At 60.4% G+C, this 114,813-nt stretch carries 103 protein-coding genes, 1 tRNA gene and 1 pseudogene (2 of these 105 running past the window's edge); 58 read left to right on the plus strand and 47 right to left on the minus strand.

Annotated elements, in window-relative coordinates; all coding sequences use genetic code 11:
* Positions 1-194, plus strand: partial view of an ABC transporter ATP-binding protein gene (locus tag AC1RBR_RS13090; protein WP_492564802.1) — the 3' portion only. The gene continues 1,666 nt to the left of window position 1, outside the view; only the last 194 of its 1,860 coding nucleotides appear in the window; its start codon lies off the left edge, out of view; the stop codon is at positions 192-194.
* A 60-nt stretch (positions 195-254) separates the two neighbouring features.
* Here AC1RBR_RS13090 and gbdR read toward each other — a convergent pair whose 3' ends face one another.
* Positions 255-1,346 (minus strand): choline metabolism transcriptional regulator GbdR, encoded by a 1,092-nt coding sequence (gbdR, locus tag AC1RBR_RS13095; RefSeq protein ID WP_492564803.1) that lies wholly within the window; start codon positions 1,344-1,346, stop codon positions 255-257.
* Between the two features lie 87 nt (positions 1,347-1,433).
* The gene (gabP, locus tag AC1RBR_RS13100; RefSeq protein ID WP_492564805.1) at positions 1,434-2,834 is read right to left on the minus strand and encodes a GABA permease; all 1,401 of its coding nucleotides are present in this window, start codon (positions 2,832-2,834) and stop codon (positions 1,434-1,436) included.
* Positions 2,835-3,244: 410 nt separating this feature from the next.
* Between gabP and AC1RBR_RS13105 the strand changes: the two genes are divergently transcribed.
* Entirely contained in the window at positions 3,245-3,724 is a 480-nt protein-coding gene (locus tag AC1RBR_RS13105; protein WP_492564807.1) for a GNAT family N-acetyltransferase, read from the plus strand.
* A 14-nt stretch (positions 3,725-3,738) separates the two neighbouring features.
* On the opposite strand, the gene AC1RBR_RS13110 is transcribed toward AC1RBR_RS13105, so the two are convergent.
* Positions 3,739-4,641 carry a LysR family transcriptional regulator gene (locus AC1RBR_RS13110; RefSeq protein WP_492564809.1) on the minus strand — a complete coding sequence of 301 codons (903 nt, stop codon included), beginning with the start codon at positions 4,639-4,641 and terminating at the stop codon, positions 3,739-3,741.
* 122 nt (positions 4,642-4,763) lie between these two features.
* Between AC1RBR_RS13110 and AC1RBR_RS13115 the strand changes: the two genes are divergently transcribed.
* Positions 4,764-6,194, plus strand: coding sequence for an aldehyde dehydrogenase family protein (locus AC1RBR_RS13115; protein WP_492564810.1), 1,431 nt, complete (start codon positions 4,764-4,766; stop codon positions 6,192-6,194).
* Between the two features lie 70 nt (positions 6,195-6,264).
* On the opposite strand, the gene AC1RBR_RS13120 is transcribed toward AC1RBR_RS13115, so the two are convergent.
* A complete protein-coding gene (locus AC1RBR_RS13120) occupies positions 6,265-7,314 on the minus strand; it encodes a 3-oxoacyl-[acyl-carrier-protein] synthase III C-terminal domain-containing protein (RefSeq protein ID WP_492564812.1) in 1,050 nt (349 codons plus the stop codon).
* Between the two features lie 455 nt (positions 7,315-7,769).
* Here AC1RBR_RS13120 and AC1RBR_RS13125 point away from each other — a divergent pair, with 455 nt between their 5' ends.
* A complete protein-coding gene (locus AC1RBR_RS13125) occupies positions 7,770-8,441 on the plus strand; it encodes a lipopolysaccharide kinase InaA family protein (RefSeq protein ID WP_492564814.1) in 672 nt (223 codons plus the stop codon).
* A gap of 130 nt (positions 8,442-8,571) precedes the next feature.
* On the opposite strand, the gene AC1RBR_RS13130 is transcribed toward AC1RBR_RS13125, so the two are convergent.
* Positions 8,572-9,324: an SDR family NAD(P)-dependent oxidoreductase gene (locus AC1RBR_RS13130; protein WP_492564816.1), complete on the minus strand. Its 753-nt coding sequence runs from the start codon at positions 9,322-9,324 to the stop codon at positions 8,572-8,574.
* 109 nt (positions 9,325-9,433) lie between these two features.
* Between AC1RBR_RS13130 and AC1RBR_RS13135 the strand changes: the two genes are divergently transcribed.
* Positions 9,434-10,351: a LysR family transcriptional regulator gene (locus AC1RBR_RS13135; RefSeq protein WP_492564818.1), complete on the plus strand. Its 918-nt coding sequence runs from the start codon at positions 9,434-9,436 to the stop codon at positions 10,349-10,351.
* A gap of 130 nt (positions 10,352-10,481) precedes the next feature.
* Positions 10,482-10,895: a nuclear transport factor 2 family protein gene (locus AC1RBR_RS13140; protein WP_492564820.1), complete on the plus strand. Its 414-nt coding sequence runs from the start codon at positions 10,482-10,484 to the stop codon at positions 10,893-10,895.
* 56 nt (positions 10,896-10,951) lie between these two features.
* Here the strand turns inward: AC1RBR_RS13140 and AC1RBR_RS13145 are convergent, their stop codons facing one another.
* A complete protein-coding gene (locus AC1RBR_RS13145) occupies positions 10,952-11,908 on the minus strand; it encodes a LysR family transcriptional regulator (protein WP_492564822.1) in 957 nt (318 codons plus the stop codon).
* Between the two features lie 42 nt (positions 11,909-11,950).
* Here AC1RBR_RS13145 and AC1RBR_RS13150 point away from each other — a divergent pair, with 42 nt between their 5' ends.
* The 4 genes from AC1RBR_RS13150 (at position 11,951) to AC1RBR_RS13165 (ending at position 16,862) form a co-directional block, all read left to right on the plus strand.
* Positions 11,951-12,382: a GFA family protein gene (locus AC1RBR_RS13150; RefSeq protein ID WP_492564824.1), complete on the plus strand. Its 432-nt coding sequence runs from the start codon at positions 11,951-11,953 to the stop codon at positions 12,380-12,382.
* A 381-nt stretch (positions 12,383-12,763) separates the two neighbouring features.
* A complete protein-coding gene (locus AC1RBR_RS13155) occupies positions 12,764-14,218 on the plus strand; it encodes a DUF1254 domain-containing protein (RefSeq protein ID WP_492564826.1) in 1,455 nt (484 codons plus the stop codon).
* Positions 14,219-14,251: 33 nt separating this feature from the next.
* Positions 14,252-15,745: a DUF1254 domain-containing protein gene (locus AC1RBR_RS13160; RefSeq protein ID WP_492564827.1), complete on the plus strand. Its 1,494-nt coding sequence runs from the start codon at positions 14,252-14,254 to the stop codon at positions 15,743-15,745.
* Positions 15,746-15,812: 67 nt separating this feature from the next.
* On the plus strand, positions 15,813-16,862 hold the full coding sequence (locus AC1RBR_RS13165; protein ID WP_492564829.1) for a hypothetical protein: 1,050 nt from the start codon (positions 15,813-15,815) through the stop codon (positions 16,860-16,862).
* A 192-nt stretch (positions 16,863-17,054) separates the two neighbouring features.
* On the opposite strand, the gene AC1RBR_RS13170 is transcribed toward AC1RBR_RS13165, so the two are convergent.
* On the minus strand, positions 17,055-17,324 hold the full coding sequence (locus AC1RBR_RS13170) for a hypothetical protein (protein WP_225134941.1): 270 nt from the start codon (positions 17,322-17,324) through the stop codon (positions 17,055-17,057).
* A gap of 294 nt (positions 17,325-17,618) precedes the next feature.
* Between AC1RBR_RS13170 and AC1RBR_RS13175 the strand changes: the two genes are divergently transcribed.
* A complete protein-coding gene (locus tag AC1RBR_RS13175; protein ID WP_007967139.1) occupies positions 17,619-17,861 on the plus strand; it encodes a hypothetical protein in 243 nt (80 codons plus the stop codon).
* Between the two features lie 50 nt (positions 17,862-17,911).
* Here the strand turns inward: AC1RBR_RS13175 and AC1RBR_RS13180 are convergent, their stop codons facing one another.
* The 12 genes from AC1RBR_RS13180 to AC1RBR_RS13235 form a co-directional block, all read right to left on the minus strand.
* A complete protein-coding gene (locus AC1RBR_RS13180; protein ID WP_492564832.1) occupies positions 17,912-18,814 on the minus strand; it encodes a bestrophin family protein in 903 nt (300 codons plus the stop codon).
* 161 nt (positions 18,815-18,975) lie between these two features.
* Complete coding sequence (locus tag AC1RBR_RS13185; RefSeq protein ID WP_492564834.1) at positions 18,976-20,262, minus strand: carbohydrate porin; 1,287 nt, start codon at positions 20,260-20,262, stop codon at positions 18,976-18,978.
* A 105-nt stretch (positions 20,263-20,367) separates the two neighbouring features.
* A complete protein-coding gene (locus AC1RBR_RS13190) occupies positions 20,368-22,773 on the minus strand; it encodes a glucose/quinate/shikimate family membrane-bound PQQ-dependent dehydrogenase (protein ID WP_492564836.1) in 2,406 nt (801 codons plus the stop codon).
* A 206-nt stretch (positions 22,774-22,979) separates the two neighbouring features.
* On the minus strand, positions 22,980-23,423 hold the full coding sequence (gene tspO, locus AC1RBR_RS13195) for a tryptophan-rich sensory protein TspO (RefSeq protein ID WP_027611782.1): 444 nt from the start codon (positions 23,421-23,423) through the stop codon (positions 22,980-22,982).
* Between the two features lie 59 nt (positions 23,424-23,482).
* Positions 23,483-25,672, minus strand: coding sequence for an ATP-binding protein (locus AC1RBR_RS13200; RefSeq protein ID WP_492564838.1), 2,190 nt, complete (start codon positions 25,670-25,672; stop codon positions 23,483-23,485).
* A gap of 157 nt (positions 25,673-25,829) precedes the next feature.
* A complete protein-coding gene (locus tag AC1RBR_RS13205) occupies positions 25,830-27,368 on the minus strand; it encodes a cryptochrome/photolyase family protein (RefSeq protein ID WP_492564840.1) in 1,539 nt (512 codons plus the stop codon).
* 14 nt (positions 27,369-27,382) lie between these two features.
* Positions 27,383-27,688: a DUF6482 family protein gene (locus AC1RBR_RS13210; protein ID WP_481394995.1), complete on the minus strand. Its 306-nt coding sequence runs from the start codon at positions 27,686-27,688 to the stop codon at positions 27,383-27,385.
* 14 nt (positions 27,689-27,702) lie between these two features.
* Positions 27,703-28,413 carry an SDR family NAD(P)-dependent oxidoreductase gene (locus AC1RBR_RS13215; RefSeq protein ID WP_492564842.1) on the minus strand — a complete coding sequence of 237 codons (711 nt, stop codon included), beginning with the start codon at positions 28,411-28,413 and terminating at the stop codon, positions 27,703-27,705.
* Positions 28,410-28,952, minus strand: a complete 543-nt coding sequence (locus tag AC1RBR_RS13220; RefSeq protein ID WP_166495739.1) for a DUF3833 domain-containing protein — start codon at positions 28,950-28,952, stop codon at positions 28,410-28,412. The genes AC1RBR_RS13215 and AC1RBR_RS13220 overlap by 4 nt, the downstream gene beginning before the upstream one ends.
* A 106-nt stretch (positions 28,953-29,058) precedes the next feature.
* On the minus strand, positions 29,059-29,619 hold the full coding sequence (gene folE, locus AC1RBR_RS13225; protein ID WP_027611787.1) for a GTP cyclohydrolase I FolE: 561 nt from the start codon (positions 29,617-29,619) through the stop codon (positions 29,059-29,061).
* 240 nt (positions 29,620-29,859) lie between these two features.
* On the minus strand, positions 29,860-30,984 hold the full coding sequence (locus AC1RBR_RS13230) for an alkene reductase (protein WP_282412162.1): 1,125 nt from the start codon (positions 30,982-30,984) through the stop codon (positions 29,860-29,862).
* 96 nt (positions 30,985-31,080) lie between these two features.
* Positions 31,081-31,758, minus strand: coding sequence for a type 1 glutamine amidotransferase domain-containing protein (locus AC1RBR_RS13235; RefSeq protein ID WP_095135799.1), 678 nt, complete (start codon positions 31,756-31,758; stop codon positions 31,081-31,083).
* A gap of 196 nt (positions 31,759-31,954) precedes the next feature.
* On the opposite strand from AC1RBR_RS13235, the gene curR reads away from it, so the two are divergent.
* The 3 genes from curR to AC1RBR_RS13250 all read left to right on the plus strand — a co-directional run bounded on the left by curR (position 31,955) and on the right by AC1RBR_RS13250 (position 33,668).
* A complete protein-coding gene (gene curR / locus AC1RBR_RS13240; protein WP_492564846.1) occupies positions 31,955-32,539 on the plus strand; it encodes a TetR family transcriptional repressor CurR in 585 nt (194 codons plus the stop codon).
* A 43-nt stretch (positions 32,540-32,582) separates the two neighbouring features.
* Positions 32,583-33,275, plus strand: coding sequence for a DUF695 domain-containing protein (locus AC1RBR_RS13245; protein ID WP_492564848.1), 693 nt, complete (start codon positions 32,583-32,585; stop codon positions 33,273-33,275).
* Positions 33,276-33,419: 144 nt separating this feature from the next.
* Positions 33,420-33,668 (plus strand): CsbD family protein, encoded by a 249-nt coding sequence (locus AC1RBR_RS13250; RefSeq protein WP_098964018.1) that lies wholly within the window; start codon positions 33,420-33,422, stop codon positions 33,666-33,668.
* Positions 33,669-33,849: 181 nt separating this feature from the next.
* On the opposite strand, the gene AC1RBR_RS13255 is transcribed toward AC1RBR_RS13250, so the two are convergent.
* A complete protein-coding gene (locus tag AC1RBR_RS13255; RefSeq protein ID WP_492564850.1) occupies positions 33,850-34,773 on the minus strand; it encodes a LysR family transcriptional regulator in 924 nt (307 codons plus the stop codon).
* Positions 34,774-34,974: 201 nt separating this feature from the next.
* On the opposite strand from AC1RBR_RS13255, the gene AC1RBR_RS13260 reads away from it, so the two are divergent.
* Positions 34,975-35,187, plus strand: a complete 213-nt coding sequence (locus tag AC1RBR_RS13260) for a tautomerase family protein (RefSeq protein WP_095135811.1) — start codon at positions 34,975-34,977, stop codon at positions 35,185-35,187.
* A gap of 59 nt (positions 35,188-35,246) precedes the next feature.
* Positions 35,247-35,960, plus strand: a complete 714-nt coding sequence (locus tag AC1RBR_RS13265; RefSeq protein WP_456019604.1) for an SDR family NAD(P)-dependent oxidoreductase — start codon at positions 35,247-35,249, stop codon at positions 35,958-35,960.
* Between the two features lie 62 nt (positions 35,961-36,022).
* Here AC1RBR_RS13265 and AC1RBR_RS13270 read toward each other — a convergent pair whose 3' ends face one another.
* Positions 36,023-36,682 (minus strand): carbonic anhydrase, encoded by a 660-nt coding sequence (locus AC1RBR_RS13270; protein WP_443533602.1) that lies wholly within the window; start codon positions 36,680-36,682, stop codon positions 36,023-36,025.
* A 324-nt stretch (positions 36,683-37,006) separates the two neighbouring features.
* Between AC1RBR_RS13270 and AC1RBR_RS13275 the strand changes: the two genes are divergently transcribed.
* A complete protein-coding gene (locus AC1RBR_RS13275; protein ID WP_492564853.1) occupies positions 37,007-37,618 on the plus strand; it encodes a dTMP kinase in 612 nt (203 codons plus the stop codon).
* A 181-nt stretch (positions 37,619-37,799) separates the two neighbouring features.
* Here the strand turns inward: AC1RBR_RS13275 and AC1RBR_RS13280 are convergent, their stop codons facing one another.
* From AC1RBR_RS13280 to AC1RBR_RS13300, 5 genes are all read right to left on the minus strand, one after another.
* The gene (locus AC1RBR_RS13280; protein ID WP_492564855.1) at positions 37,800-38,315 is read right to left on the minus strand and encodes a cupin domain-containing protein; all 516 of its coding nucleotides are present in this window, start codon (positions 38,313-38,315) and stop codon (positions 37,800-37,802) included.
* 134 nt (positions 38,316-38,449) lie between these two features.
* Positions 38,450-40,852: a TonB-dependent siderophore receptor gene (locus AC1RBR_RS13285; protein WP_492564857.1), complete on the minus strand. Its 2,403-nt coding sequence runs from the start codon at positions 40,850-40,852 to the stop codon at positions 38,450-38,452.
* Between the two features lie 67 nt (positions 40,853-40,919).
* Positions 40,920-41,882, minus strand: a complete 963-nt coding sequence (locus AC1RBR_RS13290; protein ID WP_492564859.1) for a FecR domain-containing protein — start codon at positions 41,880-41,882, stop codon at positions 40,920-40,922.
* Positions 41,882-42,391, minus strand: a complete 510-nt coding sequence (locus AC1RBR_RS13295) for a sigma-70 family RNA polymerase sigma factor (RefSeq protein WP_095135832.1) — start codon at positions 42,389-42,391, stop codon at positions 41,882-41,884. The genes AC1RBR_RS13290 and AC1RBR_RS13295 overlap by 1 nt, the downstream gene beginning before the upstream one ends.
* 94 nt (positions 42,392-42,485) lie before the next feature.
* Positions 42,486-43,382, minus strand: coding sequence for a helix-turn-helix domain-containing protein (locus tag AC1RBR_RS13300; RefSeq protein ID WP_492564861.1), 897 nt, complete (start codon positions 43,380-43,382; stop codon positions 42,486-42,488).
* A 161-nt stretch (positions 43,383-43,543) separates the two neighbouring features.
* Between AC1RBR_RS13300 and AC1RBR_RS13305 the strand changes: the two genes are divergently transcribed.
* The 6 genes from AC1RBR_RS13305 (at position 43,544) to arnT (AC1RBR_RS13330) (ending at position 51,684) form a co-directional block, all read left to right on the plus strand.
* On the plus strand, positions 43,544-44,902 hold the full coding sequence (locus AC1RBR_RS13305; protein ID WP_492564863.1) for a glutamine synthetase family protein: 1,359 nt from the start codon (positions 43,544-43,546) through the stop codon (positions 44,900-44,902).
* A 180-nt stretch (positions 44,903-45,082) separates the two neighbouring features.
* Positions 45,083-46,171, plus strand: a complete 1,089-nt coding sequence (locus AC1RBR_RS13310; RefSeq protein WP_166495753.1) for a polyamine ABC transporter substrate-binding protein — start codon at positions 45,083-45,085, stop codon at positions 46,169-46,171.
* Positions 46,168-47,469, plus strand: coding sequence for an NAD(P)/FAD-dependent oxidoreductase (locus AC1RBR_RS13315; protein ID WP_492564865.1), 1,302 nt, complete (start codon positions 46,168-46,170; stop codon positions 47,467-47,469). Before AC1RBR_RS13310 ends, AC1RBR_RS13315 begins: the two co-directional genes overlap by 4 nt.
* 185 nt (positions 47,470-47,654) lie before the next feature.
* The gene (locus tag AC1RBR_RS13320) at positions 47,655-49,310 is read left to right on the plus strand and encodes a PqiB family protein (RefSeq protein WP_115984637.1); all 1,656 of its coding nucleotides are present in this window, start codon (positions 47,655-47,657) and stop codon (positions 49,308-49,310) included.
* A 16-nt stretch (positions 49,311-49,326) separates the two neighbouring features.
* Positions 49,327-49,878: a PqiC family protein gene (locus AC1RBR_RS13325; RefSeq protein ID WP_166495756.1), complete on the plus strand. Its 552-nt coding sequence runs from the start codon at positions 49,327-49,329 to the stop codon at positions 49,876-49,878.
* Between the two features lie 105 nt (positions 49,879-49,983).
* Positions 49,984-51,684 (plus strand): lipid IV(A) 4-amino-4-deoxy-L-arabinosyltransferase, encoded by a 1,701-nt coding sequence (arnT, locus tag AC1RBR_RS13330; protein ID WP_492564868.1) that lies wholly within the window; start codon positions 49,984-49,986, stop codon positions 51,682-51,684.
* Between the two features lie 12 nt (positions 51,685-51,696).
* On the opposite strand, the gene AC1RBR_RS13335 is transcribed toward arnT (AC1RBR_RS13330), so the two are convergent.
* Positions 51,697-52,587, minus strand: coding sequence for a site-specific integrase (locus AC1RBR_RS13335; protein ID WP_115984634.1), 891 nt, complete (start codon positions 52,585-52,587; stop codon positions 51,697-51,699).
* Positions 52,588-53,023: 436 nt separating this feature from the next.
* Between AC1RBR_RS13335 and arnB the strand changes: the two genes are divergently transcribed.
* The 14 genes from arnB (at position 53,024) to AC1RBR_RS13405 (ending at position 68,714) form a co-directional block, all read left to right on the plus strand.
* Positions 53,024-54,172 (plus strand): UDP-4-amino-4-deoxy-L-arabinose aminotransferase, encoded by a 1,149-nt coding sequence (arnB, locus tag AC1RBR_RS13340; RefSeq protein WP_253150599.1) that lies wholly within the window; start codon positions 53,024-53,026, stop codon positions 54,170-54,172.
* The gene (arnC, locus tag AC1RBR_RS13345; RefSeq protein WP_095135852.1) at positions 54,169-55,194 is read left to right on the plus strand and encodes an undecaprenyl-phosphate 4-deoxy-4-formamido-L-arabinose transferase; all 1,026 of its coding nucleotides are present in this window, start codon (positions 54,169-54,171) and stop codon (positions 55,192-55,194) included. Before arnB ends, arnC begins: the two co-directional genes overlap by 4 nt.
* A complete protein-coding gene (arnA, locus tag AC1RBR_RS13350; RefSeq protein WP_492564871.1) occupies positions 55,191-57,182 on the plus strand; it encodes a bifunctional UDP-4-amino-4-deoxy-L-arabinose formyltransferase/UDP-glucuronic acid oxidase ArnA in 1,992 nt (663 codons plus the stop codon). Before arnC ends, arnA begins: the two co-directional genes overlap by 4 nt.
* Complete coding sequence (arnD, locus tag AC1RBR_RS13355) at positions 57,182-58,066, plus strand: 4-deoxy-4-formamido-L-arabinose-phosphoundecaprenol deformylase (protein WP_492564873.1); 885 nt, start codon at positions 57,182-57,184, stop codon at positions 58,064-58,066. The genes arnA and arnD overlap by 1 nt, the downstream gene beginning before the upstream one ends.
* Positions 58,063-59,712 (plus strand): lipid IV(A) 4-amino-4-deoxy-L-arabinosyltransferase, encoded by a 1,650-nt coding sequence (gene arnT, locus AC1RBR_RS13360; RefSeq protein WP_492564875.1) that lies wholly within the window; start codon positions 58,063-58,065, stop codon positions 59,710-59,712. Before arnD ends, arnT (AC1RBR_RS13360) begins: the two co-directional genes overlap by 4 nt.
* A complete protein-coding gene (gene arnE / locus AC1RBR_RS13365; protein WP_095135859.1) occupies positions 59,709-60,053 on the plus strand; it encodes a 4-amino-4-deoxy-L-arabinose-phosphoundecaprenol flippase subunit ArnE in 345 nt (114 codons plus the stop codon). The genes arnT (AC1RBR_RS13360) and arnE overlap by 4 nt, the downstream gene beginning before the upstream one ends.
* A complete protein-coding gene (gene arnF / locus AC1RBR_RS13370; protein ID WP_095135862.1) occupies positions 60,050-60,463 on the plus strand; it encodes a 4-amino-4-deoxy-L-arabinose-phosphoundecaprenol flippase subunit ArnF in 414 nt (137 codons plus the stop codon). The genes arnE and arnF overlap by 4 nt, the downstream gene beginning before the upstream one ends.
* On the plus strand, positions 60,460-61,839 hold the full coding sequence (locus AC1RBR_RS13375) for a UDP-glucose dehydrogenase family protein (RefSeq protein ID WP_492564878.1): 1,380 nt from the start codon (positions 60,460-60,462) through the stop codon (positions 61,837-61,839). Before arnF ends, AC1RBR_RS13375 begins: the two co-directional genes overlap by 4 nt.
* Positions 61,836-63,434 carry an ArnT family glycosyltransferase gene (locus tag AC1RBR_RS13380; RefSeq protein ID WP_492564879.1) on the plus strand — a complete coding sequence of 533 codons (1,599 nt, stop codon included), beginning with the start codon at positions 61,836-61,838 and terminating at the stop codon, positions 63,432-63,434. The genes AC1RBR_RS13375 and AC1RBR_RS13380 overlap by 4 nt, the downstream gene beginning before the upstream one ends.
* 80 nt (positions 63,435-63,514) lie before the next feature.
* Positions 63,515-64,033: a GNAT family N-acetyltransferase gene (locus tag AC1RBR_RS13385; RefSeq protein WP_492564881.1), complete on the plus strand. Its 519-nt coding sequence runs from the start codon at positions 63,515-63,517 to the stop codon at positions 64,031-64,033.
* Positions 64,034-64,175: 142 nt separating this feature from the next.
* A complete protein-coding gene (locus AC1RBR_RS13390) occupies positions 64,176-65,354 on the plus strand; it encodes an MFS transporter (protein WP_253150613.1) in 1,179 nt (392 codons plus the stop codon).
* A gap of 154 nt (positions 65,355-65,508) precedes the next feature.
* Positions 65,509-66,198 carry an HPP family protein gene (locus AC1RBR_RS13395; protein WP_492564883.1) on the plus strand — a complete coding sequence of 230 codons (690 nt, stop codon included), beginning with the start codon at positions 65,509-65,511 and terminating at the stop codon, positions 66,196-66,198.
* Between the two features lie 254 nt (positions 66,199-66,452).
* Positions 66,453-67,559 carry an enoyl-CoA hydratase/isomerase family protein gene (locus AC1RBR_RS13400; RefSeq protein ID WP_492564884.1) on the plus strand — a complete coding sequence of 369 codons (1,107 nt, stop codon included), beginning with the start codon at positions 66,453-66,455 and terminating at the stop codon, positions 67,557-67,559.
* Positions 67,560-67,562: 3 nt separating this feature from the next.
* The gene (locus AC1RBR_RS13405; protein ID WP_492564886.1) at positions 67,563-68,714 is read left to right on the plus strand and encodes an acyl-CoA dehydrogenase family protein; all 1,152 of its coding nucleotides are present in this window, start codon (positions 67,563-67,565) and stop codon (positions 68,712-68,714) included.
* A 106-nt stretch (positions 68,715-68,820) separates the two neighbouring features.
* Here the strand turns inward: AC1RBR_RS13405 and AC1RBR_RS13410 are convergent, their stop codons facing one another.
* The 5 genes from AC1RBR_RS13410 to AC1RBR_RS13430 form a co-directional block, all read right to left on the minus strand.
* Entirely contained in the window at positions 68,821-69,594 is a 774-nt protein-coding gene (locus AC1RBR_RS13410) for an enoyl-CoA hydratase (protein ID WP_492564888.1), read from the minus strand.
* A 120-nt stretch (positions 69,595-69,714) separates the two neighbouring features.
* Complete coding sequence (locus AC1RBR_RS13415; protein WP_492564889.1) at positions 69,715-70,842, minus strand: acyl-CoA dehydrogenase; 1,128 nt, start codon at positions 70,840-70,842, stop codon at positions 69,715-69,717.
* A 139-nt stretch (positions 70,843-70,981) separates the two neighbouring features.
* Entirely contained in the window at positions 70,982-72,175 is a 1,194-nt protein-coding gene (locus AC1RBR_RS13420) for an acetyl-CoA C-acyltransferase (protein WP_492564891.1), read from the minus strand.
* A 12-nt stretch (positions 72,176-72,187) separates the two neighbouring features.
* Positions 72,188-72,949: an SDR family NAD(P)-dependent oxidoreductase gene (locus AC1RBR_RS13425; RefSeq protein WP_096796067.1), complete on the minus strand. Its 762-nt coding sequence runs from the start codon at positions 72,947-72,949 to the stop codon at positions 72,188-72,190.
* 15 nt (positions 72,950-72,964) lie between these two features.
* Positions 72,965-74,629 (minus strand): AMP-binding protein, encoded by a 1,665-nt coding sequence (locus tag AC1RBR_RS13430; protein WP_492564893.1) that lies wholly within the window; start codon positions 74,627-74,629, stop codon positions 72,965-72,967.
* 81 nt (positions 74,630-74,710) lie between these two features.
* Here AC1RBR_RS13430 and AC1RBR_RS13435 point away from each other — a divergent pair, with 81 nt between their 5' ends.
* A complete protein-coding gene (locus AC1RBR_RS13435) occupies positions 74,711-75,175 on the plus strand; it encodes a hypothetical protein (RefSeq protein ID WP_492564894.1) in 465 nt (154 codons plus the stop codon).
* Here the strand turns inward: AC1RBR_RS13435 and AC1RBR_RS13440 are convergent.
* Positions 75,159-76,175 (minus strand): AraC family transcriptional regulator, encoded by a 1,017-nt coding sequence (locus AC1RBR_RS13440; protein WP_492564896.1) that lies wholly within the window; start codon positions 76,173-76,175, stop codon positions 75,159-75,161. The genes AC1RBR_RS13435 and AC1RBR_RS13440 overlap by 17 nt on opposite strands.
* Before the next feature lie 289 nt (positions 76,176-76,464).
* Between AC1RBR_RS13440 and efeU the strand changes: the two genes are divergently transcribed.
* From efeU to efeO (AC1RBR_RS13460), 4 genes are read left to right on the plus strand one after another with little or no spacing between them, the layout of a single operon-like run.
* A complete protein-coding gene (gene efeU / locus AC1RBR_RS13445) occupies positions 76,465-77,319 on the plus strand; it encodes an iron uptake transporter permease EfeU (protein WP_492564898.1) in 855 nt (284 codons plus the stop codon).
* An 8-nt stretch (positions 77,320-77,327) separates the two neighbouring features.
* On the plus strand, positions 77,328-78,527 hold the full coding sequence (gene efeO / locus AC1RBR_RS13450; protein WP_492564899.1) for an iron uptake system protein EfeO: 1,200 nt from the start codon (positions 77,328-77,330) through the stop codon (positions 78,525-78,527).
* A gap of 17 nt (positions 78,528-78,544) precedes the next feature.
* Positions 78,545-79,843, plus strand: coding sequence for an iron uptake transporter deferrochelatase/peroxidase subunit (efeB, locus tag AC1RBR_RS13455; RefSeq protein ID WP_492564901.1), 1,299 nt, complete (start codon positions 78,545-78,547; stop codon positions 79,841-79,843).
* A gap of 25 nt (positions 79,844-79,868) precedes the next feature.
* Entirely contained in the window at positions 79,869-80,693 is an 825-nt protein-coding gene (efeO, locus tag AC1RBR_RS13460; RefSeq protein WP_492564903.1) for an iron uptake system protein EfeO, read from the plus strand.
* A 123-nt stretch (positions 80,694-80,816) separates the two neighbouring features.
* On the opposite strand, the gene pssA is transcribed toward efeO (AC1RBR_RS13460), so the two are convergent.
* Positions 80,817-82,160 carry a CDP-diacylglycerol--serine O-phosphatidyltransferase gene (gene pssA / locus AC1RBR_RS13465; RefSeq protein ID WP_492564905.1) on the minus strand — a complete coding sequence of 448 codons (1,344 nt, stop codon included), beginning with the start codon at positions 82,158-82,160 and terminating at the stop codon, positions 80,817-80,819.
* A gap of 216 nt (positions 82,161-82,376) precedes the next feature.
* Here pssA and AC1RBR_RS13470 point away from each other — a divergent pair, with 216 nt between their 5' ends.
* Both AC1RBR_RS13470 and AC1RBR_RS13475 read left to right on the plus strand, forming a co-directional pair.
* A complete protein-coding gene (locus tag AC1RBR_RS13470; RefSeq protein ID WP_047602358.1) occupies positions 82,377-82,940 on the plus strand; it encodes a TetR/AcrR family transcriptional regulator in 564 nt (187 codons plus the stop codon).
* A gap of 56 nt (positions 82,941-82,996) precedes the next feature.
* On the plus strand, positions 82,997-83,476 hold the full coding sequence (locus tag AC1RBR_RS13475; RefSeq protein ID WP_401274077.1) for a nuclear transport factor 2 family protein: 480 nt from the start codon (positions 82,997-82,999) through the stop codon (positions 83,474-83,476).
* A 124-nt stretch (positions 83,477-83,600) separates the two neighbouring features.
* On the opposite strand, the gene sfnG is transcribed toward AC1RBR_RS13475, so the two are convergent.
* Positions 83,601-84,683 carry a dimethylsulfone monooxygenase SfnG gene (gene sfnG, locus AC1RBR_RS13480; RefSeq protein WP_492564908.1) on the minus strand — a complete coding sequence of 361 codons (1,083 nt, stop codon included), beginning with the start codon at positions 84,681-84,683 and terminating at the stop codon, positions 83,601-83,603.
* A 333-nt stretch (positions 84,684-85,016) separates the two neighbouring features.
* On the opposite strand from sfnG, the gene AC1RBR_RS13485 reads away from it, so the two are divergent.
* Complete coding sequence (locus AC1RBR_RS13485) at positions 85,017-85,796, plus strand: TSUP family transporter (RefSeq protein ID WP_253151957.1); 780 nt, start codon at positions 85,017-85,019, stop codon at positions 85,794-85,796.
* On the opposite strand, the gene nudC is transcribed toward AC1RBR_RS13485, so the two are convergent.
* From nudC to AC1RBR_RS13500, 3 genes are all read right to left on the minus strand, one after another.
* Positions 85,764-86,594 carry an NAD(+) diphosphatase gene (gene nudC / locus AC1RBR_RS13490; protein WP_115984600.1) on the minus strand — a complete coding sequence of 277 codons (831 nt, stop codon included), beginning with the start codon at positions 86,592-86,594 and terminating at the stop codon, positions 85,764-85,766. The two genes, AC1RBR_RS13485 and nudC, sit on opposite strands and share 33 nt — an antisense overlap.
* Before the next feature lie 6 nt (positions 86,595-86,600).
* Positions 86,601-87,413 (minus strand): crotonase/enoyl-CoA hydratase family protein, encoded by an 813-nt coding sequence (locus AC1RBR_RS13495; protein WP_096796076.1) that lies wholly within the window; start codon positions 87,411-87,413, stop codon positions 86,601-86,603.
* Between the two features lie 219 nt (positions 87,414-87,632).
* Positions 87,633-88,406, minus strand: coding sequence for a class I SAM-dependent methyltransferase (locus AC1RBR_RS13500; protein WP_492564910.1), 774 nt, complete (start codon positions 88,404-88,406; stop codon positions 87,633-87,635).
* A 175-nt stretch (positions 88,407-88,581) separates the two neighbouring features.
* Here AC1RBR_RS13500 and AC1RBR_RS13505 point away from each other — a divergent pair, with 175 nt between their 5' ends.
* From AC1RBR_RS13505 to pncA, 4 genes are all read left to right on the plus strand, one after another.
* On the plus strand, positions 88,582-88,731 hold the full coding sequence (locus tag AC1RBR_RS13505; RefSeq protein WP_492564912.1) for a hypothetical protein: 150 nt from the start codon (positions 88,582-88,584) through the stop codon (positions 88,729-88,731).
* 90 nt (positions 88,732-88,821) lie between these two features.
* The gene (locus AC1RBR_RS13510; RefSeq protein WP_243753539.1) at positions 88,822-89,265 is read left to right on the plus strand and encodes a sigma-70 family RNA polymerase sigma factor; all 444 of its coding nucleotides are present in this window, start codon (positions 88,822-88,824) and stop codon (positions 89,263-89,265) included.
* Positions 89,262-90,020 carry an anti-sigma factor gene (locus tag AC1RBR_RS13515; protein ID WP_492564914.1) on the plus strand — a complete coding sequence of 253 codons (759 nt, stop codon included), beginning with the start codon at positions 89,262-89,264 and terminating at the stop codon, positions 90,018-90,020. Before AC1RBR_RS13510 ends, AC1RBR_RS13515 begins: the two co-directional genes overlap by 4 nt.
* Positions 90,021-90,069: 49 nt before the next feature.
* The gene (gene pncA, locus AC1RBR_RS13520; protein WP_492564915.1) at positions 90,070-90,696 is read left to right on the plus strand and encodes a bifunctional nicotinamidase/pyrazinamidase; all 627 of its coding nucleotides are present in this window, start codon (positions 90,070-90,072) and stop codon (positions 90,694-90,696) included.
* 112 nt (positions 90,697-90,808) lie between these two features.
* On the opposite strand, the gene AC1RBR_RS13525 is transcribed toward pncA, so the two are convergent.
* Both AC1RBR_RS13525 and AC1RBR_RS13530 read right to left on the minus strand, forming a co-directional pair.
* Positions 90,809-92,110, minus strand: coding sequence for an ATP-binding protein (locus AC1RBR_RS13525; RefSeq protein ID WP_204894700.1), 1,302 nt, complete (start codon positions 92,108-92,110; stop codon positions 90,809-90,811).
* A 4-nt stretch (positions 92,111-92,114) separates the two neighbouring features.
* Positions 92,115-92,816: a response regulator gene (locus AC1RBR_RS13530; RefSeq protein WP_047602328.1), complete on the minus strand. Its 702-nt coding sequence runs from the start codon at positions 92,814-92,816 to the stop codon at positions 92,115-92,117.
* Between the two features lie 275 nt (positions 92,817-93,091).
* On the opposite strand from AC1RBR_RS13530, the gene AC1RBR_RS13535 reads away from it, so the two are divergent.
* The 8 genes and pseudogenes from AC1RBR_RS13535 (at position 93,092) to AC1RBR_RS13570 (ending at position 103,892) form a co-directional block, all read left to right on the plus strand.
* The gene (locus tag AC1RBR_RS13535; RefSeq protein WP_443533531.1) at positions 93,092-94,249 is read left to right on the plus strand and encodes an efflux RND transporter periplasmic adaptor subunit; all 1,158 of its coding nucleotides are present in this window, start codon (positions 93,092-93,094) and stop codon (positions 94,247-94,249) included.
* A 15-nt stretch (positions 94,250-94,264) separates the two neighbouring features.
* Positions 94,265-97,363: a multidrug efflux RND transporter permease subunit gene (locus AC1RBR_RS13540; RefSeq protein ID WP_492564918.1), complete on the plus strand. Its 3,099-nt coding sequence runs from the start codon at positions 94,265-94,267 to the stop codon at positions 97,361-97,363.
* Positions 97,364-97,735: 372 nt separating this feature from the next.
* Entirely contained in the window at positions 97,736-98,377 is a 642-nt protein-coding gene (locus tag AC1RBR_RS13545; protein ID WP_492564920.1) for a DUF1345 domain-containing protein, read from the plus strand.
* 165 nt (positions 98,378-98,542) lie between these two features.
* Positions 98,543-99,568, plus strand: a complete 1,026-nt coding sequence (locus AC1RBR_RS13550) for a LacI family DNA-binding transcriptional regulator (protein WP_492564922.1) — start codon at positions 98,543-98,545, stop codon at positions 99,566-99,568.
* Positions 99,569-99,722: 154 nt separating this feature from the next.
* Complete coding sequence (locus AC1RBR_RS13555) at positions 99,723-100,505, plus strand: sugar phosphate isomerase/epimerase family protein (protein WP_492564924.1); 783 nt, start codon at positions 99,723-99,725, stop codon at positions 100,503-100,505.
* Positions 100,498-101,505 carry a sugar kinase gene (locus tag AC1RBR_RS13560; protein WP_492564926.1) on the plus strand — a complete coding sequence of 336 codons (1,008 nt, stop codon included), beginning with the start codon at positions 100,498-100,500 and terminating at the stop codon, positions 101,503-101,505. Before AC1RBR_RS13555 ends, AC1RBR_RS13560 begins: the two co-directional genes overlap by 8 nt.
* Before the next feature lie 96 nt (positions 101,506-101,601).
* Positions 101,602-102,893, plus strand: a pseudogene (locus tag AC1RBR_RS13565) (MFS transporter); the annotation flags it as partial.
* A 21-nt stretch (positions 102,894-102,914) separates the two neighbouring features.
* Complete coding sequence (locus AC1RBR_RS13570) at positions 102,915-103,892, plus strand: 2-hydroxyacid dehydrogenase (RefSeq protein ID WP_492567236.1); 978 nt, start codon at positions 102,915-102,917, stop codon at positions 103,890-103,892.
* Positions 103,893-104,230: 338 nt separating this feature from the next.
* On the opposite strand, the gene AC1RBR_RS13575 is transcribed toward AC1RBR_RS13570, so the two are convergent.
* From AC1RBR_RS13575 to fdnG, 7 genes are all read right to left on the minus strand, one after another.
* Positions 104,231-104,326, minus strand: a tRNA-Sec gene (locus AC1RBR_RS13575).
* 7 nt (positions 104,327-104,333) lie between these two features.
* Entirely contained in the window at positions 104,334-106,250 is a 1,917-nt protein-coding gene (selB, locus tag AC1RBR_RS13580; protein ID WP_492567237.1) for a selenocysteine-specific translation elongation factor, read from the minus strand.
* A complete protein-coding gene (selA, locus tag AC1RBR_RS13585) occupies positions 106,247-107,659 on the minus strand; it encodes an L-seryl-tRNA(Sec) selenium transferase (RefSeq protein ID WP_492564927.1) in 1,413 nt (470 codons plus the stop codon). Before selA ends, selB begins: the two co-directional genes overlap by 4 nt.
* 191 nt (positions 107,660-107,850) lie before the next feature.
* The gene (fdhE, locus tag AC1RBR_RS13590; RefSeq protein WP_492564929.1) at positions 107,851-108,777 is read right to left on the minus strand and encodes a formate dehydrogenase accessory protein FdhE; all 927 of its coding nucleotides are present in this window, start codon (positions 108,775-108,777) and stop codon (positions 107,851-107,853) included.
* 3 nt (positions 108,778-108,780) lie between these two features.
* On the minus strand, positions 108,781-109,446 hold the full coding sequence (locus tag AC1RBR_RS13595) for a formate dehydrogenase subunit gamma (RefSeq protein WP_492564930.1): 666 nt from the start codon (positions 109,444-109,446) through the stop codon (positions 108,781-108,783).
* Positions 109,443-110,378 (minus strand): formate dehydrogenase subunit beta, encoded by a 936-nt coding sequence (gene fdxH, locus AC1RBR_RS13600; RefSeq protein WP_253151609.1) that lies wholly within the window; start codon positions 110,376-110,378, stop codon positions 109,443-109,445. The genes AC1RBR_RS13595 and fdxH overlap by 4 nt, the downstream gene beginning before the upstream one ends.
* A complete protein-coding gene (gene fdnG, locus AC1RBR_RS13605) occupies positions 110,379-113,444 on the minus strand; it encodes a formate dehydrogenase-N subunit alpha (RefSeq protein WP_492564933.1) in 3,066 nt (1,021 codons plus the stop codon).
* 324 nt (positions 113,445-113,768) lie between these two features.
* Between fdnG and AC1RBR_RS13610 the strand changes: the two genes are divergently transcribed.
* Positions 113,769-114,813 carry the 5' portion of a MalY/PatB family protein gene (locus tag AC1RBR_RS13610; protein WP_492564934.1) on the plus strand. Its footprint extends 110 nt past the window's final position, so only the first 1,045 of its 1,155 coding nucleotides appear in the window; its start codon is at positions 113,769-113,771; the stop codon falls past the right edge of the window.

The raw sequence follows: 114,813 nt of genomic DNA on the forward strand, positions 1-114,813 counted from the left end.
CGATCGCGCATCGACTGTCGACGATTGCGGCGATGGATCGGCTGATTGTCATGGATGACGGGCGCATCATCGAGCAGGGCACCCACGCCGAATTGCTGGAGAAGAACGGCGTGTATGCGCGGTTGTGGGCGCATCAGAGTGGCGGGTTTCTTGGGGAAGACAAAGGAGTGGTGGAGGCTTTGGATCAGGCGTAAACGGGCAGGGCGCATGGCCGGGGCATCTTGGGTGTCCCCGGCCGATTTGCCTCGGTTTGGTCAAGCCAGATCGGTACTCGCCATCATTCGAACACTGGCAAACGTCGATTCGTTTCTTGCCTGATCCAGCGTTGTCAGTGTGTTGATCGATGACGGCGGCGTTATCCGTTTACGACTCATGGCGGAACCTGAGCGCTCGTCGCTAGGCGGCACCCCAAACTGCTCGCGATAGCATTTTGAGAAATGCGGTGTGGAGGCAAATCCGCAGACATACGCCAGTTCCACGATCGACAGCGAGGTTTGCTTGAGCAGTTGTCGCGCGCGAATCAGCCGCAACCTCAAGTAGTAGCGTGACGGCGTGCATTGAAGGTATTTCTGAAACAGCCGCTCCAACTGTCGGCGTGACAGATCGACGTATTCGGCGAGATGGTCCAGCTCGATCGGCTCCTCAAGATTGGCTTCCATCAACGCAACGACTTCCTGCAGCTTGGGTTGATGCGTCCCGACCACATGCTTGAGTGGCACGCGTTGATGGTCCTGCTCGTTGCGGATGCGCTCGTATACAAACATATCGGAGATGGCGGCGGATAACTCACGACCATGATCCCGGGCGATCAGGTGCAGCATCATGTCCAGCGGCGCTGTTCCTCCGGAGCTGGTAAAACGGTTGCGGTCGAGGGTGAAGAGGCTTGTGCTGACGTTTACGCGCGGGAAAGCTTCCTGCATGGCCGCCAGAAATTCCCAATGCACGCTGCACTCATAGCCATCGAGCAATCCGGCTTTGGCGAGTGCCCAACTGCCGGTGCATACGCCACCCAAGCGTCTGGATTGGCGCGCCAGGGCTTGCAGCCAAGTGGTGTGCTCACGGGTGATCACGCTCTGGATGCCAACCCCGCCGCAGACAATCACCGTGTCCGCCACGCCGGGATTGTTCCATGAGGCGTCCGGCGTGATCGGGACCCCGTCGCTGGCCCAAACAGCCGCACCATTGGCGCTGAAGGTATGCCAGCGATACAGCGTTCGCCCCGACAATTGATTGGCCATGCGCAGTGGTTCGACGGCGGATGCCAGCGACATGAGGGTGAATTTATCCAACAGCAGAAACCCGACGGATTGGGTCGTACCGTCGGCCACGGAGGGGGTCGATGACATCGTGTCCTCACAGGAATCGGTCTGAGATGCAGGCGTCGGTCATTCCCCCGGCCTTGGCCAAGGGAACATCAGCTTCGGCGTGAACGCCTAGCCCACCGACGTTGCGCGTGCCGCCGGGGCAGGGTGACGTGACGTCATCAGGCCGATAAAGGAGATTGCCAGCGCCAGGCCAATGGTGGTGGTGACTTCGGTGCGGTGCTGCGGGGTGATCATCATGACCGCCAGCGCCGCGCAGATGAAGCCGATCACCAGCCACGTCAGCCATGGAAACAGCCACATGCGGAAGGTCAGCTCGACCTTGCGCTGTTGCAATATCCGCCGCATGCGCAGCTGCGACACCGCAATGGCGAGATACACCAGAAGGGCAATCGCCCCGGAACTGGCCAGCAGGAACTCGAACAGCCCGGCGGGCATGAAGTAGCTCCACACGGTGATCGATGCACCCAGCACGGTGCTGGCGATCACGGCGGCCCGTGGCACACCGGCAGCGGAAGTCGCCTTCAGCGCTTTCGGTGCATCGCCGCGACGGCCCAGCGAGTACAGCATGCGCGAGGCAATGTAGATCGAGGAGTTCATGCAACTGGCCACGGCGATCAGCACGACAACGTCGACCATGAACTTGGCGTTTGGAATATTCATGATTTCCAGGGCGCGCTGATACGAGCCCACCGAGGCCAGCAGCGGATCATTCCAGGGCACCACGGAAATCACCACGAAGATCGACAGCAGGTAGAACACGCCGATGCGCCAGATCACCGAGCGGGTGGCCTTGGCAATGTTCTGCGCCGGGTTATTCGATTCGGCGGCGGCGATGGTCACCGCTTCCGTACCGATGAAGCTAAACATGATCGTGATGAAAGCGCCGACCACCGCCGACAAACCGTTGGGTGAAAATCCGCCGTGCTCGGCCATCAGGCCGCTCAACCCGCTGACTTCGCGGTCGGGCACCCAGCCCATCAATACGGCAAATCCGACCCCGATGAAGCCGATGATCGCCACGACCTTGGCCATGGCGAACCAGAACTCGAACTCACCATACTTGGACACGCTGAACAGGTTGGTCACCACCAGCGCAATGATCGATCCCAACGCGAACAGCCAGGCATCGACCTGCGGGAACCATTGGTGCAGCACATGCCCGGCCGCCAGTGCCTCGATCGGAATTACCAACACCCAAAACCACCAGTACAGCCAACCGATGGTAAAACCGGCCCAGCGGCCGATGGCCTGGTCGGCGTAGGTGGAGAACGAACCGGTGTCCGGATTGGCCACCGCCATCTCGCCGAGCATGCGCATGACCAGCACGACAAGCAGACCTGAAAACAGATAGGCAAGAAGCACCGCCGGCCCTGCTGCGGCAATCGCGTGTCCTGAACCGACGAACAAACCGGCGCCGATAATCCCGGCGATGGACAGCATTGTGACGTGACGAGGCTTGAAGCCCTGCGCCAATTGGCTACTCGAATCCATGGAGTTCGGGCTGATCATCGGTATTTTTATTCTCTGCTGATCGACATTTAAGCAATTGAACGGGCACGCGATCGGTCACCATCGTTGCCTGCTGAACTCCCGAGAGAAGCCCGTCCAACCGCCGCAGTTCTTATCAACCCCATGATCTGACCGGGATTGTTTTGATAGGAAGACACAGCACCTTAGCCGGCCTTGTTGCCGATTCAATAGCCTGATTGCGCCATGGTCGTGTCTGATATCGACATGTGAATACCATGAGGTCGTATTGGAGACCTATCGGTCACGCAAGGCTCTGGCAATCAAAATCCAGATTGACCAAGTCATGTTCGTTTTTGAGATGGGGCCTGAATTCGATGGTGAGCCAAACTGGGCCCCACAAGCCAGGCTCTCTATACTGGCCTTCCAGGATGGTAAATAGAGCACAACCTATGCCCGTCGCACCCAATCAGAATTCCCCAGTCATTTTGGTCCCGGCTCAACCAAGCGACCTGGAAAATCTTGTAGCCATTCGAATTGAGGCCATGCGCGAAAGTCTGGAGCGTGTCGGGCGATTTGATCCGGTGCGTGCGCGTGAGCGGTTTGTTGGCGGTTTTGACGCTCGCAACACACGCTATATCGAGGTATCTGGAGAGAGGGTTGGTTTTGTAGTGGTCAAGCATCACCACAATGAACTCTTGCTCGACCACCTGTATGTGAGACCGAGCGCACAAGGATCAGGTGTAGGGGCTGCTGTTCTCACTCAGATTTTCAAAGAGGCGGATGCGGCTGCGCTCCCTGTTAAAGTTGGCGCTCTCAAAGAAAGTGCTTCGAATCGCTTTTATACCCGCCATGGCTTCCAATTCACCGAAAGCAGTGAATTCGACAATTATTATGTGCGTCAGAGTGTTCCGGCGAATGGCCCGGCTTAGTGGGCAAAACAGGATCAAATCACAGTAGGCTGCAACTCCTGCGCCAGTTCAATCAATGCACGCAACCGCGCGGGCACGAAGCGATGGCCCGAGTAGTAAAGCCTCAGTCCGCCAAATGAAGGGCACCACGGCATCAACACCGGCAGCAGGGTGCCGCTCGCCAGCTCTTCCTGGATGAACCACTCGGAAATGAAACCAATACCAAGGCCTGACAACACCGCCTGTTTGATTGCCAGTATTTCGTTGGAGGCGAAGCACACCGGCAGATCCATCTGCAGCTTTTGGCCATCGCCCTCCAATTCCCACTGGTAGAGGCCACCATGGGCCATGCGCATGCCGATGCTTCGGTGGGTGAGCAGATCTCGCGGATGTTCGGGTACGCCGTGGCGTTCGAAGTACTCGGGCGTTGCGACCACAAGCATCCGAATGTCACCTGACAGTGCCACGGCAATCATGTCTTGCGGCACGGACTCCGCCAGGCGGATCCCGGCGTCGAAGCCACCGGCGATGATGTCGACCATGCTTGATTCGCTGACGATGTCGATACGTACATCGGGATAGCGCTGAGCGTACTGCTTCAATAGCGGATCCAGCAGCAGGTAAGCCGCGCCATGCGGTGCATTGATGCGCAATGTGCCGCTGGGCTCGTCGGGGCCGACGCTGGCTTCTTCGCCGGCACTTTTGATCTGTGCCAACGCAGGTGCGATGCGTGCCACATAGCGTTGGCCGATGTCGGTGAGAGCAACGCTGCGCGTGGAGCGATTGAACAGGCGCACTTTCAGGCGTGCTTCCAGACCGGCCACCGCGCTGCTCACAGCAGTTGTGGACATGCCCAGCTCCTGTGCGGCGCCGCGAAAACTGCTGCGCCGCGCCACGGCCAGCACCACTTCCAGCTCGGTCATTCCTGTTCTGTGCATGGATCGTCCTGAATATAAGGATGCTTCATCAGCCAATGGATGGCTTATCGGAATAATGAACCCTTCTTAGACTTCATCACAGAGGCTCGATTCAGACGAGTCGTTTTGAGCGAGGAGTCGCCATGCAACGCATTGAACATATCTATATCAACGGCGAGTTCGTTCTTCCACACGGTCAGGAATGGTTCGTCCTTCATAACCCGAGCACCGAGCAAGTCATCGGTCAGGTTCGATTGGGCGATGCGCTGGACGCACAGCGTGCGATCGCAGCCGCCAAGGCTGCATTCCCGGCGTGGGCCCGTACAAGCCGGGAGGAGCGCATTGCGGCACTGCACCGCATGCACCGGGCGGTGGCGGCAAAGGAGGAAGAGCTGTTGGAAGCCATCCTCACGGAGTATGGTGCACCTGCGGCTCGCGCGCGCTCGATGGCGACTTATCCGGCCGACGTGATTGCGCAGGCAATCGAAGCTCTGGAGGCGTTCGATTTCGAGGAGCAGGTCGGCACGGCCAGGGTCATTCTGACGCCCGTGGGGGTGGCCGGTCTGATCACACCATGGAACAGCAATGCGGGCTTCATCTGCAACAAGCTGGCCACCGCGCTGGCGACAGGCTGCATCGCCGTCATCAAGCCTAGCGAGATGAGCGCGTTGCAGACGCAGGTCGTGGTCAGTGCGTTGCACGAAGCTGGGTTGCCACCGGGTGTATTCAATGTCGTCAACGGACGGGGTGATGTGGTTGGCGAGGCGATCGCCGGTCATCCCGACGTTGCCAAAATCTCGTTTACGGGATCGTCCGCTGTCGGTAAGCATCTCGTCAGAACCGGTGCCGAGACCATGAAGCGTGTGACGCTGGAACTCGGCGGCAAGTCGCCCACCGTGGTGCTTGATGATGCTGATCTGCACGCGGTCATGCCGATGGTGCTGCAAGCTGGATTTCTCAACAGCGGTCAGGCGTGCATCGCGGGCACTCGTATCCTCGTGCCGCGCGGCCGGCTGGCAGAATTCGAGCGGATTGCAAAGGAGGGCGTCTCACAGATCCGATCGGGCGATCCGCGTAACACCGACACCGATATCGGTCCGATGGTGAGCCAGAAACAATGGGAACGGGTGCAGCGCTACATCCGTATCGGCCAGGAAGAAGGCGCGAGGTTGCTGGCGGGTGGCGAAGGTCGCCCGGAAGGCTTGCATGCCGGTTGGTTTGTGAAGCCCACGATCTTCACTGATGCCAACAACCGGATGCGCATTGCACGTGAGGAAATCTTCGGGCCGGTGTTGACGATCATCCCCTACGAGGATGCTGCCGAAGCGATCAGCATTGCCAACGATACGGACTATGGGCTGAGCGCCCTGGTACTGGGAAAAAGCGCTGAACGTTGTATGAACGTAGCCCGCCAGATCAATGCGGGACGCGTGCTCATCAACACCCTGACCCACGAACCGCGTGCCCCCTTCGGTGGATTCAAGCATTCAGGCCTTGGGCGCGAAATGGGCAAGTGGGGGATGAGCGCGTATTTGGAGCCGAAGACGTTGATCAGCGATGACACGTTGAAATGACTGGGTCAGGTTCCTGTTGCCAACGGGTTCGAGCAACTTGCCGCCTCATGGCGGCAAGTTGCATCAGGCCCTACAAGGTAAACGACAGCGCGGAGAAAACCATCCCGCCACTGCCTGCCCAGCCCATGCAAAACTGGCCGTTCTCAGCTTCGCCTCGACTCATGGCATCGAAGATGCCGTAGGGGATGGACGCGGTAATGATGTTGCCGGTCTTATGCCCGACGTGGTGCAGTTTGTGATCAATACCGATCAGTTGCCCAATGTGCTCCCACATCTTTGGCGAACCGGTATGGATAAACACTTTATGAACATCTGCTGCAGAGATGTTTTGCAAGTTGAAGACTTTGATCGCTTCATTGCGACCATCTTCATGCAAGGCTGCCGCGTAGGAGTTGAATTGATACTGCCCGCCGGTCGGTGAAATACGCGGAATATCCTCCTCATTGCAGAACAGTTTCCAATCCGGCAGGGAGATGGTCGACAAGTCACTCAAGTCCGGCCGGTTGATGTACGAGAACTTGAAGTTGCCGGGTGCCTCATGACTGAGGATGGTGACCGTGACGGCTTCGCCAATGGTAAAACTCGGAAACTTGTAAGCCAGTTCCGCCGACGACTGCAAAGAGAAGTTCTTGGGCATCACCGGCCCGCCAGCAGACATGCCAAACTCCATATTGACGATTGCCGCATAGCGAATCTCGCCGGCCTGCATTTTGCTGTTGACGACATCCATGGCGGTCACCCAGCCATTGCAGGCGTCCACCACATCAAAGTTTCTGCAGCTCAGACCCAGCGCCTTGGCGATGAACGTACTGTTGGCGGGTTCGATAAACCCGCGGGTGACGTTCGGATAGATCAACAGATCCAGGTCGGCCTTGTCGATGTTGGCCTGAGCGAGCGCCGAGTTGAATGCAGTCTCCATCAATTGCATTGGCGTTTCGTTGGCACCCAGCCAATGACGCGTGCCGCTGCCGCTTTTTTCAAGCAACTTGCTGATGGTCTTCAATGTTTTTGGCAAGTCTTCCTGGAAGGTATCTTTAGAATGTTCCTCGACCAGGTTTATAACGTCCTGATTGCTGACAATGCGTGACGGGAGAATCCCGGACAGCCCAACTATTTTCATATGACTTCCTTGTTGAAAGTATGCATCCGTGGGCAATGGCTGTGGATGAGCAAACCCTTACTCATCCCTGTAAGGAGCCACTGGCGGCAATACTTTTAGCACAAAGAAAACGCGGATCAAGAAGGTTGTTCGTTATTTCTTTCAATCGAATTGAATCATGATCTGGGTCAATTTAACGGGCTTTAAGGTTGATCGAAAGACAGTCGGGCGGACCCTCGCGTCACGGTTGGCATCTGTGTTTGATGTCGTCAGCTATCGGCGAAAAGGACACACCTGAAGGGCCAACCCCCCCTCAATAGCCAATTGTCGTCACGTAGTCGCGTAAAAGCCCCAACCTGGCCCTAAAATCCGCGAACAACGAGGGAACTATTAACGTCTACCAACAGACTGAGCTGCTGGTGCGACCCTCATGCAAACGTCGCACGAAACGATTTCTACAATAAATGGAGCGCACAATGGGCAGGGCAGGCGATGAGTTTGATTTCTGGTGGGGTACGTCCGGGTCGTGGGTTGAACCGCCGAATGTGCGCCGAAGCGGTACCAGCGGTGTCCAGCTGGTTGTTCAAGGTGACAAGACGTTTTTCGTCAAGCGTCAGACCGGCCATTTGTTCCGCAGTCTCCGTTACCCCACTGGCCGACCCACCGCATTGCGTGAAGGCGTTGCCCTTTCAAGGCTCGAAGAGCTGGGCGTGAATGCGCCGAGACCGGTATTTTATGGCGCGAGAAAAGTCGACGGCGTGTGGCAGGGTGTCTTGGTTACCAAAGACCTGGGCGGCTTCATTGATCTGGATACCTGGTATAGCCAGGGCGCTGCAAGCCTGTTGACCACAGAGCAACATCTGCGACTTTTTGAGCGTTTGGCGCAAATGCTGGCACGGATGCACTCGGGCAGATGGCAGCACGGTTGCATGCGTTCCAAACACGTCTTTATCAAGGCGTCGATTACCGACGCAGACTTCGATTTCGAACTGGCGCTGCTTGACCTGGAGAAGTCTCGCGGTCGGGCTACGGCAATGGGTGCGGCGCGTCACGACATTCCTCAACTCAGACGGCATTCTTTCTGGGATGAGTCGCAGTGGCGGCATTTCCTTTCCTGCTACGAGCAAGCCGTTGGCAGAACCCTGTAAAAAGATTGTGCGGCAGTGACACCCGCTCAATCTGCGCCTGACAATAGCACCAGCGAACGCCGTCCGGGTTGGTAATGCACACACTCAGGCGTGGGGTGGCGGGCGACCGCGACAATCGCCCGCTGGCTGCTCAGATTTGCGCCTGGCCACCGTCAACAAACAGCTCGATACCGTTAACGAAGCTGGCGTCATCGGAGGCCAGGAACAACGCGGCGCTGGCAATTTCGTCAGCTTCACCGACACGCCCCATGGGGATCTGCGAGGCCATGTAGTCGAGCAAACCCTGCTGCTGAGCGGCATCGGGGCCGGCCAATTCAACCAGGCCAGGCGTGCGGGTGGCGCCGGGGCTGATGGTGTTGATGCGCACCTGGCGGTCTTTCAAGTCCAGAATCCAGTTGCGGGCAAATGAACGCACGGCGGCTTTGGACGCGGCGTACACACTGAAGGCGGCGGTGCCCGAGCTGCCCGCCGTAGAGCCGGTGAGAATCACCGAGGCTTTTTGGGCCAGCAGTGGCAGTGCCTTTTGCACAGTGAACAGCACGCCTTTTACGTTGCGATTGAAGGTGTCGTCGTACTGCTGTTCAGTGATTTCACCCAGTGGCAGCATCGATCCGCCACCTGCATTGGCGAACAGCACGTCGATTCGGCCGTGGGTTGCGCCAATCTGGCGATACAACGCGTCCAACTGATCAAGGTTGGCGGAATCCACCTGAACGCCGGTGGCGTTGCCAACCGCGGCGACAGCGGCGTCCAGTTCGGCTTGACGACGGCCCGTGATATAGACGTGAGCGCCTTCCTGAGCGAAGCGTTTGGCAGTGGCCAGACCGATGCCTGAGGTGCCGCCGGTAACCAATGCAATTTTGCCTTCGAGTTTGTCAGTCATGGTGTTTCTCCCGTATTTCGATTGAGTGAGTTGCGGTGTGGGAGAAGCTTATCGACGGGAAAATACTTTCAAAATAGAATTGTCTGAAACCTATCGTTGCAGAAATGAAATGAGCAGACTTCCGGATTTTGAAGGGTTGGCGATGTTTGCCAAGGTAGCCGAAGAGGGCTCGTTCGCTGGCGCGGCACGGGTCATGAGTGTGTCGGTGCCGACGGTATCGCGAGCTGTCGCACGGTTGGAGGAGCGTCTGGGCGGGCGCTTGTTCAACCGCACCTCGCGGCAACTGGCACTCACCGAATTCGGCGCGAGCATGGCGGCCAAGGCGGGGGAGATTTATCGGCGGGCTGAAGAGGTGGAAAGCGAGGCTCAGGATTTATCGGTTCAGCCCCGCGGCCAGGTTCGTCTGGCGATCCCGATGTCGTTTGGACTGCGTTGGGTGGCACCGCTGATGCCGCAGTTGATCCGCCAGTATCCCGAGCTGTCGATTGACCTGCACCTTTCGGATGCCTCGGTTGACCTGATCGCCGAGGGCTTTGATGCGGCGTTACGCATCGCCGTATTACCGGATTCCTCGCTGGTTGCACGGCGCCTGTGTGCCGTCACTCAATACCTGGTCGCCTCACCGGCTTATCTGCAAGCTCATGGAAACCTTGTCCATCCCCGCGAACTCGCGTCCCGCACGTGCCTGAGTTATGCCTACCGGGCCCGCAGCCAGGTGTGGCGATTCACTCATCAAGACGGCAGCGAAGAAGACGTGGTGCCCAGCGGTCCATTAAGAGTGACCAACTCGGATGCGTTATTGCCGGTGTTGCTTGAGGGCCAGGCCATCGCCGAACTGCCGGAATTTATCGCCAGCGAATACTTGAAAGACGGACGCTTGGTCGTGGTGCTACCGGAATGGAGCATGGCCCGTGGCGGTTTGTATTTCGTCACCCCTTCGGCACGTACCCGGCCGGTAAAAATCAAAGCGCTGTCGGACTTCTTTGCCGAGCATCTAAGCCAGCCTGAATGGCGATGGTCGTCATGAGGCGTTGGCTTTCAATTATGAAACGATGATTTTCATTAACGTCTATTTTTGAAATCAAAGGGATCTCCTAACGTGATCAGGTCAGCACCTGCAGCGTGCCCATCCCTTATGCGTTTCGGAGAAAGTCGTCATGAAAAATGCCGTGGAATTACTTCAAAACTACCTGGATGCCATCCAGACGCCGCACCTGGCGGCAGCACTTTTCGCGGAGGATGGCGTGCTGGAGTTGCCCTACCTGGAGTCGCTGGGCATTCCCCACCGTGTGCAAGGCCCCGCCGCCATTGAGAGTTTCATCGGCTCATTGCTCGGTAAAGTGCCGGACTTCAAATTTCGCAACGTTCACTTTCTGATCGACACACCCGACCAGGCGTTTGCCGAATACAGCGTAGAGGCCTTGGTGTCTGCCACTGGGCGCATCTACCGGCAAATGTACGCCGGCCGCCTGGTGGCCAAAGACGGCAGGATTCAGCTGCTGCGCGAATCTCTGGATACCGTGGCCGCTGCCAAAGCGTTCGCGCCGGTTGATTCAGAGCGAGACCAATAAATCGCGATTATCCCGGTATGGCGGGCAGGGACTGGTGCTGGCATGGATCACTTCCCTCAGGGGGCGTTCGAGCGCAGATAATGATGCAGTTCCTCGCCCACCACTTCGAACGCCTTGGCGATCCGTTTGATTTTGCGCAAGTCACTGTGCATCGCGATCCACACTTCGACCTCGAAGCCGAAGCTGTCTGGCAATACGTGAATCAGCCCATGATTTCTGGCGATAGGTATCGGGCAAAGACCGAAGCCCAATCCCGCTTTCAATGCAGCCAGTTGCGCAAGGTGGTGATCCGTGGCAATCGCGAAATGCTGATCGGCTTCACACAGCCCGGCTTCGACCAAGCGACGCAAGTCGGCTGAGCGACGGTCTGGCCCGATCAGCGGCCGCTGGCGCAGCGACGTCAGGCTGACGGGCTCACCATAACGCTCCAGGCACTCGGCACTGGCATGGACGCCGATCCGCAAGCTGCCGACCCGCCGCACCACGATATCGGCCTCCATCGGACGCATCAGGCGTAAGGCTATATCCGATTGCAGCCTGGCGATGTCTTCCAGTGCGTCGCCGATGCTCAGTTCGAGCTTCAGTCCAGGATGGTCGTAATGGAAGTTCCGCAGTAAAGCGGGCAATACCTCCACTCCCAGCAATTCGCCACAGGTCAGCCGCACCGTGCCGTGGTCCACCGACGTTTCAGCGCTGGCCGCCCGGCTGAAGGCTTGCGCGGCGAGGTCCATGGCTTCGACATGATCGATGAGGCGCTGCGCCCCACTCGTAGGCGTCAGGCCTGAGGGCGTGCGGGTGAACAGGCTCAAGCCGAGTGTCTGCTCAAGATGATCGAGGCGTCGGCGGGCCGTGGCCTGCGCAATCCCCAACAACTTCGAAGCACCGCTCAGGCTGCCGGAACGTAGCACCGCAAGGAACACCTGCTGGCTCTCCCATTCAAGACCGCTCATACATTCTTGACCAACAGCTGCTCCTTTTTTGCTCTTCTGCTCGGGCGTGTGAAAAGGGATCATGCGCGCCGAACTTATCTGGGCGTCATTGTAAGGAGTCAACGCATGAGATTCACCGGTCAATGTCTGTGTGGGCGCGTCAGCATCGAAATCGAGGCGCAGCAACTGCCACCGCTGTATGCCTGTCATTGTCTGAACTGTCAGCGTTGGAGCGGCAGCGCGTTCGGTCTGCACGTGCTATGTCCGGCTTCGGCAGTGCAGGTGAAGGGCGAAGCGGCGACCTTTGTACGCGAATACCAAGGGCATACCTCCACGCAACATGTCTGCGGCGAGTGCCATACCCGCCTGTTCAACGAGACCAGCGCCGCGCCCGGCATGCGTGTGGTGCGGGCCGGCGTGTTGGAAGGTACGGAGCGCTTCACGCCGGTGGCGCATATCTGGACGCGACGCAAGCAACCCTGGCTGGTTCTGCCGCAAGGCGTTGCACAATGGGAAGAGAGCCCGACGCCCCAGGCGTTTGCCAGCGCACTCGGGTAAAGAAGCAAGATGGTGGCTTAACAATACTCACCAACGCTTGTACGTTGCCCCTTGGATAAGGGGGCAACACACTTCATCTCTATTGATCGAATCAAATCATGCGTCCTCCAGCGCTGGTCAAAAACGCCTGTTCTGGGGCCATACAGCTGAACGATCACCAAGATGCCTTTGTTCCGTTGCGATCCTTATCCAAGTTCTTGCCTTCAGCTTGCGATTACGGCCCAAGAGCTGAGGGACAGTTATCAGAAATGGAAATAGGATCTTAATTTTTCATACCTTTTCTGGCCGATCTCATTTCCTCTGCTAGGTTTTTCTAACGAACAATCTTCCACCAGAAGATTGATTCTCCGAGAAACCGTCCCAAGCAAGGATGCCTTCCGTATGAACAAAACACCTTTATTCGCCAGCGGCATGCTCGCTACCGCGCTATTGCTCGGCGCAGTTGCCGTGCAGGCACAGACCTCGCCAGTAGTGCAGGTATCCGGCCCCGAAGCCGATGTGAAGGTGACCGAAACCTACGTACGGATGATGGCGCGGGAGGCGTATTTCTGGGGTTGGCCGATGGCCAATATTTATAATCGCCGCCTGAAGTTCAAGGATCTGCCGCAGGCCGGGTTGATGGGGGGCATCGTGCCCGTGGCGCCGATCAACCATCTGTCGATGCTCACCGACTACATTTCACCGGGGGAACGCCTGGTGGCTTGTCCGAACCAGGATGTGGTCTACGGTGCGGGCAGCATTGCGCTGGATATCGAACCGGTGGTTTTGCAGGTCCCGGACTTTGGCGACCGGTTTTGGGTTTATCAGGTGGTGGACCTGCGCTCCGACAGTTTCGCCGAGCTAGGAAAGATGTACGCCACCAAACCGGGCTTCTATCTGTTGGTGGGGCCGGACTGGAACGGCAAGGTGCCTGAGGGCATCACCCAGGTCTTTCGCGCAAAGACCAACACCGGTTTCGTGATTCCGCGGGTCTTCCAGGACGATACGGCCGAAGATCGCAAGGCCATCCAGCACTATCTGTCGGGCATCGACATGTACCCGCTGTCCAAATACGACGGCAAACTCAAGCAGCGTGACTGGAGCCAGTCGCCGAAATTCCCCGCCGAGGCGTCGGGTGACGAGGAAACGCGTTGGGTGCTCCCGGAAACGTTCTTCGATGAGCTGCCGGCGATTCTCAAGGACGCCAAACCGCTGCCGGGAGAAGAGGCGCGCTATGCGCAATTGGCGGTGCTGGCACACATTGCCCAGCGTGATCCCGAGCTGAAAAAAGCCATGATCGACGAGGCGCAAAGGTCTGATGCAGAAGTGGTCAAACCGCTGTTGCAGTTCCGCAACTACGGGAAGCAATTGCCCAATCACTGGAGCACCATCGATAACGGCGCAGCGTTTGGCACTGATTACTTCCTGCGCACGGCGGTTGCCCGGTCAAACATCTTCGTCAACAAACAGATCGAGACCAAGTACTTCTATCAGGATCTGGACGAGTCCGGCGTCCGACTCAACGGTGCCCAGCGCTACAGCGTGACCTTCCCCAAAGGCGCGCTGCCGCCGGTCAAGGGTTTCTGGTCGCTGACGCTGTACAACCAGCAGCATTTCTTCGCCGAAAACTCGTTGGGGCGCTATTCCCTCGGTACCAAGAACAAGTCGCTCAAGACCAACGCCGATGGCTCGCTGACGCTCTACGTGCAGAGCGATTCGCCGGGTGCGGACAAGGAAAGCAACTGGCTTCCGGCGCCGAAGGGCGCGGACTTTTCGCTCTACGTTCGCGCCTACTGGCCGGAAGCGGCCGCGATGAATGGCCAGTGGACGCCACCGGCGGTGGTCAAGGTCAACTGAACCGATTTCCAACTGCGTTCATAAGGACAGCCCATGAACCGTTTGCGCACCTCCCTGACGGCCCTGGCCGTATGCCTCTCTCTAAGCGGCGTGGCCGATGCCGCGACGCGCTATGAAGAACTGGCCAATCAGCCTTTTGAAAAAGGCTTCCCGACCGAAGCAACCGCGCGCAGCCTGATCGATGAGCTGGTGTTCCAGCGCGCCGTGCAGTCGTATCTGTGGGCCTTGCCGGCGATCAACATATGGTCGATGAAGGAAGCGTCGGAGAAGCAGTTCGGCGCGGGCTACAACATCCTGCCGACCTGGAAAAAACGCATCAATGCCAAGACCTTGGTGACAACGCCGAACTCCGATCTGGTCTACGCCATGAGTTATCTGGATCTGGCGAAGTACGGCCCGTTGGTGGTCGAAGCACCGCCCGGCGTGCAGGGCATGTTCGATGATTTCTTCCAGCGCCCGATTGTCGGGCCGACCATCGACGGCAGAACCTGGCGCGGTGACGTTGGCCTGGCGGGTCCCGACAAGGGCAAGGGCGGCACCTATGTGCTGCTCCCGCCTGATTACACAGGGCCGGAGCCGACCGAGGGATTCGTCTATCGCTCGCGCACCAACAACGTGTTCCTGTTCTGGCGCACCTTTTTCAAGGATCCGAAAGACCTCAGCGTGCCGGTAGCCGAAGTCGAGCGTACGAAGATTTATCCGCTGGGCAAGAAGGACTCGGCCCTGCCGATGCAATTCCCCGACGCCACCGGCGCACCGATCAACATGCTGTTCCCCGAAGACGGTCGCTACTTCGACATGCTCTCGCGTTTCATCGACGCCGAAGCCGTCGATCCGGCGGACATGGACATGCGCGGCTTCCTGCACACCCTGGGCATCGAGAAGGGCAAGCCCTTTGCCCCGGATGCCGAACGACGCAAGCTGCTGGATGACGCCGCGCGCACCGCGTTCAAGATGAGCAAGGTGGTGACCAGCCACTTGCTGTACAAAGAGCCGGGTGGTCTGTACTACAAGGATCGCCAATACGTGAACACCTTTGCCGGAGAGAATACCGAGTTTCAATCCAGCGGCAGTTTCACCAATCTTGAACAACGTGTGGCGTTCTTCACCTCGGCCTATTCCGACAGCCCCGGCATGGTCATGAACATGGTCGGTGCCGGCGCCAAGTATCCCGCGACAACCCGCGACGCCGAGGGCAAGTTCCTCGACGGCGCCCAGACCTACAAGCTCAACCTCCCGGCCAATGTCCCGGCGGCGTTGTTCTGGTCGGTCACCGCCTACGACAACCTGACCGCGTCAGGTCTGGACAATGGCCAGCCGTTCCCGTCCCTCAATCAGATGGATAAACCGGCGCAAAACAGCGACGGCTCCACCGACATCTACTTCGGCCCGACATCGCCGGGCGAGGGCAAGAACTGGATCAAGACCGTACCGGAGAAAGGCTTCCTGGTGATCGTGCGGTTGTATGGGCCGAAGCAGGCGTTTTTTGACCAGAGCTGGAAACCAAGTGATCTGATCAAACAATAGAAGCGACCAGGGCGTGAACACCTGGACCCTGCGCCTTCAATACGCCTGGTGAATGGAGTGCAAATCGATGCAATCGATAAGGATTCGATCAAGTCTGACACTCTGCGGGGCGGTGCTCAGTGGCTTGGCCTGTGCCGCCAGTCCTCTGCCGAAACTGGGTTCCCCGTCGGTTGCAGGGGCCAAGGTCGATCCGGAAAAATGCCACCAGCTACAACAGGACTTCGACATTGACCTGAAAGAAGTGGTCAAGGCCGGCTGCGAACCGTCCACCGAACAGATATCCAGACTGATGGACAACCCGGTGGGCAACCTTGTTCTGCTGTTCAACCAGTACGATTACACCGCGCTCAAAGGTCCGCACAGCAACGGCACACGGATGCTCGGTAAATACAGTTTCATGCCGACCTTTCCGATCGCTCTTGGTGAAGACTGGAACCTGATCAACCGCCTGCCGATCAGCTACGTCAGCGCCCCGGTCAACCGCAAGGCCGGTAACCTGATAGGCATGGGCCCCAACGAGATTCTGCACGATCGCGGTGACTTCACCTCGGTTGTGCAGGGCCCGTTCGACCGCACCAGCGGTTTCGGCGACCTGGCCTACGTCGGCGTGTTTTCGCCCAAGGAGCCGATCCGCTTTGCCGGGGGTGGCAAGATGGTCTGGGGGTTCGGCCCGACCGCGATGTTTCCGACTGCCGAAGAAGACGTGCTCGGTACGGGCAAATACTCGCTGGGCCCGGCGTTCGTCGCCGCGTACCTCGGCCCGGACTGGACCCTTGGCGTGTTTCCGCAGCACTGGTGGTCGGTTGGCGGTGATAGCAAGCGCAAGGACGTCAGCCTGACCAATGTGCAGTATTTCATTCAGCGGGCGATTCCCGGGCCGGAACAGTGGCGCATCGGCATGACCCCCAACGTCACGGTCAACTGGAAGGCCGAGGGCGGCAACAGAGTCACGTTTCCCATCGGGATCGGCGCTGGGCGAATCTTCAATTTCGGCAAGTTGCCGGTAAGGGTTTCCGGGGAGATTCAGTACTCGGCGATTCATCCGGATGACCTGATCAGCAGCCGCTGGAATTTCCGGCTGTCGTTCATTCCGGTCATTCCTACCTTTATGTTTTGAGGATTACCCCAAGCCCGGATGTTTGTGGGGCCGTATCAGAGCGGAGGGTTTGTGGGGCAGGGTAGAGACGCGGTTGCGGCAGTGGGTCAATCGGCGGCCGTAAGGTCTGTCGTGTTGCGAGTCAGGAGTTGGCTCCTACAGGCGCTGGTGCGTGCTCAGCACATAAGTCACGCACCAGACTCGTTTGAATAATTACCACTGACCGCTTCCGAGGCAGGCGATTATTTCCCAGCCACTGAATTCCCACCAGGAATAGCGCTCATCAGAGCAGCTTCTGGCCAGGCTGGCCGTCTGGATTTCTCCAGCTTTCTGTTGTGTTGAGAAAGGCGTGTCAATCGAGGCTGTCACCTGCTTGACCGTCTGTGGAGCAGTGATGGTGGTTGGATGCACGGCAGCGTTTGTGGCCGTTGCGGCGAGAGCGAGCGTCGCCGCGATGGCCAGGGTAGTCATGGACTTTTTCATGTTCGAATCCTTTCAGTTAGCTGACAGCGGGCTTAAACATCGGCCCCGACCTGCCTTCTGAACAGATCGGGCATTCGCGTAATGTCACGCCAGAAAAGCCTATCACTACGCTATCTCCAGAACAGTCGCACAACTGTGCTATTGACAACTTGTTGAACGGACGTTCTTCGTCAAGGGGCGCTGGATCGAGTCAAATAATCTGAACCCCGCCCGAACGCCCACGCCTAACGATCAGCTTGTGTTCATTCGCACAGGCCCGGTGCCAATACCGGCACATTCCGAGAGGTGGTCAACGTGGCTAAAGACGAGAAGAAGAGCAAAAAAGACGATGCTTCGAAAGCCAGCAAGGACTTGAAAGACAAAAAGTCTTCGCCGGAAAAGAAATCAGCGGCAGCTTCGGCGCTTTCCAAGTCCTCCGACAAGAAAGACAAGAAGAAAGACGCCGAACCGAAAAAGTCAGCCAAAAAAGCCGATAGCAAGCCGGAAAAGGCCAAGGACTCAAAGAAGGCTGACAAGCCGGCGAAAAAGAAGAAGTAATACCTGCGACTCGCCAGGGCTTTACGCCCTGGCATCCATCAGATCGCTGTTCAAGCCGTTTCTTCAACCCTGCGTGCGTCCCCCAGCGAATCACGCTGCATCGACTGCAGGTTTTTCTCGATGGTTTCGCACAGGGCTTCCATCTGGATCTGGTGCTCGCTGTGGCGAAACGGGCTTTGCAGGTCAGTACCGATGCGTTCGATGGCCAGCAGCATGAAGCCCACCACCGTCGAGGCCAGCGGGGTGAACCAACCCAGCGATTCCACCAGCCCCACCGGCACGATCAGGCAGAACAGCGAGATAAACAGGCGTGGGAAGTACACGTAAGGGTAGGGCAGCGGGGTATTGGCGATTCGCTCCATGCCGCCTTGGCTGTTGGACAGATCGACCATCGTCGATTCCAGTCGTGCCAGACGAATGCTGTCCAGGCGCCCGGCCTTGTATTCCCGGGCGAGCAGCGCCGCGGAACCGGTGAGGATGTCGTTGGCAAAGTTGTTGGTGGTGCCGCTGCGGGCGAATTCATCCGCCGGGATGAACGCGCGGACTTCCTCCGGGCAAGGCTGACCCTGCAGATGCGCCGCGAGGCAATTGACGTAGGCCACATGGCGGCGCAACAGCGTCGCCTTCAGCGGGTTGATTTCGTTATGCGGATCATCCAGCAGCGTCAGCACCTGCCGGGCGAAGCTGCGCGAGCTGTTGATCATCATGCCCCACAGCGTGCGCGCTTCCCACCAACGGTTGTAGGCGCTGCTGTTGCGGAAACTGATCAGCACCACCAGCGCTGAACCGAGCAACGTCAGCGGCATCAGCGGAAGGTTGATCTTGGCGTTGAGGAACAACATGAAGTCGACGGTGACGGCGATGTCCCAGAGCAATAGCCAGAACAGCGACCAGCCCACGTAGCCCATGGTCTTGATGATCAAGCGGTATTTTTTGACGATGGTGGCTTTCAAACGGAAACCTCGTGGCGAGCGGTAAGCGTTAACGCCCTAGCTCCGACGCTGGTTTGGGGGTAAAGGTTCGGTGTTGACTGATCATCTCGGTTACGACAATTTTCAGGCAACAAAAAACCCGGTCATTACCCCGGGTTTTTTACTGCCTGCAGCCTGAAGACTCAGAGCGAGGCTTTCACCTGTAAGCCAAACACCAACGCATTGTCGATGCCCTGCCCGGAAAACGCGCCCGGTTCGATGATGTATTGCATGTTCGGGCGCAGCGTCAGCCACGGCGTGGCCTGGTAGCCGTAGCCGAGTTCGATCAACTGCTCGCCACTGTCCAGGTTCGGGAACTGCGTGCCGTTGGCCATGGCGGCGTCCTGTTGCACGTCGCGGCTGCGCGGGTTAGGCACGGCGCGGCCGTAGCCCAGAGCAACGGTGTCGCGCGGGCGACCTTCGAACGGTTTGTACAGCACCAGTCCGGTGCCATACCACTTGCTGAACGGCGAAGCCGCTTCGCTGGCCGCCGAGTACTGGCCGAACGCATGCAGGCTGCGGCCCTCGGACGTTGGCGAACTCCATACGGCTTGATCGATCAGCAAGTAGTGACCGCCACGGCCGGAGACTTCTTTGTCGCTGCCGATGCGTTTCACGTCGGAGCTGTCGTAGTAGTAACCCAGCTTGTATTCGCCGGGCAATTGGCCCGCGTGCTTGTACACCAGTTCGATCGGCACCACGGTGCCGGTGGTGTGTTTCGGGCCCAGATGCCAGGCGCGGCTGGAGTTGCCGTTGCTTTCCGGGTCGACGTTGAACGCCGCTACGCGCAGTTGCCACGAGGACGACAAGTCGTACTTCACCCGCACGCCCAAGTGCGCGTTTGGGTAGTTGGTCCAGCCACTGCCGCCGGACATGTTCAGCGGATGGCCGCAGAAACCGGCGTTCATGAAGTTGCACAGAATGCCGCTGTCCAGACCACCGAGGTCGTTGCCCATGGCCATGTAACCCAGCTTCACGTTGAGCGCTGGAGTGAACAGGCTGCGCTCGTAGCTGAGTTCGGTCAGGCGGGTGTAGAGACCACCGTAGTTTTCCTGGATCGGCAGACGGTTGCCAACCAGATCTTCCGAGGCGCTGTTGCCGCGGCGGTCGTTGATGGTCAACTGGACCTTGCCGGCGTTCTCTACGCCATACAGCTTGCTCAGGTCGAACTGGGCGCCGAGCTTGATGTTCTGCGAGTAACGGCCGGAGCGATGCAGGCCGCCATCGGCGTTGTAAGCCATTTCACCGGTGTAATCGCCGGTGAATTTGATGCCGTCTTGGTCCATCTGGTGGCGCAGACCGCCCCAATCGCCGGTCAGGGTGTTGCGGTTCAACAGGTTTGAATCGGTATCGGCGAAGGCGGGCAGGGTGGTGCAGGTCAGGCTCAACAGCACGCCGTTGACCCAGCCGTTACGAGTAAAACCAAACATGGAGATCTTCCTGCTCAAAGCTGTAGCGATATCGGAAAGCGGCGCGGCACCCTCAGGTGCCGCGCGCAAAAAGAAAGCGCCCATGTTCAGGACGGGCGCTGCGGCTTACGGCAAGGCGTAGGCCATCACGTAGTCGCCGCGATCGGTCGACTGACGTGCACCACCGGCGGTAACGACGATGTACTGCTTGCCGGTCTTCGGCGACACGTAGGTCATCGGGCCGCCCTGACTGCCAACCGGCAGGCGCGCTTTCCACACCTCTTCACCGTTGCCGCTGTTGAAGGCGCGCAGGTAGAAGTCCTGGGTGCCGGCGATAAAGATCAGGCCACCCTGGGTCGACAGGGTGCCGCCGAGGGTTGGCAGACCGATCTTGATCGGCAAGTGCATGCGGATGCCCAAGGGACCTGTGTCTTCAACGGTGCCGACCGGAACCTGCCAGGCAACTTTCTGAGTCTTCATGTCGATCGCGGTCAGCGTACCGAACGGCGGAGCCTGGCAAGGAATGCCGGCCACCGACAGGAAGCGGTTTTTATTCACCGCATACGGCGTGCCCTTGAGCGGTACCGCGCCCATGCCGGTGTTCAACGCTTCGCCACCGGAGGAGGCCTGCGCCTTGTTCTGCGACGGGATCATCTGAATCCACAGACCCAGGCGCATGTCGTTGACGAAGATGAAGCCGTGCACCGGGTCAGTGGAGATGCTGCCCCAGTTCATGCCGCCCAGCGAACCCGGGAAGCTCAGCGATTTGTCGGTGCCCGGCGCGGTGTACAGGCCGTCGTAACGCATCGATTTGAAATCGATCCGGCACAGCAACTGGTCGTACGGGGTGGCGCCCCACATGTCCGATTCAGTCAGGTGCTGGGCACCGATCTGCGGCATGCCCACCGATTTCGGCTGGGTTGGCGAGTACGGTTCGTTCGGGATGTTCGCGGCTTTGACCGGGACTTCTTTAACCTCGGTCAACGGTTTGCCGGTGGCACGATCGAGCACGTAGATCTGCCCGGCCTTGGTGCCGATGACCAGCGCCGGAAAGCTTTTGCCGTCCTTGGTGAAGTCGATCAGGCTCGGCTGCATTGGCAGGTCGAAGTCCCAGAGATCGTTGTGCACGGTCTGGAACACCCAGCGTTCATCACCGGTGGTGGCGTCCAGCGCGAGGATCGAGGCGCCGTAGGTGTGATCGAGTTTACTGCGCTCGACACCATAGATGTCGGTGGACGAGCTGCCCATCGGCAGGAACACGGTGTTGGTCGCCGGATCGTAGGACATCGGCGCCCAGCTGTTCGGCGTGCTGCGCACATACGTGCTGCCGTCGGCCGGTGCCTGTTTGTCCTGCGGGTTGCCCGGGTCGAACGCCCAGCGCATGGCGCCGGTGATTACGTCAAAACCACGGATCACGCCGCCCGGCATGTCGGTCTGTACGTTGTCGGCTACACGACCACCGACCACTACAGTGGTGCCGGCCATCAGCGGCGCGGAGGAGAGCTGGTAGTAGCTGTCCGGCACGTCGCCGAGACCGGCCTTCAGATCAACCTGACCGTTGTTGCCGAAACCCTGGCAGAACTCGCCGGTGTCGGCATCGACCGCGATCAGGCGGGCGTCGATGGTGTTGGTCAGCAGACGGCGCTGGCAATTGGCGGCCGGTGCCGGTTTGGCTTCGATGATGCTCGAATTGCTTGGCTGAGCGATGCTCTTGGTCGCATCGAAGTAGGCCATGCCACGGCAACGCTGCCAGACTTTCGACTGGGCGTTGATCGCGTTCTTCCACAGCTCTTTGCCGGTGTCGGCATCCAGCGCGATCAGGTTGTTGTGCGGGGTACAGATGAACACTTTGTTGCCGATCTGCAACGGGGTGAGCTGGTCTTCGGCACCGTTGCCATCGCTCTCGGCGACGTCACCGGTGTGGTAGGTCCACGCCACTTTCAGCTTGTCGACATTGTTGCGGTTGATCTGGTCCAGCGCGGCAAAGCGGCTGCCGCCTTCGGTATTGCCGTAGTGCGCCCAGTCTTTTTGCGCCTTGTCTGGCTCAACCGGGGTCAGGCCTGGACCCGTGCCGGTAGCGGCGACAGTCGGGTGCGCCACGAACATGTTGCCGGCAGCCACCGCCAGCCCTACGGCCAGGACAGCGGCAACGCCGTAAGCGCCACGACCCGGAACACCCCCGTTGGCACGCTTGAGCAGCGGGTAGACCAGCGTCACCGCCAGACCCACGGCGCTGAACATGAACAGGCGCGAGAACACCGGCCAGAACACCAGCCCGGCATCGCTCACCGCCCAGATCGCTGTCCCTACCAGAAATGCCGCGAACAGCCAGGCGCCGGCCGTCTTGAAGCGAGCGATCAGCAGACCGGAAACGGCCATCACCAGACCACCCACGAGGAAGTACCACGACCCTCCCAGGCTGACCAGCTTCACTCCGCCAGCCGCAAGTGCCAGGCCGAGCAGGGCGATGATCACCCCCAGCCCGACCAGAATGAATTTTGATATGCCCGAGAGGCGTTGACTCTGCTTCACGTTGAATGTCCCGTTGAAATGAGGCGTGCATTATATAGATAGGTAACTACCTAGTTAAATCACTAATTCAGTAATGAACTGTTGTTCATTGCGAAATCCCCGTCCTGAGCGGGGACCTGCGCTTTCAAGGGGTTGCAAAGATATTTTGAATGCCTGAAAAAGAGCCTTTTTGTCAGAAAAAATGGGAGTTATGACAGCTGCCGTCATCAACCACGATTATTGCGCAGAATCGAGAAATTCAACGCCGCCGCCACACACAACCAGGCCAGATAAGGAAACAGGATCAACCCGGTGATCAAATCCAGGCGCAACGCCATAAACACCATCACCGCGACCACCAGCCACAACAGCAGCAGAATCACCATGGCGGCGGCCACCTGATGCGCGCCGAAGAACACCGGTGTCCACAACGTGTTCAAGGCAATCTGCGCCGCCCACAGCGCCAGTACCGTCTGACTGCCAGGAATCAGGCTCAAGCGATAACCGGCCCAGGCCAACAATAGATAGATTATTGTCCAGGCCACCGGAAACGCCCAATTGGGCGGGGTGAATCCGGGTTTATTGAGTCCTTCGTACCATGGCCCGGGTTTGAAAATCACCCCGGTAGTCGCCGCAGCGCCGCACGCGATCAGAAAAATCAGAAACGTCACCATTTATCACTCCTTGGCCGCAGCCACTCTCTCTGGGATTACAGCGCCGCAACGGTCGCTCATTCGGATTTCATCGCCATCAGGTCGCTGACCCGCGCCACCAGCGTGTCGACGGCAAACGGCTTGGTCAGCACCTGCATGTCCGGGCCAAGCTGACCGGCACCAATCACCGCGTTTTCCGCGTACCCGGTAATGAACAGGGTCTTCAGATTCTGGCGGATTTCCCGGCCCGCATCGGCCAGTTGCCGACCGTTCATGCCGCCCGGCAAGCCGACGTCGGTGATCAGCAAGTCGATGTGTATGTCCGAGCGCAACATCTTCAGCCCGACCACACTGTCAGCGGCCTCTATCAAGGTGTAGCCGAGATCGCCGAGCACGTCTGTCAGCAGCGCACGCACCGTAGGCTCGTCGTCCACCACCAGAATCGTCTCGCCAGACTTGGGCAAGGCTGCCGGCGTGTTGTCCTTGTGATCCTGATTCGGCACGGGCTCGCCATGGTAGCGCGGCAGATAAATGCACATCTCGGTGCCCTGACCGACCTGCGAATGCACGCGCACCTGCCCACCGGACTGCTTGGCGAAACCGTAGATCATCGACAACCCCAACCCCGTGCCCTGGCCCAGCGGTTTGGTGGTGAAGAACGGGTCGAAGGCCTTGGCGATGACATCGGCGGTCATGCCGGTGCCGGTATCGGTCACGCACAGGCACAGGTATTCGCCCTCGGGCATGTCCAGCGTGCGCGCCGTCTCGCAGTCCAGCGCACGGTTGGCCGTTTCGATGGTGATGCGCCCGCCATCGGGCATCGCATCGCGCGCGTTGATGCACAGGTTGAGCAGGGCATTCTCCAATTGGCTGGCGTCCACCAGCGTTGGCCAGAGCCCCGGTGCGGCGCGGGTTTCCAGAACGATGCTGGGGCCGACCGTACGCTGGATCAACTCGGTCATGCCGGTCATCAGCGTGTTGACGTCGGTCGGCCGCGGATCGAGGGTCTGGCGTCTGGAAAACGCCAGCAGACGGTGGGTCAGGGCGGCGGCTCGCTTCACAGCGCCCTGGGCGGTCACCATGTATTTGTCGACCTCATTCAGCCGGCCCTGACTTATGCGCGCGCCCATCAACTCCAGCGCGCCGGAAATGCCGGCCAGCAAATTGTTGAAGTCATGCGCAAGGCCCCCGGTCAGTTGGCCGACGGCTTCCATTTTCTGCGACTGACGCAGTTTTTCTTCGGCTTGCATCAGCTCTGAAGTGCGCGATGACACGCGCTGCTCCAGCGTATCGTTGAGCGCGCGCAACGCGGCGATGGCGCGGTCGCGCTCCGCTTCGACATTGCGCCGTTCCTCGACATCGATCAGCACGCCGGGAAAGCGCAGCGGCGTTCCATCATCGGCACACTCAACACGGCCGTTGGCTTCGATCCACTGATATTTGCCGTCTGTGCGGCGCACACGGTACTGGTGGGAGTAGGCGCCACCACGGCCGATGGCTTCGTTGATCGCGGTGGTCAGTCCATCCTGGTCTTCGGGATGCACGGTCACCATGACTTGTTCGAGGCTGAGCCCTTCGCGGCCCAGCGCCGGGTCGAGATCAAACACCCGGGCGAACGCTTCGTCCACGGCAAAACGGTCGGTGAGCAGGTCCCAGTGCCAGGTGCCGATGATCGCACCGGCGGCGAGCGCCAGTTGCACACGCTCGACGTTCTCCCGCGCAATGGCCTCGCTGGCTCGCAAGCGCTCCTCGGCGTCGCGCCGCTCGGTGACGTCGTTGAACAGAATGGCGATCTGCCGGTCAGCCGGATCGCCGACACGCACCGCGCGTACGTCGAACCAGCGTTCGAAGGTGTTGGCGTAGCTCTCGAAGTTCGCTGGCTCTCCGGTCTTGGCCACGTGGCCATAGGTTTCGAACCAGAATTTTTCCAGATTGGGCGCGAACTCGGTCACCCATTTGCCGCGCAGGTTGACCCCGCACTGGTGTTCGAACGCCGGGTTGGCTTCGACGAAGTAATAGTCGACGGGCTTATCCTCGGCGTCGAATTTGACCTTGACGATGGCGAACGCCGACTCGATGGTTTCCAGAATGGTGATGAAGCGAGCCTCGCTGCGTGCGAGCGCATCCCGACTGGCTTGCAGTTGCGCCGCCATGTCGCGATCGAGGTCAACGACCTGTGTGTCGTCCTGAGGGCACTGAAGCGCCGCGCGCAATCGCCTTACCTCTGACTCAAGCGCTTCGCGGCTAAGGTGTTCAAGGGTATCCATGTGACCTGCTTATTGAATTTTCAGGGTCTGGCTTCATACAGCGCGTAGGCACACACGAGCAGTGAAAGTTGCGCTCGCAAGGGATTCGACCGCCAATCATCCGTTGACCGGGCGCGCTGTGCTTAAGTTTCACCACCCGCGCAAGCGAGCGTTCATTTCAGATCGATTCGCCGTTATCCAGACGCGCCAACAGGTTCTGCCCGCGTTGCCACAGCGCCTCCTGTTTGGCTTGCGGCATGCGGTCGAGGTTCTTGTACATCATCGCCATGCGCTGATTGCCGCGCAGTTGCTCACCGTGGCGCATCAGGAAATGCCAGTACAGCGAATTGAACGGGCAGGCATTGTCCGCGGTACTTTCGCTGACCTTATAGGCGCAGCTTCGGCAGTAGTCGGACATGCGATTGATGTATTGGCCACTGGCACAATAGGGTTTGGAACCGAGATAGCCGCCATCGGCATGCATGACCATGCCCAGCGTGTTGGGCAGCTCGACCCAGTCGAAGGCATCCATGTAGATCGCCAGATACCACTCGCAGATCTGGCTCGGCACGATGCCGGCGAGCAGGGCAAAATTGCCGGTGACCATCAGCCGCTGGATGTGATGCGCGTAGGCGTGCTGCAGACTCTGGCCGATGGCCTGGCGCATGCAGTTCATCTGCGTAGCGCCGGTCCAATAGAACTCGGGCAGTGGCCGGTCGTTGCCGAATACATTGCCCAGCGCGTAGTCCGGCATTTTCAGCCAATACACGCCACGTACATATTCCCGCCAGCCGATCAGTTGCCGAATGAAGCCTTCGGCGGCATTCAGCGCAATCCTGCCGGCCCAATAAGCCGACTCGACGTCGCTGCACAACTGCCGCAAATCCAGCAGGCCTATGTTGAGCGCGGCGCTGATGCGCGCATGAAACAGGAACGGTTCGTCACTGGCCATGGCGTCCTGATAGTCGCCGAATCCTGCCAGGCCATAATCCAGAAAATACTCCCATAGCGCCTGCGCGTCGGCATGGGTGACCGGGTAGTTGAATTCGTCGAGTGCACCGTAATGCTGACTGAAGTGCGCCTTCACCAGATCCAGCACTTCGCCGGTGATCGCGTCATTACTGAAACGGATCGGGTAGGGGGCTTTCACGCCTTTGGGCAGGGACTTGCGATTCTCCGCATCGAAATTCCACGCACCACCCACCGGCGTGCCGTCGCCATTGAGCAGCAAGCGACTCTTGCGGCGCATCTCGCGATAGAAGAACTCCATGCGCAACTGCTTTTTGCCGGCGGCCCAGGCGGCGAACTCATCGCGACTGCAAAGAAAACGCGTATCGGCGTGCCAATGGATGGGCAAGCCAGAGTCCTTGATCGATTGCTCCAGGCGCCAGTCCCCGCACTCGGTGACGTGCACTTCCTCGGCGTGCAACCGCTGTTGCCAGCGGCGTAATTCCCCAGGCACCGAGCCGCTGTTGTGCGGATCATCCAGGGTCACGTATTCGACAGCAACGCCCTGGTCTTGCAGTGCCTGGGAGAAATGGCGCATGGCGCTGAAGATCAGGGCAATCTTTTGCGGATGGTGCGGCACATGGCTGGCTTCTTCCATGACCTCGACCAGCAGCACAGTGTCGCGCTCGCTATCGAGCGTCTGCAATGAAGCCAGATCGAAGGACAACTGATCGCCCAGCACCAGGCACAACCGACGTTTCTGGTTCATTCACAGCATCCGTTTCATAGCGGTGTGGCCAACGAAAACGGAATCCGCAGTTCTTCGACTGGCCCGCTATCACGCCCGCACATTTCGTCGTGCACGCATTGCTGCACCAGCACGCAGGGGAATGCCGGCACGGTCTGCAGCAAGTCACGCAGATGGGTGATCGAGCGCAGGTGCATCGGTTTGGCCGCGTCGTCGAGCAAGGTGAACTGGCCGTGATCCAGACGGATGCGGGCCAGATAAAAACCACCTTCAAGCGACAGCAACTCCAGCTCACGAATTTCACTGTTGGCCGCACGTTCGGTCAGGGTTTGCAGATTCATGCTTCACTCCTTGCCTACCAGGGCAGGCGTTGTCCATCGTAGGCAAAGAACTGGCCGCTGTCGGCCGGGGTCAATTGGTCAATCAGGTTGAGTAACTGGTCAGCGGCAACGTCTGCCGGGCGGGCGCTGGAAGCCCCGCGAAAAGGTTGCGACAAACCCGACACGACCGTGCCCGGGTGCAGACTCAGCAAGCGACTGTGCGGGCGGGTGCGCGCCAGTTCGATCGCCGCGGTCTTGATCAGCATGTTCAGCGCCGCCTTGGAGGCGCGATAGGCGTACCAGCCGCCCAAACGGTTGTCGCCAATGCTTCCGACCTTGGCCGAGAGCATCGCCATCGCCCCTTGGGGATCGAGCAGCGGCAGAAAATGCCGCAACACCATTGCCGGTCCCAGCGTGTTGACTTGAAACACCGCTTGCAGCGCATCCGCCTCGATCGCGCTGTAGCTCTTTTCTGGCTTGATCCGCTCACGATGCAGCAGACCCGCAGCGTGCACGATCAACTGATAGGGCGCTTCTGCGGCCAATTCGGCGGCGGCGCTGGCGATGGTTTCCGGTTGCTGCAGATCCAGCGCCGGAACGGTACGACGCCCCAGCTCACGAACCCCGGCACAGCGCGGATCCTGACTGAGCTGCTGGCAAAACGCGCTACCGATAGCACCACTGGCACCAATCACCAGTGCGCGATAACCATCGCCCAGGGAAGCCATGCTGAACGGGCTGTTCATTGGTTTTCTCCCGCGCCCTGGCGACGGAAGAACAAGGTCACCTGGCCAACTTCAACCCCGAGCTTGGACATGCTGGTGCGATTGATCAGTGTGTCCTCGTCCATCTGGTACATCCAGTCGTCCATGCTCATTTCATAGGTCGTGCCGTCGACCGGCAGATTCAGGCGATAACGCCAGTGCAGCGCATTGCCAGCGACCTGACCTGTGGCGACACCCACCACATCACCCGCACGCCCGCTCCAGCGCCCCTGGCCCTCGGGCGTCAGGGTCCAGACGCGGCGTTGGCGCGTGCCGTCGCTGTACAGGAAGTGCTCATCGAGAATCAGGTTGTCGCCTTCACGATGGCTGACGATGTTGACCTCAAAGCGCTTGACCACTTCCCCGGAGCGCTTTTGAAACATTCCCCAGGCTTTCACGGGTTTGCTGAAAAAGCGTTGCAGATCCAGCGCCGGTTGCTGATCGGCATAGTGGCTGACATCCACGCTGCCGCAGCTCGCAACGCCGAGTACCAGAGCCAGTAAGAGCACAAGTCGGGCCATTGCCGTTCTCCCTGAGTGCACGGGTATGTGGGTGAAATTAGGAGCATCGTGCTTGTACAGTGGGTTTGCTGTGTACAGGTTTATCGCGCCTGTCGAAGATCGGAAATCAACTCCGCCGCCCGATCAGTTGCAGAAACTCCTGACGCGTCGTGGAGCTGTCGCGAAAAGCACCGAGCATCACCGAGGACGTCATGATCGAATTCTGCTTTTCGACGCCGCGCATCATCATGCACATGTGCCGGGCTTCAATGACCACGGCCACGCCGGCGGCATCGGTGATCTGCTGAATCGCCTCGGCGATTTGCCGGGTGAGGTTTTCCTGGATCTGCAGACGACGGGCGAACATGTCCACCACGCGCGCTACTTTCGACAGTCCCAACACTCTGCCGGTGGGGATGTACGCCACGTGCGCCTTGCCGATGAAAGGCAGCATGTGGTGCTCACACAAGGAATAGAGCTCGATGTCACTGACGATCACCATCTCATCGCTTTGCGATTCGAACAGGGCACCGTTGGTGACATCTTCCAGGCTCATTGAATAGCCGTTGCACAGATACTGCATTGCTTTGGCCGCACGTTTGGGCGTGTCGAGCAGACCTTCGCGCTCCGGGTTTTCACCGACGCCGACAAGAATTTCACGGTAATGGCTGGCTAGTAGTGGGTTCATTCAGAGTGCTCGCGGCAGTGCTGTGCGTGAGGGCCAATCCATAGCGGAAGAGTTGTACGCAGATAAGTGCTTTGTATAGGTTTTATTCAAGATAGGCTGAAAAAATTCAACTGACAATCAATCGGCAATCTTTTTTGTGCGGATGCGAGAACCTCGCGGCGCAGCGCGCGAGGTTGCGGGTGTAGCGGGGGAGAGGAGGAAGCGCTCCCGGTGAGTGGGAGCGCTGGGCGAGATCGCGGATTATTCGCTGTAGGTAGGGTAATCCACATAGCCTTCGGCATTGCCGCCGTAAACCGTGGCGGGGTTCAGCGGATTGAGCGGCCAGTCATTGGCGATGCGCGCGGGCAGGTCCGGGTTGGCCATGAACGGACGGCCGAAAGCCACCAGATCCGCCAGTCCCGATTCAAGCAACTGCGCACCGGATTCAGCGTTGTAACGCCCGGCGTAGATGATCGCGCCACTGAAGGTATCGCGCACTGCACGGCGGAAGGTTTGCGGCATCGCGGGCGCGTCGTCCCAGTCCGCTTCGGCGATGGACAGGTAGGCGATGCCCACATCCTCAAGCACTTTGATCGCTTCGATGTAAGTGGTGTGCGGGTCCTCTTCGACCATGCCCAGATAGGTGCGCGCTTCATCGGTGGTGGTGAACAGCGGCGCGAAACGCACGCCGACTTTCTCCTTGCCGATGCACTCGGCGACACCCGACACCACTTCGCGCAGAAAGCGCAGGCGGTTGTGCAGCGAGCCACCGTACTGATCGGTGCGCACGTTGCTGTGGGCCGAAATGAACTGGTTCACCAGATAGCCGTTGGCGCAGTGCAGTTCGATCCCGTCGAAGCCGGCGTCCATCGCATTGCGCGCCGCCTGTATATAGAGCTGAACCAGTTCCTGGACTTCATCGGTGCTCAGTGCACGCGGCGCGGATGGCGTGACCAACTCCCCGGCGCCCGGCGCGGTTTCGATGAACACGCTGACCCGCTCGGTGGCGATGGCGGATGCGGACACCGGTGCCGCGCCATCGGGTTGCAGCGCGGTGTGGGAAACACGGCCGACGTGCCAGAGTTGCGCGAATATCACGCCGCCCTGTGCATGCACCGCTTCGGTGACTGTGCGCCATCCGGCAATTTGTTCAGGGGTGTGAATGCCGGGAGTCCAGGCGTAGCCCTGACCGCGAGGCTCGATCTGCGTGCCTTCGGTGACCAACAGACCGGCGCCGGCGCGTTGCTGGTAATACTCGGCCATCAATGCGTTGGCGACATTGCCCGGTTGCGTGCTGCGCTGGCGGGTGAGGGGCGGCAGGACGATGCGGTTTTTCAGGGTGTGCAGGCCCAGTTTGACGGGGGTGAAGTAAGGGCTGTTTTTCATGTGATTCCTGTTCTGGTCTTATTAGACCAGTCGACTAGCAATGCGGTAAAAAAAACACCGTGCGGGATGCGCACGGCGTCTGGAGCGGTGGAGGGCTCAGGCCAACAGCTTCAGCAGTTTTTCGGCGACGGCTGCCGAGCTGGCCGGGTTTTGACCCGTCACCAGTTGGCCATCGGTCACCACGTGAACCTGCCAGTCAGCCACTTTGGAGTAACGCCCGCCGAGCCGCTGGAATTCGTCTTCGATCAGGAACGGCACGACATCGGTCAGGCCAACGGCGGCTTCTTCAGCATTGGTGAAACCGGTGACGTCGCGGCCTTGAATCAACGGTTTGCCATCGGCAGCCACCACGTGACGCAGAACGCCCGGCGCATGGCAGACGAAACCGTGAGGTTTGTTGCTGCGGTCGAACGCTTCGATCAGCGCGATCGAGTGTTGGTCTTCTGCCAGATCCCACAGTGGGCCATGGCCACCGGGATAAAACACGGCATCGAAATCCTCGGCGCTGACATCCGCCAGGCGCCCGGTATTGGCCAGTGCCTGTTGGGCTGCAGGGTCCTTGCGGAAGCGGTCGGTTTCAGCGGTTTGCGCATCGGGCTCATCGCTTTTCGGATCGAGCGGTGGCTGGCCGCCGGCCGGCGATACCAGAGTGATCTGCGCGCCGGCATCCTTGAAGGCGTAGTAGGGGGCCGCGAACTCTTCGAGCCAGAAGCCGGTTTTCTTGCCGGTGTTGCCAAGCTGATCGTGGGAAGTCAGAACCATCAAGATTTTCATAGAGCGCCCTGTATTGGTCTGGTGTCCTCGACGGGTTCGTCTGCGACACCTCGGAAGGAGTGACGGGCACAGAATAGATTCATATTAGACCGGTCGTCTAGTAAATTTTTACGCCCGTGTTTCCAAGCCATCACTGTGGCAAACTCCTGCTCATCAGAAATATACGACTGGTCTAATGTTTGGTATTTTGCGCCCCATGAAACCGACCTACGACGATACCCGCCAACACCTGCTCGACACCGGCCACCGCATGATGGCCGAAAAGGGCTTCACCAGCGTTGGCCTGAGCGAGATCCTGCAGACCGCCGGTGTGCCCAAGGGCTCGTTCTATCACTACTTCAAATCCAAGGAACTCTACGGCCAGGCGCTGCTGGAGGATTACTTTGTCGGCTACCTGGCAGATATGGAGCGACGCCTGACCCTGCCCGGCCTCAGTGCCTATGAGCGGCTGATGGATTACTGGCAGGGCTGGCAGAACCGTTGCACCCTGGAAGGCCATGGAGATGAATGCCTGGTGGTGAAGTTGAGCGCGGAAGTCGCCGACCTGTCCGAGTCGATGCGCCTCACCTTGCGCGACGGCGCCGAGCGCATCGTTGCGCGAATTACGACGTGCCTGGAAGAAGGGCAGTTGGATAAAAGTTTGCCGCAGACCGACCCTCGGCAACTGGCAGAAACCCTGTACCAACTCTGGTTGGGTGCCAGTCTGTTGAACAAACTGCAGCGCACGGGGCAGTCGCTGCAGACGTCGATGGTGATGACCAAACAGCTTTTGCAAAGCTGAGGACACCCACAACCCTTTCTCCCGACCCGCCAAGGAAGCGTCAATGGGCGTGCGACACACTTCTTTTTTTCACATGCCAACGGGTTGCATCTTGGCATTGGCCGGCATGCTTCTCAGCGGCTGCTCCAGCCACACGTTGCCCCGATCGGTCGAGCGCGACCCTTGCCTCGACGCAGGCCCGGTAAACAGTGTCGGTTACGATCACTGTGTGGCTGAGCGGGATCGCCAAAGGAAGGAGGCACTTGAAGCGCTGCTTGACGATGACCCGGCTCATCTGCAGCACTTGCAAATCATCGAAATGCCCGAGAGCAAGTACCAATCTTCTGATTTCCCGGATACGCCCATCCCCATGTCCTACAGGGGAGTGGATTCGATTTCGCTGGCTGAAAAGCAAGCGCTGCCGTTCAAAGCCCGGATAGTCTGGAAATATTCTTCATCGAGTCTTCAGCCGCAGCGCCGAGACGCCCTGCAGATGGAGAAAATGCAGGTGCTGATCATGGCGGCGGTGCAGGAAAACAGGCTGGCGAAGTGGGTATGCACGGCCACCGGTGGGCAACAGCGGGAGTGGATCTTCTATACGCAAAGCGATGAGGCTTTCATCACCAAGGTACGAGCCACTCTGGCGCAGACCGGTCCATACCCCGTCGAGTTGAAGGTACAGAGGGACGCGGCGCCCAGCGTCGGGAGGCAACCAGCACAAGATATCCGTGTCACCCCTAAATTGTGTATGGAATGAAGCGCGTGCCGCGGGCGCGGCGATTACCTTTTTGAGCACCACTGACGAGCGGCAGCCATAAAAAGTGGAACTCCAACTCACAGCCACCAGTCAACTTTTCTGTCGAGACTCAGAGCTTCCCACTTACACGAAGGTTTATGAATCATGAAGAGTGAACAGGTAGAAGGCGTAGCGGAAAAGTTGGCTGGCAAGGCGCAGAGCGCGGTCGGGAAACTGATGGGTGATTCGAAGATGGAAGCTGAAGGTGCCGGACATCAGGCAGCTGGACAACTGACTAAATCCTACGGCGATGCACTGGATAACGTGTCGACCTTCGTTAAAGAAAAACCGATAGCTGCAATCGCGATAGGTGCTGCGGCATTGATCCTGATAAACCGAATTTTTCGTCGCTGAGTGAGTGACCGGGTTTGTCACCAGACGTTGAAAGACAGGAAAATTGAATTAAAGGAAAGGGCCCTTAGGGGCTCTTTTTTTTAATCGGTCTTTCATGGACGTTATGGATTCAACGACAGACCGCCGAATGCGCGGGAAATGCAGCGTTGCTCTCACTGATATTTGATGATGCTCTGGAGGGTCAGCGCGCCGCCCAATCGGCTCGATACTGCAGCAGAAAATCGACGAATGCCCGGACCCGCTGAGGGACATAGCGGCCATGGGGGTAGAGCAGGGTGTAGGGCCTGGAGCGTCCATTGTAGGGCTGTAGTACCTCGACGAGGCTGCCATCGGCCAGTTCGCGCTCGACAATGAATTTGTAAGTCTGGAACAGACCCGCACTGTGTTTGGCCAGGGTAACGCCACCCAGCACATCATCCGAGCAGCAATAGCTGCCCTCAGTGAAGATCTCCCGATGTTTGCCCTCGACGTCGAACAGCCATGAGATGCGTCGACCGCTGCTGGGCAGTTCAAATTGAATGCACTCGTGAGCGACGAGGTCATTCAGTGTCGTTGGTGTGCCGGCCTTGCTCAGGTATTCAGGCGTTGCGACCACGACCAATTGTGCGTCTTCGAGCAAGCGTGCAATCAGGGTCGAGTCCGGTTGAGCACGGACCCGAATCGCCAGGTCATAGCCCTCCGCCACAAAATCGATATTTCGGTTACCCAAGTGGATATCCACGGTGACGTCTGGATATAGCGCTCGAAACTTCGGCAGAAGCGGCAAGATCCGATGATGCCCATAGGTGGTCGGAAGACTGACACGCAGCCGCCCTGAAGGCTTCGATTGAGCGCCCATGACTTCTTGCTGCGCTTCCACCAATTGAGTCAGGGCCTGTCGGCATTGTTCGTAGAACACCCGTCCCGGTTCAGTCATCCGGATGCTGCGCGTGGTTCTCACGAACAGGCGTGATCCCAAACGCCCCTCAAGACGCAAAATCGATCGGCTTACTGCCGCAGGCGTCACACCGGCGACCTGCGCGGCTGCAGTAAAACTGCCGGTTTCCGAGGCGAGGCAAAACAGCTCGATGCTGCCTAGCTGCAGGTCATCAAAATGGCGCTTCATATTAATCACACCGGATCTTCGCGAAGTGCCCGAAAGCATACCGATGTCGATGATGCAGTGGCGAGGACCGCGGATCGATTCATTACACCGCGTCACAAATGAAGTAACCGCACCCGCATTTATTCATTGAAGGCAACCTCCTAGAGTTCACTCCACTTGCCGCCTCCTCATGCCGATGAGGCGCGAACTGGAGACTCTCCCGTGCCTTTCATCAGCGTTCGTATCACCCGCGACGGCGTTACCAAAGAACAGAAAGCCCAGGTCATTGCCGAGATCACCAAAACCATGCAGACGGTGCTCAACAAGGATCCGCACCTGACGCACATCGTGATCGAGGAAGTCGATACCGATAACTGGGGCTACGCAGGAATAACCACTACCGAGTACCGCCAGTCGCTGGTGGAGCCCAAGTAATGACGCCATCAGGCTCGTCTGTGTGTGAAACCCCTTTTGTAAACTATTGAGGAATTATCATGAGCCATTCAAAAAAAGTCGTTGTGGTCACTGGCGCATCCCAAGGGCTGGGCGCAGGCATCGTCGAAGGTTTTCGCAAACTCGGCTATCAAGTGGTGGCGACTTCGCGCTCCATCAAACCGTCAGCGGATCCGGACATCCTGACCGTCGCCGGCGACATTGCCGATCCGGCGACTGCCGAGAAAATCATCCGCGAAGGCGTAGCGCGTTTCGGCCGCATTGACACGTTGGTGAACAACGCCGGGATCTTCCTCGCCAAACCGTTCACGGCCTATACCCGCGAAGAGTATGTAAATACTGTGGCCACCAACATGGGCAGCTTCTTCCACATGTCGCAGCAGGCGATTGCCCAGATGGAGAAACAAGGTGAGGGCGGGCATGTGGTCAGCATCACCACATCGCTGGTCGATCACGCCATCGATGGCGTACCGTCGGTGCTGGCGTCGCTGACCAAAGGTGGTATGAACGCCGCCACCAAATCTCTGGCGATCGAATACGCCAAGCGCGGCATCCGCGTTAACGCCGTATCGCCCGGGATCATCAAGACCCCGATGCATGGCGAGGAAAGCCACGCCGCTCTGGGCAGCCTGCATCCACTCGGACACATGGGCGAGGTGCAAGACATCGTCGCCGCGGTGTTGTACCTGGACAGCGCCAACTTCGTCACCGGCGAAATCCTGCATGTCGATGGCGGCCAAAGCGCCGGTCACTGATGAAGACAGCGAGTCTACAAGAAGCCGCCACAAGCGGCTTCTGCCTCACTTATATGTAGCCATCACATCTGCTTGCCGTTACGCGCTGCGATCGCAACGGTGTTCGGCGAATCAGCCAGTGACACGAATTTGCGGGTCGCGCCATCCAGAGCATCGATGCATCCCGCCTCGATGTCATAGACCCAGCCGTGCAGATTCATGCGTCCCTGCTCAAGCGCCAGGGCCACCGATGGATGCGTCCGCAGATTCGCCAGTTGCGCGATCACGTTTTCCCGCACCAGACCATCAAGCTTGGCGCGGGGCGTGTCGAACTCATGCGCTGCGTTAATCGCTTTCGCGGCGTCCGAGTGACGTAGCCAGTTAGCAACCGCCGGAAGATGATCCAGGCACGTGCAGCGTGAAATCGCGCCCATCGCCCCACAGTCCGAGTGGCCGCAGATCACGATGTCCTGTACCCCGAGCACGGCGACCGCATACTCGACGGTCGCCGACACGCCACCCGGTTCAGGGCCGTAAGACGGCACAATGTTGCCGGCGTTACGAATCACGAACAGTTCGCCCGGCTCGCGCTGCGTAAGGAGTTCCGGCACCACACGGCTGTCCGAGCAGGTGACGAACAACGCCTTCGGATTCTGTTCTGTCGCGAGCTGCTTGAACAGCTCGACGCGTTGCGGATAAACCTCGCGCTGAAAGCGCAGAAAGCCGTCAATAATGTCCTGCATGAAGTCCTCCAAACCCGAAAAGCAGATGTGGGCACGAGCACTCGATATGCCTTCGCGCCGCTGTGGTCGGCATTATTGCAGACGTCGCAGGTGTTGGCTGTACTCGATGTCTGCAACATGAAGCTGATGACAGCCGGGCGCTTGGGAAAATAGCGGGGCGGCCGGGTGAGGGCAGGGCCATGCCATTGGAAATGACAGTTCAGCCATCTGAATGCCGGAAATACGGTTACAGTGGTCCTCCATGTCTGTTTTCGCGCAGCTGCACCAAGTGGTAGTAGCGAACGTACAGAGGCAGAAAACCGCGAATCCATCGTTATGTGAACAATGAATAATCCGCTGTTTGTTTCTCTGGATGGCCCCAAAGGCACCGGCAAAACCACGCTGTTGGAGTCTGTTACGAAGGCGCTGAGGGCAGGCAATAAGAAAGTCATCCGGCTTTGCGAGAGAAAAAGCGATCCTTTCCGGGCTAAAACCATGGCCCTGATCAACGCACTTGCCAGAAATCCTTCTCAGGATCTGGAATGGGCTGTGTGCCAGCGCCTGGCTGATAGTCGGCGCTGGATTTCCCGAAACGTGCTGACGGAGCAGCCGCTGGACAGCATCATCCTGATCGATCGCTGGTATCCGTCGGATGCAGCGTTTCGCCGAACCATCCCGTTTGCCGAGATTCTCCAGTTGAATCTGGATCGAGACGTGCGAGTGCCGGATCTGCATGTCGGCGTCGTCACCGATCCGGATATTTCATGGACAAGGGCTGCGACGAGATCGCGAGGATTGGGCGGCACTGTGATTCAGAAGTACGCAGAGCATGTGGTGTGTACGGAGATGTTCGAGCAAGCGGTCAAGGAGCACGGTTGGGTTCTGTGTCGTAATGAGGGAACGATTGACGACGCTACGATGCAGGTGGCTTCTGAGATTTATAGGGTGCTGGGGTGATTTGGAGTGAAGACAGACGTGGTGCATTAGGCACGTAGCGTAATACACGATTTAACATAATATACATTACACGTAACAAGATGTTTCAGGATTAGCCCGGTTGCACGCCAGATTTCAATCCAGCGTATTCCCCCAAAACCTGACTTTTCAAAACCGCGGCCTTGCCTGACATCGGCGACCTTCAATCAGCATCCCGCGTCAGCTTTTCAATCAGCGTGCGATGCTGTGGAAATCGCGCAATCAGTTTGCGTCGATCACCCATCTCCATGTCGGCAAAATCAAATCCCGGCGACACCGCTTCGCTGATCAATCCAAATCCTTGCTCACCCTCAAGCAGTCGCGAAGCTTTCCAGATTCCACCAGGCACGTGCATTTGCAAATGCTGGCCTGCAAGAACGTCGCTACCCATCACCAGCGTTCGTAACTCACCATCACTGAGGATCATGCTGTACTCGACAGGATCGCCCAGATGGTAGAAATGCAGGATGTCCGATTGGTTGAAATGAAATTGACCCACCGGCGAATCTTCAGTCAGCAAGTAATAGATCGAGGTCATCAGGTAACGTGGGCCACCGGCGGTTTGCAGCATGGCGCGCTGATCTGCTTGAAAAGTCCTGCGAAAATAGCCGCCTTCGACATGAGGCTGCAGATCCAGCGCCGCAATCACATCCATGACGCTTGTTTTCCCTCGATTCATGGCCCACTCCATTGATTTAAGGACAGATGCGGCGATAGCTCTACTAAACGGCTATTTAGTGGAGTTAACAGTAGATCGGCGGATTTCTAAGCAAATACCCTTCTTTTGAGCACCTGTTTATTCAAGAAGACCATTCAGAAATCCACCGTTGCCGATAGCAGATAAGTCCTTGGCGTCGAAAGCGTCAACCCGGGTTCGCTGTCATCTGATGCGCCTGCCGAACTCCAGTAGCGTTTATCCAATACGTTCTCGACATTGGCGCGTACGGTGATGGTCTTGTCGTCCAGTTTAAAGGCGTAACGCGTCCCCACGTCGAATCGCTCCCATGAGTCGATTTCCTTCTGGTTGGACTGATCCAGATACTGCGAACTCGAATAGATTCCGCGCCCTGTCAGCGTCAGCCCTTGCACACTGGGGACATCCCACTCTGCGCCGAGATTGACGTTGTACTTGGGGGTCGCGGGTGCGCGGTTCCCGTCAAAGGCTCCATTGGTGGTCTGGGTCAGTTCGCTGTCGATGTACATCAGGCCGCCGAGCAATCGGAACCCTTTGAACGGCTCGCCGAACAGACTCAACTCCACCCCGTCGTTCTGTCGTTTGCCGTTCGGGCCGAAGACTCGTGTCGTGGCGTTGGTTTCGTACGCAGGCTGTTTGATCCGGAACACGGACGCTGTGAGCGCATACGAACCCGCGTCATATTTGGCCCCGACTTCGACTTGTCGGCTGATAAAAGGCGGGAAGATTTCATCCTCGTTGACTGACGTCGATGGTGCGATTTTCCCTTGGCTGAGTCCTTCCATGTAGTTGGCGTAGAGCGACAACTTGTCCGTCGCCTTGAACAGAATGCCGCCGGATGGCGAAAGTTTTTCTTCGTCATAAGCCGTGTCGCCCTTCACGTCATCGCTCCAGTCGTCGACTTGAACCCTTTGCCAACGGGCGCCAAGGGTCAGCTGCAGGCGATCATCGAAGAAACCCAGCGTATCGGACAGTGCGACGCCGCTGAAGCGGTTTTCCGTGTAGACCTTGGCGTCGTAGCGTGTTGGCGTGCGCGGTTTTGCGGTTTCCACCGGGTCATACAGATTGCTGCGCCCTGCTGCATACCGCGCGCCGCCATTTTCGAAATCCATGTAGAAGTAACTGGCCGCCAGGTTGAGCTCGTGGCTGACCGAACCGGTATGGAACCAGTTGCGCACACCCGCCGTGGCGGTCCGGACATTTTCGTCACGGGTGAAATCCCGCGGTTGAACGCTGAAGTCGCCGGCGTCGTTGGTCACCGACACCGCATGCCGAAGGAAATCGTGGTTACTTTTACGGGCGCCGACGCCGCCATACAACATGACCGAATCGCTGACGTCGAACTCGCCATTGAGCGTGCCAAACGTATCCTTGGTTCGCGCCTGGCTCCAGGGTTGCGCGTAGTTGTCGCGCACATCATCAGCATCCGGAACTTTAGCGTTTGCACCGACCTGCACACGTTCTTGCGGCGCATCGGTATCGCGCTCGGTATGACCGATATCGGTAGAAAGTCGCAGGCGCTCACCGCGAAAATCTAGGCCCAGCACGGCCATGTCGCGATCGACGCTCTGGTGATCCCATTCGGTGTCACCCGATTGCTTGACGCCGTTGAATCGCAGGCCGAACTGGTTGTCCTCACCAAAGCGACGGCCGATGTCGACGGCGCCGCCGAGCTGATTGTTCGAGGCGTAACTGGCCGTCAGCGACGTATTCGGCTGATCGCCGGCACGCTTGGGCACCACGTTGATCCCCCCTCCTACACTGCCCCGCGGCGAAATCCCGTTGATCAGTTGGCTCGGGCCCTTGAGGATGTCGACGCGGTCGGCCATTTCCATGTCGATCGTGTAAGTGGGCAGAACCCCGTAGAGGCCGTTGTAGGAAACATCACTGTTGAACAGGCTGAAACCGCGGATGGTGAATTGCTCATAACGGCCGCCTGCCGGGTTGGTCGCACGCACCGAAGGATCGCTGGCGATCAGATCGCCCAGAGTGCGAGCCTGCTGGTTTTTCACCGTTTCGCTGGTGTAGGTGGTCATGCTGAACGGGGTCTCCATGAAATCCCTGGAACCCAGCAGCCCTTGCGAGCCTCGGCGCGCCACCTGGCCACCGGCAAAGACCTCGGAATCCGTGCTCCCCGTCGACCCAAGAATCGAAGTGGGTGCCAGTTCCAGACTACCGCCGTCCGGCGCCGGAATGACTGTGTAAGCACGCTCGCCCGCCGGTTGCAGCTGTAGACCAGACCCCAGCAACAACCGGGTGAAGCCCTCTTCCACGCCGAACTCACCCGACAAACCATTGCTGTTGCGCCCGCTGACCAGGGCAGGATCTACCGACAGATTGACCCCGGCCAGTCCGGCAAAACGGGTCAGCGCAGCACCCAGGCTGCCGGCAGGCACCTGATAAGCGCGGCGGTCGGGGCTTTCCGCCCAACTGCAGGGGATCAACAGGGGGCTGGCACTCAGGCTCAACAAAAGGCTCAACTGCAACAACGGACGTAAACGACCTGGGAATACTGCAGGCATAGGAAAAAGCTCTCGATTTGGTTCACTTGCCTGGAATGACCAGCGAGGCGAAAAAAAGGGACAGATCTCAGACTGTTTTTTTGGACTGGGACAATTTTCGCGGAACGAGAGAGACCCAGAAGCGCGTGCGTTGCTGCACGTCGATCGGCAGGCTGGCAGCCAACAGCGAGAGCACTTGATCAGTGTTATCCAGGCGAAAACTGCCGGTGATGCGCAACGACTCCAGCTCCGGATCCCAGCGCAGCACGCCTGGGCGATAACGGCTCAATTCGCGCAAAAAATCCCCCAGCGGCTGGTTTTGCGCCATCAGTACACCGTCGCGCCAGCTCGGCATTGTGCTGTCAAACGCCAGGACAGATCCCGCACCAGAAGCCTGCAGCCTGATCTGCTGGCCCTGATTGAGGATCAGCGCCGGCCCCCTTGACGGTTGCAACTGCACCGAGCCACTGACCACCGACACATTGCAGTCACGCTCATTGAGACGCACGCAAATCTCACTGTGACTGACGATGATCCGCCCGTACGGCACATTGATGATCAGGGCTGAGTCGCCTGGCACATCAAGCGCCATCTCGCCACGCACCAGTGTCAGCTGACCGGCAGCAAGATCCACATTGACGGCGCTGTCGGTGTTCAGCTGCAACGAACTGCCATCCGCGAGCCGCAATCGCTTGTGCTCGCCAGTGCTGGTGTGCAAATCCGCGCGCCAGACATCCAGAGGCAGTTGCCGACTGATCAGCCAGGCCGCCGGCACCAGTGCCGCGATGCCGAGCGCGCGTTTCAGCGCGGCCCGACGCGCAGCGTCCGGACGATCCAGCGTAGCCATGGCCAACGCAGAAGGCAGAGCGGAAAACCGTTCGCGCAAGCGCTGGATTTTCTGCCACGCGTGTTCATGCCGGCTATCGCTGTTGCGCCAGGCCTGCAATTGCGCATGATCGTCAGCGCCCGCTTCGCCGGACTCAATCAACGCCAGCCATTGCGCGGCGGCGCGGGCGACTTCGCGGGCTTCATCGCTGGGGGCTACGCGCATCAAAGCTCCACCAGCAGACAATGCTCGTAGGCCTGCGCCATGTAACGTTTGACGGTGCGCTCGGACACTTGCAAGCGCTCGGCGATTTCGCGGTAACCCAGGCCTTCAAGCTGACTCCACAAAAACGCCCGGCGCACTGCTCGGGGCAAACCATCGAGTAACTCATCCAGTGCTTGCAGGGTTTCCAGCAGCAGCCAACGCTGCTCGGGCGACGGCACGCACTCCTCCGGCAGTTGCGCGAGGGCTTCGAGGTAGGCTTTTTCCAGACTGCGGCGGCTGTAGAAGTTGCTCAGTAGACGCTTGCCCACGGTCAGCAGATAGGCACGAGGCTCACGCATGTCGGCAATCGGTTGCGCGCTGCACAGCACACGCAAAAAGGTGTCCTGACTCAGATCCGCCGCATCCCACGCATTGCCCATGCGTCGACGCAGCCAGGTTTCCAGCCAGCCCCGGTGATCGCGGTACAGCGCGTGCAGGCTCTGCTCCGATGGCGTGGCGGCTTCAATCATCTCGGGAGACCCTGCGCGAAGTTAGATTCAAATGAGACTGATTCTATTTAACTTCGCTTGGGACACAAGATCTTTTTGCCCGTTACTGCAATCTCTAGCGTTTCAGCGTCTCGCTCGGCAGCTCTTTGAACAGCGCCCGATAACTGCTGGAAAACCGCCCCAGATGCCAGAACGACCAGTGCATCGCCACCTCGGCCACGGTGGTTTCGGTAGGCCGGCGCTTGAGCAATTCGCGGTGTGCACTGTTCAGTCGACGCAGGCGTAACCAGTGACTCGGGGTCATCCCGGTGTAGGCCTTGAACGCCTGCTGTAATTGTCGCAACGGCACCCCTGCGACCTTCGACAGTTCGAGCAGATTGACGGTGTCTTCCGGCGAATCCGCCGCCCACTCCCCTACTCGCTTCATGATCATCCGTTCTTCGCTACGCCGCTGTAATCCGCCGCGATCAAGACGGGTGTGTGCGTTGTCGAGGATGAACAGGCAGTCTTCGAGTAACTGCTGAGTCAGTGAGTCTTTATCAAACGCATCAACAGCTTGCGACAACTTCGTGAGAGTTGAGCTTAACCAGCGACTGAACAAGGCGTTCTGCCCGCAGTTAAGCGGTGCCATGAACAATCCATCGAGTCTCGCCACGTCCAGACCGTGCTGACGGACGAATTCCGGGCCGAACACCACGGCGATTTCCTGGTAGTTCTCCGGGGTGATCCAGATGTTGCGGCTGTCTTCGTTGAGCAGATACAGCGCGTTGTCGCTGCGATCAAAACAGAACGCCAAGGCACCCGACGGCGCGCTGAATGTCTGCTCGACGCGGGTGTTCATCTGTTCTTCGTAGACCTGCACGCCCTCCAGATCCAGATAGCGGATCTGCCCGGCGAAATGGCCGGGAGACATCTGCTGGTAATGCTGAACCCAACCCGGCGTGGCGCGGATCTGTTCGCTGACATCAGCGGTATTGAAAGCCTGAACCTGAAGCGGATTACACGTTGTCATGGGAGACCTTGCGCACTCTTTTGGTGCGCTTTGGTGCTGCTTAAAGTGGATAGATGGAACGGCAAGGCACGCCCAAGATAGTCGCCAACGCGCCACAGGGGAAGCGGCGGAAGATGAAACCCGCCCTCCCCGGCGTCTATAAAACCAATAACGAGGTCTTTATGAATGCCCCTTTCGATCAGCTGTTCACGTGGCTGAAAGATCACAAGATTACCGAAGTTGAATGTGTGGTCAGCGACCTGACCGGCATTGCCCGCGGCAAGATCGCACCGACCAACAAGTTCCTGCATGAGCGAGGCATGCGCCTGCCGGAAAGTGTGCTGCTGCAAACGGTAACCGGGGATTTTGTCGACGACGACATCTACTACGACCTGCTCGACCCGGCCGACATCGACATGGTCTGCAAACCGGTGAGCGACGCCGTGTATGTGATTCCATGGGCGATCGAGCCGACCGCCATCGTCATCCACGACACCTTCGACAAGTTCGGCAACCCGATCGAACTGTCGCCGCGCAACGTGCTGAAGAAAGTCCTGCAGCTGTACACCGACAAGGGCTGGAAGCCGATCGTGGCGCCGGAAATGGAGTTCTACCTGACCCAGCGCTGCGAAGACCCGGACCTGCCACTCAAGGCACCATTGGGGCGTTCGGGCCGGGCTGAAAGCGGCCGGCAGTCGTTCTCGATCGATGCCGCCAACGAATTCGATCCGCTGTTCGAAGACGTCTACGACTGGTGCGAGCTGCAAGGTCTGGATCTGGACACGCTGATCCATGAAGACGGCCCGGCGCAGATGGAAATCAACTTCCGTCACGGCGACGCACTGGATCTGGCCGACCAGATCACCGTGTTCAAACGCACCCTGCGCGAAGCGGCGCTCAAGCACAACGTCACCGCCACGTTCATGGCCAAACCGATTGGCGACGAGCCCGGCAGCGCCATGCACTTGCACCAGAGCGTCGTGGAGATCGCCACCGGCAAGCCGATCTTCGCCAATGCCGACGGCACGATGAGCGAGCTGTTCCGCCATCACATCGGCGGCCTGCAGAAGTACATCCCGAAAGTGCTGCCGATGTTCGCGCCCAACGTCAACTCGTTCCGCCGCTTCCTGCCGGACACTTCGGCCCCGGTGAACGTCGAGTGGGGCGAAGAAAACCGCACCGTCGGCCTGCGTGTGCCGACCTCCGGGCCGGAATCCATGCGCGTGGAAAACCGCCTGCCGGGCGCCGATGCCAACCCGTATCTGGCGATCGCCGCGAGCCTGCTGTGTGGCTACATCGGCATGGTCGAAGGCATCGATCCGAGTGCCGCCGTCGAAGGCCGCGCCTACGAACGCCGCAACCTGCGCTTGCCGATCACCATCGAAGACGCGCTGACGCAAATGGAAGAGTGCGACACCGTTGCCCGATACCTGGGCAACAAGTTCGTGCGCGGCTACGTCGCAGTCAAACGCGCCGAGCATGAAAACTTCAAGCGCGTGATCAGCTCCTGGGAGCGCGAGTTCCTGCTGCTTAGCGTCTGATCCATCCCACAAAGCCCCTTCACCTCTGTGGGATGGGCTTTTGTGGGAGGGGGCTTGCTCCCGAAAGCGGTCTGTCAGTCACAGAAATGTTGAATGTGCCGGCCTCTTCGGGAGCAAGCCCCCTCCCACAGGGATTAGCGAACCACCTGAAAAATCCAAAAAAATCGAAGAGGTGTCGATATGCGTCTATTGAAATCCATGGTTCCCGCCGCACTGGCGCTGTTGTGCAGCACCGCAGCCCTGGCCCAGCCACAGGTCAGCGTCTACAACTGGACCGACTACATCGGTGAAACCACCCTCGCCGACTTCCAGGCCAAGACCGGGATCAAGGTGATCTACGACGTTTTCGACTCCAACGAAACCCTGGAAGGCAAACTCCTCGCCGGCCGCACCGGCTACGACGTCGTGGTGCCATCCAACCACTTCCTCGCGCGTCAGGTGAAGGCCGGGGCGTTCCTCAAACTCGATCGCGAGCAGTTGCCGAACTGGAAGAATCTCGATCCCAAGCTGCTCGAATTGCTTGAGAAGAACGACCCGGGCAACCAGCATTCGGTACCGTACCTGTGGGGCACCAACGGCATCGGCTACAACGTCGACAAGGTCAAGGCTGTGCTCGGCATCGATCACATCGATTCCTGGGCGGTGCTGTTCGAGCCGGAGAATCTGAAGAAACTCACCCAGTGCGGCGTGTCGATGATGGACTCGGCGGACGAAGTGTTCCCGGCGATCCTCAACTACATGGGCATGGACCCTCGCAGCGAGAACCCGGAGGACTATAAAAAGGCTGAAGCGAAACTGCTGAGCATCCGCCCGTACATCACCTATTTCCACTCCTCGAAATACGTTTCCGACCTGGCCAATGGCGACATCTGCGTAGCCTTCGGTTACTCCGGCGACGTGTTCCAGGCGGCCAACCGCGCCAAGGAAGCCAACAACGGGGTGAACATCGCCTATGCGATTCCCAAGGAAGGCGCCAACCTGTGGTTCGACCTGCTGGCAATCCCGGCCGACGCCAGCAACACCAAGGAAGCTCACGCCTTCATCAATTACCTGCTCGATCCGCAAGTCATCGCCAAGGTCAGCGCTTCGGTCGGTTACGCCAACCCGAACCCGGCTGCCAAGCAGTTCATGGATCAGGCGCTGGTGAACAATCCCGAGGTCTATCCGTCGCAGGCCGTGCTGGACAAGCTCTACATCTCCTCTACCCCGCCCCAGTCGATCATGCGTCTGATGACCCGGTCCTGGAGCAAAGTGAAGTCGAACAAATGAATCAGTACAGCAAAGAACACGCCCGCTCCTATTACGCAGCTTCGGCCCGGGCCAGCACGCCCTGGCCGGCACTCGACGCTGATCTCAGCGCCGATGTCTGCGTGATCGGCGGCGGGTTCACCGGGGTCAACACCGCGATTGAGCTGGCGCAGCGCGGGCTGTCGGTGGTGGTGATCGAAGCCCGGCGCATCGGCTGGGGCGCCAGCGGGCGCAATGGCGGTCAATTGATTCGCGGTATCGGTCATGAGGTCGAAGGCTTTGCCCGTTACGTCGGCAATGACGGCGTGCGTTACTTGCAGCGCGCCGGCATCGACTCGGTGGAACTGGTGCGCCAGCGCATCACCGAGAACGCCATCGAGTGTGACCTGCGCTGGGGCTTCTGCGAACTGGCCAACACTCCGGCGCAATTCGCAGCGTTCAAGGACGAACAGGTCAGCCTCGACGAACTCGGCTATCAACATCAGACCCGCTTGGTCGGCCCGGAGCTGATCCGTCAGCAAGTGGTCAACGCCGACGTTTACGCGGGGGGGCTGATCGACATGGGCTCCGGCCATCTGCATCCGCTGGATCTGGTGCAGGGCGAAGCGCGCCTGGCGGCGTCCCTCGGTGTACGCATCTTTGAGCAGAGCCCGGTGCTGCAGATCATTCATGGCGAAACCGTTGAAGTGCGCTGCGCCACCGGCAGCGTGCGCGCCGGCAGTCTGGTGCTCGGTTGCAACGCGCATCTGGATGAACTCGAACAGCAACTCAGCGGTAAAGTACTGCCCGCCGGCAGTTACATCATCGCCACCGAGCCGCTGTCCGAGGAACGTGCCGCGCAATTGATCCCGCACAACCTCGCGTTGTGCGACCAGAAAGTCGGTCTCGACTACTACCGGCTCTCGGCGGATCGACGCCTGCTATTTGGCGGCGCCTGTCATTATTCCGGGCGCGACCCGGCGGACATCGCCGCCTACATGCGCCCGAAGATGCTCAAGGTCTTCCCGCAACTGGCCGACGTGCGCATCGACTATCAATGGGGCGGCAAGATCGGCATCACCGCCAACCGCTTCCCGCAGGTCGGCCGGCTCCAGCAGCAGCCGAACGTGTTCTACGCTCAGGGTTACTCCGGTCACGGCCTCAACGTCACGCACTGGTGCGCCAAGCTGCTGGGCGAGGCCATTCACGCCGGCCACAGTCAGGGCATGGACGTGTTCAGCGCCGTGCCGCACATGACCTTCCCCGGCGGCCCGGCCTTGCGTTCGCCGCTGCTGGCACTGGGCATGTTCTGGTATCGCCTGCGTGAAATCCTCGGCTAGCCCTTCCCCCTGTAGGAGCTGCCGAAGGCTGCGATCTTTTGACCTTAAAAACCAATATCAAAAGATCGCAGCCTTCGGCAGCTCCTACACGTAACCTTATTTGCTCTATCGCCAAGCACTTCTATATTGATGAAGTGCTTTTGCGTTCCTGACGCTCAGCATCCACCAAACCGAGGAGGACATGGATGAAGTCGTCAGCCGCCGATGAGCCACGAGCACCGGGCCAAGCGCCGATCAAGACGCGTCGTTTCAGTATTTCACTGGTGTGGATCGTGCCGATCGTCGCGGTGCTGGTCGGTATTTCGCTGGTGGTGCACAACCTGATGCAGGAAGGCCCGACCATCGTCGTCAACTTCAAGACCGGCAGCGGCCTGACCGCCAACAAGACCGAAGTCAAATACCGCAATGTGGTGATCGGTCAGGTGACTGACGTCGAGTTGAGCGGCGATCAGAAAAGCGTCGACGCCACCATCAAGCTGTCCAAACAGGCTGAAACCTTCACCCGCGAAGACTCGCAATTCTGGGTCGTGCGCCCGCGCATCGGCGCCGGTGGCGTTTCGGGCATCGACACCCTGCTCTCCGGCGACTACATCGGCGCCGATATCGGCCAGTCCGACAGCCGCGCCAAACGCTTCAAGGGCCTGGAGAATCCACCGCCGATCACCTACGGCGAACCGGGCAAGCGCTTCATGCTGCACGCCCCGGACCTGGGCTCGCTGGACATCGGTTCGCCGGTCTACTACCGCAAGATTCCGGTCGGCCAGGTCGTGACCTACACCCTCAACCCCGAGGGCAAGGGCGTGGACATCGAAGTGTTCATTCACTCGCCAAACGACGCGTTCGTCACCGAAAACACCCGGTTCTGGAACGCCAGCGGCATCGACATCAATGTCGGCGCCAACGGCTTTGCGGTGAAGACCGAGTCGCTGTCCACCATGCTGGTCGGCGGCATTGCCTTCCGTGCGCCGGATTACAGCCCCAACGATGTGGCCGCCGCCGACGACAAGGACTTCGAACTGTTCGCCGATCAGCAGACCGCCCTCGCCCCGCCCAACGGCAAGGCGCAATACATGGTGCTGCGTTTCGAACAGTCCTTGCGCGGGCTCAAGGTCGATGCGCCGGTAGAGTTTCTCGGCATGGAGATCGGCCGGGTGGTCGGCATCAATCTGGATTTCGACGCGAAGAAACGCACTTTTCCGCTTAACGTCGGCATCGTCATTTACCCGCAGCGCCTCGGTCAGGCCTACAAAAAGATGCTCACCGAATTCAAGCACGATCCCAACGACGAAGCGGCCGGCATTCGGCTGCTCGGTACCTTCGTCGACAACGGCCTGCGCGCCCAGGCCCGCAGCGGCAACCTGCTGACCGGGCAGTTGTACATCGCGCTGGATTTCTTCCCGAAAGCCGAGAAAATCGCCTTCGACGCGACGGCCCGGCCGGTGGTCTTGCCAACCGTGCCCGGCAGCCTCGAACAGTTGCAGGAAAAACTCGAAGCGGTGGTCGACAAGCTCAACAAACTGCCGGTCGAGCGGATTGCCGGCAACCTCGACAGCAACCTCGTGGAGCTGCGCAAAGGCCTGACCCAGTTCAACGCGAAAACCCTGCCGAGCGTGCAGACCACCCTGGCCGACGTCAGCAAGACCTTGCAGTCCGCCAGCTCGACCCTGGCCGAGGATTCGCCGCAGCGCGAGAAACTCACCGAGACCCTCGACGAACTCGGGCGCATGTCGCGTTCGCTGCGTGAGCTGTCGGATTATCTCGGCCGCCATCCCGAATCGCTGATTCGCGGTCGTCCCGACAACGCGGCGCCGCTGGATCTGAAAGGGCCGCCACGCAATTGAGCACAGGAGCTACCCCATGGCTTTACCGCTGAAGATTACCGTGCTCGCTGCGTTCATGCTGCTTGGCGCCTGCCGCAGCGAGCCGATCAACTTTCACACCCTGACCCCGGTGCAACTGCCGCCGTCCCGGGCCGGCGCGCAGATTCCAATCGAGGGGATCAGCGTGCCGCCGCAGGTCGACCGCCCGCAAATCGTCATCCGTCAGGGCAACAACGGCCTGGCGATTCTGGAAACCCAGTGGTGGGGGGCGAGTCTGGCGGATGAGTTGCGCAGTGCCTTGAACGATCAACTGAGCAATACCGGCGGTCGCGGCAATGTCTCGGTGCGCATCGATGTGCAGCGGTTTGATTCGATCCCCGGCCAGTACGGGCTGATCGACGTCAAATGGCGCCTGCGTCCCGGCGGTGCGGCGGACAATGCTCTGCTGACCTGCCATTCAACCTTGCAAACAGCGTCCGGCCCGAGCATCGACGACCTGGTGGCCGCGCAACAGAACAACGTCAAACGCCTGGCCGCCGTCATCAGTCAGGCGGCGGGCAACCCGCGCGGGTGTCCGCCAGCGTCCTGAACGGTTGACCGCCTCTCTATGCCCCTGGACAGAGTGTTCAGCAACCATTCAAACAGACCATCGTAAAGTGGCTCGCGTCATCAACCATACGTTGCGCTGAATGAAATGTTGCGGGTCAAAGGTTTGGCACTGTGCGCTGAGTCAATACAGTCTTGTCTATTTAAGGCGATTCCCGGGCTGGTACTGGCTTTCGTGGTGTTTTATCTGCTGCCACTAATGAGCCACGGGCTTTGGATTCCCGATGAAACCCGTTATGGCCAGATCAGTCAGGAAATGCTCCTGAGCGGTAACTGGGTCGCTCCGCACTTCATGGGCATTCGCTACTTCGAAAAGCCGATTGCCGGTTACTGGATGATTGCCATCGGTCAGGCCATTTTCGGTGACAACCTGTTTGGTGTACGTATCGCCTCGGCGTTGAGTTCCGGGCTCAGCGTCTGGCTGGCGTATCTGCTGGCCCGCCGACTGTGGAACAACCCGCGTACCAGCGCGACTTGCGCCTTGCTGTACATGAGTTTCGGCCTGATCGCCGGTCAGGCCGGATACGCGAACCTCGATCTGCAGTTCACCTTGTGGGTCAACCTGAGTCTGGTCGCGGTGTGGTTCGCGATCGACAGCAAAACCCCACGTGCACGGCTCGGGAGTTGGACTCTGCTGGGCATCGCCTGCGGCATGGGGCTGATGACCAAGGGTTTTCTCGCCCTGCTGCTGCCAGTGCTGATCGCCCTGCCCTACATGATCTGGCAACGTCGCTTCGGTGAACTGCTACGTTATGGGCCACTCGCGGTGCTGGTGGCCACGCTGATCAGCCTGCCGTGGGGGCTCGCTGTTCACTCTCGGGAAGCGGATTTCTGGCGTTTCTTCTTCTGGCACGAACACATTCGCCGTTTTGCCGCGGGTGAAGATGCCCAGCACGCCCGGCCATGGTGGTTCTACCTGCCGTTGTTGTTCGCCGCTACCCTGCCATGGGCAGCGCTGCTGCCGTCGACGCTGATGCGCATCTGGCGGGAAAAACGCGAGCCGAAAATCGCCTTCCTCGCCCTGTGGTTCCTGCTCCCGCTGGCATTCTTCAGCCTCAGCAGCGGCAAACTGCCGACCTACATCATGCCGTGCCTGCTGCCACTGGCGTTGTTGATGGGCCACACCTTGATCAACTGGCTCAATACGGGCGACGGCCGCGTCTTGCGCGCCAATGGCGTGATCAACACCCTGCTGGCAAGCGCGGCGCTGTTCGCGCTGCTGTATGTACAGGCAACCCGGGAGATCTACCAGAACAGCGAGATGTTCAGCCTGTCGCTGCTGTACATCGTGCTGGTCGGCTGGATCATCAGCAACGCCTTGCAAGTGCTGCGCCCGCTGACGCTGTGGGCGATGCCGGCGTTGGGCATCGGCCTGCTCGTCGCGTTGTTGCCGGCGGCGATGCCAGCGACCATCGTCAACTGCAAGATGCCGGATCAGTTCATTGCCGAGCATCAGCAGGCACTGAGCGAAACCAGCTCGTTGCTGAGTAACGACCTGGGCGCAGCCTCCGCGTTGTCATGGCGCTTGCGTCGCCCGCAGGTGGACCTGTTCAACACCGTCGGCGAACTCAAGTACGGTCTCGATGACCCGGCCATGACGTCACGCAAGGTCAGCCTCGACGGCGTCAGCGAGTGGATGACCCAGGCGCGCAAAAAAGGCTCGGTGGGTGTGGTGATGCGCGTCAACAGCACCTCTGACGAGCAACAACTGGCGCTGCTGCCGGTCGATGGCCAGCACTGGCGGCGTGGCAACCTGGAAATCTTCATCTTTGCCCAGAGCCAACCATGACCGTCGAGTTGATCAGAGATCGAAGCGATCCACCGCTCGCCGCCGCTCGTTGTCATCGCGCACATCGTAATTGGCGGTGGTCTGGATGTTGCTGTGATGCGCGAGTTTCTGCGCGATCGACAGGTCATGCTCCTCGATCACCCGAGTGATGAACGAGCGACGGAAGTCGTGCGGCATGATCTTCACCCCGACCTGCGTGCCGCGCTGGCGAGCGATGTAGTAGATCGCGTGCTTGGTGATGCGCTCGCGGGTGATGTGGCTGCCACGGCGAATACGGTTGAACAGGAAGGCATCGTCGCTCTCGCCTTCCTTGAGCTGTGAACGGCGCAGTTCGAGCCACGCATCAAGTTTGCTGAACGCCCATGCCGGTGCGTATTTGATCAACTGTTTGTTGCCTTTACCGGTGACGCACAGGCTGCGTTCCGTGAAGTCGACCTGATTCAAGTCCAGATCCACCGATTCCGACTTGCGCATACCGGTGCCGTACAGCAACGCAATGATTGCCGCATCACGCAGGCCCTGTGGGCGCGGGTCGGCAGCGCAGACTTCCATCAACTCGTGAATCAATGTGCGCTTGAGATTGCGCCCCTGAGACAACCGCGTGCCGGCGATGCCCTTGACCGAACGCATCTTTAAAAGATGTTCCTGACTGATCAGGCTCATGCGCCAGGCCTCATTCATGACCCCGCGCACCGCATTCACATACAACGAAGAAGTGTTGGGTGCGTAGTTGTCTGCGCGTAATGCCGCGACCAGCGCTACAACATCTTCCGGTTGCAACGCATGCCAGGGAATCTCTTCGACATTCATGTCTTCAAAGCCCAGGCGATCGGCCGCATCTTGCAGCACGTAACGCATGGTCAGTTGGCTGGAAGGCGCCAAACGCGCGAGGTACAGGCTCATCGGGTTGGTTTTTGGTGCGTCGGGGTTTGCAGCAACTAAATCAATCAAACGTTAAACCTTAAGTAAAAAACGTACAGCACTACAACAACTAAAAAATGCAATGTACTTGAAGTAAAGAAGGTACTTGAACCGCACTGGCTGACTAAAAACCACGATGAACGGCAGAAGTCTGAACGGCGGCTGTATAAGTCACAGATAAACGATTCGCCCACCGGTTTTTCATATTCCTTTCACAAAAACCGGCATAGCCTTAGTTCCCATAGGTGCGGTACCGGCTATGCCCAACCTGCCGGGCAAATCGTGAAAAGTCAATCAATCGCCGACGTCATGCTTTTTGCCAAGTTATTGATGCAAGGTCAGTTTTCTGTGTCTGCGCTGAGGCTGGATCGAATAACTGCGTGAATCCATCCTTTATTTTCTTGTAAATGAGGTGCCCATGAGTCAGGCGTTTCTCCCCTTCTCCCGCCCAAGTATTGGCGATGAGGAAATTGCCGCTGTCGAGCAAGTATTGCGCTCGGGCTGGATCACCACCGGGCCGAAAAACCAGGCACTCGAAGAGCAGTTTGCACAATACGTGGGTTGCAAACATGCGGTGGCCTTGTCTTCGGCCACCGGCGGTATGCATATCACGTTGCTGGCCCTGGGCATCGGCCCGGGCGACGAAGTCATCACCCCGTCGCAGACCTGGGTCTCGACTGCCAACATGATCTCCCTGCTAGGTGCCAAACCGGTGTTCGTCGATGTCGATCGCGACACGCTGATGACCGACGCCGCGCGCATCGAAGCGGCCATTACTCCTCGGACCAAGGCGATTATTCCGGTGCACTACGCCGGCGCCGCGTTCGATCTCGATCCGCTGTACGCCCTGGCTGACAAGCACGGCATCGCGGTCATCGAAGACGCCGCTCACGCTGCCGGCACTCGCTACAAGGGGCGTCACGTCGGTTCGCAAGGCACGGCGATTTTCTCCTTCCACGCAATCAAGAACATGACCTGTGCCGAAGGTGCGATGTTCGTCACCGACGATGAAGCCCTGGCCAGCCGTGTGCGCATGCTCAAGTTCCACGGTCTGGGCGTTGACGCCTATGACCGTCTGACCGGTGGCCGCAAACCGCAGGCGCAAGTCATGGAGCCGGGCTTCAAGTACAACCTGGCCGACATCAACGCCGCGATTGCCCTGGTGCAGTTGCAGCGTCTGGACGACATCAACGCCCGCCGCACCGAGTTGGCCACCACCTATTTGCAAAAACTCGAAGGCCTGCCGGTGCAACCGCTGGCCCTGCCCGCCTATGCCCAGCAACACGCCTGGCACTTGTTCATCCTGCGCATCGACAACGAGCGCTGCGGCATGGACCGCGAAGCCTTCATGAAGGCGTTGCAGGATCAGGGCATCGGCACTGGCATCCATTTCATCGCCACCCACCTGCACACCTGGTACCGCCAGCGTGACCCCGACCTCTACCTGCCCGACACCGAATGGAACTCGGCGCGGCTGTGTTCGATTCCGCTGTTCCCCGACATGACCGGTCAAGACCTTGACCGGGTGGTCGGTGCCATCGCACAAACCCTGGAAAACCGCCTGTGAAACCTTATCCAATCCGTAGCGTGTCGATCGTCATCCCGATCTACAACGAACAGGAAAGCCTGCCCGAGCTGCTGCGTCGTACCGAGGCAGCCTGCCGCCAGTTGCATCACGATTTCGAAATCGTGCTGGTCGACGACGGCAGCCGCGACGAATCGGCAAACCTGCTCGAAGAAGCCGCCGGGCGTGAAAACAGTCCGTTCGTGGCGGTCATTCTCAACCGCAACTATGGTCAGCACGCCGCGATCATGGCCGGTTTCGAACAGTGCAAGGGCGACGTGGTGATCACCCTCGACGCCGACCTGCAGAACCCGCCGGAAGAAATTCCACGGCTGGTGGCCGAGGCCGCAAAAGGTTACGACGTGGTCGGCACCGTGCGCGGCAACCGTCAGGATTCCGCCCTGCGCCGCTACCCGTCGAAGCTGATCAACCTCGCCGTGCAACGCTCCACGGGCGTTGCCATGAGCGACTACGGCTGCATGCTGCGCGCCTACCGCCGCACCATCATCGACGCGATGCTCGCCTGCCGCGAACGCAGCACGTTCATCCCGATTCTGGCCAACAGCTTCGCCCGTCACACCACCGAAATCGTTGTAGCCCACGCTGAGCGTGAACACGGCGACTCGAAATACAGCCCGATGCGTCTGATCAACCTGATGTTCGATCTGGTCACCTGCATGACCACCACCCCGTTGCGTCTGCTGAGCATCGTCGGCTTCGCCATGGCCGGGCTGGGCGTGCTGTTCGCGATTGCGCTGATCGCCCTGCGCCTGACCTTCGGTGCCGGTTGGGCCGGTGACGGCATGTTCGTGCTGTTCGCCGTGCTGTTCGTGTTTACCGGTGGCCAGTTCATCGGCATGGGCCTGCTGGGTGAATACCTGGGCCGCATGTACAGCGATGTGCGCGCCCGTCCACGTTTCTTCATTGAAAAGGTGTTGCGTAACCAACCGGCCCATCCGGCGCCTGCCATCACCGTTGATGGTCTTTCTTCTACTTCCTCTACTCCCGATCAGGTGCTCTCATGAGTGCAAAAACTGTTGTTTTCGCTTACCACGATATTGGTTGCACCGGCATCGAAGCCTTGCTCAACAGCGGCTATGACATTGCAGCCGTGTTCACTCACGCCGATGATCCGAAAGAGAACGCGTTCTACGCGTCGGTTGCACAACTGTGCGCCAGCAAAGGCATCCCGGTGCATGCCCCGGAAGACGCCAACCATCCGCTGTGGATCGAGCGCATCGCCAAGCTCGACCCGGACTATATTTTCTCCTTCTATTACCGCCACCTGCTGAGCGAACCACTGCTGGCCCTGGCCAAAAAAGGCGCGTTCAACCTGCACGGCTCGTTGCTGCCACGTTATCGCGGTCGTGCTCCGGCGAACTGGGTGCTGGTCAACGGCGAAACCGAAACCGGTGTCACCCTGCACCGCATGGTCAAACGCGCTGACGCCGGGGCCATCGTTGCCCAGCATCGCGTTGCCATCGAACGCAGCGACACCGGCCTGAGCCTGCACGGCAAATTGCGCACGGCTGCCAGCGACCTGCTGCGCGACATCCTGCCGAGCATGCTGCAAGGCAACATCACTGAAACCCCGCAGGACGAATCGCAAGCCACCGTGTTCGGTCGCCGCACCCCGGCAGACGGCAAACTGGTCTGGGCCAAACCCGCCGAAGAACTGTTCAACCTGGTGCGTGCCGTGACCCGCCCATACCCCGGCGCGTTCTGCGCCGTGGGCGAGCACAAACTGATCGTCTGGAGTGCAGAGGTTGTCGGGGGCAACGAAGGCCAGGCGCCGGGCCGCGTGATCAGCGTTGATCCGCTGCGCATTGCCTGCGGTCAGGATTCGCTGGTGATCAACGCCGGTCAGCGCAACGACAACGGTCTGTATCTGAGCGGCCCGCAACTGGCCAACGAACTGGGGCTGGTCGATGGCTCGCTGCTGCGCGGCGCTGAATCCGGTCGTGCGCCACGTCGCACTCGTGTGCTGATTCTGGGGGTCAACGGCTTCATCGGTAACCACTTGTCCGAGCGCCTGCTGCGTGACGATCGCTACGAAGTCTATGGCCTGGACATCGGCTCCGACGCCATCGACCGCCTGCGCAGCCACCCGCACTTCCACTTCGTCGAAGGCGACATCAGCATTCACTCCGAGTGGATCGAGTACCACATCAAAAAGTGCGACGTGGTCCTGCCGCTGGTGGCCATCGCCACCCCGATCGAATACACGCGCAACCCGCTGCGCGTATTCGAACTGGACTTCGAAGAAAACCTGAAACTGGTGCGCTACTGCGTCAAGTACAACAAGCGCGTGATCTTCCCGTCGACTTCGGAAGTCTATGGCATGTGCCAGGACAAGAACTTCGACGAAGACAGCTCGAACCTGATTGTCGGCCCGATCAACAAGCAGCGCTGGATCTACTCGGTCTCCAAGCAACTGCTGGACCGCGTGATCTGGGCTTACGGCGCCAAGGGCCTGAACTTCACCCTGTTCCGTCCGTTCAACTGGATGGGCCCGCGCCTGGATCGTCTGGATTCGGCGCGTATCGGCAGCTCCCGCGCCATCACCCAGTTGATCCTCAACCTGGTAGAAGGCACGCCGATCCGTCTGTTCGACGGCGGCGAGCAGAAGCGTTGCTTCACCGACATCGCTGACGGCGTCGAGGCACTGGCGCGCATCATCGATAACGACAACGACGTCTGCAACGGCCAGATCATCAACATCGGCAACCCGGACAACGAAGCCAGCATCCGTCAGTTGGGCGAAGAGCTGCTGCGTCAGTTCGAAGCACACCCGCTGCGCCACAACTTCCCGCCGTTCGCCGGTTTCCGCGACGTGGAAAGCAAGGCGTTCTACGGTGCCGGTTACCAGGACGTCGAACACCGCAAGCCAAGCATTGCCAACGCCAAGCGCCTGTTGAACTGGGAGCCGGGCGTGGAAATGCGCGAGACCATCGGCAATACCCTGGATTTCTTCCTGCGTGAAGCCATGCTCGAAATCGCGGACAAGCAATAATGCAGGCAGGTCTTCGTATCGACGTCGACACCTACCGTGGCACCCGGGAAGGTGTGCCGCGGCTGCTGGAAATGCTCGACGAGGCGCAGGTCAAGGCAACGTTTTTCTTCAGTGTCGGCCCGGACAACATGGGCCGGCATCTGTGGCGCCTGATCCGCCCGCAGTTCCTCTGGAAAATGCTCCGTTCCAACGCTGCCGGCCTGTACGGCTGGGACATTCTGCTGGCCGGCACCGCCTGGCCGGGCAAACCGATTGGCCGTGATCTCGGGCACCTGATGCGTCAGGCCCGGGACGCCGGTCACGAAATCGGCCTGCACGCCTGGGATCACCATGGCTGGCAGGCCAATGCCGGACGCTGGAGCGACGCGCAACTGATCGAACAGATCCGGCGCGGCGTCGACACCTTGAGCGACATCCTCGGCGAAAAGATCCAGTGTTCGGCCGCCGCCGGTTGGCGTGCGGACGAGCGTGTGATCGAGGCCAAGCAGACTTTCGGCTTGCGCTACAACAGCGATTGCCGTGGGCAAAGCCTGTTCCGTCCGCTGCTGGCGGACGGCACGCCGGGCACCCCGCAGATTCCGGTGGATCTGCCGACCTTCGACGAAGTCGTCGGCCCGCGCGTGGCCGCGAAGGACTTCAACGCCTTCATCCTCGACCGCTTCCGGCCGCAAGCACTCAACGTCTACACCATTCATGCCGAAGTCGAAGGGATTCTGATGGCTCAGGATTTTCGTCAATTGCTGGCCGATGCACGCCAGCGCCACATTGACTTCCAGCCCTTGGGCGACTTGTTGCCCGAGTATTTCAATACCTTGCCCGTGGGCCGTGTACAACGTGGCGCGCTCGAAGGCCGTGAAGGCTGGCTGGGAGTGCAAGGCGCATGACCAGACGCTGGGCACTGCCGCTGTTGGTGGGTTTCTGTCTGCTGGCCTATCTGTTGCCGTTGAGCAGCCATGGTCTGTGGATCCCCGACGAAACCCGTTACGCACAGATCAGCCAGGACATGCTGCTCAGTGGCAATTGGGTGTCGCCGCATTTCATGGGCTTGCGTTATTTCGAGAAACCGATTGCCGGCTACTGGATGATCGCCCTCGGCCAGGAATTGTTCGGGCAGAACCTGTTCGGCGTGCGCTTCGCCTCGGCCCTCAGCACGGCTTTGAGTGTGCTGCTGGCCTACCTGATTGCGCGCAGGCTGTGGAACGACCCGCGCAAGAGCTTCGTCTGCGCCCTGCTCTACATGAGCTTCACGGTGGTTGCCGGTCAGGCCGGGTACGCCAACCTTGATCCGCAGTTCACCTTTTGGGTCAACCTGAGCCTGGTGGCGCTGTGGTTTGCGCTCGACAGCCGCAGCACCGGGCAACGGCTGGGCGCCTGGGCGCTGCTGGGGCTGGCCTGCGGCATGGGCTTCATGACCAAGGGCTTTCTCGCCTGGTTGCTGCCGGTACTGATCGCGTTGCCGTGGATGCTTTGGCAAAAACGCTGGCGCGAACTGCTGGTGTTCGGTCCGGTGGCGGTCGCCATCGCGCTCATCGTCAGCCTGCCGTGGGTACTGGCGGTGCATGCACAGGAACCGGATTACTGGCGGTTCTTCTTCTGGCACGAACACATTCGGCGCTTTGCCGGTGACGATGCACAGCACGACGCGCCATGGTGGTTCTACCTGCCACTGCTGGTGGCGTTCAGTCTGCCGTGGGTGGGCCTGTTGCCGACCACGTTCAGGCAAGCCTGGCAAACCCGGGCCGAGCCGAACATGGTCTTCCTGCTGTTGTGGCTGCTGCTGCCGCTGGTTTTTTTCAGCCTGAGCAACGGCAAGCTGCCGACCTACATCCTGCCGTGCCTGTTACCGATGGCGTTGCTGCTGGGCAATGCGCTGGCCGATCGCTTGCGTCTGGAGCAAGGTCGGGCGCTGGCGATCAATGGCTTGCTGAACCTGCTGCTGGGTGTGCTCACGCTGATTGCACTGGTTTACCTGCAACTGAACCAACCGGTGTACGACCACGAACTGCACAGCCTGGTGTTGGTGTTCATCGCCCTGATCGGCTGGATCATCGCCAACCTGGCGCAAGCGTTCCTGCCGCTGCAATGCTGGGCGGCACCGGCGCTGGGCAGCCTGTTGCTGGTGGGGATCCTGCCGGCCGCATTGCCCGAGTCGGTGGTGGCCAACAAAACCCCGGATCAGTTCATCCGGCAGCACGTCACCGAGCTGTCTGGCGCCACGCATCTGCTGAGTAATGATCTGGGCGCCGCAGCGGCACTGGCCTGGCGCATGAAAGACCCGCAGGTCGCGCTGTACAACACGGTCGGCGAGCTCAAGTACGGACTTTCCTACCCGCAAGGCGCAGCACGCCGAATTACCAAGGACACCGTTCAACAATGGGTACGTGACGCGCGCCGCAGCGGCTCGGTGGGTGTGCTGATGCGCGTCAAGGGACAGGGCGAACTCGAAGAGCTGGACCTGTTGCCCAAGGACGGTATCCGTTACGAGTCGGGCAATCTGGTGATCATGGTGCTGCCGGAGGATCCGGCATGAGCTGGTTTTTGTTACTGACGGCGTGCCTGCTGACCTGTCTGGGGCAAGTCGCGCAGAAATTCGCCGTGGAGAGCTGGCGCGGCGTCGCTTCGTCGTGGGCCGACAAACTGCGTTCGCCGTGGTTGTGGCTGGCGCTGGTTTCGCTCGGCGCCGGGCTGCTGGTCTGGCTGCTGGTGTTGCAACGCCTTGAAGTGGGCATCGCTTACCCGATGCTCAGCCTCAATTTCGTGCTGATTACCCTGATCGCCCGCTTCATCTTTCGCGAACCCATCGACCGTCGGCATTGGCTGGGCGTGGCGCTGGTGATCGGCGGCGTGGTTCTGCTGGGGCAACCGTCATGAACCAGGCGCAAGGTATCGGTTTCGCTCTCGCCAGCGTGGGGCTGGTCAGCAGTGCCCAACTGGGCATGCGCTGGAGCATGACGCGCCTGCCGCAGCCGGAACAATGGCTGGCAGCGCTGAGCGCCGGCCGTGTCGATCTGTCGGCATTGGCCGTGGTTGTGGCCGCGATTTTCGCCTACGCCCTGTCGATGCTCTGCTGGCTCGCGGCATTGCGCGATCTGCCGTTGGGGCGGGCTTATGCGCTGTTGAGCATCAGCTACGCGCTGGTATACCTGCTGGCGGCCAGCCTGCCGCTGTTCAACGAATCGTTCAGTTTCACCAAGTCGCTGGGCGTGGCACTGGTCATGCTCGGGGTTATCACTATTAACACTCGTCCCTCTCGTGCGCCCGAACTCAGGAGTGCTCCATGAAAATCACAGTTTTTGGTAGCGGTTATGTCGGTCTGGTGCAGGCCGCCGTGTTGGCCGAAGTCGGTCACGACGTCGTGTGCATGGACATCGATCAGAAGAAAGTCGACCTGCTGCGTCAGGGGCACGTCAGCATCTTCGAGCCGGGCCTGTCGAGCCTGGTGCGCGAAGGACTGGACTCCGGTCGCCTGCATTTCACGTGTGATGAAAAACTCGCAGTGCAACACGGTCGCGTCGCCTTTATCGCCGTGGGGACGCCGTCCACCGAGAATGGCTCGGCCGATCTGAAATATGTGCTGTCGGTGGGCGACGTCGTGGCGCGGCATCGGGAACAGCCGCTGATTCTGGTGGAGAAATCCACCGTGCCGGTCGGCACCGGCGACACCCTGCGTGCACACATTCAGGCCGCGCTGGACAAGGCCGGTCGAGCGTTGCGGTTCGATATCGTCTCCAACCCGGAATTCCTCAAGGAAGGTTCGGCGGTAGCCGATTGTCGTCGTCCCGATCGCATCGTCATTGGCTGTGAAGGTGACGACGTGCAAGACGTGATGCGCGACCTGTACTCGCCGTTCAACCGCAACCACGACCGCATCATGTTCATGGACCTGCGCAGCGCCGAGCTGACCAAATACGCCGCCAACTGCATGCTCGCAACCAAGATCAGCTTCATCAACCAGATCGCCGAACTGGCCGAGCACCTCGGGGCCGACATCGAGTCGGTGCGTCAGGGTATCGGTGCCGACTCGCGCATCGGTTATCACTTCATCTACCCGGGTTGCGGCTACGGCGGGTCGTGCTTCCCCAAAGACATGCGCGCGCTGATTCACAGCGCCGAGCAGGCGCACTGCTCCAGCGACCTGCTGCAAGCGGTCGAGGCAATCAACGAGCGGCAGAAGCACAAGTTGTTCGACCGCATCAATGCGTTCTACCAGGGTGACCTGCGCGGCAGGACCTTCGCCCTGTGGGGCCTGGCCTTCAAGCCGAACACCGACGACATGCGTGACGCACCAAGTCGCGTACTGCTCGAATCGCTGTTCGCCGCCGGTGCCCATGTTCGTGCGTTTGACCCGGAAGCCATGCAGGAAACCCAGCATCTGTACCTGAACGAAGAAAAACTGATGCTGATGGGCACCCCTGAATCGGTGCTGGCCGGTGCCGATGCGCTGATCATCTGCACCGAATGGCAGCAGTTCAAGGCACCGGATTTCGACCTGATCCAGCAACGCCTGAAAGCCCCGGTAATCTTCGACGGGCGCAACCTGTACGACGCCGAGCGTCTGGCGCGCAATGGCTTCCAATACTTCCCGATCGGCCGTGGTGACTCACGCAAACTGCCGATGCCGCTGCAGCAGTGGTCTGACAAAGCGAAAGTCGCTTGATCAGCTTGTCGCCTGTCATCCGCCGGCAGTCCCTGATCGCAGGGCTGCTGGCACTGCTGCTGTTTATCGCCGGGGTTCACGGACAGGCGCCCGTTGGCTTCGATTCACGTTTCGTACTGTTTGCCCAAGAGATGTTGCGACACGGGCCAACGGTATTCCCGACCACTTACGGTGAGCCGTACGCCGACTATTCGGCGCTCTCGACCCTCTTCATCTGGTTGTTGGCGTTGCCCTTCGGCGCGATCAACACCCTGACGGCATGGCTGCCGAGCGCCATTGCCGGCGGTGTGATCGTGACGTTGATGTACCGCTTGCTGGCGGTGCATTCGCAGCGCTGGGCACTGATCAGCATTGCGTTGCTGATGCTCACCAGCACCTTTGTCACCGAAGTGCGCGCGGTGTCACAAGACCTGATGCTCGCCGCCGTGGCACTGTCGGTGTTTTACCTGGGCTACGCACACGACCACTTCGGTTCGCGCCGGCGCTGGCCGTTGATCTTTGTCCTGTTGTTGCTGGGCTTCGGGATTCGTGGGCCCATCGGTCTGGTGGTGCCAACCGGCATGCTCTGCAGTTACTACTTGCTCAATCGCGAGTGGCAACGCCTGTTGGTGTTCGGTGTGCTGGCGTCGATCCTGCTCGCCGCGTGCGTCGGCCTGCTGCTGTGGCTGGCCAGACTCAGTGGTGGCGAAGCGTTCCTGCAGGACGTGATCCGCATGCAATTCATGGGGCGCATGGACGGCAGTGAAGGCGTCAGCGGCTCGCTGTATTACTTCACCAGCTCCATGGGCAACTACGCGCTGGCGTATCCGCTGGCGATCCTGACGCTGGCCGCGACCTGGCTGAGCAAACCGCATCAGCGCGGGCCGGCCTTGCGTCTGGTGCAGTACTGCGCGGCCGCCGGGCTGATCGTGATGGTCGGCTTGTCGATTCCACAGGCAAAGAAGGCGCGTTACCTGCTGCCGATGTTGCCGATGGCGGCGATCATCGCCGCGTATCCGTTCCAGGTGCTGCATGGGCGGGTGTTCCGCGTATTGCGTGGGGTGATTCAAGGCATCTGGCTGGTGACGCCGGGGCTATTGATGGTGGCCCTGCTGGTTGCCAGGCGCCGCTTTCCCGAGCAACTCGACGGCATCACTGTGGTACTGATCGTACTTGGTGTTGTGCAATTGCTCGCGTTGTCGCGCTTGTTGATCCCGCGCTGGCGAGCCGAAGTGTTGGCGCTGTGCGCAGTGCTGGCGTTGTGGACGGTGTATGCCGCGGTGTTCGAACCAGTGGAGCGACGTCTGTACGACACGCAGACCTTCAGCCGCGCTGCCTTCACGCAGGTGCAACAGCACCCGGCGCCGCTGGTGCTGCACGGCATGGGCAAAGACGCCAAGGCGATCAAGTTCATGGTCAACGTCGAGCAGGATCTGCAACCGCAGTTCACCGAAACGGTGCAGCAACTCGAAGCCCTCAAGGGCCCGGCCTGGCTGATGATGGACAGCAAGGACCTGCAATCGCTGCAAGGTACCTCGCTGGCTGGCCTGCAACCGGTGCTGACGGGGCGTTTCGACAAGAACGATTACGTGCTGTTGTATCTCAAGCCCTTGTAGGAACTGATTGAGGCTGCGATCTTTTGCGCTTTCAGGAAAAAGATCGCAGCCTGCGGCAGCGCCTACAGGGACTTTTTACCATGAGTTTTGTTGTACGCCGGGCGCGGCAGAATGATGCCGCCGCCCTCCCCGCCATTGAACGCTCGGCCGCCGAACTGTTTCGCACAGATCCGACCCTCGCCTGGCTTGCCGACACCGACGTGGCCAGTGCCGCGCAACATCGTCAGGCCATCGACACAGCCCATGTCTGGGTCGCCGAAAACACCTCGGCGCAACTCGCCGGATTTATCCGCGCGCAGGATGTTGGCAAGCAACTGCACATTGAAGAGCTGTCGGTCAGCCTCGCGTTTCAGGGTCAGGGCGTAGGCCGTCGACTGATGCAGGCCACGATTGAACATGCCCGCCATCAACAAATGCGCGCCGTGACCCTGACCACGTTTTGTGACGTGCCGTGGAATGCGCCGTTTTATCAGCGGATGGGGTTTGTCGTGATCGCACCGGGTGAGCAGGAAGTGCATTTGCGAAATGCTCTGCAGAAAGAGATCGAGCATGGCTTTGCTGCCGAGCGACGCTGCGCCATGCGCCTGAGATTGCCCTGACAGGACAAATCCCTTGTAGGAGTGAGCCTGCTCGCGATAGCGTCCTGTCAGTCAACTGCGTTGGCGCCTGACACTCGGTATTCGCGAGCAGGCTCGCTCCCACAAGGTTTCTCATCATAAAAATAAGGACATTTGCACAGCCGTGGCCACCTACTCCCGCCTGATCCGCCGACTGATGATCACCTCGCTGAGCATCGTCATCAGCCGTGCCCTGATCAGTCCCCTGCTGACCCTGTTCCTCAGCAACAAACTGGGCCTCAACCCGCAGGACGTCGGGCTGCTGTTGGGCATCGCCGTGTTCAGCGCCACGCTGTTTTCGCTGTACGGCGGCTACATCATCGATCGTCTCGACAAGCGCCAGCTGTTGATCCTGACCATGCTTTCCAGCGGTGTCGGCCTGATGCTGCTGACCTTCGCGCAGAATCTGTACCTGGTCACGCTGGTGCTGATCATCAGTGAAACGGCGTCGGCACTGTTCCTGATCTGCTCCAAAGCGATGCTCAGTGAAAACCTGCCAGTCGGCCAGCGGGTCAAGGCGTTTTCGCTGAACTACACGCTGACCAACATTGGCTACGCCGTTGGCCCGATGATCGGCGTGGTGATTGCCGGGGTTCAGCCTTCTGCGCCGTTTATCGTCGCGGGGCTGATTGCCGCTGGCAGTGTTTTTCTGCTGCTGGGCGTCTCTCGCGAGTCCAGTCCGGTTGCGCCGGGCAGCCCGCCGCAGAGTTTCCTGAACACCCTGATCATCCTGAAAAACGACCGCACGATGATCCTGTTCACCCTCGGTTGCCTGCTCAGCACCCTGGTTCACGGGCGCTTCACCCTGTACCTGTCGCAATACCTGCTCGCGACTCACACCCAGCAACAGACCCTCGACACCATGGCCGCCCTGCTCGCCTGCAACGCGATCACGGTGATCCTGCTGCAATACCAGATCGGCCGCTTTCTCAAGCGCGAGCACCTGCGGTTCTGGATTGCCGGCGGCACCGCGCTGTTCATCGTCGGCCTGATCGGCTTCAGCCTGGCCGACAGTCTGGTCGGCTGGTGTGTGGCGATGTTCATCTTCACCCTCGGCGAGATGATCATTTACCCGGCGGATTTCCTCTTCGTCGACACCCTTGCACCCGAAGAGCTGCGCGGCAGTTACTACGGCGCGCAGAACCTCGCGGCGCTGGGCGGCGCGCTGAGCCCGGTGATGTGCGGGTTCCTGCTGATGCACACGCCGGCACCGAGCATGTTCTATGCCTTGAGCGCCTTGGCCGCGCTGGGTGGGTACTTGTGTTTTGTCAGTGGACGCCGCGTGGCGACAATTCAAAAATAATGCACTGAAACTGCATTTATATGAATTTGTCAGCATCGAATTTGCCCGGCACACTGTGCGTGTTCCTCCCCCAATAGTTGGAACGCTTCGAGGACTTTCCGAAACGGACAAGTCCTTTTTTTTGCCCCGAATTTACCGCAAGGACCCGATTCACATGCTCGCTCGCTGGTTGCCTGCCGCCATCAACACCCGCCCCACCGAATGGAGCCGCGCCGCGATCGGCATGGCCTTGGGCACTTTGTTCAGCGTCTGGGCGTGCAGTCAGGTGTTCGGTATCGAGGTCGCGTACCACCTGATCGGGCCGTTGGGCGCCTCGGCGGTGCTGCTGTTCGCCGTGTCCTCCGGCGCACTCGCGCAACCGTGGTCGATCATCGGCGGCTACCTGTGCGCCAGCGTTGTCGCACTGTTGGTGGCCCACGTGTTGGGCCGAACCCTCGGCAGCGCCTGCCTCGCGGCGGGCATGGCACTGATTCTGATGTGCTGGCTGCGTTGCCTGCATCCACCGGCCGGCGCCCTGGCGCTGACGCTGGTACTGGCCGATCCGGCTACCATCGCCATGGACTGGAAAGCCATGGAACCGGTGATGCTCGCCGCCGCCTGCATGCTGCTCAGCGCCCTGGCCTACAACAACCTGACGCGCATCCGCTACCCGAAACGCGCGGCCGAGCCAGCGCCGGCACTGGCGCCGGTGGATAGCCAAGCAATTACCGCTGAGGATTTGAAACTGGCACTGGCGGACATGGAAGCGTTTATCGACGTCACTCCCGAAGACCTTGAACAACTGATCCACGCCAGCGAACTGCACGCCAAGCGCCGCAGCATCGGTGAAGTTTTCACCCGTTAAGCACCTGACTCTTTGTGGCGAGGGAGCTTGCTCCCGCTCGGCTGCGCAGCAGTCGTAAACTCGCCGTGTCGGGCCGCTTCGCAGCCCGGCGGGAGCAAGCTCCCTCGCCACAAAGGCAATCCTCAACCTGCTGCAAAAACGCAAACTCCCCCTGCACATATCCCGGTTGTACACGGCAAATTTGCACTGTTACGATCCGTCAACGCTCGCGCGCGAGCTTCTCGAATAAAGACAATAAAAGCAGGGAGTTAGTGATGACTGCTCAGGCTTCATCCCCGCGGACGCCGTCCATGGATGCCACACCAGACGAAGTGCTGGCCGAGGTTCGCAATCACATCGGTCACCTGACCCTCAACCGCCCCGCCGGTCTCAATGCCATCACCCTCGACATGGTTCGTCAGTTGCAGCAGCAACTCGATGCCTGGGCGACTGACACCAACGTGCGTGCCGTTGTTTTGCGCGGTGCCGGTGAAAAGGCTTTTTGTGCCGGTGGCGATATCCGTTCGCTGTACGACAGCTTCAAAAGCGGCGATACGCTGCACGAAGATTTCTTTGTCGAGGAATACGCCCTCGACCTGACGCTTCATCATTACCGCAAACCGGTGCTGGCCTTGATGGACGGTTTCGTCCTCGGCGGCGGCATGGGCCTGGTGCAAGGTGCGGATCTGCGGGTGGTCACCGAAAAGAGCCGGCTGGCGATGCCGGAAGTGGCGATCGGTTATTTCCCCGATGTCGGCGGCAGCTATTTCCTCTCGCGGATTCCCGGTGAACTGGGGATCTATCTGGGCGTCAGCGGCGTGCAGATTCGTGCGGCCGATGCGTTGTATTGCGGGCTAGCTGACTGGTTCGTCGACAGCAGCCAACTGCCGAGCCTCGACGAACAACTCGACCACCTGGAATGGCGCGACACGCCGCTCAAGGATCTGCAGGGCCTGTTGGCGAAAAACGGCGTGCAAACCCTCGCCGATGCACCGCTGAAGAAACTGCGTCCGGCCATCGACCATTTCTTCGCCCTGCCGGACGTGCTGAGCATCGTCGAGCAACTGCGCGCGGTCACCGTCGCCGACAGCCATGAGTGGGCGACCGCCACTGCTGATCTGCTGCAGACCCGCTCTCCGCTGGCGATGGCCGTGACCCTGGAAATGCTCCGTCGCGGTCGGCACCTGAGCCTGGAACACTGTTTCGCCCTCGAACTGCATCTGGATCGCCAGTGGTTCGAACGCGGCGACCTGATCGAGGGTGTGCGCGCCCTGCTGATCGACAAAGACAAGACACCACGCTGGAACCCGCCGACCCTTGCTGCGCTGGACGCCGGGCATGTCGCGAGTTTCTTTCACGGTTTTACTGAGAGCGGGAGCTGAGCCATGCACGATCTCGAACTGACTGAAGAACAAGTGATGATCCGCGACATGGCCCGGGACTTCGCCCGTGGCGAAATCGCGCCGCATGCGCAAGCCTGGGAAAAGGCCGGCTGGATCGACGACGCGCTGGTGGCGAAGATGGGCGAACTCGGTTTGCTCGGCATGGTGGTGCCCGAGGAATGGGGCGGCACTTACGTCGATTACGTGGCCTACGCCTTGGCGGTGGAAGAAATCTCTGCCGGCGATGGCGCGACCGGCGCGTTCATGAGCATCCACAACTCGGTGGGCTGCGGGCCGGTATTGAATTACGGCAGCGAAGAACAGAAAAAGACCTGGCTGGCGGATCTCGCCAGTGGCCAGACGATTGGCTGCTTCTGCCTGACCGAACCGCAGGCCGGCTCCGAAGCGCACAACCTGCGCACCCGCGCCGAACTGCGCGACGGCCAGTGGCTGATCAACGGCGCCAAGCAATTCGTCAGCAATGGCAAACGGGCGAAACTGGCGATCGTGTTTGCGGTGACCGATCCGGATCTGGGCAAGAAAGGCATTTCCGCGTTCCTCGTACCGACCGATACCCCAGGCTTCATCGTTGATCGCACCGAACACAAAATGGGCATCCGCGCCTCCGATACCTGCGCAGTGACGCTGAATAACTGCAGCATTCCCGAGGCCAATCTGCTCGGCGAGCGCGGCAAGGGTCTGGCGATTGCCCTGTCCAACCTCGAGGGCGGCCGCATCGGCATCGCCGCGCAGGCCTTGGGCATCGCCCGGGCAGCGTTTGAAGCGGCGCTGGTGTATTCCCGCGATCGCATCCAGTTCGGCAAGCCGATCAACGAACACCAAAGCATCGCCAATCTGCTGGCCGACATGCACATGCGAATCAACGCGGCGCGCTTGATGATCCTGCACGCGGCGCGCCTGCGTACGGCGGGCAAACCGTGCCTGTCGGAGGCCTCACAGGCCAAGCTGTTCGCCTCGGAGATGGCCGAGAAAGTCTGCTCCTCGGCTATTCAGATTCATGGCGGGTATGGGTATCTGGAAGACTATCCGGTCGAGAAGTATTACCGCGATGCGCGGATTACCCAGATCTACGAAGGTTCGAGCGAGATTCAGCGGATGGTGATTGCGCGGGAGCTGAAGAACTACCCGTTGTAATGCCAAAAGCTTCGCGAGCAAGCCCGCTCCCACACTGGATTTGTGTACGACGCAGATCCAGTGTGGGAGCGGGCTTGCTCGCGAAGGCGTCAGTCAGCTCAGCGCATTATTTGCCCTGAAATTCCGGCGCACGCTTGGCGACAAACGCCGCCATGCCTTCCTTCTGATCCTGCGTGGCGAACGCCGCATGGAACACCCGGCGCTCGAAGCGCACGCCTTCAGTCAGGTTGACCTCAAAGGCACGGTTGACGCTTTCCTTGATCATCATCGCAATCGGCAACGACTTGCTGGCGATCACTGCGGCGACTTTCAACGCCTCGTCGAGCAGTTCATCGCTCGGCACGATCCGCGCAACGATGCCGCAGCGCTCAGCCTCCACCGCATCGATCATCCGCCCACTGAGGCACATTTCCATGGCCTTGGCTTTGCCCACGGCGCGGGTCAGGCGCTGGGTGCCGCCCATGCCCGGGAGCACGCCGAGGTTGATTTCCGGTTGGCCGAATTTGGCGTTGTCGCCGGCCAGAATGAAGTCGCACATCAGCGCCAGTTCGCAGCCGCCGCCAAGGGCGAAGCCGTTGACCGCAGCAATGATCGGCTTACGGCGGTTGGCCACGCGATCACTGTCGCTGAACAGGTCATCCATGTAGATCTGCGGGTAGGTCAGCTCGGCCATTTCCTTGATGTCGGCACCGGCGGCGAAGGCCTTCTTCGAACCGGTGATGACGATGCAGCCGATGTTCGCATCAGCCTCCAGCTCATCCAGGGCATGGTTCACTTCGCTGACCAGTTGCGCGTTCAGGGCGTTCAGCGCCTGTGGGCGGTTGAGGGTGATCAGGCCGACGCGGCCGTGGTTTTCCAGCAGAATCGTTTCGTAGCTCATACATGACTCCTGAATTTGTACCCTGTAGGAGCTGCCGCAGGCTGCGATCTTTTGATCTTGTTTTTTAACAATCAAAAGCAAAAGATCTCAGCCTGCGGCAGCTCCTACACAGGGTTGGGCTTAAAGGTTTCGTGAGATGACCATGCGCTGAATGTCGCTGGTGCCTTCGTAGATCTGGCACACGCGCACGTCGCGGTAGATGCGTTCCAGCGGAAAGTCGTTGAGGTATCCGTAACCGCCCAGCGTCTGCAACGCCATCGAGCAAACCTTCTCGGCCATTTCCGAAGCGAACAGCTTGGCCATCGAGGCCTCGACCAGTGCCGGTTGACCGCTGTCACGCAGGGCCGCGGCGTAGTGCACCATCTGCCGGGCGACGGCGATCTGCGTGGCCATGTCGGCCAGACGAAACGCCACGGCCTGGTGCTCAATGATCGGCTTGCCAAAGGTGTCGCGCTCACGGGCGTAATCGCGGGCCGCTTCGAACGCGGCGCGGGCCATGCCCACCGCTTGCGAGGCGATGCCGACGCGCCCGCCTTCAAGGTTGGCCAGGGCGATCTTGTAGCCCTCGCCCTCTTCGCCCAAGCGGTTGGCGACCGGCACTTTGACGTCTTCAAACAGAATCTGGCAGGTGTCCGACGCATGCTGGCCGAGCTTGTCTTCGACCCGCGCGACTTTGTAGCCCGGCGAATCGGTGGGCACGATGAACGCCGTGATGCCGCGTTTGCCGGCACTCGGATCGGTCACCGCAAACACGATCACGATCCCGGCGTTCTGCCCGGAAGTGATGAACTGTTTGCAGCCGTTGAGAACGTAATGATCGCCTTCCAGCCGTGCGCGGGTTTTCAGGCTGCTGGCGTCGGAACCGGCCTGTGGCTCGGTCAAGGCGAAGGCGCCGAGCATGGCGCCGTTGGCCAATGGCTTGAGGAAGCGTTCGCGCTGGTCGTCGTTGCCGAACTTGAGAATCGGCACACAGCCCACCGAGTTGTGCACGCTCATGATGGTCGAGCAGGCGCCGTCGCCGGCGGCGATTTCTTCCAGGGCCATGGCGTACGCAAGATAGCCGGTGTCACAGCCGCCCCACTGCTCCGGCACCAGCATGCCGAAGAAGCCCAGTTCGGCCATTTCGCCAATGGCTGCCCTGGGGAAACGATGCTCGCGATCCCACTCGGCGGCGAACGGTTTCAGCCGCTCCTCGGCGAACTGCCGGGCCATGTCGCGGATCTGGGTTTGGTCTTCGTTGGGAATCATTGTGAATCCTTAATTTAAGTCGACCCGCTTTCCCTTGTAGGAGTGAGCCTGCTCGCGATAGCGGTGGGTCATATAAATCTGTATTGACTGACACGACGCCATCGCGAGCAGGCTCACTCCTACAAAGGGATTGCGTGAATCAATAAACGCATTCCACGGCCATGGCCGTGGCTTCGCCGCCGCCAATGCAGATCGCCGCAATCCCGCGCTTCAGGTTTTTCTGGCGCAGGGCCGAGAGCAAGGTCACCAGAATCCGCGCGCCCGAGGCACCGATCGGATGGCCCAGCGCGCAGGCGCCGCCGTGCACGTTGAGCTTGTCGTGGGGGATTTCCAGGTGGGTCATCGCGGCCATCGCCACCACGGCGAACGCCTCGTTGATTTCAAACAGATCGACCTCGTTCAACGCCCAACCGGTCTTCTTCACCAGCTTCTTGATCGCGCCAATCGGCGCCACCGGGAACAGGCCCGGCGTGTCGGCAAACGCCGCGTGACCGTGAATCACCGCCAGCGGTTTGAGGCCGAGTTTCTGTGCTTGCGACTGGCGCATCAGCACCAGCGCCGCCGCGCCGTCGGAGATCGAGCTGGAGTTGGCCGCAGTCACCGTGCCGCCTTCGCGGAACGCCGGTTTCAGCGAGGCGACCTTGTCCAGTTTGGCTTTCGGCGGCTGCTCGTCGTTGCTGATCAGCACCTGCTCCTTGCCGACGGTCACGGTCAGCGGAACGATCTCGGCCTTGAAGCTGCCGTCCTCGATCGCCTGCTGGGCGCGGGTGGTCGAAGCGATGGCAAAGGCATCCTGGGCTTCGCGGCTGAAGTCGTTGGTTTCGGCGCAGTCTTCGGCGAAGGTGCCCATCAGCCGGCCCTTGTCGTAGGCGTCTTCGAGGCCGTCGAGGAACATCGAGTCGAGCACCCGGCCGTGGCCCATGCGGTAACCGGCGCGGGCACGATCCAGCAGATATGGCGAGTTGGACATGCTTTCCATGCCGCCGGCGATCACCACGTCGGCGCTGCCGGCCAGCAGCATGTCGTGGGCGAGAATGGTGGTTTCCATGCCCGAGCCGCACATCTTGTTGACCGTGGTGCAGCGCGTCGATTTATCCAGCCCGGCACCCAGTGCCGCCTGACGCGCCGGCGCCTGGCCGAGGCCGGCAGGCAATACGCAACCGAACAGCACTTCGTCGACCGCATCGCTGGCGACACCGGCGCGCTCAACCGCAGCCTTGATCGCGGCAGCGCCGAGTTGCGGTGCGGTGAGGCTTTTCAGTTCGCCCTGAAAACCGCCCATTGGGGTGCGGACGGCGCTGACGATAACGATCGGATCGTTGGAACTAGTCATGACAAATCCTCCTTACTTGGCGGCCATGCGCAAGGCGCCGTCGAGACGGATCACCTCACCGTTGAGCATGCTGTTTTCGATGATATGCCGAACCAGCGCGGCGTACTCGGCAGGTTTGCCAAGACGCGGCGGGAACGGCACGCCGGCGGCCAGCGACTCGCGCACTTCCGGGGTCATGCCGGCCATCATCGGCGTTTCGAAAATGCCCGGGGCAATGGTCATCACGCGGATGCCGAAGCGCGCCAGTTCACGCGCGGCTGGCAGGGTCAGGCTGGCGATCGCGCCTTTGGAGGCGGAATACGCGGCCTGACCGATCTGGCCGTCGAACGCCGCCACCGAGGCGGTGTTGATGATCACCCCGCGCTCGCCGTCGGCATTCGCCTCACTCTCGGCAATAGCCGCCGCAGCCAGACGCAGCATGTTGAAGCTGCCGATCAGGTTGACGTTGATCACCTGGGCAAAACTCGACAGCGCATGCGGGCCGTTCTTGCCGAGGATCTTTTCGCCACGGACGATACCGGCGCAGTTGACCAGACCGTTGAGGCTGCCAAAGGCTTTGAGCGTCGCCTGCACGGCGGCTTCGGCAGCGGCTTCATTGCTGATGTCGGCGACGACGCTTTGCGCGCCGAGGCGCTGGGCCTGAGCGGCAACGGCTTCGGCGTTCATGTCCACCAGCATCACTTTGGCGCCGGCGTTGACCAGCAATTCAGCGCTGGCCGCGCCCAGGCCGGAGGCGCCGCCGGTGACGATAAAAACCTTGTTCTCGATCTGCATGACTGACTTCCTGATTCAAGCTGAAACGTTATGCGCCGCAGCCTCTTGAGCCTTGGCGATTTCCTGGTTGCGCAAGATAAAGCGCTGCAATTTGCCGCTTGGGGTTTTCGGCAATTCGCTGACAAATTCGATTTCGCGCGGGTACGAATGCGCGGCCAGACGTTTGCGCACGTGTTGCCGCAACTCCTCGGCCAGCGCCGGTTCGGCGCGGTATTGCGGGTTGAGCACGACGAAGGCCTTGACCAGTTCGGTACGCTCCGGATCCGGCTTGCCGACCACGGCGGCTTCGACCACGGCCGGGTGCTCGATCAGCGCGCTTTCGACGTCGAACGGGCCGACGCGATACCCGGAGGTGGTGATTACGTCATCACTGCGGCCGACGAAGCTGATGCTGCCGTCCGGGTTCCACTCCACGGTGTCGCCGCTGAGGTAGTAATTGCCGACGAAAGCTTTGGTCGGCACGCCTTCGTAGCCGCCGAACCAGCACATCGGCGACTGGGTGCGATCGATGGCGAGAATGCCCGGCTGGCCGACACCGAGTTCGTTGTAATGTTCGTCGAGCACCACGATGCGATGGCCCGGCGAGGCGAAACCGGCGGCGCCGAGGTGGATCGGGTGCTGCAGACCGTGGTGGTTGCACAGAACCATGCCCAGTTCGGTCTGGCCGTAGTGATCGTGAATCACCACGCCGAGGTTGTCAGCGAACCAGCGGATCACTTCCGGGTTGAGCGGCTCGCCAGCGCTGCTGACGATGCGCAGCTTGCCCTTGATCGACTTGGCGAACTCGTTGCCGCCGGCAATCAACAGGCGATACGCGGTCGGCGAGCCAGTGAGGTTGGTGATGCCGTATTTGTTGATCACCCGGCAGGTGCTTTCGAGGGTGAACGGACCATCGTAAAAGGTGATCGGATGCCCTATCGCCATCGGCCCGGTGACGCCGAAATAGATGCCGTAGGCCCAGCCCGGATCGGCGACGTTCCAGAACGAATCTTCGGGGCGCAGATCCACCGCGTCGCGGGTGTAACTCTGGAACGCGACGATCGCCTTGAGCGGCACCGACAGTGCTTTTGACGGGCCGGTGGTGCCCGAAGTGAACATCAGCAGGAACGGGTCTTCGCCCGTCAGTAATACCGGTTCGCAGACGCTGGAATGATTAGGCAGCTCGGCCCAGAAACTGAAATCGCCACGGACGATGCCCTGGCCCTTGGCGCCGCCGACGGTGACGATGGTCGGGCATTCGCTGACTTCAGCGAGTTTCGGCCGGTTGACCGCGTCAGTGACCACCACTTTCGCGCCGGAACTGTTCAGGCGATGCTCGATGGCCTTGGGGCCGAATGCGGTGAACAGCGGCTGATACACCGCGCCAATACGCCAGGTGGCGAACACGGTGATGAGCAATTCGATGTTGCGTGGCAGCAGGCCGGCGACCTTGTCGCCCTTCTGCACGCCTTGTTCGAGAAGGAAATTGGCGAAACGCGCGGCTTTGTCTTGCAGCTCGCTGAAGGTGTACGTGGCGCTGGCGCCGTCGCGGCCCTCCCAGAACAGCGCAATACGCCCCGGCAACGCGTGGCGGTCGCAACATTCGACGCAGGCGTTGAGCGCCTCCAGCGTGCCGCTGAGCGCAGCGTCCACGGTGTGCTGATAGTTGAACTGTTCGGTGGCAGACAGGTAATCGCGCATTGCCAGAATCCCTCGGTGTTTTTATTAGGCTGGGAACCGTAAACAACACAGGGATAGTCGCGCTGCGGCGCGGAGGCGGCAATGGTCAAAGCCATCAAAGTGGCTGACTGGTTTGGCCAAGGTTCGCGAGATGTACAGGCTGGACTGACGCCTTCGGGAGCAAGCCCCCTCCCACAGGAGATTGCATTTCACAATGAGGGATCAGCCACAAAAGCAAGGGAGGCTGCAATCAAAGAAGGAATGCATTTCAAATGGTGGGCCACCTGGGCAAGCCAGGCAGGCTGCAGATCACAGGAACAATGCATTTCAAATGATGGCCACTTGGGCAAGCCAGGCAGGCTGAAAATTACAGGAACAATGCATTTCAAATGGTGGGCCACCTGGGCAAGCCAGGCAGGCTGCAGATCACAGGAACAATGCATTTCAAATGATGGCCACTTGGGCAAGCAAAATTACAGGAACAATGCATTTCAAATGTGGGAGGGGGCTTGCTCCCGAAGAGGCCTGATCAGGCTGCAAACATTCCGGATCAAACCGCTTCGTTGAGGATCAGCGTGCGGTAATGCCCCGGATTGGACCCCGACCACTTGCGAAACGCCTTGTAGAACGAACTCGCATCGGCAAACCCCAGCCGCGTGGCGATCTCGACGAAGCTGATCGACGGCTCCGCCAGCCAGGTGATCGCCAATTCCTTGCGCACGCTGTCCTTGAGGCCCTGATAGGTCTGCCCTTCCTCGGACAAACGCCGGCGCAGGGTCGAGGCGGACATGCACAGCTGCTGCGCCAGAGCCTCGGTCTCCGGCCACTGTTCGGCAGGTAGCTGCCGCAGATCCTGTTTGATCCGGCTGGCCAGGCTTTCGGGGTCGCGGTATTTCACCAGAATGTTCGCCGGCGCATGGGCCAGAAAGCGTTTCAGCTCTTCGGCCGTACGCTTGATCGGCAGGTCGAGGCAGTCGGCGGCGAAGATCATCCGCGTGCGTGGACGGTCGAAGCGCAGGTTTTCCGAGAACATCACCCGGTAGTCGTCGCAGAAATCCGGCTCGGCGCAGCGCAGCTCGATCGCCAGAATCGGGATCCGCCGCCCCGCCAGCCAGCAGGCGACGCCGTGGACGATCATCCAGTAGGTGAAATAGGTAAACGCCCGACGCGGTTCGGGGTCGTCTTCAAGCAGGACGATTTCCGCCAGACTTTGCTGATGCGCCAATTGCGCGGGCATTTTTTCCAGCATCAAGGAAAGAAAATTCAGGCCCATGCTCAGGCCGGCGGCCAGGGTCGGTTGCGCCATGGCGCTTCGACAAAGGAACTCAAGGCTGCCGGACTTGAGCTTGCGTGGATCCATGCCGAAGAACTCGTCATCACCGCGCCGGGCCAGCAAGCGCCAGAGTTTCGCGTATTGCGAGGCCGGCACCCGGCCCTCTGCGCCGTGCAGCAAGGCTGAATCGATACCGACCTTGTTCAAGACTTCATCCGTGGCCACGCCCGGGGCACAACTTTGCAGCAGTGCTTCACGCACCAGTTGCACGGCGATGGTGTCTTTTTCCGACATGGAGCGAGGCAGACCTTGTTGTTTTCGAGTGACCGGCATCTTAACGCAGGATGCGAATTCAACACGAATCCCCTGTAGGAGCTGCCGAAGGCTGCGATCTTTTGACTTTGATTTTTAAAAACAAGATCAAAAGATCGCAGCCTTCGGCAGCTCCTACAGGAGGAAGGTGCGGGGGCAAAAAACAGCTCGTTCAGCGAATGTTCAGGTAAATGTCAACCATCCCCATTTGGGAATGAGTGTCATTATGTTACAACTTAGCCACCTAACTAAATCACTCGTGGTTGCCTGAATGCTCGTTCCCTTTCTGATCATGCTGCGCGAAGGCATTGAAGCCGCGCTGATCGTTGGCATCATCGCCAGCTACCTGCAACAAACCGGACGTGGCCAATGGATGCCGGCGGTGTGGATCGGTGTGTTTCTTGCCGCTGCGCTGGCGTTGCTGGTCGGCGGTGGTCTGGAACTGGTCAGCGCCGAATTCCCGCAAAAACAGCAGGAATTGTTCGAAGGCATTGTCGGGCTGGTCGCGGTGGGCATTCTCAGTTCGATGGTGTTCTGGATGCGCAAGGTCGCGCGTTCGATCAAGCATTCGTTGCAGGCCTCGCTGGATCACGCCCTGACCTCGTCAAAGCATCAGGTAATCGCGCTGATCGCCATGGTGTTCTTCGCCGTGGCCCGCGAAGGCCTGGAAACCGTGTTCTTCCTGCTCGCCGTGTTCCAGCAGAGCGAAGGCCCGGGCGCGCCGATCGGCGCCCTGCTCGGTCTGGTGCTGGCAATCGTTGTCGGTTTCCTGATCTACAGCGGCAGCATGCGCCTGAACCTGTCGGCGTTCTTCAAGTGGACCGGGTTGTTCATTCTGGTGGTCGCCGCCGGGATCCTCGCCAATTCGGTGCAGGCCCTGCATGAAGCCGGCGTGTGGAATCACCTGCAGACCGTGCTGTTCGACCTCAGCGCGACGCTGCCGATGGACGGCCCGCTGGGCTCGGTGCTGGCCGGCATGTTCGGTTATCAGGATGCGCCGACCGTCAGCACCCTCGGTGCGTACCTGATCTATCTGGTGCTGGCGCTGGTGATGTTTTTCTACCCCGCCGCGCCGGCCTCCAGCGCTGACGCAGCTGGCAAATCGTCTTCCGTTTCCAGCCAATAAGGGCAACCATGTCAAAGCCTAATACTCCCCAGGCCTCCCCTCCCCGCGCCTTGCGTTGGGCGGTGGCCGGTTCGGTGGTCGTGATGATCGCCGCCGGTGGCCTGTTCTACTACGCCTCGAAAATGGCCGCGGCCAAGCGTCAGCACAACCATGATGAAGTGGTGGTCAACATCAACGCGCACAGCTGCGATCCGAACGAGCTGACGGTTCCCGCTGGCCGCGCCAGTTTCCGCATCGTCAACCGTTCCGACCGCGCGGTGGAATGGGAAATTCTCGACGGTGTGCTGGTGGTCGAAGAACGCGAAAACATCGCGCCGGGCCTGAGCCAGGTGATCAACGCCAACCTGCAACCCGGCGACTACGCGATCACTTGCGGTCTGCTGAGCAATCCACGCGGCGTGCTGCACGTAACGCCGACTGCGGCTTCCGATGCTGCCGCCAAGGCCAAGCCATCGATGGTCGCTTTCGTCGGGCCGCTGTCGGAGTTTCGCGTGTATCTGGCGACTCAGGGCAGCGCGCTGATCAAAGCCGTGACCGCGCTGAATCAGGCAATTACCAGCGGCGACCTGGCCCAGGCGCAAGCGCTGTACTTGCCAGCGCGTGCCGCTTACCAGCGTTTGGCGCCTGCCGCGCAACGGCTGGCGGAACTGGACAACAGCATCAATGCCCGCGCCGATTACTTCGAAAAACGCGAGCAGGATCCAGCCTTCGTCGGCTTCCATCGGGTCGAATATGCGCTATTCCAGCAACGCAGCCTCGACGGCTTGAACCCGGTCGCCGAGCGTCTGCTGGCCGACGTCACCACGCTCAAGCAACAGCTGCTGGCCCAATCGCTGCCGCCGGAACAACTGGTGAGCATCGTGGTGCGCAACCTCAACACCCTGGCCGACGTGCGCGCCGCCAGCGGTGAAGAGGAACGCTACAGCCACGCCGACCTCAACGGCTTCGCCAACAACCTGGAAACCGCGCACAAAGTGGTCGAGCTGCTGCGGCCGATGCTGACCAAATCGGCGCCGGATCTGCTGCCGAAAATCGACGCGGCGCTGAGTGATTTCGACAGCGTACTGAACAGCTTCAAGGTCAAGGACGGCTACGCCACTTACGACACGGTCAGTGGCGAACAACGCAAACAGATCGCCGACAAGGCTCAGACCCTGGCTGACGCTCTGGATGGCATCGATCCCGCCCTCGGCCTCTCCGGCCTGTAAGCAGAAGACGAATACCGATGAAAGAATTGCAAAACCTCGATCTGCAACGTCGCCGCCTGCTGATGGGCATGGGTGTCGCCGGCGTCGCACTGGCCGGTTCGGCCCTGAGCTGCCCGGCCATGGCAGCGGCCCCGGCGCAAGTCACCGAAGCGCCGAGCAGCGACAAGACCGAAGACCGCCACGATTTCCATGGCGTGCACCAGACCGGGATCGTCACCCCGCGTCCGGCGTCCGGCATGTTCGTGTCGTTCGACGTACTGGCCAGTGATCGCGAAGACCTTGAGCGGCTGTTCCGCACCCTCAACGAGCGCATCGCGTTCCTGATGAAGGGCGGCCCGGTGGCGCAGATCGACCCGAAACTGCCGCCGCCGGATTCCGGCATCCTCGGCCCGGTGGTGACCCCGGACAACCTGACCATCACTGTCTCGGTAGGCGAATCACTGTTCGACGAGCGCTTCGGTCTGGCCGCCGCCAAACCGAAGCGCCTGCAACGCATGGTCGGCTTCCCCAACGATGCGCTGGAGGCCGATTGCTGCCACGGCGACTTGAGCCTGCAGTTCTGCTCGAACACCGCCGACACCAACATTCACGCCCTGCGCGACATCGTCAAGAACCTGCCAGACCTGCTGCTGGTGCGCTGGAAACAGGAAGGCAGCGTGCCGCCGCAAGCTCCGGCGAAACCGGGGGTGCCGGCGCAATCGGCGCGTAACTTCCTCGGTTTCCGTGACGGCTCGGCCAACCCCGACTCCAACGACGCCAAGGCGATGGACAAGATCGTCTGGGTGCAACCGGGCAGCGATGAACCGGCCTGGGCGACCCACGGCAGCTATCAAGCGGTGCGGATCATTCGCAATTTCGTCGAGCGTTGGGATCGCACACCGCTGCAGGAACAGGAAAGCATCATCGGTCGGGTCAAGACCACGGGCGCACCGATGGGCGCGCAGCATGAGACCGAAGTCCCGGATTACAGCAAAGACCCGGAAGGCAAACTGACCAAGCTCGACGCGCACATTCGCCTGGCCAACCCGCGCACCGCCGCGAGCCGGGCCAACCTGATTCTGCGCCGGCCGTTCAACTACTCCAACGGCGTCAACAAGAACGGCCAGCTCGACATGGGCCTGCTGTTCATCTGCTATCAGGCCGATCTGGAAAAAGGCTTCATCACCGTGCAGACCCGGCTCAACGGCGAACCACTTGAGGAGTACCTCAAACCGGTCGGCGGCGGCTACTTCTTCACCCTTCCGGGTGTCACCGGCGACAAGGATTTCATCGGTCGCTCGCTGCTCAACGCCACCCAACCCAAAACCGCTGCCTAACCATAAAAAACCTCGGAGCCGCTCCATGAAAAAGTCGCCACTCGCGTTACTGCTGACCCTCGGTTTGCTCAACACCCCGCTTTCCGCGTTCGCCGCGACGGCGCCGCTGGATCTGGTCGGCCCGGTGTCGGACTACAAGATCTACGTCACCGAGCAACTGGATGAACTGGGCAGCCACACCCAACAATTCACCGATGCGGTGAAGAAAGGTGATCTGGCCACCGCGCAAAAGCTCTACGCCCCGACCCGCGTCTACTACGAGTCGATCGAGCCGATTGCCGAGCTGTTCAGTGACCTCGATGCGTCCATCGACTCCCGCGTCGACGACCACGAAAAAGGCGTGAAGGCGGAAGACTTCACCGGTTTTCACCGCATCGAATACTCGCTGTTCTCGGAGAAAACCACCGAAGGCCTGACGGCGCTGGCGGACAAGCTGGACAGCGATGTGAAAGACCTGCAGACCCGCGTCGCCGGCCTGACCTTCCCGCCGGAGAAAGTCGTTGGTGGTGCGGCTGCTCTGCTGGAAGAGGTTGCCGCGACCAAGATCTCCGGTGAGGAAGACCGTTACAGCCACACTGACCTTTATGACTTCCAGGGCAACATCGACGGCGCGAAGAAAATCGTCGACCTGTTCCGTCCGCAGATCGAGAAGCAGGACAAGGCGTTCGTTGCCAAAGTCGACAAGAACTTCGCCACTGTGGACAAAATCCTCGCCAAGTACCAGACCAAGGATGGTGGTTTCGAGACGTATGACAAGGTGAAGGACAACGATCGCAAGGCGCTGGTTGGCCCGGTCAATACCTTGGCGGAAGACCTGTCCACATTGCGTGGCAAGCTCGGTCTGAACTGATTGATGTAGAGGCCTTAAGTGCCCCATCGCGAGCAGGCTCACTCCTACAGTTGGAATGCATTCCACTGTAGGAGTGAGCCTGCTCGCGATAGCGGTTTTAACCGCACCGAATAATCTGAAGGTTTACAAAATCCTGTAGAGCAACCGCTCGATCCGCACCCGGCTCACGCGCTTGAGAAACTTCGCCACCCCCGCCGGGTACTCCGGCAAGGTCTCCAGGTTCTGGAAGCTGGCAATCCGCGTGGTGTTGCGGAAAATCTCTTGCTGCTCCTTCGCCCGTGGCTCAAGCCACTCGCCTTGCGGATCATCGATCAGCAGCGCGTTTTCCAGGTCGAGGCGGAACGCCCGTGGATTGAGGTTGTTGCCGGTCAGCAGCGTATAGCGCTGGTCGACCCACATGCCCTTGAGGTGATAGCTGTTGTCGCCGTCACGCCACAGGTGCAGGTTCAACTGGCCGCTGTCGATGTTGCGCTGATGGCGCTTGGCAAACCGGCGCAGGCTGATTTCGTACAGATACGGCAGCGCCGCAATCACCTTGAACGGCTCGCTCGGCGGAATGTAGAAATCGTTGGCGGTCTTGTCGCCGACCACGATGTCGATCTTCACCCCACGGGCCAGCGCGCGATTGATCTCGCGGATGATCGGCAGCGGCAGATTGAAGTACGGCGTGCAGATGGTCAGTTGCTGTTGCGCGCTGGCGATCAGCTCGACAATCACCCGGTTCAACGGATTGTTTTTGCCCACGCCCAACAATGGACTCACCGACAGGCCGCTGCGCGCCGTGCTGCCGGCACTGGTGTCGTACGCCGCATACTTGAGACGGCTGCGCAGATCGCCGATGTCGTTGCGCAGGCTGCGGGTGGTCGGCAGATTCGGCAGGTCGAGGCGATGTACAGCCTTGGACTCGATCAGGCCATGCTTGACCAGATGATGCATCGAGTCGGCCAGTTCGCGGCTGTGCAGCACGTGATAACGGTCGAATCGGTACTTGTCGAACTTGTGCAGGTAGACGTTGTTCAGGCTTGCACCGCTGTAAACCACGCAATCGTCGATCACGAAGCCTTTCAGATGCAGGACGCCGAACAGTTCGCGGGTCTGCACCGGCACGCCGTAGACCGGCACTTCGCTCTGGTGCGTGCGAGTCATTTCCTGGTACCACGCCGAGTTGCCCGGCTGTTTGCCGGCACCGATCAGCCCACGCTGGGCGCGCAGCCAGTCAACCACCACGACGATCTCCAGCTCCGGGCGCTTGAGCTTGGCGGCGTGCAAGGCATCGAGGATTTCCTGACCGGCCTCGTCGTGCTGCAGATACAGCGCAACGATGTAGATGCGCCGGGTCGCCTCGGCGATTTTCTCCAGCAGGCAACGACGGAACTCGGCGGCGCCGGACAGAATGGTCACGGCCTCGGAAGTCAGCGGAAAGCTGCTCAGTTTGGGCAGCAAAGAGCGTTTGAAAAGCAACGGCATAGGGCTCGCAATGGGTCGAATCCGAAGAACCCGAGAGCTTACACCATCAACCGGTTCGGGTCTTGTTGCTGTCTGTAATGCCCCCTTCGCGAGCAAGCTCGCTCCCACATTCGAATGCATTCCCCTGTGGGAGCGAGCTTGCTCGCGAAAGCGGTATGGCAGACACAAAAAAATAACCGCTTGACCAAGGAGAACGATCGTTCTACTGTTAGCCACATGAACGAAATCACTGACACCTCGACCCGCGACATCATTCTGGATGTCACCGAAAAGTTGATCTACAAAAGTGGCATCGCGGCCACCGGCATGGATCTTCTGGTGAAAACCGCCGGCGTCTCCAGAAAAAGCATCTACCGCTACTTCGCCAACAAGGAGGAGCTGACCGTCGCCGCCCTGCAACGCCGCGATGTGCGCTGGATGCACTGGTACCGCAGCGCCGTCGATCAGGCCGAAACCCCGGCCGACCGCCTGCTCAACCTGTTTACCGTACTCAAGGGCTGGTTCGCCTCGGAAGGCTTCCGCGGCTGTGCCTTTATCAATACCAGTGGCGAGACCGGCGATCCTGAAGACCCGGTGCGCCAGGTCGCCAAAGACCACAAACAGAAACTGCTCGACTACCTGTGCGAGCTGTGCACCGAACATGGCACCGAGGACCCGCAACGTCTGGCCAGACAGTTGCTGATCCTGATTGACGGCGCCATTACCGTAGCGCTTGTGATGGGTGATCACAGTGCCGCTGATAATGCGCAATGCATGGCGCGTAAGTTATTGGACCTGTAACGCCTTAAATAAGCCTCAACCGTTGTTTAATCGTTAATTAGATCGGGAGACTGACAATGTCGACTGCTGCCCAAGTGCGTCCACCGCTACCGCCATTCAATCGTGAATCGGCTATCGAAAAAGTACGTCTGGCCGAAGATGGCTGGAATTCCCGCGATCCCGAGAAGGTGTCGCTGGCCTACACCCTGGATACGAAATGGCGCAATCGCGCCGAGTTCGCCAGCAACCGCGAAGAAGCCAAGGCCTTCCTGACCCGTAAATGGGCCAAGGAACTCGACTACCGCCTGATCAAGGAACTCTGGGCCTATTCGGACACGCGTATCGCCGTGCGCTACGCCTATGAATGGCGCGACGATTCGGGTAACTGGTTTCGTTCCTACGGCAATGAAAACTGGGAATTCGACGAGCATGGGCTGATGTTCCAGCGTTATGCCTGCATCAACGACATGCCGATCAAGGAAAGCGAGCGCAAGTTCCACTGGCCGTTGGGTCGGCGCCCGGATGATCATCCGGGGCTCTCCGATCTCGGTCTGTAAGCTCACATAGTTCCAATTGTAGGAGTGAGCCCTGCTCGCGATAGCGGTGTGTCAGTCAACCTAAATATTGAATGTTCATACGCAATCGCGAGCAGGCTCACTCCTACAGGAGATTTGTTGGTGGTCAGGCTACTGCGGCAGTCCTTTCAGCCTCCAGTTCCCGCACCAGCGGCAACACCCGCTTGCCGAAATATTCCACCTCCTCCTGAAAGTGCAGAAATCCCGTCAGCACCAGATCCACTCCCACCGCTTTCAACGCCACAATCCGCTCGGCAATCTGCTGTGGCGTGCCGATCAGGTTGGTCTTGAAGCCATCGTTGTATTGCACCAGATCCTCGAAAGTCGATTTCGCCCAGTTGCCCTCACCTTCCGGCGACGCCCTGCCCGCTTGCTTCGCCGCATCGCCAAACGCGTTCACCGCCTCAGGGTCGGCCTGGTCGATGATCTGCGCCAGTACAGCGCGCGCCTCTTCTTCGGTGTCGCGGGCGATGACGAAGGCGTTGACGCCGATCTTCACCGAATGCTTGTTCGCCGCCGCTTTGGCGCGGATGTCATCGACCTGCGCCTTGATCCCCTCGATGCTGTTGCCGTTGGTGAAATACCAGTCGGAGACTCGCGCCGCCATGTCTCGTGCCGCGCGGGAACTGCCGCCCTGAAAGATTTCCGGGCGGCCCAGCGGTTTCGGTTTGAGGCTGTAATTGTCGAAGCGGTAGAAGTCGCCGCGAAAGCTGAAGTTGTCCTGACTCCAGATCCCGCGCAGCGAGCGGATGAATTCTTCGGAGCGCCGGTAGCGCTCGTCGTGCTCCAGCCAATGTTCGCCGATGGCCTGGAATTCGCCCTTGAACCAGCCGCTGACGATGTTCACGGCGATCCGGCCGTTGGTGAGTTGATCGATGGTCGCCAGTTGCTTGGCCGCCAGCGCCGGTTGCCATGGCCCCGGCAGAATCGCCGCGATCACCTTGAGTTTGCTGGTGGCGGCCAGCAGCGCATGACTGAACGCCACCGACTCATGCTGGAACTCGGCACCGTAACCGGCGGTAAAGCGGATCTGCGTCAGGGCGTACTCGAACCCCGCCGCTTCGGCGAGTTGCGCCAGTTTGCGGTTGTAGTCGATGCCCCAGTCGGTGCGCTGCTCGATCTTGCTGACCACCAGGCCGCCACTGACGTTCGGCACCCAGTAGGCGAATTTCACGGCTTGCTTGCTCATTGGCGTGTCCTCGGGACATTGGGAAGGTCAATGGGGCAGAGCAGCAAGCGTGCCAGGGTTCAGTTACCCGGTTTTATTGGGCTTGAGGCTGATGGAGTTGCATTGTTGGAGGGTGATTTGTTGTCGAGGTGTTGGGTGGGCAACAGTTGGGTTTTGAGTTCAAAGGGCTGACCCCATCGCGAGCAGGCTCACTCCTACAGGGGGAACGCATTTCAAATGTAGGAGTGAGCCTGCTCGCGATGAAGCTTTACGGGTCGCCGCAACACCTGGAAATGAGTAACATGTCAGCCCTTCCCCGCAGCCCTTCTGCGCCCTGCCGAATAAGCCGATTCCATGCCTTTCGAACTCAGCGTTGACCTCACTACCCTGGCCGTTCTGGCCCTCGTCGCTTTCATTGCCGGTTTCATCGACGCCATCGCTGGCGGCGGCGGTCTGTTGACCACCCCGGCGCTGCTCACTGCCGGCCTGCCACCGCACCTGGTGCTGGGCACCAACAAACTGAGTTCGACCTTCGGCTCGGCCACCGCCAGTTTCACTTTCTACCGCCGCAAACTGTTCCACCCTCGACAGTGGATGCACGCGATCGTCGGTACTCTGATCGGTGCGCTCACTGGTGCTGTCGTCGCGCACTACCTGCCGGCGGAATGGCTGAACAAGATGCTGCCGGTGATCGTCTTCGCCTGTGGCCTGTATCTGTTGTTCGGCGGCACGCCAAAAGCGCCGCTGGACAGCGACGCCCCGATCAAGAAGAAATGGCAATCGACCCAAGGCTTCAGCCTCGGTTTCTACGACGGTGTGGCCGGCCCCGGCACGGGCGCGTTCTGGACCGTCAGCAGCCTGCTGCTCTACCCGATCGACCTGGTCAAGGCCAGCGGCGTGGCGCGCAGCATGAACTTCGTCAGCAACATCGCGGCACTGTCGGTGTTCGTGTTTTCCGGGCAAGTGGACTGGATCATCGGCCTGAGCATGGGCCTGTCGGTAATGGTCGGCGCGTTCTTCGGGGCGCGCACCGCAATCAGCGGCGGCGCCAAGTTCATTCGTCCGGTGTTCATCACCGTGGTACTGGGCCTGACTGTGCGGCTAGCCTGGCAACACTGGTTCAGCGTGGCCTAAACGGCGCGCCACGTAGACGTCGATCAGGTAACGGGCAATCGATTTTGACGCCGGCAACGGCGGCAGATCGTGCACGTTGAACCATTGGGCGTCTTCGATCTCGTCCTCCTGACAGACGATCTCGCCCCCGGCATATTCGGCATGGAAGCCGAGCATCATCGAATGCGGGAACGGCCAGCACTGGCTGCCCATGTACTGGATGTTCTTCACCTCAATGCTGACTTCCTCGCGCACCTCGCGAATCAGGCAGTCCTCCGCCGATTCGCCCGGCTCGGCGAACCCGGCCAGCGTGCTGTAGACCCCGGTGACGAAACGCGGTGAGCGCGCCAGCAAAATTTCGTCTCCGCGGGTGATCAGCACGATCATGCTCGGCGAAATCCGCGGATAACTGCGCAGGTCGCACGGCTGGCAATACATCGCTCGCTCGCGCGGCACCTGCGTCATCGCCTGCCCACAGTTGCCGCAAAAGCGATGTTCACGCGCCCAGGTGCCGATCTGCGCGGCATACCCGAGCACTTTGTAGACGGTGTGATCGCCATCGAGCATGAACGCCCGCAGGCCTTTCCAGTTGCAGCCCGGCACGTCACTGGAACTGCGCAGCTCCAGCAGATACACCGGCTCGCCATCGAGATGGCCGATGCCGTGTTCGGCGAGGACTGACAGGTCCTGACGCTTGAGCCATTCGCGCGGGAACAGCGCGCCGTTGTCATCAAACAGAAAGCCTTCGGGGCTGCGCGCCACGGCCCAGCCGCCGGGTTGATCGGTGTCCAGTACTGCAGTGGTCCAGCGAGCTGTCATGGTTTCTCAATCCAGAAATTCGGGTTTCTGTTTACTCATATGGGCGGCCATGGCCACGCGCAAGTCGGTGGATTGCAACATGGCGGCGTTCCAGGTGGCAACGTATTCGAGGCCGTCGTCGATGCGATGATCGCGCATGTAGCTGATCATTTCCTTGGTGCCGGTGACCGCAATTGGCGATTTGCTGGCAATGTCACGGGCAATGTCCATGACGCCGTCGAGCAGCAGCTCTTTGTCGCCATACACGCGATTGACCAGGCCGATGCTGCGCGCTTCTTCAGCGCCGAAGGTGCGGCCGGTGTAAGCCAGTTCACGCAGCATGCCGTCACCGATGATCCGTGGCAACCGTTGCAAAGTGCCAACATCGGCGGCCATGCCGATATCGATTTCCTTGATCGAGAATTGCGCGTCTTCGGCCGCGTAGCGCATGTCGCAGGCGGCGATCAGGTCGATGGCGCCACCCAGGCAATAGCCTTGAATCGCCGCCAGCACCGGTTTGCGGCAGTTGTCGACGGCATTGAACGACGCTTGCAGGGTGAGAATCTTGCGCCGCAGCAGGCGCGCGTTACGGCCGACGTCCTTGCCCAGTTCGTTGGCGACGCCGGCGAGCATCATCAGGTCGATGCCGGAGGAAAAGTGTTTGCCGTTGCCGCTCAGCACCACCACCCGCACTTCATCAGTGTCATCGATCCACTGGAAAATCTCGACGATCTCGCTCCAGAACGCGGCGTTCATCGAGTTGATCTTTTCCGGGCGATTGATCTGCACATGAGCGATGTTGTCGGCCAGTTCGACGCTGAAGGCGGTGTATTGAGTCATGGCAGTGATCCTTTACCGGGCAGAAAATGAGGCCCGAACTATAACAAGGCATCACGATGGCGGTTCGGCCAAATGCGGGACTGCTTCGAGAAATGGGGTGTCAGGGCTGGCCTTTTCGCGAGCAAGCCCGCTCCCACGGGGTCAGGTTTGATCACAGATTTAGTGATCCACCCAAGACCTGTGGGAGCGTGGCTTGCCCGCGATAGGCTCACCGCCGATCTAACTGACCTTCACCGCCACATACGCCGCTGTCACATAAGGCACCGTCAGCTCATGTCGCCCACGCAACGCCGGTTCCGAGACAATCAGCGCGCGAATCTGCTCATCAACCTTGTCGCGCTGCGCCTGCGGCAATGCTGCAATGAAACTGGTGGAGCGCACCCGATTGAAAATCACGTCCTCGGGCGAGCCGGTGTGTCCGTGATGAAACTGCTGCAACTGCAGCGCCCCGAACGCCGGATGCGGAAACGCTTCGCGCCATTGACCGGTGTAGTAACGCGGCGTGTCCCCCTCCAGCGCGTTGACGATTGCGTCGAGCTTCGGCACCCAACTGACCTGCGTATCGCGCAGGTTCCAGATCAGGCCAAGCTTGCCGCCGGGCTTGAGTACCCGGGCAATCTCGCTCAAGGATTCTGTGGTAGCAAACCAGTGAAACGCCTGGGCGCAGACCACCACGTCCACCGACGCGTCGGACAATGGCAGATCGGTCGCGGTACCGCTCACGGCCAGTACATCGGGCCAGGCAGCGGAGAGTTTTTCCAGCATCTGCGCCACCGGTTCCACAGCGATCACCTGCGCGTCGGTCGCCACCAGCCGTCCGGTGAACTTGCCGGTACCGGCGCCCAGATCGATGACAGTCTTGTGACTGTCCAGACCCAGCGTCTGCGTCAGCCACTGACTGACCTGCGGCGGATAATCGGGGCGGCCTTTGACGTAGGTATCGGCGGCAGTCTTGTAGCCGGCAGCAGCGGAGTGATGAACCTGATCTTTCATGGCAGTTCCTCATGTGTCAGCGCGGCAGCATGGCAAGGCGCTGGATGGACGGCTGGCATTGCTGAGCATAACGCCGGCATTTGCGCGTTCCTTGAACAGAGCCTGACAAAACAATGAATCAAATGCCGTACGGTGTTGTTCAAAGTGAAACATAACCCTCTGTGGAACCTTGCCCATGACTATCCGTTCCGTTATGTTCGCCGCCCCGTGGCCGCTGGTGACCACGCTGTCTGCGTCGATGGCGTTTGCCAACGGTGATGAAAGCACCGCCTGCGAGGAATACCAGGACCTGGCTGAAGCCATCAACGATTCATCGAAAACCTGACATAGATAAAGGAACGCCATCATCGTCAGCGATCAGGCATTCAGAGCGGAACTCGGACAGCATCTGGCGCGGCTGTGGCGCTACGGCCTGCTGCTGTCGCGCAATCGGCACGTGGCCGAGGATCTGGTGCAGGCCACGTGTGTGCGGGCGCTGGAACGTGCCGGCCAATATGTGGCCGGCACGCGCATGGATCGCTGGCTGCTGAGCATCCTGCATTCGATCTGGCTCAACGAAGTGCGCGTGCGTCGGGTGCGTCAGGGTGCGGGACAGGTCGATGCCGACGGGCAACTGGCCTTCGCGCAGACTCATGTGCTGGCGGCGCAGGTGATCCGTCGGGTCGATGCGTTGCCGGAAACCCAGCGTGAAACCGTGTACCTGGCGTATGTCGAAGGCTTGTCCTACCGCGAAGTCGCCGAGATCCTGCAAGTGCCGATCGGCACGGTAATGAGCCGTCTGGCCACCGCGCGGCTGAAACTGGCGGAATACCCGCCGCTGCAAGCCGTGCCGCAAACCACCGGAGGTGACCGCTCATGAACAAGCCCTCCGACGAACAACTGACGGCATATCTCGATGACGAGCTGGACCCGGCGTATCGCAGCCAACTCGACAGCGCGATTGCCGACGACCCGTTGCTCAGCCTGCGCGTGCAATGGCTTGACCGCAGCAGCCTGCCGTACAAGGAAGCCTATGACGAACTGGCGCAACAGGCACCGCTGGAACGTTTGCAGGCGCGCCTTGATGCCATTCCCGCCTCTCAGCAGCCAGGCCTGAGCCGGCGCTGGTTCATCGGTGCCGCCGCCGCGAGTCTGCTGGCGGGCGGCGTATTGGCCGATCGCCTGTTTCTCGCCTGGCAAACCCGGCAAACACATAACTGGCGTGCGCTGGTGGGCGACTACATGGCGCTGTATGTGTCGCACACCCTCGATCACCTGCCGAGCGACGAAGCCAGCCAGCGCGCGCAATTGCGTGCGGTGGATGCACGCTTGGGGCTCAATCTGTCGCCGGCGCTGGTGAGGTTGCCGGGCGCCGAACTCAAGCGTGCACAAATGCTCGAGTACGACGGCGTGCCGATTGCACAACTGACCTATCTCGATGCGAAGCATGGGCCGCTGGCCTTGTGCGTGACCCGCTCCAACAGCGGCAGTCGGCCTTTGGCGCACGAACGCCGACACGAGATGAACGTGGTGTACTGGACCGAAGGTGAACATGCCTGGATGCTGATCGGCCACAACCCGGCGCCGGCGCTGGAAGACCTGGCAAAACACCTGGTCGACAAGCTGGGCGCGTGAGTGCCGCTCCACTATGCTGAGCGGGTGATTATCCAAGGAGGAAGCCCCGATGCAGATTTCACCCCGCACCGCCCTGCTGGTCATTGACGTGCAGAACGACTTCATCCCCGGCGGCCAGTTGGCCGTGCCCGAAGGCGATCAGATCGTGCCGCTGATCAATCGCCTCGGTAGCCTGTTCAAACAGGTGGTGATTGCCCAGGACTGGCACCCGAGCGGCCACGCGTCCTTTGCCTCAAGCCACCCCGGACGCCAGCCTTACGAGGTGATTCAGTTGCCCTACGGCGAGCAGGTACTCTGGCCGGAGCATTGTGTGCAAGGCACATCCGGTGCCGAGTTTCACCCCGAGCTGAACCTGCCGCACGCGCAGTTGATCATCCGCAAGGGCTGCAATCCGGACATCGACAGCTATTCGGCATTTCTCGAAGCAGACCGGCACACCACCACCGGTCTGGCCGGTTATCTGAAGGAACGCGGTATCGACACGGTGTACATGGTCGGTCTGGCGCTGGACTTCTGTGTGATGTTCTCGGCGCTGGATGCGCGGGCGGCGGGGTTCAATGCGTTCGTGGTGCTGGACGCCTGTCGTGCCATTGACAGGGATGGATCACTGGCAGCGGCGATGGAGCGGATGCAGACGGCCGGGGTTGGCTTGATTAAGTCGAACCAACTCATCTGACCAACACAAATCCCTGTGGGAGCGGGCTTGCTCGCGAAGGCGGAGTGTCAGTCGACATAAGTTAATCTGACACACCGCTTTCGCGAGCAAGCCCGCTCCCGCAGGTTTCGGGTCAAGTCATGTCAGGCAACCACAACCTGAACCGCGCCCCACCCAACGGCGAACTTTCCACCGTCAGCGTCCCGCCCTGCGCCTCCAGCGCCCGGCGGCTTATCGCCAGGCCCAGACCAAAGCCGCCGGTGGCGCGGTCGCGGCTGCGATCAAGGCGATAGAACGGTTCGAAAATCCGCTCCCGCTCGTCATCCGGGATGCCAATGCCATCGTCGTCGACCCAGATCTCGCAACCATCGGGGCTGACCTGCACACCAATCTGAATACGTTTTTCGCAATAGCGCATGGCATTGCGCAGCAGGTTCTGAATCGCCCGGGCGGTCAGGCGCGGATCCAGCGTGAAGCGTTCGAGCTGACCGTGCAGCAGCACATCGATGACGATGTCCGGCGAGTCCAGTTCTTCATCGACACTGCCCAGAATGCTGTCGATGAACTCATCCAGCGAAACCTCGACCTGCTCCGGCAACTGCGCCGGGTTCTGCAAACGGCTGTAAGACAGCAGTTCCAGCACCAGCTCATCCAGTTCCCGAATGTGTGCGACCAGCCCTTGCAGGCGCTCGCGACTGGTCACCGGCAAGTCATCGGACAGCGCCAGGGCCAGACCGAAGTCCAGACGGGTCAGCGGCGTGCGCAATTCGTGGGACACCGCATTGAGCAGGTCGCGCTGCTGATTGAGCAGATCCTCGATGTCGCCGGCCATGGTGTCGAACACGTTAGCCAGACTACCGATGTTGGAACTGGCCGGAATCTGTGTGCGCTCGTTCAGATGCCCCTTGCCGAAGCGTTCGGCGGCGCCCTTGAGGCGCTCCAGATCGCGCCAGTGCGGACGAATCCACAGCAGCAGGCAGGCGAGCATGCTCGCGCCGATCAGCACGTTGATGCTCCAGTACAACAAATTGACGTCCAGCGGATCCGGCGGCACCACCATTTGCACAGCAACGTCATCGTTCAGTGGAGTGACCGCCAAGGTGCGCCACCCCCAATCGCCGATACGCACCACGTTTTCCCCGGCGCGCAAACGCGCCTGCTCGGCGTTGGTGAACCCGGCGTCGTCGATGCGCGCCAGGACGATGTGCAGCGGCTGGAAGTCCTTGTCCATCGACTGCGCCAACGCTGGCCACTGCTCCTGCGGTACCGCGTGAAACTGTCGGGTGATCAGCGATTGCAGGCCGCGCGAGTAGTCGAGGTTGTAGGTGATGAAGCGCTCGCGGAATGCCATGACCACCAGATCCGGCACCAGATAGATCGCCGCGCTGTAGGAGACGATCGTCACCAGATACAGACGAAAGAGGATTCTGAACATCAGCTCAGCATTCCCATTCGGAACGGCTGAACAGGTAACCCTTGCCCCACACGGTCTTGATCTTGCGCGCCTCGCCCGCATGGTCGTCGAACTTGCGCCGCAGCTTGGAAATCGCCACGTCCACCGAACGATCAGTGCCGTTGAACTCGATGCCGCGCAGACGCTGCAGGATCTGGTCGCGGCTCAGCACTTCCCCGGCATGCCGGGCCAGCACCACCAGCAAATTGTATTCGCCGCTGGACAGCTCCACCGGTTGCTCGCGCCAGGTCACGGTGCGCTCGGACAAGTCGATGCACAGATTGCCCATCACAATCCGGTCATTGACCGTCATCGGTTCACCGAGGCTGCTGCGCCGCAGCAAAGTACGCACCCGGGCCAGCAGAACCCGTGGCTCGCAGGGTTTGGTGACGTAATCGTCGGCGCCCATTTCCAGTCCGAGTACCTGATCGTGACTGTCGTCGCGGGCGGTCAGCATCAGGATCGGCAGCGTTGCCGAATCGGCCCGCAGCAAGCGGCAGACCTGCAAGCCATCGAGGCCGGGCAGCATCAGGTCGAGGATCACCAGATCCGGCGGATTGATTCGCGCCCGTTCACGCACATGGTCGCCACGCCCGATCACGCAGACGGAATAGCCGTTGCGCTCCAGGTAGCTGGAAATCAGTTCGGCGAGGGCGGTGTCGTCTTCGACCAGGAGGATGTTGGGCATGGGGTGTTCCAGGAAAGTGCTGTGGCGACTGTTTGGGCCTCATCGCGAGCAGGCTCACTCCTACAAGGTTCGTGTCTGGCACAGTTCCAATGTAGGAGTGAGCCTGCTCGCGATGGCGGTTTATCTGTCGCAATAAATTTCAAGGCGTAAAGGATATACGCCCTCACCCGTCCCTGAGTAAAACCCTTACACAATTTCACACAGCGCCTACAAAGCTTCACCGCTACCCTCGGCGTCTGGCCTTAGGATGCGGGCTTCAATATTGGGGGTGGTACATGTCGAAAAATCTGCTGGCCGGGCTCGGCCTGATCGCCGTTGCGCTGTTGCTGAGCGCCTGTGATTCGTCCTCGAAGGCCGAAGAAGAAGCGCCGCCGGCCACCGTGCGCATCGAGACCATCGAGGCCCGCCCCCTGTCGATCAGCAGCGAACTGAGCGGGCGTATCGCCGCGCCACGCATCGCCGAAGTGCGCGCCCGGGTGGCCGGTGTGGTGCTGCAACGGACCTTCCGTGAAGGCAGCGACGTGAAAAAGGGCGACGTGCTGTTTCGCATCGACCCGGCACCGTTCAAGGCTGACCTGGACAGCGCCGAAGCCGCGCTGCGCAAGGCTGAGGCCAATGCCTTCCAGGCCAGGCTGCAGGAGCAACGCTACGCGCAGTTGATCGATGACAAGGCCATCAGCGCTCAGGATTACGACAACGCCCGCGCCAATGCCCGGCAAACCGCCGCCGACGTGGCAGCCAATAAAGCTGCGGTAGAACGGGCGAAGCTGAACCTCGGCTACGCCACCGTCACCGCGCCGATTTCCGGGCGTGTCGGTCGTGCTCTGGTCACCGAAGGTGCACTGGTCGGGCAGAATGAAACCACCCCGCTGGCGCTGATCCAGCAGCTCAACCCGATCTACGCCGACCTCACCCAGTCGACCCGTGAGCTCAATGAGCTGCGCCGTGCATTCCGTTCCGGGCAGTTGCAGGAAGTCGGTCAGGATCAGGTCAAGGCCACGCTGATTCAGGATGACGGCAGTCTCTACCCGTTACCGGGCAAGTTGCTGTTCAGCGACATCACGGTCGATCCGGGCACCGGCCAGATCATTCTGCGCAGCGAGTTCCCCAATCCTGACCTCGACCTGCTGCCGGGCAGCTTCATCCGCGTACGTCTGCAACAAGCTACCGTACAGAACGGCATCACCGTGCCGCAACGTGCGGTGCAGCGCGACAGCGCGGGTATCGCCCAAGTGCTGACTGTCGACGAGCAAATGCGCGTGGCCCAGCAGCCAGTGCAGCTGGGTGCGGTGCAGAGCGATCGCTGGATCGTCAGCGGTGGCCTCAAGCCCGGCGACCGCATTGTCATTGAAGGCCTGCAGCACGCCCGTCCCGGCGAAAAAGTGCAGATCGACGACACCCCTCTTCCACTTGCCCAGACCTCTGGTCAGTAAGCAGGACGCTTTTATATGCCGCAGTTCTTTATCGATCGCCCGGTGTTCGCCTGGGTTGTCGCCCTGTTCATCCTGTTGGCCGGTGCGCTGGCCATCCCGCAATTGCCGGTGGCGCAGTACCCCGACGTTGCCCCACCGCAGATCGAAATCTACGCCGTCTACCCCGGTGCCTCGGCGCAGACCGTCGATGAAAGCGTGGTCAGCCTGATCGAGGAAGAGCTCAACGGCGCCGATCATCTGCTGTACTTCGAATCGCAAAGCAGCCTCGGCAGTGCGACGATCAAAGCGACGTTCCAGCCGGGCACTAACCCGGAACTGGCTCAGGTGGATGTGCAGAACCGCCTCAAAGTGGTCGAGTCGCGCCTGCCGCAGGCAGTCAATCAGCAAGGCCTGCAGGTGGAGAAAGTCTCTGCCGGCTTCCTGTTGCTTATCACCCTGACCTCCAGCGACGGCAAGCTCGATGACGTGGCGCTCAGTGATTACCTGGCGCGCAACGTGATGAACGAGATCAAACGCATCGACGGTGTCGGCAAGGCTCAGCTGTATGGCGCCGAACGCGCGATGCGGATCTGGATCGATCCGCAGAAGCTGATCGGTTTCAACCTGACCCCGGCCGATGTCAACGCCGCCATCGTCGCGCAGAACGCCCAGGTGTCGGCTGGCAGCATTGGCGACTTGCCCAATCCGTCCTCGCAGGAAATCACCGCGACCATTCTGGTCAAGGGTCAGTTGTCGACGCCAGAAGAGTTCGCCGACATCGTGCTCAAGGCCAATCCTGACGGCTCCACCGTGCGCATCGGCGATGTGGCGCGGGTCGAAGTCGGCAGTCAGGAATACCAGTTCGGCACGCGCCTGAACGGCAAGCCGTCCACCGCCGTCGGCGTGCAACTGGCGCCGGGGGCCAATGCGCTGGCGACCGCCACTTTGATTCGGGCGAAGATGGACGAGCTGTCGCGCTATTTCCCGGCCGGTGTCGAATACAAGATTCCGTACGACACCTCGCCGTTCGTCAAAGTCTCGATCACCAAAGTGGTTTACACCTTGGGCGAGGCGATGCTGCTGGTGTTTGCGGTGATGTTCCTGTTCCTGCAGAACATCCGCTACACGCTGATCCCGACGCTGGTGGTGCCTGTGGCCCTGATGGGCACCTTCGCCACCATGCTCGCGCTGGGTTTTTCGATCAACGTGCTGACCATGTTCGGCATGGTACTGGCGATCGGCATTCTGGTGGACGACGCCATCGTCGTGGTGGAAAACGTCGAGCGCATCATGGCCACTGAAGGACTGTCGCCGAAAGAGGCGACGCGCAAGGCGATGAAGCAGATCACCGGGGCAATCATCGGCATTACCCTGGTGCTGGTGGCGGTGTTCATCCCGATGGCGTTCATGCAGGGTTCGGTGGGGGTGATTTACCGGCAGTTCTCGCTGTCGATGGCGACCTCGATCCTGTTCTCGGCGTTCCTGGCCCTGACTCTGACGCCTGCACTGTGCGCCACGCTGCTCAAGCCGATCGCCAAGGGCGAGCACCACGAGAAAAGCGGATTCTTCGGCTGGTTCAACCGCCGCTTTGAGCAACTGACCGATCGTTATCAAGGCTGGGTCGGTTACGCGCTGAAGCGCAGCGGGCGTTATCTGCTGATCTACGGCGTGCTGCTGATCGGTATGGGTTTGTGCTTTGCGCGTCTGCCCTCCTCGTTCCTGCCGGTTGAGGATCAGGGTTACACCATCACTGATATTCAGTTGCCGCCGGGTGCGAGCAAGAACCGTACGGTGCAGGTGGTCGAACAGATCGAAGCGCACAACGCCAGTGAACCGGGGGTGGGCGACAGCACGGTGATTCTCGGCTTCAGCTTCTCCGGTAGCGGGCAGAATGCGGCGCTGGCGTTCACCACCTTGAAGGACTGGTCGGAGCGCGGCAGCGACGATTCGGCTACTTCGATTGCCGACCGCGCCAACATTGCCCTGAGCCAGATCAAGGACGCCATCGCGTTCGCTGTGTTGCCGCCGCCGGTTGACGGCCTCGGCACGTCGAGCGGCTTCGAATTCCGTCTGCAGGATCGCGGCGGTCTCGGTCACGCGACATTGATGCAGGCGCGCACCGAACTGCTCGCCGCCGCCGAGAAAAGCCCGGTACTGATGAACGTGCGCGAAAGCGCGCTGGCCGAAGCGCCGCAGGTGCAACTGGAGGTAGACCGCAAGCAGGCCAATGCGCTGGGCGTGTCGTTCGCTGATATCGGCAACGTGCTGTCCACCGCCGTGGGTTCTTCCTACATCAACGACTTCCCCAATCAGGGGCGCATGCAGCGGGTGGTGGTACAGGCCGAAGGCGATCAGCGCAGTCAGGTCGAGGACCTGCTGAAAATGCATGTGCGCAATAACGCCGGGCACATGGTGCCGCTGTCGGCGTTCGTTCAGGCGAAATGGACGCAAGGCCCGGCACAACTGACCCGATACAACGGTTACCCGGCAATTGCGATTTCCGGCGAACCGTCGCCGGGGCACAGCACCGGCGAGGCCATGGCGGAGATCGAACGGCTGATCGCCCAAGGTCCGAAAGGTCTGGGTCAGGAATGGACCGGGCTGTCGTTGCAGGAACGGCTGTCCGGCAGTCAAGCGCCGATCTTGCTCTGTTTGTCGTTGCTGATCGTGTTCCTGTGTCTGGCGGCGCTGTACGAGAGCTGGTCGATTCCGACTTCGGTGTTGCTGGTGGTGCCGCTGGGTGTGCTCGGCGCAGTGCTGGCGGTGACCTTGCGCGGCATGCCCAACGATGTGTTCTTCAAGGTCGGGCTGATTACCATCATCGGTCTGTCGGCGAAAAACGCGATCCTGATCATCGAATTCGCCAAGAGCCTGTATGACGAGGGGCACGATTTGATCGATGCGACGTTGCAAGCCGCGCGCCTGCGTCTGCGGCCGATTGTCATGACTTCGCTGGCGTTCATCCTCGGTGTAGTGCCGCTGGCCATCGCCACTGGCGCCAGTTCGGCGAGCCAGCAGGCTATCGGCACCGGAGTGATCGGCGGGATGATCACGGCGACGCTGGCAGTGATCTTCGTGCCATTGTTCTTTGTAGTAGTGATGAAGCTCGTACAACGCTTCAGCAAACACCACTGATCCCTGTGGGAGCGGGCTTGCTCGCGAAGGCGTCGTGTCAGTCAACATTCATGTAGCTGACACACCGCTTTCGCGAGCAAGCCCGCTCCCACAAGGTCATTCGAACAGTCAAGTCAGTGTTCATCCAGTGATCTTCGTGCCGTTGTTCTTTGTGGTAGTGATGAGGCTCGTACAACGCTTCAGCAAACACCACTGATCCCCGTGGAAGCGGGCTTGCTCGCGAAGGCGGTGTGTCAGTCAGTATTCATGTAGCTGACACAGCGCTTTCGCGAGCAAGCCCGCTCCCACAAGGTCATTCGAACAGTCACGTCAGTGGTCATCCCGGACGTCGCTGGGCTAAGGTGTAAAGACATCCTGGCCCATCGAGTCTCCATGCGCTTTCTCGCCCGCACCCACCCTCGCCTGTCCGCCGCCGCTCTGGTTGGCCTTGCCACTGGCCTGCTGATCCCTGCCGACTCCATCGTCAGCAAAATCCTCATCGGCTGGAATGCCGGCGTCTGGACTTACCTGATCCTGATGTTCTGGCTGGCCATTCGGGCCAAGGCGTCGGACGTCAAACGCATCGCCGTCGTTGAAGACGAGAACGCCGGACTGGTGCTGTTCGTGGTGTGTATCGCAGCATTGGCCAGCCTGGCCGCCATCACCCTGGAACTGGCCGGTACCAAGGATCTGGATACCCATCACAAACTTCTGCATTACGCGTTCACCGCCGTCACCGTCGTAGGTTCCTGGCTGGTGATTGGGGTGATCTTCTGTGTGCACTACGCGCGCCTGTTTTACACCTGGGATGGCAAGGAACCGGCCCTGCGTTTCGCTGAAGGCCTGACCACGCCCAATTATTGGGACTTCCTGTATTTCTCCTTCACCATCGGCGTGGCAGTGCAGACTGCCGATGTCGGCGTGGCTACCCGCGACATTCGCAAGATCGTCCTGGCGCAATCATTGATCGGTTTTGTGTTCAACACCGCGATTCTGGGCTTTTCGATCAATATTGCTGCCGGCCTGTTTGGCTGAGCATTGCGCAGATACTTCAATAACGCTGAGCACCGCCCGTCGGCGCCAAGTTGAAGTACCACGCGCATTCACTTGACGAAGTATCAGCTTCTGGTGTTTCCTGAAACCGGTTTCAGCGCCATCGAGGCGCACGAAACGAATAAATCCAATAATAGGTTTCAGACCGTGAACGACTTCTCCGCCGCCCAGCGCAGCCGCGTGACCATGCTTGATGTTGCCGAACGCGCCGGCGTATCCAAGGCCAGCGTCTCGCGCTTTATCGGCGACGACCGCGCCCTGCTCTCCGATGCCATCGCCTTGCGTATCGAGCAGGCGATCAGTGAGCTGGGTTATCGCCCGAACCAGATGGCCCGTGGTCTGAAACGCGGGCGCACGCGCCTGATCGGCATGCTGGTGGCCGATATCCGCAACCCTTATTCGATTGCCGTGATGCACGGGGTGGAAACCGCCTGCCGTGCGCATGGCTACAGCCTGGTGGTGTGCAACACCGACCGTGATGACGAACAGGAACGCCAGCACCTGGCGCTGTTGCGCTCGTACAACATCGAAGGGCTGATCGTGAACACCCTTGGCCATCACCGTGAGGAACTCCACGAACTGCACCGGGAAATGCCGCTGGTGCTGGTGGATCGCAAGGTCGATGGCCTCGACAGCGACATGCTCGGGCTGAACAACCCGCAGGCGGTCGAGATGGCCCTGACGCACCTTGAGCAGCGCGGCTATCGCGATGTGTTGCTGGTGACTGAGCCTTATGACGGCACCAGTTCGCGGATCGAGCGGGTCAGCAGTTTTCAGACGCAGATCGCCCAGCGCTCCGGGTTGACCGGGGCGGTGCTGGAAACCAGCGACGCACTCGCTACTCATCTTCAAATCTTTTTGGACACACCGGCGACCGGGCCGAAAGCACTGTTCTGCGCCAACGGTGTGGCAGCGTTGGCCTGCACCCTGGCCTTGCGCGAAATCGGTTGCCAATTGTTCGAGGATGTCGGGCTGATTGCCCTGGATGATCTGGATTGGTACCCGTTGGTCGGCAGCGGAATTACCGCCCTCGCCCAGCCCACAGCCGAGATTGGCGCGCGGGCGTTTGAGTGTTTGTTGAAGCGTTTGCGGGGGGATGTCGAGGTAGCGCGCAGAGTGGATTTTGCGCCGGTGCTGGTTGAGCGTGGGTCTACCCGAGGATCTTTGCGTTGACTGTTATGGCGCCATCGCGAGCAGGCTCACTCCTACAGGGGGAGCGCATTCCAAATGTAGGAGTGAGCCTGCTCGCGATGGCGCCCGAACGCCCGACGACGATCAATCAGATTTTTTTGAACAAAAATGAAACCGGTTTCAGAGGTAGATAACAATGAATAAACCTGCCGTTTCCATCAGTCTGTCCAGCTACGGCGCCGAGCTTGTGCGCCAACGCGGGCAGGACTTCTTCATCGATGTGCTGGCCGCTGCTGGCGCTGATCGCATCGAGTGGCGCGAAGAGTTGCTGACCCGCGAAGTGCCCGAGCAACTGCACGCCGCCGCCCGGGCGCAGGGACTGCAAAGCATTTATTCGTCGCCGAGCGAACTGTGGCTCGCCGGGCAGGCACGGCCCAACCCCGAGCTGATCAGCGCCCTGCAACATGCCGAGGCGTTTGGCTCGAAATGGCTGAAAGTCTCGCTCGGTTACTTCACCGACAACTGTGATCTGCAGGTGCTGAAACAACTGCTGGGCAACAGTCCGGTGCAGTTGCTGGTGGAAAACGATCAGACCTTGCATGGCGGCCGCATCGAGCCGTTCCAGCGCTTTTTCGCGGCAGTCGAGCAGCATGATTTGCCGATCAAGATGACCTTCGACATCGGCAACTGGCAGTGGCAGGACCAGTCCGCCGCCAACGCCGCGCGCCTGCTCGGACGCCATGTCGGCTACGTGCATTGCAAAGCTGTGGCCCGCCGCGTCGACGGCAAACTGGTCGCCGTGCCACCGGCCGTCAGCGACCTGCATTTGTGGGAACAACTGCTGCGGCACATGGCCCAAGGCGTCATGCGTGCCGCCGAATACCCATTGCAGGCCGATGACCTGGTGGCACTGACTACCGAGCACGTCGCCGCCCTCGCCCGCCTCGGCCAATCGCGTCTGGAGCCTGCCCATGTCTGACATCGATATTCTGTCGTTCGGCGAAACCATGGCGATGCTGGTCGCCGAGCAGACCGGTGATCTGGCTGCGGTCGAGCACTTTCACAAACGCATTGCCGGCGCCGACAGCAACGTGGCGATCGGCCTGTCGCGCCTGGGTTTCAATGTGGCGTGGCTGAGCCGGGTCGGCAGCGATTCCCTCGGACGTTTTGTGGTCGAGACCTTGATCAAGGAAGGTCTGGATTGCAGTCACGTCGCGGTCGATCACCAGCATCCGACCGGTTTCCAGTTCAAGTCCCGTAACGACGACGGCAGCGACCCGCAGGTCGAGTATTTCCGCCGTGGCTCGGCGGCCAGTCATTTGTCCGTGCAGTCGATCAGCGACACCTTGCTCGGCGCCCGTCACCTGCACGCTACCGGAATTCCACCGGCGCTGTCGGCAACCGCCCGGGAAATGTCGTTCGAGCTGATGACACGCATGCGCCATGCCGGGCGCAGCGTGTCGTTCGACCCCAATCTGCGCCCGAGCCTGTGGGCCTCTGAGCAGGAGATGATCCGCGAGATCAACCGCCTCGCCGCCCTCGCTCACTGGGTACTGCCGGGTTTGAGCGAAGGTCGCTTGCTGACCGGGTTCGAAGATCCGGCGGACATCGCGGCGTTTTATCTCGATCAGGGCGCTGAAGCCGTGGCGATCAAGCTTGGACCGCAGGGTGCCTATTACCGCACGCAGCTGGATCAGGGTTTTGTCGCCGGGGTGCCGGTGGCCAACGTGGTCGACACGGTGGGTGCGGGCGACGGATTTGCCGTCGGCATGATCAGTGCCCTGCTGGAGCATCAGAGCTTTGCCGAGGCGGTGCAACGTGCGAACTGGATTGGCAGTCGGGCGGTGCAGAGTCGCGGGGATATGGAGGGTTTGCCGACCCGGTCTGAACTCATCGTTGAATTCGAGGCCGCTGATCGCGAGCAGGCTCACTCCTACATTGGATCTCCGCCAGTCACAGCTGCAGCGGCAAACACATAACCCTTGTAGGAGTGAGCCTGCTCGCGATGAGGCCCGCTCAGACAACCGATTCATTGAACCTGCTGCGACAAAAACAACAAGCTCAGGAGCAACACCATGAAAACCGCAACCCTCGCCGCCCGCCGTTGGTGGTACATCATGCCCATCGTGTTCATCACCTACAGCCTGGCGTATCTGGATCGCGCCAACTACGGCTTCGCCGCCGCGTCCGGTATGGCCGCCGACCTGATGATCACCCCGGGCCTGTCTTCATTGCTCGGTGCGCTGTTCTTCCTCGGCTACTTTTTCTTCCAGGTGCCGGGTGCGATCTACGCGCAGAAGCACAGCGTGAAGAAGCTGATTTTCTTCAGCCTGATTTTCTGGGGCGGCCTCGCCACCCTGACCGGCGTGGTGTCCAACGCTTACTGGCTGATCGTGATTCGCTTCATGCTCGGCGTGGTCGAAGCGGCGGTGATGCCGGCGATGCTGGTCTACCTGTGCCACTGGTTCACCCGTGCCGAGCGCTCGCGGGCCAACACCTTTCTGATCCTCGGCAACCCGGTAACCATGCTGTGGATGTCGGTGGTTTCGGGCTATCTGGTGCAGCACTTCAGCTGGCGCTGGATGTTCATCATCGAAGGTTTGCCGGCGGTGCTATGGGCTTTTATCTGGTGGAAACTGGCCGATGATCGTCCTGCTCAGGCCAAGTGGCTGAGCGAGCAGGAAAAGCACGACCTGGAAAGCGCCCTTGCCGCCGAACAGGTCGGGATCAAAGCGGTGAAGAACTACGCCGAAGCCTTCCGTTCGCCAAAGGTGATCATTCTGGCGCTGCAGTTTTTCTGCTGGAGCATCGGCGTCTACGGCTTCGTGCTGTGGCTGCCGTCGATCCTCAAGGCCGGCGCGCAAATGGACATGATCGAGGCCGGCTGGCTGTCGGCGCTGCCGTATCTGGCGGCGGTGATTGGCATGCTCGCGGTGTCGTGGGGCTCGGACAAACTGCAGAAGCGCAAACGCTTCGTCTGGCCGCCACTGCTGATCGCCTCCATTGCGTTCTACGGCTCCTACGCCTTGGGCGCGGAACATTTCTGGTGGTCGTACACACTGCTGGTGATCGCCGGTGCCTGCATGTACGCACCTTACGGGCCGTTCTTCGCCATCGTTCCGGAGATCCTGCCGGCCAACGTCGCCGGCGGCGCGATGGCGCTGATCAACAGCATGGGCGCGCTGGGTTCGTTCGGCGGCTCGTACCTGGTCGGCTACCTGAACAGCTCCACCGGTTCGCCCGGTGCTTCGTACCTGCTGATGAGCGGCGCGTTGCTGCTGTCGGTGGTGCTGACGATTTTTCTCAAGCCTGGCGCCAGTGATCGTGTCGTGGCCAAAGCCGTAGTCACGCGTCCCGTGCCGGCGCATTCCTGAAGAGATTTTTGCTCATGAAAAAGCAAGTCGTGCTGTACAAGAAACTCTCGCCGGCGCTGATGTCGCGTCTGCAGCAACAGTGTGAAGTGACGCTGATCGAAAGCCTCGACGCCGACGGCTTGATGAAACTGCGCGACGCCCTGCCCGGCGCGCACGGTTTGCTCGGCGCCAGCCTGAAACTCGATGCCGCGCTGCTCGATCTGGCGCCACAACTTGAGGCGATTGCCAGCGTCTCGGTGGGTGTCGACAACTATGACATCGACTACCTGACCCGGCGCAAGATCCTCCTCAGCAACACCCCGGACGTGCTCACCGAAACCACCGCCGACACCGGTTTCGCCCTGATCCTCGCCACCGCCCGGCGCGTGGTCGAGCTGGCGAATATGGTGCGCAGCGGCCAGTGGCATCGCAACATCGGCCCGACGCATTTCGGCACCGATGTGCACGGCAAGACCCTGGGCATCATCGGCATGGGCCGCATCGGCGAGGCGTTGGCCCAGCGTGGACATTTCGGTTTTGGCATGCCGGTGCTTTACCACAGTCAGTCGCGAAAACCGGCGGTCGAAGCGCGCTTTGACGCGCAGTACCGTAGCCTTGAGGCGCTACTGCAAGAGGCGGATTTCATCTGCCTGACCCTGCCGCTGACCGCGCAGACCGAAGGCCTGATCGGCGCCGAGCAGTTTGCGCTGATGCGCCCCGAGAGCATCTTCGTCAATATCTCGCGGGGCAAAGTGGTGGATGAAGCGGCGCTGATCGACGCGTTGCGCCATCAGCGGATTCGCGCAGCGGGGCTGGATGTGTTCGAGCGTGAACCGCTGAATCATGATTCGCCGTTGTTGCAGCTGAATAATGTGGTGGCGACCCCGCACATGGGTTCGGCGACGCATGAGACGCGGGAGGCGATGGCGCGGTGTGCGGTGGACAATCTGCTGGCGGCTCTGGCTGGGGAGAAGCCGGTGAATCTGGTGAATCCGGCGGCTTGGCAGGGCTGAAAAATGCGCTGAATGGCAGATTGCATTCGCGAGCAAGCCCGCTCCCACAGGGTTCGGTGTGTACAGAATATTTGTGTACAGCCCCATCCACTGTGGGAGCGGGCTTGCTCGCCAAGGCGGACGACCAGTCGACATAGATCTTGAATGACATACCGTTTTCGCGAACAAGCCCCCTCCCACAGGGTTCGGTGTGTACAGAAAATTTGTGTACAGCCCCCATCCACTGTGGGAGCGGGCTTGCTCGCGAAGGCGGACGACCAGTCGACATAAATGTTGAATGACATACTGCATTCGCGAGCAAGCTCGCTCCCACAGGGGATTGGGTGATGCTGGGTAATTGGCGGAAGGCAGCCGGAGTCGAACCTGCCCGGGAACGGATGCCGTCCCCAACCGGGTTTGAAGCCCGGCCGCGCCACCGGGCGCGATTGCCTTCCTGTGAACTCAGGGTGCGTCGGCACTGGCCAGCGCGTTGTCGTGGCGGATCACCCGGGATTCGCCGATGCGCCGGGTCAGGCCGAGGCGGTCGAAGTATTCCAGGTACTGAATACAACGTTTGCGTCCCAAGCCTAGCGCATCCCGGAAGGTTGTCACCTGGATCGACGGATTTTCCTGTTCCAGTTGCAACAGAATGTTGGCCATGCGCCGCAGTTGCCCGTCAGACAGAAACAGATCGCGCACCACTTGGTGCATCAGCCCCAGGCGCGCCAGTTTGCGCAGCAGCAGGCGCACCACGGCATCTTCCGTACCGAGCACTGTGGCGACGTCGCGCACCCACGGCGGATCAAACCCGGCCTGTTCGAACAGCGGTTGCATGCGCTGCCAAAGAGTTTGGTCTTCAGCATTCAAACGCACCTGATGCTCCGGCAGATGCAACCACGGCCCGCTGGCGTTGATCGCCCCGGCGGCGCGCAGTTCTTCCAGCAGGCTGCCAAAGGTCGAGCGCTCCAGCGCCAGACCACTGAAACGTCGCAGGCGATCGCGATCCGGTCCCATCTGGTCCGGTTCCAGCTCGTGCAATTTCGCCAACTGTTCCAACAAGGTGAACTTCAACTGCCCCCAGCGCTGCACGTTGAACAGCACCGGGCCTTGGCGGGTGTCGATCAAGCGCACGTTGGCCGGTAGTGCCCAGTCTTCACGCGGGCGATTGAACTGACGCTCCAACCGCTGCGGATCGAGGCCGCCAGCGCTGTGGTCGAGCAGCAGCGGCAGCGCTTGTTCAAGACTGTCGCTGCCCGCCAGGGCCTGCAGTTGCGCCAGCCGTTCTGGGCTGCGGCGCTGGCGGACCGGGGCGAACGGGTCGAGCACCTGACCGCCACCAAGGGTGCGTTGCGCGCTCTGGTCCCGCAGGATCAAGCGATCACCCTTCACCGCGTGCACCGGGGCGTTGATCAACAGTTGCGCGAACATGCGTTCGCCGGGACGCAAACGCGGGCCTTCGAGCAACGCCACGCGGGCGATGACGTCTTGCGTGCCGAGGTGCACATGCACCGGGTGAAAATGTTCGAACGTGCGCTCGCCGGGCAAAAGTTGAAACTCGATATCGAGCCGTTGCGTCGGCGCGTGCAGCCACTCCGCCAACAGCCATTGGCCGCGATGGATCTGCTCCAGGGTCAATCGATCGCCGCTGATATTCAGTGCCACCCGTTGCCCGGCGAAGGCCTGCTCGGTGGGCTGGTTTTGCGCGTGCAAGCCCCGCACCCGCACCGATTTCCCGGACGGCCCGAGGACCAGTTTGTCCCCGACAGAAACCGTGCCCGACAACGCCGTGCCAGTCACCACAATCCCGGCGCCCGCCACACTGAATGCGCGGTCGATGGCCAGGCGAAAACCACCATCGCGACTGCGCTCATGCACTTCACGTTGAATCTGCAGCAATGTCTGGTGCAGTTCATCGACACCCTGCCCGGTCACGCTCGACACCGTGAGCATCGGCGCGCCGGCAAACGGCCCGGCTTCCAGCAAATCCAGAACCTGGCGCTGCACCTCCTCTACCCTGCCCGCTTCAACCCGATCGCATTTGGTGATCGCCACCAGTGCCCGGGGAATGCCCAGCAACTGGACAATCGCCAGATGCTCGCGGGTCTGCGGCATCACCCCGTCATCCGCCGCCACCACCAGCAACACCAGATCAATGCCCTGCGCGCCGGCGAGCATGTTGTGGGTGAATTTCTCGTGGCCCGGCACATCGATGAACCCGGTCAGCCCGGCACCGGGTTCCAGCTCCGCGTAGAGATAACCGAGGTCGATGGTCATGCCGCGTTCGCGCTCCTGCGGGCGGCGGTCGCCGGTTTGGCCGGTCAGGGCTTGCAACAGCGAGGTCTTGCCGTGGTCGATGTGCCCGGCGGTGCCGACGATCACGACTCGACCTGCAACTGTGGCAACTGCGCCAGCCACGCCGGCTCATCGTCGAGCTGCCGCGGATCGAGCCACAGCGCATCGTCGTCAATGCGCCCGAGCACCGGGATCGGCAACTGGCGCAATGCCGCTTCCAGATTCAGCAGACAACGCCCGCGCATGCGTTTCGACACCTGCGGGCGCAGACACAGCGCCGCACTCGGCAACCGCGCCACCGGTTGGCTGCCGCTGCCGATCATGCCCAAGGCCTGCACGGCGCTGACTTGCCAGGGTTCGCCCAAGGCTTCAGCCATCGCTGGTTGCAAACGGCAAGCTTGGGCGAGGATGTCGGCTTGCGGGCGAGTCAGCAGGCGCAAACTCGGCAGACGTTCGGCGAGACGATCCGGATCGCGATACAGGCCCAGCACTGCCTCCAGCGCCGCCAGGGTCAACTTGTCGACCCGCAAGGCGCGCTTCAACGGATTCTTCTTGATCTTCGCGATCAAGTCTTTGCGCCCGACAATCAACCCGGCCTGCGGCCCACCGAGCAATTTGTCGCCGCTGAAGGTGACGATGTCCGCGCCATCAAGCAGCGCCTGTCTTACCGTCGGTTCCGCTGGCAGCCCCCAACGGGTCAAGTCCAGCAGACTGCCGCTGCCCAGATCCTCCAGCAGCGGCAAGCCGTGCCGATGGGCCAACTCGGCCAGTTCGGCGGTGGGCACCCGGGCGGTAAAGCCTTCGATGCTGTAGTTGCTCGCATGCACGCGCATGATCAAGCCGCTGCGTGGGCTGATCGCCGCTTCGTAGTCGCGGGCGTGGGTGCGGTTGGTGGTGCCGACTTCGTGCAGGCGCACGCCAGCGCGGGCCATGATGTCGGGAATGCGGAACGCGCCGCCGATCTCGATCAGCTCGCCACGGGAAATGATGCCTTCCTTGCGCGCACCAAGGCTGTTGAGGGTCAGGAGCACCGCAGCGGCATTATTGTTGACCACGGTGACGGCTTCAGCGCCGGTCAGTTCGCGGATCAGGCCTTCGATCAGGTCATCGCGATCACCGCGTTTGCCACTGACCAGATCGAATTCCAGATTCAGCGGATAACGCGCGGCCATCTGCACCGCGTCGATGGCTTCGTCCGGCAGCAAGGCGCGGCCCAGATTGGTGTGCAGCACCGTGCCGGTCAGGTTGAACACCCGCCGCACGTTGCTGCGCTGTTGCTGCGCCAGACGCTCGCCGACGCGGCCGGCGAGCACTTCGGGGCTGATTTCGACGGCTGACAATTGGCCGTTCAACACACTGAAACGCAACTCATCAAGCAACTGCCGCAAGCCGCTCAGCAACGCCTCACGACCATAACGCTCGGCCAGCGGCAGACAGGCCGGGTGACGCAACAAACCATCAATGGAAGGCAACCGCAGGGCAACACTCGAAGACATCAGCCACTCCCGAAAACAAGACTCTCCGGCATGACCTGACGCAACGCGTCTAAATACAGCACACCGGCCCCCAATTGTGGGAGCGGGCTTGCTCGCGAAGGGGTCGTGTCATTCAGAACATTTGTGGCTGACACGCCGCATTCGCGAGCAAGCCCGCTCCCACAAGTGCTTTTAGAGTGTAGACGCTCTGGTCATTCGTCTCCCGGCGCCAGCAACAGATTCGGTGCCAGACGCTGAAAACCGTCCTGCGCCAGACGCATGTCGAGCAGCAGGCTGGTAAGGTCAGCCGACAGCGCTTCGCCTTCGGCATCGTTCTCCAGGTACACCAGTTTCAGATAACTATTGCAGCCCGGACAGACCTCTGCCCGAATCGGCGCCTGATTGGCCGCATGCCGATCATCCTCAAGACTCAGGTAATCCAGGCCTTTGCTCGACTCGCAATACACGCACTTGACCCGCACCACATGCCATTCGCACGCACACAGCGAACACACCAGATAGCGCAGACCGTTGTGTTTGCCGCGATGGCGGATCACCCCGGCCATCGCTGGCGAACCGCAACCCGGGCACTGGCTGAGGCTGTCGCCGGGTTTCAGTTGCAGGTTCGGGGCGCTGAGCAGCCAATGGCTCCACGCCGCTTGCAGCCCGGCGCCGAGAAACGGCACCAACTGCGCCGGCACCATCGAATATTGACCGCTGACCAACGCCACCGCCCACGCACGCAACTGACCGGCACCGGCGCCGCGCAGTGTGGCGAGCGCTTCGACTACGGCGGGTTGATCGGGCGCCACATAACGTTGCAATAAAGCACCCAGATAAGCCTGCCAGCCCTCTTCGCGCACCAATGTGTCGGCAGCGAACGGCGGCAAGCCATGTTGCTGACAGGCTTCGATCCTTTGCTGATCAAATGGTGCCGTCAGCGGTGGATCGTCGAAAACCTGCTGTTGAGCCCGGCACAATCCGGCGATCAGACGCAGGTAATCGGCCAGCGGATGCCCGTGAGCCAATTGCTCCAGACGCTGGGCGCGCAAGGTGAAGAGGTCGTTCGGTGGCAGGTGCAGAAACGGCGGCGAGCTGGCCGCCGCTTCGATTTCCCCGGGTTCAAGAATGGTTGCCAAAGGTCAGCCCTTTTTGGTGATCGGTCGCTCCGGCACGTCCGGATTGCGTTCATCGCGGGTGATCTCGCGATACCAGAGTTCGTGGTGTTTCCTCGCCCAGGCGCGGCTGACCCAGCCATGCAGCATCGCGTCCACCGAGCCCTTGATCCACAGGCCCGCGTAGATGTGAATGATGATGCTCAGCACCAGAATGAACCCGGCCAGCGCATGCAACAGCATCGCCCAGCGAATCACGGTGATGCCGAAATACGCACTGAACCAGGCGCGCCAGATCACCAGCCCGGTAAACAGCAACCCGAGCATGCACAGCAGTAAAGTCCAGAACAGCAGCTTTTGCCCAGCGTTGTACTTGCCCACTGGCGGTACGCTTTCTTCGTCGTTGACCAACACCCGATCGATGCGGCGCATCCACTTGCCGTCGTTGCTTATGAAGAAGTTGGCGCGCCAGAAACTCAGCACCAGACCGAGGAACAACACGAACATCGCTATTCCCATGTACGGATGCAGAATCCGCGTCCACGGCCCGCCGCCGAACAGATGGGTCAGCCAGAACATCGACGGATGAAACAACGCCAGTCCCGACAGCCCGGCCATGAAGAACAGAATCGCCACCAGCCAGTGATTGGTGCGCTGGTTGGCGGTGTAGCGCAGGATCGTTTTGTTGCTCATGGCCGGTCCTCCCCGCGTGGATCGAAGGTATGCACCGCCGGATCGACGACATGCACCGAAGTATCCGGCGGCGTCGGATGTTCATCTTCCTCGACGCGATTCGGCCCGATACGCACGTAATGGAAGAACCCGGCCAGCACCGCCGCGCCCATCGCCAGCAAGCCCAAGGGTTTGCTGATGCCTTTCCACAAGCCCACCAGCGGACTGATGGCCGGCGCATCCGGCAATCCGGCGTAGATCTTCGGCGTGTCGGCGTGGTGCAACACGTACATCACGTGGGTGCCGCCGACGCCTTCCGGGTCGTACAGCCCGGCGTTGTCGAAGCCACGGCTTTTCAGATCGACGATGCGTTCGGCGGCGTGTTCCTTCATATCTTCCTTGGTGCCGAAGACGATGGCGCCGGTCGGACATGTTTTCACGCAGGCCGGCTCCAGCCCTACCGCGACGCGGTCGGAACACAAGGTGCATTTGTAGGCCTTGTGATCCTTCTGCGAGATGCGCGGAATGTTGAACGGGCAACCGGTGATGCAGTAACCGCAGCCGATGCAGTGATCCTGATCGAAATCGACGATACCGTTGGCGTGCTTGATGATCGCGCCGGGACTTGGGCAGGCCGCCAGGCAACCCGGCTCGGCGCAATGCATGCAGCCGTCCTTGCGGATCAGCCACTCGAGGTTACCGGCGTCGGTTTCGTGTTCGGTGAAGCGCATCAAGGTCCAGGTTTCTGCGCTCAGATCCTGCGGGTTGTCGTAGGTGCCGTGGTTGTGGCCGACCTCGTCGCGCAGCTCGTTCCATTCCGAGCAGGCGACCTGGCAGGCCTTGCAGCCAATGCATTTGGTGGTGTCGATCAGCTTGGCCACCGCCTCCTGATTCCTCACCGAGGGCGGCACCGTGGTGGTGGCCGAGCGGGCAATGATGTCTTGGCTGGCCATTTACAGTTTCTCCACGTTGACCAGGAATGACTTGGATTCCGGGGTCTGTGTGTTGCCATCGCCGAGGAACGGCACCAGGGTGTTGGTCAGGTAACCGTGGCGTGTCTGACCGGTGAATCCCCAGTGCAGCGGGATGCCGATCTGATGCACCACCTGGCCGTTGACCTGCAGCGGCCGGATGCGTTTGGTCACCACCGCCACCGCCTCGATGAACCCGCGCTTGCAGCTGACCCGCACCCGATCTCCCGCCGCAATGCCTTTCTCCTTCGCCAACACTTCGCCGATCTCGACGAACTGCTCGGGCTGGGCAATCGCATTCAACTTGCAATGCTTGCTCCAGAAGTGGAAGTGCTCGGTCAACCGGTAACTGGTGCCGGCGTACGGGAAGTCCTTGGCTTCGCCGAGGCTTTCCCAGACCGAATCGAAGATCCGCGCCGCCGGATTGCTGATGGCTTTCTTGTTTTGCGGGTGCAGCGGGTTGATGCCGATCGGCGTTTCGAACGGCTCGTAGTGCTCGGGGAATGGCCCTTCGTTCATTTTGTCGACGGCGAAGAACCGCGCCACGCCTTCCGGGTTCATGATGAACGGGTTCATCCCGGCTTCCGGCGGCACATCGGCCTTGTAGTCCGGCACATCGGTGCCGCCCCAGGCCTTGCCGTTCCACCATACGAGGCGCTTTTTCGGATCCCACGGTTTGCCGGCGACGTCCGCCGAAGCGCGGTTGTAGAGGATCCGCCGGTTGGCCGGCCACGCCCAGGCCCAGCCCTGATGCTGATGCATGCCATACGGGTCGGCATTGTCACGTCGGGCCATCTGGTTACCGGCCTCGGTCCAGCTGCCGGCGAAGATCCAGCAACCGGACGCGGTGCTGCCGTCGTCCTTGAGCAAGCCGAACCCGGCCAGTTGCGAGCCAGCCTTGACCGCCACGCCGCTGGCATCGGTGAAGTCGACCATGGCGCTGCCGTTGATCTCCTTGGCCAACTCCTCCGGCGAAGGCTCATCCGGGATCTTGTACGGCCACGACAGGTTCAGCAGCGGATCGGGGAATTTGCCGCCCTCGGCCTGATAGCGCTTGCGCAGGCGCAGGAACAGTTCGCTCATGATGCGAATGTCCGTCTGCGCTTCGCCGGGGCCGTCGGCGCCTTTCCAGTGCCATTGCAGCCAGCGACTGCTGTTGACCAGCGAGCCGTCCTCCTCGGCAAAGCAAGTGGTCGGCAGGCGAATCACTTCGGTCTGGATCTCGGCGCTTTTCACGTCGTTGTACGGCCCGACGTTTTGCCAGAACTCCGAAGTTTCGGTGGCCAGCGGATCCATCACCACCAGCCACTTGAGCTTGGCCAGCGCGCCCATCACCCGGTTTTTGTCCGGCAGCGCAGCGATCGGATTGAAGCCTTGGCAGAAGTAGCCGTTGACCTTGCCCTGGCTCATCAGGTCGAACATCTTCAGAACGTCGTAGTTCGGGATATCCAGTTTCGGCAGGTAATCGTAATTCCAGTTGTTCTCCAGCGTGGCGTTGGCTCCGTACCACGACTTCATCAGGCTGACGTGGAACTTGCTGTAGTTCTGCCAGTAGGACAGTTGCCCCGGACGCAATGGCACTTGTGTGCGTTTTTTGATGAACGCGGGGTAGTCCTGCTCAGCGTCGCTGCCCAAAGTCAGATAGCCCGGCAACGCGTTGGACAACAACCCGAGATCAGTCAGGCCCTGAATGTTCGAGTGCCCACGCAAGGCATTGACCCCGCCGCCCGGCATGCCGACGTTGCCCAGCAGCAGTTGCACCATCGCCGCACTGCGGATGATCTGCGCGCCGATCGAATGTTGCGTCCAGCCGAGGGCATAGAGAATGGTCATGGTCTTGCCGGGCGTTGAGCACGTGGCAATCTCATCCCAGATTTTCTGCATGGCATCGACCGGCATCCCACAGATCTGGCTCGCCAGATCAATGTTGTAGCGGCTGTAATGCTGCTTCATCAATTGATAGACGCAGCGCGGATCCTGCAGGGTCGGGTCGACCTTGACGAAGCCGTCCTCGCCCAGCTCGTAACCCCAGCCGGACTTGTCGGTGTAGCTGCGTTTGGCCGCGTCATAGCCGCTGAAGATGCCGTCCTCAAAGCCATAGCCGGCTTTGACGATGAACGAGACGTCGGTGTAGTTGCGCACGTATTCGTGCTGGATCTTGTCCTGAGTCAGCAGGTAATTGATCAGCCCGCCCATGAAGGCGATGTCGGTACCGGTGCGGATCGGCGCGTAATAGTCGGCCACCGAAGCGGTCCGGGTAAAACGCGGGTCGACCACGATCAGCCGGGCAGCGTTATGCGCCTTGGCCTCGGTCACCCATTTGAAGCCGCACGGATGCGCTTCTGCAGCGTTGCCACCCATCACCAGGATCAGATTCGCATTGGCGATATCGGTCCATGTATTGGTCATGGCACCACGGCCGTACGTCGGGGCAAGACTTGCCACCGTCGGGCCGTGTCAGACACGCGCCTGGTTATCGAACCCCAGCATGCCGAGACTGCGAATCACCTTCTGGGTGATGTAGCCGGCTTCGTTGGACGCGGCCGACGCGGCGAGGAACCCGGTGGTCAGCCAACGATTCACCGTTTGCCCGCTGTCGTTCTTCTCGATGAAGTTGGCGTCACGGTCGGCCTTCATCAGGTCGGCGATGCGATCCAGCGCCTCGTCCCAACTGATGCGGGTCCATTCGCTGCTGCCGGGTTTGCGCGTTTGCGGATACTGCAAGCGGCCCGGGCTGTGAATGAAGTCCAGCAGGCCCGCGCCTTTTGGACACAGGGTGCCGCGGTTGACCGGGTGGTCGGCGTCGCCCTCGATGTGAATGATATTTTGCGCGACGTTCTTCGAGGTATCGCCCTGGCTGTACATGATCAACCCGCAACCGACCGAGCAATACGGGCAGGTGTTGCGGGTTTCATGGGTGTGGGCAAGCTTGAAGTGGCGCACCTGCTCGGCGAAGGCCTGCGTCGGGGCCATGCCCAACGCGCCCAGGCTAGAGCCTGCAAGGCCGATACCGGCGACCTTGAAGAATTGACGACGGCTGAGATCCATCGTGCACTCCTGATCAGGTGGAACCCGGTACTTGAGCCGGGCTTTTTCTGGACAAACACGGTTACGGCAGAATGCCTGCCGGCTTTTTCACTGTAGACAATGACCACACACTCTGTGTGAAAACCGACCGTCGGCGACAATCGGTCATGTCCTGGAAAACCTGTGGGAGCGAGCCTGCTCGCGAAGAGGCCCTGTCAGTTGAGACAAATATTGACTGAAACACCGCCTTCGCGAGCAGGCTCGCTCCCACAGGTTTTGTGTATCCCCCAAGTGTCATGGGTTTATCATGACGCCCATGAACAACCCGCCTTCACGAGACCGCGCATGACTTTCGATTTTGATCAGCTATTCGACCGCCACAACACCGGCAGCACCAAGTGGAGCCGCTACCCGGTCGATGTGTTGCCGATGTGGGTCGCTGATATGGATTTCGCCGCGCCGCCGGTGATCATCGAGGCATTGCAGCAACGCCTTTTGCACCCGCTGGTGGGTTACAGCGTGGCGCAGGACAACCTGCGTGAAGCCATCGTCGCCGACCTGTTGAACAAGTTTGCCTGGAAGGTCAAACCGCAGGAGCTGATCTTCCTGCCGGGCGTTGAATCGGGTTTCAACATGGCTTTGAAAGCGCTGGTGCAGCCGCAGCAGAATGTTGTGGTGCAGGTGCCGAACTATCCGCCGCTGCGGCATGCACCGGGGCATTGGGGGCTGAACAAGGTCGAGCTGGAATTCGTCGTCCAGGCCGATGGCACTTATGCCACGCCGCTGGAGACCCTGCGCGAGTCGCTGAACGGTGGCGGCGCCCTGCTCCTGAGCAACCCGCACAACCCGATCGGCAAGGTGTTTGGCCGTGAAGAACTGCAAGCCGTGGCCGACATCTGTGCGGCACAGGACGCCTGGATCATCTCCGACGAGATCCACGCCGAGCTGTGCTTCGACGGCCGCGTGCACATTCCGACCGCCTCCCTGAGCCCGGAAATCGCCAAACGTACGATCACCCTGATGTCGGCGAGCAAGGCCTACAACATCGCCGGTCTCAAGACCTCGTTCATGATCATCCAGGACGCCGCCCTGCGCGAGCGCGTCAACCACGCCCGTTGCGGCATGGTCGACAGCGTCAACCCGCTGGGCATGGAAGCCACCCGCGTCGCCTACAGCGAAGGGGCGCCGTGGCTGGCCGAACTGAAAACCTATCTGCAGGCCAACCGCGACTGGCTGGTGGATGCGGTGCGCAGCCGCTTGCCGGGCGTGACGATCAATGTGCCGCAGGGAACCTATCTGGCGTGGCTCGATTGCTCGGCGCTGGACCTGGACAATCCGCAGCAGTTCTTCCTTGAGCAGGCCAAAGTTGGTCTGAGCGCGGGGCTGGATT

This window comes from Pseudomonas sp. GW823-FHT01D03, assembly GCF_058798255.1.

Bases quoted from the DNA above. Each gene is read 5' to 3' on its own strand.
- AC1RBR_RS13305 (WP_492564863.1), top strand. From the start codon at position 43,544: ATGAATGCCCCTTTCGATCAGCTGTTCACGTGGCTGAAAGATCACAAG.
- AC1RBR_RS13475 (WP_401274077.1), top strand. From the start codon at position 82,997: ATGTCGACTGCTGCCCAAGTGCGTCCACCGCTACCGCCATTCAATCGT.
- AC1RBR_RS13115 (WP_492564810.1), top strand. From the start codon at position 4,764: ATGCAACGCATTGAACATATCTATATCAACGGCGAGTTCGTTCTTCCA.
- AC1RBR_RS13290 (WP_492564859.1), bottom strand. From the start codon at position 41,882: ATGCGCGTAGCCCCCAGCGATGAAGCCCGCGAAGTCGCCCGCGCCGCC.
- arnE (WP_095135859.1), top strand. From the start codon at position 59,709: ATGAGCTGGTTTTTGTTACTGACGGCGTGCCTGCTGACCTGTCTGGGG.
- efeO (WP_492564903.1), top strand. From the start codon at position 79,869: ATGAAAAAGTCGCCACTCGCGTTACTGCTGACCCTCGGTTTGCTCAAC.
- AC1RBR_RS13120 (WP_492564812.1), bottom strand. From the start codon at position 7,314: ATGAAAATAGTTGGGCTGTCCGGGATTCTCCCGTCACGCATTGTCAGC.
- AC1RBR_RS13515 (WP_492564914.1), top strand. From the start codon at position 89,262: ATGAACAAGCCCTCCGACGAACAACTGACGGCATATCTCGATGACGAG.
- AC1RBR_RS13275 (WP_492564853.1), top strand. From the start codon at position 37,007: ATGAATAATCCGCTGTTTGTTTCTCTGGATGGCCCCAAAGGCACCGGC.
- AC1RBR_RS13530 (WP_047602328.1), bottom strand. From the start codon at position 92,816: ATGCCCAACATCCTCCTGGTCGAAGACGACACCGCCCTCGCCGAACTG.
- AC1RBR_RS13230 (WP_282412162.1), bottom strand. From the start codon at position 30,984: ATGAAAAACAGCCCTTACTTCACCCCCGTCAAACTGGGCCTGCACACC.
- arnT (WP_492564875.1), top strand. From the start codon at position 58,063: ATGACCAGACGCTGGGCACTGCCGCTGTTGGTGGGTTTCTGTCTGCTG.
- curR (WP_492564846.1), top strand. From the start codon at position 31,955: ATGAAACCGACCTACGACGATACCCGCCAACACCTGCTCGACACCGGC.
- gabP (WP_492564805.1), bottom strand. From the start codon at position 2,834: ATGATCAGCCCGAACTCCATGGATTCGAGTAGCCAATTGGCGCAGGGC.
- AC1RBR_RS13535 (WP_443533531.1), top strand. From the start codon at position 93,092: ATGTCGAAAAATCTGCTGGCCGGGCTCGGCCTGATCGCCGTTGCGCTG.
- AC1RBR_RS13245 (WP_492564848.1), top strand. From the start codon at position 32,583: ATGGGCGTGCGACACACTTCTTTTTTTCACATGCCAACGGGTTGCATC.
- AC1RBR_RS13525 (WP_204894700.1), bottom strand. From the start codon at position 92,110: ATGTTCAGAATCCTCTTTCGTCTGTATCTGGTGACGATCGTCTCCTAC.
- fdxH (WP_253151609.1), bottom strand. From the start codon at position 110,378: ATGGCCAGCCAAGACATCATTGCCCGCTCGGCCACCACCACGGTGCCG.
- AC1RBR_RS13265 (WP_456019604.1), top strand. From the start codon at position 35,247: ATGAGCCATTCAAAAAAAGTCGTTGTGGTCACTGGCGCATCCCAAGGG.
- AC1RBR_RS13375 (WP_492564878.1), top strand. From the start codon at position 60,460: ATGAAAATCACAGTTTTTGGTAGCGGTTATGTCGGTCTGGTGCAGGCC.
- efeO (WP_492564899.1), top strand. From the start codon at position 77,328: ATGTCAAAGCCTAATACTCCCCAGGCCTCCCCTCCCCGCGCCTTGCGT.
- AC1RBR_RS13235 (WP_095135799.1), bottom strand. From the start codon at position 31,758: ATGAAAATCTTGATGGTTCTGACTTCCCACGATCAGCTTGGCAACACC.
- AC1RBR_RS13410 (WP_492564888.1), bottom strand. From the start codon at position 69,594: ATGAGCTACGAAACGATTCTGCTGGAAAACCACGGCCGCGTCGGCCTG.
- AC1RBR_RS13125 (WP_492564814.1), top strand. From the start codon at position 7,770: ATGGGCAGGGCAGGCGATGAGTTTGATTTCTGGTGGGGTACGTCCGGG.
- AC1RBR_RS13495 (WP_096796076.1), bottom strand. From the start codon at position 87,413: ATGACTCAATACACCGCCTTCAGCGTCGAACTGGCCGACAACATCGCT.
- AC1RBR_RS13440 (WP_492564896.1), bottom strand. From the start codon at position 76,175: ATGTCGGAAAAAGACACCATCGCCGTGCAACTGGTGCGTGAAGCACTG.
- selA (WP_492564927.1), bottom strand. From the start codon at position 107,659: ATGTCTTCGAGTGTTGCCCTGCGGTTGCCTTCCATTGATGGTTTGTTG.
- AC1RBR_RS13425 (WP_096796067.1), bottom strand. From the start codon at position 72,949: ATGCAGATCGAGAACAAGGTTTTTATCGTCACCGGCGGCGCCTCCGGC.
- sfnG (WP_492564908.1), bottom strand. From the start codon at position 84,683: ATGAGCAAGCAAGCCGTGAAATTCGCCTACTGGGTGCCGAACGTCAGT.
- AC1RBR_RS13335 (WP_115984634.1), bottom strand. From the start codon at position 52,587: ATGAGCCTGTACCTCGCGCGTTTGGCGCCTTCCAGCCAACTGACCATG.
- folE (WP_027611787.1), bottom strand. From the start codon at position 29,619: ATGAACCCACTACTAGCCAGCCATTACCGTGAAATTCTTGTCGGCGTC.
- AC1RBR_RS13405 (WP_492564886.1), top strand. From the start codon at position 67,563: ATGCACGATCTCGAACTGACTGAAGAACAAGTGATGATCCGCGACATG.
- gbdR (WP_492564803.1), bottom strand. From the start codon at position 1,346: ATGTCATCGACCCCCTCCGTGGCCGACGGTACGACCCAATCCGTCGGG.
- efeU (WP_492564898.1), top strand. From the start codon at position 76,465: ATGCTCGTTCCCTTTCTGATCATGCTGCGCGAAGGCATTGAAGCCGCG.
- AC1RBR_RS13150 (WP_492564824.1), top strand. From the start codon at position 11,951: ATGAGATTCACCGGTCAATGTCTGTGTGGGCGCGTCAGCATCGAAATC.
- nudC (WP_115984600.1), bottom strand. From the start codon at position 86,594: ATGACAGCTCGCTGGACCACTGCAGTACTGGACACCGATCAACCCGGC.
- AC1RBR_RS13270 (WP_443533602.1), bottom strand. From the start codon at position 36,682: ATGCAGGACATTATTGACGGCTTTCTGCGCTTTCAGCGCGAGGTTTAT.
- AC1RBR_RS13435 (WP_492564894.1), top strand. From the start codon at position 74,711: ATGGTCAAAGCCATCAAAGTGGCTGACTGGTTTGGCCAAGGTTCGCGA.
- AC1RBR_RS13170 (WP_225134941.1), bottom strand. From the start codon at position 17,324: ATGAAAAAGTCCATGACTACCCTGGCCATCGCGGCGACGCTCGCTCTC.
- AC1RBR_RS13105 (WP_492564807.1), top strand. From the start codon at position 3,245: ATGCCCGTCGCACCCAATCAGAATTCCCCAGTCATTTTGGTCCCGGCT.
- AC1RBR_RS13140 (WP_492564820.1), top strand. From the start codon at position 10,482: ATGAAAAATGCCGTGGAATTACTTCAAAACTACCTGGATGCCATCCAG.
- arnB (WP_253150599.1), top strand. From the start codon at position 53,024: ATGAGTCAGGCGTTTCTCCCCTTCTCCCGCCCAAGTATTGGCGATGAG.
- AC1RBR_RS13545 (WP_492564920.1), top strand. From the start codon at position 97,736: ATGCGCTTTCTCGCCCGCACCCACCCTCGCCTGTCCGCCGCCGCTCTG.
- AC1RBR_RS13205 (WP_492564840.1), bottom strand. From the start codon at position 27,368: ATGAACCAGAAACGTCGGTTGTGCCTGGTGCTGGGCGATCAGTTGTCC.
- AC1RBR_RS13325 (WP_166495756.1), top strand. From the start codon at position 49,327: ATGGCTTTACCGCTGAAGATTACCGTGCTCGCTGCGTTCATGCTGCTT.
- AC1RBR_RS13200 (WP_492564838.1), bottom strand. From the start codon at position 25,672: ATGGATACCCTTGAACACCTTAGCCGCGAAGCGCTTGAGTCAGAGGTA.
- AC1RBR_RS13215 (WP_492564842.1), bottom strand. From the start codon at position 28,413: ATGAACAGCCCGTTCAGCATGGCTTCCCTGGGCGATGGTTATCGCGCA.
- AC1RBR_RS13160 (WP_492564827.1), top strand. From the start codon at position 14,252: ATGAACCGTTTGCGCACCTCCCTGACGGCCCTGGCCGTATGCCTCTCT.
- AC1RBR_RS13485 (WP_253151957.1), top strand. From the start codon at position 85,017: ATGCCTTTCGAACTCAGCGTTGACCTCACTACCCTGGCCGTTCTGGCC.
- arnF (WP_095135862.1), top strand. From the start codon at position 60,050: ATGAACCAGGCGCAAGGTATCGGTTTCGCTCTCGCCAGCGTGGGGCTG.
- AC1RBR_RS13185 (WP_492564834.1), bottom strand. From the start codon at position 20,262: ATGTTTGGTTTTACTCGTAACGGCTGGGTCAACGGCGTGCTGTTGAGC.
- AC1RBR_RS13285 (WP_492564857.1), bottom strand. From the start codon at position 40,852: ATGCCTGCAGTATTCCCAGGTCGTTTACGTCCGTTGTTGCAGTTGAGC.
- AC1RBR_RS13110 (WP_492564809.1), bottom strand. From the start codon at position 4,641: ATGCACAGAACAGGAATGACCGAGCTGGAAGTGGTGCTGGCCGTGGCG.
- AC1RBR_RS13135 (WP_492564818.1), top strand. From the start codon at position 9,434: ATGAGCAGACTTCCGGATTTTGAAGGGTTGGCGATGTTTGCCAAGGTA.
- efeB (WP_492564901.1), top strand. From the start codon at position 78,545: ATGAAAGAATTGCAAAACCTCGATCTGCAACGTCGCCGCCTGCTGATG.
- AC1RBR_RS13210 (WP_481394995.1), bottom strand. From the start codon at position 27,688: ATGAATCTGCAAACCCTGACCGAACGTGCGGCCAACAGTGAAATTCGT.
- AC1RBR_RS13310 (WP_166495753.1), top strand. From the start codon at position 45,083: ATGCGTCTATTGAAATCCATGGTTCCCGCCGCACTGGCGCTGTTGTGC.
- pncA (WP_492564915.1), top strand. From the start codon at position 90,070: ATGCAGATTTCACCCCGCACCGCCCTGCTGGTCATTGACGTGCAGAAC.
- AC1RBR_RS13295 (WP_095135832.1), bottom strand. From the start codon at position 42,391: ATGATTGAAGCCGCCACGCCATCGGAGCAGAGCCTGCACGCGCTGTAC.
- AC1RBR_RS13420 (WP_492564891.1), bottom strand. From the start codon at position 72,175: ATGACTAGTTCCAACGATCCGATCGTTATCGTCAGCGCCGTCCGCACC.
- AC1RBR_RS13415 (WP_492564889.1), bottom strand. From the start codon at position 70,842: ATGATTCCCAACGAAGACCAAACCCAGATCCGCGACATGGCCCGGCAG.
- AC1RBR_RS13500 (WP_492564910.1), bottom strand. From the start codon at position 88,406: ATGAAAGATCAGGTTCATCACTCCGCTGCTGCCGGCTACAAGACTGCC.
- AC1RBR_RS13400 (WP_492564884.1), top strand. From the start codon at position 66,453: ATGACTGCTCAGGCTTCATCCCCGCGGACGCCGTCCATGGATGCCACA.
- AC1RBR_RS13540 (WP_492564918.1), top strand. From the start codon at position 94,265: ATGCCGCAGTTCTTTATCGATCGCCCGGTGTTCGCCTGGGTTGTCGCC.
- AC1RBR_RS13165 (WP_492564829.1), top strand. From the start codon at position 15,813: ATGCAATCGATAAGGATTCGATCAAGTCTGACACTCTGCGGGGCGGTG.
- arnA (WP_492564871.1), top strand. From the start codon at position 55,191: ATGAGTGCAAAAACTGTTGTTTTCGCTTACCACGATATTGGTTGCACC.
- AC1RBR_RS13555 (WP_492564924.1), top strand. From the start codon at position 99,723: ATGAATAAACCTGCCGTTTCCATCAGTCTGTCCAGCTACGGCGCCGAG.
- AC1RBR_RS13145 (WP_492564822.1), bottom strand. From the start codon at position 11,908: ATGATCCCTTTTCACACGCCCGAGCAGAAGAGCAAAAAAGGAGCAGCT.
- AC1RBR_RS13385 (WP_492564881.1), top strand. From the start codon at position 63,515: ATGAGTTTTGTTGTACGCCGGGCGCGGCAGAATGATGCCGCCGCCCTC.
- AC1RBR_RS13505 (WP_492564912.1), top strand. From the start codon at position 88,582: ATGACTATCCGTTCCGTTATGTTCGCCGCCCCGTGGCCGCTGGTGACC.
- arnT (WP_492564868.1), top strand. From the start codon at position 49,984: ATGTTGCGGGTCAAAGGTTTGGCACTGTGCGCTGAGTCAATACAGTCT.
- AC1RBR_RS13220 (WP_166495739.1), bottom strand. From the start codon at position 28,952: ATGGCCCGACTTGTGCTCTTACTGGCTCTGGTACTCGGCGTTGCGAGC.
- AC1RBR_RS13315 (WP_492564865.1), top strand. From the start codon at position 46,168: ATGAATCAGTACAGCAAAGAACACGCCCGCTCCTATTACGCAGCTTCG.
- AC1RBR_RS13280 (WP_492564855.1), bottom strand. From the start codon at position 38,315: ATGAATCGAGGGAAAACAAGCGTCATGGATGTGATTGCGGCGCTGGAT.
- AC1RBR_RS13250 (WP_098964018.1), top strand. From the start codon at position 33,420: ATGAAGAGTGAACAGGTAGAAGGCGTAGCGGAAAAGTTGGCTGGCAAG.
- AC1RBR_RS13470 (WP_047602358.1), top strand. From the start codon at position 82,377: ATGAACGAAATCACTGACACCTCGACCCGCGACATCATTCTGGATGTC.
- AC1RBR_RS13570 (WP_492567236.1), top strand. From the start codon at position 102,915: ATGAAAAAGCAAGTCGTGCTGTACAAGAAACTCTCGCCGGCGCTGATG.
- pssA (WP_492564905.1), bottom strand. From the start codon at position 82,160: ATGCCGTTGCTTTTCAAACGCTCTTTGCTGCCCAAACTGAGCAGCTTT.
- AC1RBR_RS13560 (WP_492564926.1), top strand. From the start codon at position 100,498: ATGTCTGACATCGATATTCTGTCGTTCGGCGAAACCATGGCGATGCTG.
- AC1RBR_RS13130 (WP_492564816.1), bottom strand. From the start codon at position 9,324: ATGACTGACAAACTCGAAGGCAAAATTGCATTGGTTACCGGCGGCACC.
- AC1RBR_RS13395 (WP_492564883.1), top strand. From the start codon at position 65,509: ATGCTCGCTCGCTGGTTGCCTGCCGCCATCAACACCCGCCCCACCGAA.
- AC1RBR_RS13595 (WP_492564930.1), bottom strand. From the start codon at position 109,446: ATGAGCAACAAAACGATCCTGCGCTACACCGCCAACCAGCGCACCAAT.
- arnD (WP_492564873.1), top strand. From the start codon at position 57,182: ATGCAGGCAGGTCTTCGTATCGACGTCGACACCTACCGTGGCACCCGG.
- AC1RBR_RS13300 (WP_492564861.1), bottom strand. From the start codon at position 43,382: ATGACAACGTGTAATCCGCTTCAGGTTCAGGCTTTCAATACCGCTGAT.
- AC1RBR_RS13430 (WP_492564893.1), bottom strand. From the start codon at position 74,629: ATGCGCGATTACCTGTCTGCCACCGAACAGTTCAACTATCAGCACACC.
- AC1RBR_RS13320 (WP_115984637.1), top strand. From the start codon at position 47,655: ATGAAGTCGTCAGCCGCCGATGAGCCACGAGCACCGGGCCAAGCGCCG.
- AC1RBR_RS13155 (WP_492564826.1), top strand. From the start codon at position 12,764: ATGAACAAAACACCTTTATTCGCCAGCGGCATGCTCGCTACCGCGCTA.
- AC1RBR_RS13255 (WP_492564850.1), bottom strand. From the start codon at position 34,773: ATGAAGCGCCATTTTGATGACCTGCAGCTAGGCAGCATCGAGCTGTTT.